The organism is Ralstonia edaphi (assembly GCF_958350185.1).
Classification (GTDB): domain Bacteria; phylum Pseudomonadota; class Gammaproteobacteria; order Burkholderiales; family Burkholderiaceae; genus Ralstonia; species Ralstonia edaphi.
On sequence record NZ_CATWHI010000002.1, the window covers coordinates 171,848 to 285,245 of the forward strand.

The window sequence follows — 113,398 nt, forward strand, 5'->3', positions numbered from 1 at the left end:
TGACAACCGACTGCGCGACGTTTGCGACCATTGCAATACGATTCACTATGTGAATCCGCGCAACGTGGTTGGCACCGTGCCGGTTTGGAACGATCAGATCCTCCTGTGCAAGCGCGCGATCGAGCCGCGCTACGGCTTCTGGACCTTGCCCGCCGGCTTCATGGAAATCGGGGAAACCACCGCCGAGGCTGCCAACCGCGAAACCCAGGAAGAAGCCGGCGCCAACGTCGAAATCGGCGAGTTGTATTCGGTGCTCAACGTGCCGCACGTGCACCAGGTCCACCTGTTTTATCTGGCCAAGCTGAACGATCTGGATTTCGCGCCAGGTGAAGAAAGCCTGGAAGTCGCACTCTTCAACGAAGCCGATATCCCCTGGGATGATCTGGCCTTCCCGACTGTCATCCACACGTTGCGCTGTTTCTTTGCGGACCGCGCGGCCGGCAAGCTCGCCGACGGCAGCTTCCGCCTCCATACGCTCGACATCTACAAGCCGATGCGCACCGCCGCGATCGACACGCCGGCCACGACGCCTTAACACCCCACCAACGTTGTCCGCATCATGATCGCCTGGCTGGATCCGCACGATCCCTTCCCGCCGGTCGATCGCGCGCTCGGGCCAGACTCTGAAGCGCCCGGCCTGCTGGCGGCCAGCGCTGAACTATCGCCGCAACGGCTGTTGATTGCGTACCGGCAAGGCATTTTTCCGTGGTACGCCCAGGGCCAGCCGGTGCTGTGGTGGAGCACCGACCCACGCATGGTGCTTCGCCCCGAAGACTTTCGCGTGTCGACCACGTTTCGCAAGACGCTGCGCCGCGTGCTTGACGATCCGGCCTGGGAAATCCGCATCGACCACGGCTTCCGTGAAACGATGGTCGCCTGCGCCACCACGGCCCGCCCTGGGCAACACGGTACGTGGATCACCGAAGACGTCATTCAGGCCTATACCGCCCTGCACCGCCGCGGCTACGCGCACAGCGTCGAGACATGGCACGCCGGGCAGCGCGTGGGTGGCCTATACGGTGTGGCGCTGGGCCGCATGTTCTACGGTGAGTCGATGTTTGCCCATCGCACCGATGCGTCGAAAATCGCGCTCGCGGCGCTCTGCGCCTTCCTCGGCGGTCAGGGCGTCGCGATGATAGACTGCCAGCAGGAGACCGAGCATCTGGCGTCGCTGGGCGGTGCCCCGGTGCCGCGCGCGGCGTTTCTCGCACATGTGCGCGAAGCGGCCAACGCGCCGGCCATCGTGCCGTGGCACTTCGACAAATCGGTGCTCCGTCGGTGGACCGTGCGCAATGAGCAAGCTTAAGGAACTTCCCCTCTCGGCATTGCAGTTCTATGCAACCGCGCCCTACGCATGCAGCTATCTCGATGGCCGCTTGGCGCGTTCGCAGGTCGCCACGCCGGCACATCTCATCAACGCAGACGTCTATTCCAAGCTCGTGCGCGCCGGTTTTCGGCGCAGCGGCATCTTCACCTATCGCCCGCACTGCGACGATTGCCACGCATGCACGCCATGCCGCGTCGTCGTCGATCAATACGCACCGTCGCGGGCGCAACGCCGTGCCGCCGAGCGGCATCAAGGGCTTGAGGCACTGGTTGCCCCGCTCACCTATGTCGAAGAGCACTATCAGCTCTACCTGCTGTACCAGTCGGTCCGCCATGCGGGCGGCGGCATGGATCACGACAGCCGCGATCAATACGAGCAGTTCCTGCTGCAAAGCCGCGTGAATTCGCGCTTGGTGGAGTTTCGCGAGCCGCCCGAATCGCCATCGGCTGGCAAGCTGCGCATGGTGAGCATGATCGACGTGCTGGAAGACGGCCTCTCGTCGGTCTACACGTTCTACGACCCGATCGAACAAAAGGCGAGTTACGGAACGTACAACGTCCTGTGGCAGATCGCCCAGGCGCAGGCGCTGGACCTGCCCTACGTCTATCTCGGCTACTGGATCGAGCAGAGCCGCAAGATGGCGTACAAGGCCTTGTTCCAGCCGCTGGAACTGCTGGTCAATGGCGAGTGGCGGCGGTTTGAAGACGTGGCGCCGTCAACCACGGAAGGATAATCAGCGCGACGTGCGCTCGATCCCGACATCGACCACGCCGTAAGTGCTGATGTTGGAACTCTCGCGGTATTGATCGCGCGAAGTCGTGCAGCCCGCCAACGCGCCGGCTGCGCAAACCAAACCAGCCGTCCAGAGTGCGGCGCGCTTCCACCAAGTGGTTTTGTTCATGAGGTCGACTCCTTTCAGGGCGCGGTCGAAAGCCGCTGGGCGAGCGCCGTGTTGTTTGCGCGGACCATTCCCGGGATCAGGAACATGTCCACCAGCACCCACAGCCCGCCGATGACGGCCAGCACCCAGCCCGCAGTGTTACCCATGTCCCGAAACGCCAACCATGTACCGCCGATGTTGGCGATGGCCTGCGCGATACCGCTGCCTGGCCGCTTGAGGTAAAAGCGGTGCGCGCCCAGGAATCCGAGCAGAAACCACCACAGGTAGGCGACGCCCGAGCTCTTCTTCTGGGCCTCGTACAGCATGATTTCGCGGGCGGTCTGGTTCATGGCATTGGCTGACACGGGAATAAGCGGTCAGACACTGGCACGCATCCCGCGTTCCATGTCGACCGTCGATTACATGCTTGCGAGCTTGGCCTCAGCCTTGTCCGTCCACAAACGCATTTCGGCCAGCAACGAAGATGGCGAGAACGAGCAACTCTCTTCGCCAAACGACACCGCCATATCGAGCCGCTGCAGCACGGAACGCCGCACTTGGTCATAGGCGGGCGGCAAGATCGCCAGCGGTGCGATGACTGCATCGTCGCGCCACTGCCGGAGCAGATGCGGCAGGTCTGGCGACTTTGCATGACGATCGAGCGCGTCGCGCAGCGTCTGGAGGGATTCAGCGGCGGTCATGCGCGGGCCTTCTTCTCACGGTACAACTCGCGGAACGTCTTGCCCGCAGGGGCCGGCATGTCGCGTGTATCGGTCCAGCCTTTGCCGACGGGCAGCGAGTGGATCAGCTTCTTGTCCCCGCCCATCCAGCGCAGCACGCGCGCCGCCACCCAGGTACCGGCCGAGTACAACGCCGGGCGCCGGGCCATGAAGCCCCACACGCGCAAGCCAAAGCGTTCCGCTTGCGGGCGAAGTTCCCGCTCCATCTGTTTTTCGCGCAGCGTGCGCAGCAAATCCGACAACGGGATGGATGCGGGGCACACGCGATTGCATTCACCGCACAGCGTGGCCGCTTGCGGCAGGTCCAGCGCATTCGACAGTCCGACGTAGCTTGGCGTCAGCACGCTTCCCATCGGGCCCGGATACACCCAGCCGTACGCATGGCCGCCGATCTTCTGATAGACCGGGCAATGGTTCATGCACGCGCCGCACCGGATGCAGCGCAGCATCTCCTGGAAGTCGCCGCCGATCAGCCCGCTGCGGCCGCCGTCGACGATGACGAAGTACATATGCTCGGGGCCGTCCTTCTCGCCGGGCGCGCGCGGGCCTGTCAGCAGCGAGAAATAATTTGAGATCGCCTGCCCGGTCGCCGAACGCGGCAGCAAGCGCATGACGGTCGCCAGATCTTCGAGCGTCGGCAGTACCTTCTCGATGCCCGTCACGGCAACGTGCACGCGCGGCATGATCGTGCACATGCCTTCGTTGCCCTCATTGGTGACGATCGCCACCGAACCCGTTTCGGCAATGATGAAGTTGCCCCCAGTCACGCCCATGTCGGCGGAAAGAAACTCGGGCCGCAGCACCTCGCGCGCCTCGCGCGTCATCTCGGGAATGTCGGTCAGGCGCGGCTTGTTGTGCGTCCTGGCGAAGAGATCGGCGATCTCCTCTTTATCCTTGTGCACGACCGGCGCGATGATGTGCGAAGGCGGCTCGCTGTCGTTGATCTGCAGGATGTACTCGCCCAGATCGGTCTCGATGCTCTGCACGCCCATCTCGCCGAGCACCTGGTTCAGGCGCATTTCTTCGGTCACCATCGACTTGCTCTTGATGACTTTCTTGACGTCGTGCTTGCGGGCGATCTCGGCGACGAGGCGCGCGGCATCGGCCGTGGTTTCGGCAAACAGCACCTTGGCGCCACGGCGCGTCGCCTCTGCCTCGAACGTGGCAAGCCACACGTCGAGGTTCTCTAGCGCGCGGTTGCGGCGCTCCTTCAGGGCCTCGCGCGTGGCCGGAAAATCGATGTCCTGGATGGCCGCCGCGCGTGCGGTCACGAACTTGGTCGAGAGCTTGGTGAGGTTCTGCTGCAGGCGCTTGTCGGCGAGCTTCTGCCCGGCGCGCGCCTTGAATTCCATGCTGCGGACTTGCATGCGATTGCGTCTCCGTCGTGTTCTTGGCTGGCGATTACGCGTCGCCGGCGAGGACTTGCGCGATGTGCAGCACGCGCGTGTGCGTGTCGCCAGTACGGCGCAGCCGGCCCTCAATGTTGAGCATGCAGCCGACATCGCCGAGCACCACGGCATCGGCGCCACTGGCCTTGATGTTGGCGCATTTCTCATCCGCAATGGCGGTGGAGATATCGCCGTATTTGATTGAGAACGTGCCGCCGAATCCGCAGCACGCTTCGCAGGCGGGCATTTCGGTCAGTTGCACGCCCGGCAGTTTGCCGAGCAACTCGCGCGGCTGCGCTTTCACGCCCAGTTCGCGCAGCCCCGAACACGAATCGTGGTACGTCACGTGGCCGTGAAATTCCGAATCGAGCGATTCGATGCGCGCCACATTGACGAGAAAATCGGTCAGTTCGTACACACGCGGCGCCAGGCGCTCATAGCGGCCCGCCAGCTCCGGATCATCGCGAAAGAGGTCGGCGTAGCCCTTGCGGATCATGCCGCCGCACGAGCCGGACGGGATGACGACGTAGTCGAACTGCTCGAATTCCTTGAGCGTTTTCTCGGCCAGGTCGCGGGCCAGGGGGCGATCGCCGGAGTTGTAGGCAGGCTGGCCACAGCAGGTCTGCGCGGGCGGCACCACGACGTCGTAACCGGCCTTTTCCAACAGTTTGAGCACCGAAAACCCGATCTCGGGCCGCATCAGATCAATGAGGCAAGTGACGAACAAACCTACGCGCATGGGAGTCTCGTGTGTTCTGCGGGAAGCCGCCATTATGCGCCCGCTGCCACGTGCGGCGCGGTCCTTGCGGCACAGAACTTCTTCATGCCAGTGGTGAGTGCGCTTCACGAGGCGCTACCGAGCACAGTGGGCGGCTGACTGACAAAGCCCTCGAAAATACCCGGAATCATGCGTCGGGATGGTGCGAATTTTCACATCGTGGGATAGAATTTTGCATCGCATCCGCAACCCCACTGCACCCATGGCAGAAGCAGACAAGGACCCCGGCAAGACGTCCATCCAGGTCATCGAACGCATGATGATGCTGCTCGACGCGCTAGCCGATCACGCAGACCCGGTCAGCCTGAAGGCGCTGTCCGCCAGCACCGGCCTGCACCCGTCCACCGCGCACCGCATCCTCAACGACATGGTGGCTTGCCGCTTCGTCGATCGCTCCGACCCGGGCAGCTACCGTCTCGGCATGCGTTTGCTGGAACTCGGCAACCTCGTGAAGGCGCGCCTCTCGGTACGTGAAGCGGCGCTCGCGCCGATGCGCGCCCTGCACCGCCTGACCGGCCAGACCGTCAACCTCTCGGTGCGCCAGGGCGACGAGATCGTCTACATCGAGCGCGCCTATTCAGAGCGTTCGGGCATGCAAGTGGTGCGGGCGATCGGTGGACGCGCGCCGCTGCACCTGACTTCGGTCGGCAAGCTGTTCCTGGCCGCCGATGAACTCGGCCGTGTGCGGGCCTATGCAACGCGCACCGGCTTGTCCGGTCACACCCGCACGTCGATCACCGATTTGCCCAAGCTCGAACGCGAACTCAACTGGGTGCGCACCAACGGCTACGCACGCGACAACGAAGAGCTGGAACTCGGCGTGCGCTGCATCGCCGCCGGCATCTATGATGATTCGCGGCGGCTGGTGGCGGGTCTATCACTGTCCGCGCCGGCAGACCGGTTGCAGGACAGCTGGCTCGACAACCTGAAGGACACAGCCCTACAGATCTCCAAGGGCATGGGCTACACGTACGAAGAGGACGCCGCGCGAGCAGAGTGAGCGGCTGGCTTTACGCAACAAAAAAGCGCGTTCGACGACGCGCTTTTTTGTTGGGCGATGCCGCGGCTCAAGCGCCGTGCTGATCGGACGCCAGCACGGTTGCGGGCTGCGTGGACACCGGCACATTCCGCAGCGGCGCTGCAGCCTGCGTGGCCGGCTCGATGTGCGGATTGCGCTCCAGCCAATTGCGCACGCGCGTGGCGTCTGCAAAACGCGTGAGGTTGCCTGCCGAATCCAGGAACACCATCACGACATTGCGGCCATGCACGTTGGCCTGCATCACGAGGCAACGGCCTGCTTCGTTGATGAAGCCGGTCTTCTGCAGACCGATATCCCATTCGCCGCCGCGCACCAGACGGTTGGTGTTGACGTAGTGCAGCGTGCGGCCGTTGGCATTAACCGTATGCTCAGGGGTGGTCGTGAATTGACGAATAAGCGGCACCTTGTAGGCAGCCATCACGATCTTGGCGAGATCCTGCGCGCTCGACACGTTGCTGCTCGACAGGCCGTTCGAATCCACATAGTGCGTGTCGTTCATGCCAAGCTCGCGTGCCTTGCGGTTCATGGCGGCAACGAATGCCGGACGACCGCCCGGATAGTTGCGGCCCAACGCCGAGGCAGCACGGTTTTCGGACGACATCAGCGCCAGCAGCAGCAGGTCTTCGCGCGTGAGCATCGTGCCGAAACGCAGACGCGAGCCCGTGTTGCGCTCGTAGTCGCGATCCTCATCGGTAATTTCAAGCAGCTCGTCCATCGGCTGATGTGCATCGGTCACGACCAGCGCAGTCATCAGCTTGGTGATCGAGGCGATCGGCAGCACCGCCGACGAATTCTTCTGGAACAGCACTTCGCCGTTGTTCTGGTCCATCACCAGGGCGACGGAGGAACGCAGCGCCAACGCATCGGGCGTCGAACGCAGGCCCATCGCTTCACCAAGCGTCGGGGCTGCTGGCACAAACGCGGCTCGCACCGGACGTGCACCGCGCTCGACCATGATCACGCGGCGCTTGCCCTTGACGGTGACGACCTTGCGGACTTTGCTGGAGGCGACTTCATCGCTGCTCGCAGCCGCGACTTTGGCGCTGGCCTTGCGATTGGCGACGGTCTTGCCTTTGGACTTGGCTTTCTTGCTGGCGGCAGGTTTTTTGTCGGTCGTGGCAGCGTTAGCCACGGTAGCGACGGAGACGGCAGCGAGCGCGACGGTCATCAGCGAAACAAAGCCGAGACGTCGAAAAAATGAGGAAACAGACCGTGACATGGTTCGATCACCCGCGCGTGAGATGGCGCAAGTGTAGGCAAAAACAAAATTCTTAGCAAGATGAAGGACTTAGCTCACAGCCTTAAAGTTTGACCTCTGGAGCCTTATCATTCGGTCATCATTTCGACGCAATTGTCTGCTGGAGCAGGAACCCAATCGCGAAGAAAGTTGCTCAAGACGCACTTCGCGCCCCGGCGTGGAATCGGAAAATGGGAGCGGAGAATACCCCGGGATCTCGTCGCCAATGACAACAATCACGGTTGACAACCAGTCCCAACACTTCCTGACAACACGGGCGTGACGTACGTCGAGTCGCAGATTGAAGTCTAACGACGGATCGGTCGTATCTGTTGACATAATTCGACGACTTTTCACCGCCAATTCTCGCTTTGCACGAAGATGTGCGCTGTAGCGTGCAGGCGGCGCCGTGATAACGACGTCAGTCCAGGAACCGAGTGAAGTCGGAGACAGGCGCCCGCTCCGTGACAAGCGTATTTTCGATGGCGGCCGGATTGGCGTAACCCATCGACATGCCGCAGACGACCATCTCGTCATCCGTCAGCGCGAGATGCTCTGCGATGACCCGATGGAACTGCGTGAAAGCGGCCTGCGGACAGGTATCGATGCCGCGGGCACGCGCCGCCACCATCACGGCCTCCAGGAACATGCCGTAATCGAGCCAACTGCCCTGCTCCATCACGCGGTCGATTGTGAAGATGATGCCGACCGGCGCATCGAAGAATCGGAAGTTACGCGCATGCTGGGCGTGCATGCGTTCCTTGTCGGTGCGGCCGATGCCGAGCAGGCCATAAAGATCCCAACCAACCTTGCGGCGACGGCTCTGGTACGGATCAATCCAGGTGCGTGGGTAGTACGGATACTCCTCGCGATGCAGCGTGTCCGCCTCCGGGTGGTCGTACGCCGCCAACACCGATTCGGACAAGCGCGCCTTCGATTCGCCCGTCAGCACATAGACCTTCCACGGCTGCGTATTGCTGCCCGACGGCGCACGGCGCGCGACATCCAGAATCGCTTCGATGTCTTCGCGTGCGACGGGCGTCGGCAGGAACGCGCGCACGGAGCGGCGTGAAGTGATTGCCTGATCGACGAGTTCGACTTCTGCGGAGGTGGGACGTCGGTCGGTCATGGCGATGCGCAAAATTCAGGCAGTAATGTTGGACGCAAGCGGCTCAAGCACGGCACGCAGCGCATCGGGCAGCGGCACCGGCCGACGCGTTTCACGGTCGACGTAGACGTGCACGAAATGGCCCTGCGCGGCCGCGTCTTGCGCGTCGCCACGGAACAGCCCCACCTCATAACGCACGCTCGTGTTGCCCAGGCGCGCAACACGCAGCCCCGCCACCACCGGATCCGGAAACGACAGGGGCGCGAAGTAATTGCATTGCGTCTCGATGACGAGGCCGATGGTGTCGCTGTGCTCGGGGTCCAGCACGCCCTGCTCGATCAGGTAGGCGTTCACCACGGTATCGAAGTAGCTGTAATAGACGACGTTGTTGACGTGGCCGTAGACGTCGTTGTCCATCCAGCGCGTGGTGATGGTGTGGAAGTGGCGGTAGTCGTCGCGCGTCTGACGGGGCGTGCTCATGGGCGGCAGGCAGGTGGCAGTGGAAAGTGATCAGGATACGCCAGCCCCTCGCCCTCGGTCACTTGCGGATGACGAGCGCCACACCGGATGCGGCGATCACCATGCCCAGCGCCGCGAGCGGCGGAAAACGCTCGCCGAACAACGCCCAGGCCATCACGGCGGTCGTGGGTGGCGTCAGGTACAAGAGCGACGTCACCTTGGTGGCCGCGCCCTTGCGGATCAGCACAAACAGCAGCGAGATCGCGCCGATCGACAGCGCCAGCACCGACCACACCAGCGAACCGATCATCGGCAGCGTCCAATGCACCTCGCGCGTCTCAAACAGGAACATGAACGGCAGACACAGCAGCGCCGAGGCGCCGAACTGGATGCACGCGCCCATCCGCAGGTCGAACACCGGGCAATGGCGCTTCTGATAGAGCGTGCCGACAGTCATCGACAGCAGCGCGCCCACGCACAGCGCAAGCGTCGTCACGCCCACGCCTGCCAGGTGCAGCTTGTTCGCCACCACCAGCCCCACGCCCGCGATGCCGCAGAGCAATCCCAGCCATTGGCGATTCGACACGCGCTCGCCGCGCATGGATACATACAGGGCGGTCAAAATCGGCTGCATGCCGACGATCAGCGCCGTCATCCCAGCCGGCATGCCCAGCTTGACCGCTGCCCAGACGCCCGCCAGATAGCCCCACTGCATCAGCAAACCGGCCACCGCGATGTGGCCGACGGCCGCCCAGTCGGTGTCGCCCTTGCCGGCGCGCCGTGGCAGCGGCACACGCGCCAGCCAGACCAGCGGCAGCAGGCACACCAGCACGCCCACGAAGCGGAAAAACAGGAAGGTCATGGGCTCCGCGTACGGCATCCCGTACTTGGCCACGATAAAGCCCGTGCTCCAGATCAGCACGAACAGCCACGGCATGGCGACGACAAACAGGGAATCGCGCGCGGAGTTCGGCGCGACAGAAGACACTTGGGTCATGCGGAAAGCGGAAGAGAGGTCGATGCGCCAGCGGCCTCGTCGCGTGCTGCCCAGCGCTGCGCGTGGCGGGCAGCCAGCGCGATGGTCTGCGCGTGGACGGCCACGGTATCGTCGATATTGTTGCCGTAGCCGCCCGCCATGGTAACGGCAACCGGTATGCGCCGCTGATACGCGAAATCGAAGACTTCCTGGTCGCGCCGGGCCAGGCCCTGCAGCGTCAGTTTGAGCCGGCCGAGCCGATCGCCCTCGTGCGGATCCGCGCCGGCCAGGAAGATGATCAGCTGCGGCTTGAAGCGGCCGGCGAGGATGTCGAGGGCGCCGCTCAGCGCCTGAAGATAGTCTTCGTCGCCGCAGCCATCGTGCAGGCCAACGTCCAGGTCCGACGCCTCCTTGCGGAACGGGTAGTTTTTCTCGCCATGCAGCGACAAAGTGAAAACGGTGGCGTCATCGCGCAGGATCGACGCCGTGCCGTTGCCTTGATGAACGTCGAGGTCGACGATGGCGACCGGAAAATCCGCGGGCGTCCTGCCCGCTTGGCGCTGAATCCAGCGTGAAGCGATAGCCGCGTCGTTGAACACACAGAAACCGCCGCCCTTATCCGCATAGGCGTGGTGCGTGCCGCCTGCCAGATTGACAGCAATGCCATCGGCCAGGGCAGCCTCGCACGCGGCCAGGGTGGCGCCCGCCGACCGGCGGCTGCGCTCGACCATTTCGGGCGACCAGGGAAAGCCGATTTCGCGCTGGCGCGCCGCGTCCAGCAAACCAGCGCTCACCGCCTCAACATATTCAGACGTGTGCGCAAGCAGCAATGCGGCGTCATCGGCACGCGGCGCCTCGTGCATGGACAGCCCCGGCACATCGGCCAACACTCGCGCGCGCAGGTCGCTGTACTTGCGCATCGGGAACCGATGGCCCGGCGGCAGCGGCAAGACAAAATGGTCGGTGTAGAACGCCCGCATGTGGATAACAAATCGCAACGCAACAAAAATGGCACTCGGGCGCATCCTAACCTAGGCTGCACTCGTGTGTTTTTTGAGACGGATTTGCGGCCCGAAGTGGTCAAATGCATTTCACCTGCACCACGGACGCGCATTTTCCTGCCACAAAAAATTACGCCAAACGGTTGGTCGCGCAATTCCTGTGCACGAAAAATCAACGAATTCTGATTTTTGTGCGATGCACAAAGGACGCTTGACACTGGTTTGACATTCAACAACAATGAAATTGTTGCGATGCACCATCCCCAATTCATCGCGATGTCGCCTGGAAGGCCCGACGCTGACCGTCATGCTTTGTACATCTGGGCGATCTAAATTTTTATTTTGATTCCCCGACCCACCTTTGTATTTGGAGAGACAACATGCTGACTCAGGAACAGATCGCTGCGGCGCACAAGGCCAACCTGGAAACGTTCTTCGGCCTGACCAACAAGGCATTTGAAGGCGTCGAAAAGCTGGTCGAACTGAACCTGCAAGTCGTCAAGGCCACCCTGGCCGAGAACGTCGAACACGCCAAGAAGGCACTGACCGCCAAGGACGCCCAAGAGCTGCTGTCGGTGCAAACCGCCGCTGTGCAGCCGCTGGCCGAAAAGGTTCTGGCTTACAGCCGCCACCTGTACGAAATCGCTTCGGACACGCAAACCGAATTCAGCAAGGCTGCAGAAGTGCAAATCGCTGAAAACAGCCGCAAGCTGCAAGCGCTGGTCGACAACGTGTCGAAGAACGCTCCGGCTGGTTCGGAATCGGCTGTTGCCCTGGTGAAGTCGGCCCTGTCGGCCGCCAACAATGCCTACGACTCGGTGCAGAAGGCCACCAAGCAAGCTGTGGAACTGGCTGAAAGCAACTTCCACGCTGCGGCCAACGCTGCCAGCAAGGCAACCGCTCAGGCTTCGGCCCAAGCGCGCGCTGCCACCGGCAAGAAGTCGGCAACGACCGCTGCCTAAGCGCTAAGCTGCTTTAGTCGTCTGGTTGTTGAAGCGGGCCTCCTTCGGGAGGCCCGTTTTGTTTTGGCGGTCGAACCCATCCTCCAAACACGTCGTTTGCGTGCATTTGCGCGGAACCGAAATGCACGCGCACCGGTCCATCCCACCGTGTTCGTTAGATTGTCTCCTCGGTCCCGCTACCGAAACCTGTCCTCAGTGGTGATCAGTGGGTACCTTTAGCCCGGCTCCGGCCGGGTTTTTTGTGTGCGCTGGAAACGTCTCGCCCTTCAAATTGCGAACTTTTGTGGGCAGCAGACGCTCCATTCTGTATTGCGGTTCCCCGCCCCCTCTTCACTCCCAATGTCTCGCGAATCCCTGGCCAAGCGCAGTTTGATCGTCGCGGCGGCGCTCATCCTGCTGTTAGAAGAGTGGATCTGGAACGTCATGCAGCGGGCAACCGCCCGGCTAGCAGCGCATCCCTGGGTCCGAGCGGCGGAGCGAAAATTGGCCGAGTTGGAGCCCATCGAAGCCCTCTGTGCGTTTGCCCTGCCAATGTTGGCGTTGCTGCCGTTCAAGCTGGCTGCTGTCTACGTGCTGGCCCGGGGCCATGTCATTGCAGGGACGTTTGTTTTGGTTGCAGCGAAAATCATCAGCACGGGCCTGGGCGTGCGCATCTATTCCGCCGTGCGACCACAGTTGCACACGATCGCCTGGTATGCCCGGTGGGAAGCCGCGTTCCTCGCTTGGAAGCGGCGCATGGTCGCTGCCCTGCAGGCGACACCGACTTGGCAAGCCCTTCAGGTGCGAATTGCCGAGTGGCGCGCCCGGCGGCATGGGTTGATGCGACAGTTGTGGCGCCGCCTGAGCGCGGCGCTGCGCCTGCTACGCCGACATCGGCGCCCGGCCGGGCCCCGGCATTGACTTGCCTCTGCGCTGACCGCCGCCACAAAAAAAAGGCCGCCCAATCGAGCGGCCCTTTTTCCTGCCAACAAAACCTTGGAGTGGCCTCTAGAACCTGACGGTTAATTGCAGATCAACGCTTGCGAGCTGGCGGCACATCCGTGCAAACGCCTTCGTAGATTTCTGCAGCCATCCCCACCGACTCACCCAGCGTTGGGTGCGGGTGGATGGTCTTGCCAATATCCACGGCGTCCGCGCCCATCTCGATGGCTAGGCAAACCTCGCCGATGAGGTCACCCGCATGCGTGCCAACGATGCCACCACCGATGATGCGGTGGGTTTCCTCGTCGAAGATCAGCTTGGTGAAACCCTCGTCGCGGCCGTTGGCGATGGCCCGGCCCGAAGCCGCCCAGGGGAACACGCCCTTGCCGTACTTGATGCCCTGCGCCTTGCACTGCTCTTCGGTCAGCCCTGCCCAAGCCACCTCCGGATCGGTATAGGCGACCGACGGAATCTGCTTGGCATCGAAATACGCCTTCTCGCCGTGCGCGGCTTCGGCTGCCACGTGGCCCTCATGGACGGCCTTGTGTGCCAGCATCGGCTGCCCAACGATGTCGCCGATCGCGAAGATGTGCGGCACATTCGTGCGCTGCTGCTTGTCCACGTCGATGAAGCCACGGTCGGTCACGGCCACGCCCGCCTTTTCCGCGCCGATGCGCTTGCCGTTCGGCGCGCGGCCCACGGCGACCAGCACCATGTCATAGCGTTGCGGCTCGGCCGGTGCGGCTTCGCCCTCGAACTTGACGTAGATGCCGTCCGGCTTGGCTTCGACCCCGACCGTCTTGGTCTTGAGCATGACCTTGTCGAAGCGGCTCTTGTTCATCTTGTCCCACACCTTGACGAGGTCGCGGTCAGCGCCCTGCATCAGGCCATCCAGCATTTCCACCACGTCGATGCGGGCGCCCAACGTGCTGTACACCGTCGCCATTTCCAGGCCGATAATGCCGCCGCCGATGACCAGCATCTTGGCCGGCACTTCGCGCAGCTCCAGCGCGCCGGTCGAATCGACGATGCGCGGATCTTCCGGAATGAACGGCAGCTTCACGGCCTCGCTACCTGCAGCGATGATCGCCTTGGCAAAACGGATGACCTTCTTCTCGCCCGTCGTTGCCTTGCCGGCGCCGTCCGTCAGCTGCACTTCGAGGTGGTTCGGGTCCAGGAACGTGCCGACACCACGCACGACCTGCACCTTGCGTGCCTTGGCCATGCCGGCCAGACCGCCGGTCAGCTTGCCGATGACGGATTCCTTGTGCTTGCGCAGCTGGTTGATATCAACCGTGGGCTCGCTGTAGACAATGCCGTGTGCGGCCATCGCCTTCACTTCGTCCATGACGGCCGCCGTGTGCAGCAGCGCCTTCGACGGGATACAACCCACGTTCAGGCAAACGCCGCCCAGGGTGGAGAAACGCTCCACCAGCACAGTGTTCATGCCGAGATCGGCGCTGCGGAAGGCGGCCGAATAGCCGCCCGGGCCGGAGCCGAGGACGAGCATTTCGCATTCGATGTCGGCGCCGCCGGCATGCTTGGCCGCTTGCGGAGCGGGGGCCGATGCGGCCGGTGCTGCAGCGGGCGTGGCGGCCGGAGCGGGTGCCTGAGCAGGCGCCGGAGCTGCCGCCGCACCGGCTTCCGCCGTGGCGATCACCGTGCCTTGGCTGACCTTGTCGCCCACCTTGATCTTGACTTCGACAATCTTGCCGGCCACATCCGACGGCACGTCCATGGTGGCCTTGTCGGTTTCCAGCGTGATCAGCGCCTGATCGACGGTGACGGCATCGCCCGCCTTCACCATCACTTCAATGACGTCCACGTCCTTGTAGTCGCCGATGTCCGGCACCTTGATTTCCACCACGCTCATTCCTGACTCCTTGTTCTTGTCGTCGGCACCCGGCATCGCCCGGGCCCGCTGACGCTTTTCAATCCTGCAGACGTACTGTGTGCACTTCGATCGGGCCGCCCGAACTCTTGTCGAACTCCACGCCTGCGGATACGCCCACCTGGGCAACGTCCGCCGCCGACTTGCCGGGCATGTCGAACACTGCCGACATGGCCCCCAGCGCAAAATTGCGCCCCGAGCCGATGCCCCAGAAGCGGTCGAACGAAAACACCTCGCGGTACGAATAGACGCCGTAGATGCCGGTAGCGTTGGCGATCAGGCAGGTGATCTGCGACGACTCGTAAGGGTCGTCGTCGTCTTCCTTGGTGTTGACGAAATACTCGTCCTTGAGCTTTTCATGCACCTTGAGGAAGGTCCGGAAGACGTCGTCGCGCGTACCGAGGCGGCACTCATCTGCCAGCCCCGTCAGCAGACTGCGCATGACCGGGAAGTGGGCCGTCGTGCCCGCCAGCGCGATCAGCGAATCGCCCACCTGGAAGATCTTCTGGTTCTGCTCATAACCCCGCGCCAGGCGCGTATCGCCGAACGTCACCAGCGAGTCGGCCGCAATTGCCACTTCGCCGTCTTTCTTGACCACCACGCACGTCGTCATGTCGTCCTCGCCATCAGTCCACTGACCAGTCCGCCGACCGCTGCAAACCCAACCGGGCCGGCACGCACAGGCCCGAAGCCAGATGCGTGCCGCGCCCGCGTGGGCTTACAGGCTGACGCGGCGGAAGTCCGCCAGCACGCTGGCCAGATACGCGTTGAAGCGCGCAGCCTCCGCGCCGTCGATCACGCGGTGATCGTACGACAGCGACAGCGGCAGCGTCAGGCGCGGCACGAACTGCTTGCCGTCCCAAACAGGCTTTTGATAGCCGCGCGACAGACCCAGGATAGCCACTTCCGGCGCGTTGATGATCGGCGTGAAATGCGTGCCTCCAATGCCGCCCAACGACGAGATCGAGAAGCAGCCGCCCTGCATCTGGTCCGGCTTGAGCTTGCCTTCGCGCGCCGCCTTCGACAGGTCGGCCATTTCCTTCGCGATGTCGATCAGGCCCTTCTTGTCCGCATCGCGAATCACCGGCACCACCAGCCCATTCGGCGTATCGGCCGCAAAGCCGATGTGGAAGTACTGCTTGAAGACCAGGTTGTCGCCGTCCAGGCTCGCGTTGAACGTCGGGAATTTCTTCAGCGCGCCCACGACAGCCTTGATCACGAACGCCAGCATCGTGAACTTCACGCCGGCCTTTTCGTGGTCCTTGTTCATCTGCACGCGGAAGGCTTCCAGCTCGGTGATGTCCGCTTCGTCGTTGTTGGTGACGTGCGGGATCATGACCCAGTTGCGGTGCAGGTTCGCACCGGAAATCTTCTTGATGCGCGACAGCGGCTTCGGATCAACCGGACCGAACTTGGTGAAGTCGACCTTCGGCCATGGCAGCAGATTCAGCTCGCCGCCACCGGCCGGCGCACCAGCGGCAGCCTTGCCCGGCGCAGCAGCTTGGCCGCTCATCACGCCCTTGACGTAGCGCTGCACGTCTTCCTGCGTGATGCGGTTTTTCGGGCCCGTACCGCCGACGAGGTTCACGTTGACGCCAAGCTCACGCGCGTACTTGCGCACGGAGGGGCTGGCGTGGGCAGCCTTGCCCACCGTACCCACGGTATCCGCGGTGTACGTAGCAGGCGCTGCGGCCGGCGCAGCCGCGGGGGCGGCCGCAGGGGCCGGGCTCGGTGCAGCGGCAGCCGGGGCCGGGGCCGGGGCTTGCGCAGGGGCCGGTGCAGCGGCAGCACCGCCAGCTCCCTCCAGCACGACGATCAGCGTGCCTTGCGACACGGCATCGCCCACCTTCACGCGGATGTCCTTGACGGTACCGGCGGCCGGCGACGGCACATCCATCGTGGCCTTGTCCGACTCGAGCGTGATCAGCGACTGCTCGGCTTCCACCTTGTCGCCCACCTTCACGCTGATCTCGATGACCGGCACGTCGGTGTAGTCGCCGATGTCCGGCACCTTCACTTCGATCGTGCCGCCACCAGCGGCAGCCGGAGCAGGGGTCGGGGCTTGCGCGGCCGGTGCGGGTGCCGGTGCAGCAGCGGCCGGAGTCGGTGCGGGCGCAGCTTGGGGTGCCGGGGCCGGTGCAGCGGCAGCGCCCTGCTCTTCGAGCAGCAGCACCAGCGAGCCTTCCGACACGGTGTCACCCACCTTGATCTTCACTTCCTTGACGACGCCGCTCTTGGGCGAAGGCACGTCCATGGTCGCCTTGTCCGACTCCAGCGTGACCAGCGAATCTTCGGCGTTGACGGTATCGCCCGCCTTGACCAGCACTTCGATCACCGGGACGTCTTTGTAGTCGCCGATGTCCGGCACCTTGATTTCTACGACTTGACTCATTCTTCTGTCTCCAGAGGGTCTGGCGGCGAGAGCATCCGGCCGTGGACACGCGTTGCCCCGCAGGCTACCGCATCGTGCAGGCAAATGCACGTTGCGGGAAGTCTGTCGGGGCGGTGCCCGGCCGGGACGCAACCCGCGCGCCCGGCGGCTCCGTTATACGGTCATCGGGTTGGGCTTGTTCGGATCGAGGTTGTACTTCTTCAGTGCCTCGGCCACCTTTTCGCGCGGCAGCACGCCTTCGTCGGCGAGCGCCTTGAGCGACGCGACCGTCACCCAGTAGCGATCCACCTCGAAGAAGTGACGCAGCTTCTCGCGGGTATCCGAGCGGCCGAAACCGTCGGTGCCCAGCACCACGTAGCGACGCGGCACGAAGGCGCGGATCTGTTCGGCGAACGTACGAACGTAGTCGGTCGATGCGATGACCGGGCCGCGTGCGTTCTTGAGCAGCTTCTCGACGTGCGACTCGCGTTGCGGCTCGGTCGGGTTGAGCAGGTTCCAGCGTGCGGTAGCGTTGCCTTCACGGGCCAGCTCGGTAAAGCTCGGGCAGCCCCACAGGTCCGACTCCACGCCCCAGTCCTTCTTCAACAGATCGGCGGCGGCGATCACTTCACGGAAGATCGTGCCCGAACCCAGCAGTTGCACGCGCGGTGCGTTGCTGTTTTCGACGCCCTTCTTGAACTGGTACATCCCCTTGATGATGTCGGCCTCGACACCCGCCGGCATTTCCGGGTGCTCGTAGTTCTCGTTCATCACCGTCAGGTAGTAGTAGACGTCTTCCTGCTCGACATACATGCGACGCAGGCCGTCTTGCATGATCACCGCCAGTTCGTACTGGAAGGTCGGGTCATACGAGATGCAGTTCGGGATGGCAGCGTGGTACACGTGCGAGTGACCATCTTCGTGCTGCAGGCCTTCGCCGTTCAGCGTGGTCCGGCCAGCGGTGCCGCCCAGCAGGAAGCCGCGCGAGCGCATGTCGCCGGCGGCCCAGCAGAGGTCGCCGATACGCTGGATGCCGAACATCGAGTAGTAGATGTAGAACGGGATCATCGCCACGCCATGCGTCGAATACGACGTGGCGGCCGCGATCCAGTCGCACATGGCGCCGGCTTCGTTGATGCCTTCCTGCAGCACCTGACCCGTCTGCGATTCCTTGTAGAACATCAGCTGGTCGTGATCCTGCGGCACGTACTTCTGGCCTTCCTGGTTCCAGATGCCGACCTGGCGGAACAGACCTTCCATGCCGAACGTGCGCGACTCATCCGGCACGATGGGTACAACGTGCTTACCGATGTTCTTGTCCTTCAGCAGGATGTTCAGAATGCGCACGAAGGCCATCGTCGTGGACACCTCGCGGCCTTCACCGGTGGCCTTGAGCAACGCGTCGAACGCAGACAGCGCCGGAACTTGCAGCGGGTCGGCCTTCTGGCGACGGGCCGGCAGGTAGCCGCCGAGGTCCATGCGCGCCTTGCGCATGTATTCGAGTTCCTTCGAGCCCTCTTCGAACTTGACGTACGGAACGTGCTCGAGCTGGTCGTCGGCGACCGGAATATTGAAGCGATCGCGCAGCTTGCGGATGGCATCCACCGGCATCTTCTTCTGCTGGTGGGCGATGTTCATCGCTTCACCGGCTTCGCCCATGCCGTAGCCCTTGATGGTCTTGGCGAGGATGACGGTCGGCTGGCCCTTGTGGTCCGTTGCCGCCTTGAACGCTGCGTAGATCTTGTGCGGATCATGGCCGCCGCGGTTCAGCGCCCAGATGTCGTCGTCGGACCAGTCGGCCACCATGGCCTTGAGTTCCGGCGTGTTGAAGAAGTGCTCGCGCACATAGGCGCCGCTCTTCGACTTGAAGGTCTGGTACTCGCCGTCGACGCATTCCATCATGCGGCTCATCAGCAGGCCCTTGGTGTCGCGGGCAAGCAGCTGATCCCAACGGCTGCCCCAGATGACCTTGATGACGTTCCAGCCGGCGCCGCGGAATTCCGATTCCAGCTCTTGAATGATCTTGCCGTTGCCGCGCACCGGACCATCCAGGCGCTGCAGGTTGCAGTTGATCACGAAGACGAGGTTGTCCAGCTTTTCGCGGCCGGCCATGCCGATCGCGCCCAGCGATTCCGGCTCATCGGTTTCACCATCGCCCAGGAACGCCCAGACCTTGCGGTTTTCCCAGTTCTGGATCAGGCCGCGGCTGGCCAGGTACTTGGTGAAGCGCGCCTGGTAGATCGCCATGATCGGGCCCAAGCCCATCGACACGGTCGGGAATTGCCAGAAATCCGGCATCAGCCAGGGGTGCGGATACGACGAGATGCCCTTGCCGTCGACTTCCTGACGGAAGCTGTCGAGTTGCTCTTCGCTCAGACGGCCCAGCAGGAATGCGCGCGAGTAAACGCCCGGCGCCGAGTGGCCCTGCACGAACACCATATCGCCGCCGTGCTTGTCCGACGGCGCGTGCCAGAAATGGTTGTAGCCGACGTCATACAGCGTGGCCGCCGAAGCGAACGACGAGATATGGCCGCCGACGTTGGTGTCCTTGTTCGCACGCAGCACCATCGCCATGGCATTCCAGCGCGTGTACGAACGGATGCGGTGCTCGATTTCCTGGTTGCCAGGAATGCGCTCCTGGTTCTCGACCGGGATCGTATTGATATAGGGGGTTTCTGCATGCAGCGGAGACGTCACGCCGTTGATGCGCGCGTACTCGATCTGCTTATCGAGGAGGAACGCCGCGCGTTGCGGGCCTTCCGCGCCGATGACGCCTTGCAGCGCCTCCAGCCACTCCTTGGTTTCCTGGGGATCAACGTCGCTGGCGCTCGTGGCACCCAGGACTTGTTCTGGTACGGCCGACATGGCGGTCTCCTTGGTAGCAGTAACGGTAGTTGCGTCTCTTGTGAGGCGCCCACTGGCACGCGCGTTCGCACGCACGCAAGAGGCCACCCCGACTTTTGCGCTGATTCTATGGGCACCCGCAAACGCAGCACAAGCGGAATTTTCAAATTGCGATATGGTTTTTTATAATGCGGAATATTGCCGCAACGCAAAACAAATCACTTTTGACATTGCAGCGCAGCATTTTTTAAGCGAACAAGACACCTCACCAAGCGGTTTCCCCAAGCGACCTGCAAGTTGATTGCCGTTACACTAAGTTTTGCGCAGTTGCACAGATGTCCACTCCTCTACCTCCGCAGAATTCCGGCGTTCGTCCGCCCATCATGCTTGCCCCCTCCCACGCTTCGCAGGACCCGGCCGCCAAGTCCGAGCCGCCAACGCCTGCTGCGCCTGCGCCGATTTCCGTGAACGCATCCGAACTGCCGTCGGACGAAGTCGTCCGGCCGAACATGCCCCGCCGCCTGTGGCTGACGCGCCTGGCCCGGCTATGGACGACCAACTGGTTCATGTTCATCCCGCTGGTAGCGATCGTCCTGTTCGCCGGCGCGATGATTTTCATCCTGTACCAGTTGCACGCCACCGAGGTGCAGCAGCAGCGCGACGCCCTTTACCGCGATGCTGCCTGGGCCGAGCAGAAGGTGCGCCTGTCCCTGCAGAGCAACCAGGACCAAGTTGCCGCCCTGGCGCGCGATATCGGAGCTGCACAGCTCGACCCGAGCGCCTATCGCGATGCCGCCCGCCAGCTCCTGCGTGAGAACCCGGAGCTGGTCTTCATCAACTGGCTGGATGCCACGCGGCGCCCGCGCTGGGCGTTCCCGTCCACCTCCGAATTCACTGCGCGCGTGCGCGAAACGCGCGACCATCCGCTCGAACCTGAAATCCAATCCGCCTACGACGCGGCCCGGGAGACGCAGCGCGCCGTCTATTCACGGCCCATCCAGAACGAACGCGGCGAGAGCTTCATGCTCATGGAAGTCCCGATCGTGCGGGACAACGAATTCCTCGGCACGGTGGGCGCCATGTATTCGGTCACGGGCATCCTCACGCAGCTGCTGCCGGGCGAGCTGACCGACCGCTACCGCTTCTCGCTGGTCGACAAGAACAACGTGGTCCGCGCGAGCACGTCGTTGCGGCCGGTGCCCAAGGCTGCCGCATCCTACGAAGTGCTGCTCGACCCGCCGGGACATTCGCTGTCGCTGCGGGCCGAGGCGTATCCGGCACCGTCCAACCTGCCCAACAACATGCTGATGTGGCTGGTGGCCGGCCTGTCGTGCTTCGTGATCTGGAGCCTCTGGAGCGTTTGGCGCCACACCAGCCGCCGCTCGGAAGCGCAGCGCGCGCTGCTGGCGGAAACGTCATTCCGGCGCGCCATGGAAAACTCCATGGTGATCGGCATGCGCTCGCTCGACCTCAACGGCCGCATCACCTACGTGAACCCGGCGTTCTGCCGCATGATCGGCTGGACGGAGGCCGAACTGGTCGGCCGCATGCCGCCGTTCCCGTATTGGCCGCCCAACGAGATCGGCGAGATGCAGAAGCACATCGAGCTGACCCTGCGCGGCAAGGCCCCCGCCAACGGCATGGAGCTGCGCATGATGCGCCGCGACGGCACGAGTTTCTATGCACGGATGTACGTCTCGCCGCTGATCGACGCACGCGGCCGGCATACAGGGTGGATGAGTTCCATCACGGACATCACCGAGCCCAAGCGCGCCCGTGAAGACCTGGCCGCCGCGCACGACCGCTTCACTACGGTGCTGGAAAGCCTGGACGCGGCGGTGTCGGTGCTCTCGACCGACAAGGCCGAGTTGCTGTTCGCCAACCGCTATTACCGTCAGCTTTTCGGCTGGGAAGCGTTCGGCCATCTGCAGCTCTCCGGCAACGACGTCAACACCGAAGACGTGTCCAGCGATGCGCTCGACCTGGTGGACGCCTACGCCGGCCTGCCGGCCTCCGAACTGACGCCGCACGCGGCGGATGCGCGTGAAATCTACGTGCCGTCGATGCAGAAATGGTTTGAAGTGCGGCGCCGCTACATCCAGTGGGTCGACGGTCACCTCGCGCAGATGCAGATCGCCACCGACATCACCGTGCGCAAGGCCGCTGAAGAGATGACGCGCCAGCACGAAGAACGCCTGCAGTTCACCAGCCGTCTGACGACGATGGGCGAGATGGCCTCGTCGCTGGCGCACGAGTTGAACCAGCCGCTTGCCGCCATCAACAACTACTGCATGGGTGCGGTCGGCCGCCTGAAGTCGGGGCGGAGCACGCCGGAAGAGCTGATCCCGGTGCTGGAAAAGACCTCCGCCCAGGCCGTGCGTGCCGGCACCATCATCCAGCGCATTCGCGGCTTCGTGAAACGCAGCCAGCCGCAGCGGCGCGAATCCGACCTGCGCGACATCGTCGCCGACGCCGTGGGCCTGGCCGAACTGGAGGCCACGCGGCGCGGCATCACCATCCTGACGCGCCTGCCGGGCGACCTGCCGCATCTGTATGTCGATCCGGTGCTGATCGAGCAGGTGCTCGTCAATCTGCTCAAGAACGCCGCCGAAGCCATGGCCGCCCACCCGCGCCTGCGCGCCGCCAGCGTTCTGCGCCTGCACGCCAACCTGATCAACGACCCGGAAAATTCCGTGCTGATCGAGGTGATCGACCAGGGCCCGGGCGTGGACGACAGCACCAAGGAGCGGCTGTTCGAGCCATTCTTCAGTACAAAATCCGATGGCATGGGCATGGGGCTGAATATCTGCCGCTCCATCATAGAATCCCACCTCGGCAGGCTCTGGGTAGAAAACAACGCCGATGGCATCGGCTGTACGTTTAAAATCATCCTGCCGCTGAATCCGCTGTAGATCGTTTTTAAAACATAGAACGTAGACCGAGGACTCCTCCATGAGCACAACGCCCGCCGCAGTTGCGCCGCGCAACGAAACCGTGTTCGTCGTCGACGACGATGAAGCCATGCGTGACTCGTTGACGTGGCTGCTCGAAGGCAACGGCTACACCGTTCGCACGTACCGCAGCGCCGAAGAATTCCTGGTCGACGACAAGCGCGGCGAAGGCGTCGGCTGCCTGATCCTCGACGTGCGCATGCAGGGCATGAGCGGCCCCGAGCTGCAAGACCGCCTGCTGGCCGAAAACAGCCGCATGCCGATCGTCTTCGTCACGGGCCACGGCGACGTGCCGATGGCAGTGTCGACCATGAAGAAAGGCGCGGTCGACTTCATCGAAAAGCCGTTCGACGAATCCGAACTGCGCGAGCTGGTTGAGCGCATGCTCAGCAAGGCCCGCAGCGAAGACTCGGTCGCCCGCGAGCAAAAGGCCGCCAAGGACCTGCTCGGCCGCCTGACCACGCGCGAGCAGCAAGTCCTGGAGCGCATCGTCGCAGGCCGCCTGAACAAGCAGATCGCCGACGATCTGGGCATTTCCATTAAGACGGTGGAAGCGCACCGCGCCAACATCATGGAAAAGCTCAACGTGAACACCGTGGCAGACCTGCTGCGCCTGGCCCTGTCGCGCAACGCCTGATTCGGCTGCAGGAAAAACCAGGCGATCATCCGGGCGGCCGGAAGGGAGGCGGCGATTTATAATCGCGGTTTGCCCTCTCCCTCCTCCGCCCAGCCATGACCGCCCAACTCATTGACGGCAACGCGCTTGCCAAACAACTCCGCGCCGAGGCCGCACAACGCGCCGCCGCCCTGACCGCGCGCGGCCACCAGCCCGGCCTCGCCGTGATACTCGTCGGCGAAGACCCGGCCAGCCAGGTCTACGTGCGCAACAAGATCAAGGCGTGCGAAGACAACGGCTTCCTGTCCAGCTTCGACCGCTACCCCGCTGACCTGTCCGAAGCCGACTTGCTCGGCCGCATCGACGCACTGAACCGCGACCCGCGCATCCACGGCATCCTGGTCCAATTACCGCTGCCCAAGCACATCGACAGCCACAAGGTGCTCGAAGCCATCGCGCCGGAAAAGGACGTCGACGGTTTCCACGTGGCCAATGCCGGCGCGCTGATGACCGGCGCCCCGCTGTTCCGCCCGTGTACGCCTTACGGCTGCATGAAGATGCTGGAATCGATCAACTACCCGGTGCGGGGCGCCAATGCGGTGGTGGTCGGTGCTTCGAACATCGTCGGCAAGCCCATGGCGATGCTGCTGCTGCAAGCCGGCGCCACCATCACGATCTGCAACAGCAAGACGCGCGACTTGGCCGCGCACACACGTGAGGCCGACATCATCGTGGCCGCCGTGGGCCGCCGCAACATCATCACCGCCGACATGGTCAAGCCCGGCGCAGTCGTCATCGACGTCGGCATGAACCGCGACGATGCCGGCAAGCTGTGCGGCGACGTCGACTTTGCCGGCGTCAAGGAAGTTGCTGGCTACATCACGCCGGTGCCGGGTGGCGTCGGCCCGATGACGATCACCATGCTGCTGATCAACACCCTGGAAGCCGCCGAGCGCGCTGCTGAAGGAGCCGCGCTGGCGGCGTAAGCTTCACCCTGATCCAGTTGGAAACGGAAAAAGCGTCCCCACCTGTTGGATCGGACGCTTTTTTTGTCCCCCGAATTTCTCTACCGAGCCCGCCATGACCGACATTTCGCCCAAGGTTGCCAACCCGGCCAACAATCCGCTGCTCGATTTTTCTGGTCTGCCGCGCTTTGCGGACATCCGCCCCGAACACATCACGCCGGCCGTCGACGTACTGCTTGAGCGTGCCGCATCGGCGGTGGGGCAGGTCAAGGACCCCGCCACGCCTGTCAGCTGGAACACCGTCGTCACCGCACTGGAAGATGCGACCGAGCCGTTGGGCCGCGCCTGGGGCATCGTCAGCCATCTGAGCGCCGTCGCCGACACGCCGGAACTGCGCGAGGCGCATGCCGCCAATCTGCCGCGCGTGACCGAGTTCTGGTCGGGCCTGGGTCAGGATCTGGAACTGTTCGAAAAGTACAAGGCAATTGCCGACAGCGCCGAATACGCCACGCTGTCGCCCGCACGCAAGAAGCTGCTTGAAAATGAACTGCGCGGCTTCCGCCTGGGCGGCGCTGAACTGCCGGAAGACCAAAAGCCGCGCTTTGCCGCCATTCAGGAACAGCAGGCACAACTGACCAAGGCTTTCAGCGACCACGTCCTGGATGCCACCAACGCCTACGCACTCATCATCAACGACGAAGCCCGCCTGGCCGGCTTGCCCGACGACGCCAAGCAGGCGGCACAGGAAGCGGCTCGCCGCGACAATCCGGAAGCGACCGGCTGGAAGTTCTCGCTGCACTTCCCGTCGTACTTCCCGGTGCTGCAATACGCGGACGACCGCGCGCTGCGTCGCACGCTGTACGAAGCCAACGTCACGCGCGCGTCCGAACTCGGCGCGCAGTACGGCGGCGGCAAGGCCGAGTGGGACAACACCGCCAACATGGCCGAACAGCTCACGCTGCGCACCGAAGAAGCGCACATGCTGGGCTATCGCAATTTCGGCGAGGTGTCTCTCGTGCCGAAGATGGCTGACTCGCCCGAAGACGTGCTGCGCTTTCTGGGTGAGCTGGCCGACCGCGCCCGTCCGTTTGCCGAGAAGGATTGGGAAGAACTGCAGGCCTTCGCCAAGACCACGCTCGGCATCGACAAGCTCGAACCGTGGGACATGGCCTATGCGTCGGAAAAGCTGCGCGAGGCGCGTTACGCATTCTCCGAGCAGGAGGTGAAGCAGTACTTCCCGGAACCCGCCGTGCTGGAGGGCCTGTTCAATGTCGTGCAGACGCTGTTCTCAGTGAAGATTCAGCCAGAGGCGGCTGAAGTATGGCACCCGGACGTACGCTTCTTCCGCGTTGAATCTGCCCAAGGTGAGCTGCTTGCACAGTTCTACATCGACCTGTACGCGCGCGAAGGCAAGCGCGGCGGTGCATGGATGGACGACGCACGTGGCCGCAAGCTGCTGGGCGAAGCGGGCGTGCAAACCCCGGTGGCTTACCTCACCTGCAACTTCTCGGGCCCTGTCGGGAACAAGCCAGCGTTGTTCACCCACGACGAGGTCATCACCCTCTTCCACGAGTTTGGCCACGGCTTGCACCACATGCTCACGCAGGTGGATGAGCTGGGCGTGTCTGGCATCAACGGCGTGGAATGGGATGCGGTGGAGCTACCGTCGCAGTTCATGGAGAACTTCTGCTGGGAATGGGAAGTGCTCTCGCGCATGACGCGCCACGTGAATTCCGGCGAACCTCTGCCACGCAAGCTGTACGACAGCATGCTGGCCGCGAAGAACTTCCAGAACGGCATGGCGACGCTGCGCCAAATCGTGTTCTCGACGTTCGACATGCACCTGCACACCGACTTCGACCCGAAGGGCGCGACATCGGTGCTGGAGCTGTCGCGCCAGATCAACAATCGTTTCCACGTCGTGCCGCAGGCCGAGCTGTCGCGCTGGCCGAACACGTTCAGCCACATCTTTGCCGGTGGCTATGCGGCGGGCTACTACAGCTACAAGTGGGCCGAAGTGCTGTCGGCAGATGCCTATGCCGCGTTTGAGGAAGCCAGCAAGCTGGGCGGCTCGGTGCTCGATGCGGAAACCGGCGCGCGCTATCGCCGTGAGGTGCTGGCAGTTGGTGGCAGCCGCCCGGCCATTGAATCGTTCACGGCCTTCCGCGGCCGCGCGCCGAGCATCGATGCGCTGCTGCGCCATGGCGGCATGGTGGCGGAAACCGCCTGACGGTCTGCTTGGCCAGGCGTGACAGCGCCGCTTCGTGCCCCCGTGCCGAAGCGGCGTTTTCATTCGAGCCCGCAACGCTTGATGGCACAATATCGCACCCCTGAACGGCGCCAAATTGTGCGCCGTCGCCATTTGCAAGGACCGAGCCCCCATGCGTGTCGCAACCTGGAACGTTAACTCTTTGAAGGTGCGCCTACCGCACGTGCTGCAATGGCTGGCCGAGCGCGAAGCCGACGCCACGCCCATCGACCTGCTCTGCCTGCAGGAACTCAAGCTGCCCGATGACCGCTATCCGCTCGCCGAGCTGGACGCCGCGGGCTACGCCTCGTTGTTCACAGGTCAGAAGACATACAACGGTGTTGCCATCCTCGCGCGCAAGGCGTCGGTGCCTGAAGGCCGCGATGTGGTGAAGAACATCCCGGGTTTTGACGACGAGCAGCAGCGCATCGTAGCCGCGACGTATGACGTGGACGGTGGCCCGGTCCGCGTGATCTCCGCCTACATTCCGAACGGGCAGGCGCTCGATTCCGACAAGTTCGTCTACAAGCTGCGCTGGCTGGAGGCGCTGCAGGCCTGGCTGACAAGCGAGTTGGCAGCAAACCCGCGCCTGATGCTGCTGGGCGATTTCAACATCGCCCCTGAAGACCGCGATGTGCACGATCCGAAAAAGTGGGAAGGCCAGAACCTCGTGTCGCCGGAAGAGCGGGCAGCGTTTCGAGCGATGCAAAACGCCGGGCTTGTCGATGCCTTCCGCATGTTCGAGCAGGAAGACAAGCTGTTCTCGTGGTGGGACTACCGCATGTTCGGCTTCAAGCGCAACGCCGGCCTGCGGATCGACCACATCATGCTGTCGCCTGAGCTCGCCAAGCTGTGCGAGTCGTGCCATATCGACCGCGTGCCACGCACGTGGGACCAGCCTTCGGACCACACCCCCGTCGTCGCCGCCTTGCGCCGCGCATAAGGAGCGCCCCGCATGGCTTCCGCCTTCAAGCACCGCAATCTGCCGCATTTGCTGCTGCGCGCGCGTGAGACGTTCATGGCACGCTTTCGGCCGATCCTGCGCGAGCACGGCATCACCGAGCAGCAATGGCGCGTGCTGCGTACGCTCAACGATACCGGCGACATGGAGCCCAACCAGCTCGCCGATGCCTGCCTGATCCTGAGCCCGAGCCTCACGCGCATGCTGGCGGCGATGGAACAATCCGAGATGATCGTGCGCACGAAGTCGTCGGTGGATCAGCGTCGGCAAGTGATTTCGCTCACGCCCAAGAGCCGCCAGTTCCTGGCCGACGTGGAACCGCAGGTCGATGCCGAATACGCGCGCATCGAGGCGCAGTTGGGCCGTGCGCGGCTGGAAGCGCTCTACGCCGCCATCGACGAATCGATCCACGTGATGGAAACGCACACGCCGATGGGGCGCTTCACCGGCGACGAGTAACGCCCCTCAATACACACTGCCGGCCGGGTGCGGCTTGGCGGCGCCCTCTTCCCTGAACGCCTGCGCCAGCTGTTCGGCGCTGCGCGCCAGCAGCGTGACATCCGTCCCTACTGCAACGAAGGTCGCACCGAGCGACAGGTAGTGCTTCGCCTGCGCCTGATCCGCCGACAGAATCCCCGCCGCCTTGCCGGATGCGACGATGCGTTGAATGGCGCCATCGATCGCGTTGCGCACTTCCGGATGTCCCGGCGCGCCGAGGTGCCCCATTGAGGCTGCCAGGTCGCCAGGACCAATGAATACGCCGTCTACGCCTTGCACGGCGAGAATCGCATCGAGATGTTCAAGCGATTCCGCGGTTTCGACTTGGACAAGCGTGCACATCTGCGCATCGGCCTGGTGGAGGTAATCGTCCACGCGGTTCCAGCGCGATGCGCGAGCCAGCGCACTCCCGACGCCGCGAATACCGTTCGGGGGATAGCGCATCGCCTCAACTGCGGCTCGTGCCTCGTCGGCGTTCTGGACCATCGGCACCAGCAGTGTCTGCGCGCCGATATCCAGCAGGCGCTTGATCTCGACCGGATCATTCCAGGCAGGCCGCACGATGGGATGCGACGCATAGGGTGCAACAGCCTGCAATTGCGCGAGCGTCGATTGCAGTTGATTCGGCGCGTGCTCGTTGTCGATCAGCAGCCAGTCGAAGCCGGCGCCGGCAACAATCTCGGCCGGGTACGGATGCGTCATTGCAAGCCACAGGCCGATCTGCGGCCGGCGCTCGGCCAGCGCGCGCTTGAAGCTGTTCACCGGAAGTTGCATGGCGAGGCCATCCTTTGAGCGTGAGACGGGTAGACGGGTAGACGGTTAAACGAAATGGCACGCGATGCTGCCAAGCGGACCGTAGTCGCAATGGAATGTATCACCGGGCCGGGCAGGCACCGGCCGCGTGAACGATCCGCCAAGGATCACCTGGCCGGGCTCCAGCGCAACGCCGTGCGGCGCCAGCTTGTTGGCCAGCCAGACGACACCGTTGGCCGGGTGGTTCAGCACGCCGGCTGCCACGCCCGTCTCTTCGATGACGGCGTTGCGGGAAAAGATGGCGCTCACCCAGCGCAGGTCCACATCGCGCATGCGGATGGGACGGCCGCCCATCACGACGCCGGCGTTCGCGGCGTTGTCCGCAATCGTGTCGAACACCTTGCGCGGGCGCCCGCTGTCCGGGTCGATCGATTGAGACCGCGCATCGATGATCTCCAGCGCGGGGATCACGTGGTCCACCGCGTCGTACACATCGAACAGCGTCACGTCCGGCCCCTCCAGCCGCTTACCGAGCACGAAGGCGAGTTCGACTTCCACACGCGGCACGATGAAGCGGCCGGCAGGAATCTCGCTCCCCTCGGCAAAGAACATGTCGTCGAGCAATGCTCCGTAGTCCGGCTCGTCAATCTGCGAAGACTGCTGCATCGCGCGCGACGTCAAGCCGATCTTGTGGCCCTTCAGGCGCCGCCCCGCCGCCAGCTTCATCGCAACCCATTCGCGCTGGATGGCGTAGGCGTCTTCGATCGTGATGTCGGGGTGGTCAAGCGAAACCTGGCGGATCTGCCTGCGGTCGATCTCGGCCTGATGCAGGCGGCGCGCGATGGTCTGGATGGTCGTGGTGTCGAGCATGCGTCAAGCCTTGCGAAAACGCGCGTGGATGTTGTTGTGTTTATAGCTGCCGCCCTCGTCAAACTCGGTCAGCTCCATCGACAGTGCCAGATAGCGGCGCGCAAAGGCCTCGGCGAAATGTGCCTTGATTGCCTCAAACAGTGCGTCGCAGGCGGCTTTCTTGGTCTCGGGCGTACGGCCCGCAGCGATCTTGAGCGTGACATGGACGAAGGCGTCGTCCTCTTTGCCGTCGGCCACACGGTAGTCGGTCAGCTTGATGGCGCGCGATCGGATCCCGCCGGTCGGAAACACGCCGTTCTGCGCCATCAGCGTCTCGTTCATGGCGCGGAGCAATTCCGGAATGCGGGCGTCGTCGCCCAGATTGTCGGTGTATTCGACGATGACATGCGGCATGTCGATCTCCTCAGGCTCCAACTGGACCACGCCCGGGCAAGGGGAAGATCGCGTTGATCTGGCCCGTGCCGGAGCTGGCGAAATATTCGGTGACGACCTCGACGCCCCTGTCATAGGCATCCCAGCCAAGCAGACCGAGCAGCATGGCCGTGTCGTGCATGCCGCCCTCGCCTTCGCACAGCGATGCGTACTCGGGCAGCATTGCGCAGAAGGTCTTCCAGTCGCCCTGCTTCCATAGCTCGACCACGCGCAGGTCGACCTGCCTGAAAAACTCGCGGCTGATCTGGTGAATGGATTCTTCGGGGCTGCCGTTGTCGTTGAAGCGGTGCGAGAGCGATCCGCTAGCGAGAAACGCGACCGTGCTGTCGCTCGCCTCGATGGCTTCGAGCAACGCGGCACCGAAGCGGCGGCTTTCATCCAGTGTGTGCCACGCGCACCACCCGGCAATCGACACGACCTTGAAGTGCTGGTCGCCGTTCATGTACCGCATCGGTACGAGCGTGCCGTATTCGAGTTCGAGGCTATCGATTTCGTGCGCACGCGTGAACACGCCGCGCGCCGTTGCCGTCTCTGCAATCAATCGGCCCAGCGCCGGATTGCCGGGATAGGCATACCGCATGTCCTTGATGAAATGCGGCAGCTCGTTGCTCGTGTAGACGCCTTCGAAGCGCGCGTTGCAATTGACGTGGTAGCCGGCGTTGACGAGCCAGTGCACGTCGGACACGACGATAGTGTCCACGCCCAGATCGCGGCAACGCTGCCCGATGATGCGGTGGCCCTCAATGGCCGCCGCCCGGCAGCCATGGTGCTTGCCCGGCAGCTCCGACAGGTACATCGACGGCACGTGCGTGATCTTCGCGGCCAAGGCCAGCTTGCCCATGGTGTCTCCTTCCGCCCTTGTTGTGGTGTGTCCGGCCGCGCGTCAAACGCCCCAGCGCGGAATATGGTGGCTGCCCATCGAGATGCAGACGTTCTTGATTTCGGCAAACACCTCCAGACTGTACTCGCCGCCCTCACGCCCCGTACCGGAAGCTTTGACACCGCCAAAAGGCTGGCGCAGGTCGCGCACGTTCTGGCTGTTGACGAACACCATGCCGGCTTCGATGCCGCGCGCCACGCGGTGCACCTTGCCTACATCCTGCGTCCAGATGTACGAAGCCAGACCGTATTCCACGTCATTGGCGAGTTTCAGGCCATCGGCCTCATCCTTGAACGGGATCAGGCAAGCCACGGGGCCAAAGATTTCTTCCTGCGCCACCCGCATGCGGTTGTCGACGTTGGCCAGCACCGTCGGCGCGACGAAGTTGCCGTTCTGCAGGTGGCCGGGCAGGCCAGCGGGCTTTTCCGCGCCGCCGGCCAGAATCTTCGCGCCTTCCTGTTCGCCCAGGCGGATGTAGCCCGTGACCTTCTCCCAATGCGCGCGCGTGATCATCGAGCCGACATGGGTTCTCTCATCTGCCGGATCGCCCACAACAAGCCGCTTGGCACGCTCGGCAAACTTGCGCACGAAATCGTCGTAGACGCTTTCTTGCACGAAGATGCGCGAGCCGGCTGTGCAGCGCTCGCCGTTGATCGAGAAGATGGTGAACAGCGACGCGTCCAGCGCGCGATCCAAGTCCGCATCGTCGAAGACAAGCACCGGCGATTTGCCGCCCAGCTCCATCGAGAATTTCTTCAGGCCGGCGCGCTCCATGATGCGCTTGCCGGTCGTCGTACCGCCGGTGAACGACACCACCCGCACATCCGGATGGCGCACCAGCGCGTCGCCCGCCGTCGCGCCATAGCCTTGCACGACGTTCAGCACGCCGGGCGGAATGCCGGCTTCCAGCGCCAGGCGGCCAAGTTGATCCGCTGTCAGCGGTGACAGTTCCGACATCTTGAGCACGGCCGTATTGCCCAGCGCCAGGCACGGCGCGACCTTCCAGGTGGCCGTCATGAACGGCACGTTCCACGGCGAGATCAACGCGCAAACGCCCACCGGCTGATACAGCGTGTAGTTCAGCATCTGGTCATCGACCGGATACGTGCGGCCGTTGACTTGCGTGCACACTTCGGCAAAGAAATGGAAGTTCTCCGAAGCGCGCGGAACGAGCTGCTTGCTCGTCTGCGCGATGGGCAGGCCGGTGTCCATGGTTTCCAGCGCTGCGAGGTGCGGCACGTTCTGCTTGATCAGCTCGCCCAGTCGGCGCATCAGCTTGGCACGCTGCTTGGCCGGCGTGTTGGCCCAGGCGGGAAATGCCGCCTTGGCGGCCGCCACCGCCGCGTTGATCTCGGCTTCCCCGCCCGACGCCACCTCAGCGATGGCCTCGCCCGTCGCCGGGTTCGTCGTGACGAAACGCTCGACGCTGTCGACTTGACGACCGTCGATCCAATGCTTGACAGGGTCCATGTTGACGCGGCTCATGCGGGCTCCTTGTTCGGTTCTTCGGCAACGATGGTGCTCACCAGCCTGCCGATGCCTTCAATTTCGGTGATGACTTCGTCGCCGGGTTGCGTGTCCGCCAAACCCTCGGGCGTGCCGGTCAGGATCATGTCGCCGGGGCTGAGCGTCATGAAGCTGGAGAACCACGCGATCAACGCAGGGATGTCGAAGATCATGTCGCGCGTGCTGCCTTCTTGCGTGACACGACCGTTGACGGTCGTGCGCAGCGCGAGGCGCATCGGATCGGGCACATCGTCGCGGTCAACGAGCCATGGCCCGATGGGCGTACACGTATCGCGGCTTTTCACACGCAGGTTCGGGCGGTAGTAGTTCTCGAGGTAATCGCGGATGGCGTAATCGTTGGCCACCGTATAGCCGGCTACAAATTCGTAGGCATGTTCGCGCGGCACATTGCGCGCGGTCTTGCCAATCACCACGACCAGCTCGCATTCGTAGTGCATGAACGTCACGCCATCCGGGCGCACGGTGTGGGCACGATGTCCGATCAGCGTATTGGGCCCTTTCAGGAACGCGAGCGGCTCCTCGGGCGCCTTGAAGGCTAGTTCCTTGGCGTGGTCAGCGTAGTTCAGGCCCAGCGCGAAAACGGTGCGCGGCTCGACCGGCGGCAACCAGACGACCTCGGTTTCATGCAGGACGCGGCCGTCGGCCAGTCGCAGGTGGGTGTCGTCGCCCGGCATGGCCGTGGCGCGATGGATGGCGCCGTCATAGGCAATACGCGCGTGCTTCATTGCGAGGCCTCCTGCGCGTGGCGAACCAGGGCTGTCGTCAGCGTGCCGATGTGGGCGATGTCGATATCGATGCGGTCATCGGCCCGCGCCAGCGGCGGATTCTCGGGCATGCCGACGAGCAGCACGTCGCCCGCTTCCAGCGTCATGAAGGCCGTCACGTCGGCAAGCAGTTGCGCGATCGGCCGCACCAGCGTCGATGTGTTGGCGCGCTGCTTGATCTCTCCGTTGATGCGCACGGCGATATCGAGTGCATCGGCATCGGGCACATCGTCGCGGTCAACCATCCAAGGCCCCATCGGGCAAAAACCGTCGCGGCACTTGTGGCGGATCGCCGGTCGGTAGTAGCTCGCATGCGGCACCGTCAGGTCATTGACGATGGTGTAACCGGCGATGAAATCTACGGCATGCCGCGCAGTCACACGCGCGGCAGTACGACCGATCACCACGCCGAGGCAAGCACCGACCCAAACGCCATCAACGTCTGCCGGCAGCACAACATCGTGGTTATGACCAATGCGCGTGTTGGCCGGCTTGAGATACAGGATGGGCGCCTTAGGCGGTGCCTGGTATGGCGGCGCAGATAGCGCGTCGCCCAGCGCACCCAGTTCGCCCCGGTAGTTCAGCAACGCGCCGACGACCGTACCTTCAAGCGGCGGCAACCAACGCCAAGAACCCGCAGCCTGTGCTGCGGATGCGAACACCCGCTCCACGACTTGACCTTCCGGCAATACCACTCTGCCTCGCAGCATGGTGTCTCCCGCCTTTTCATATAATTAACATGTTAATCATCTGATCCGATTGCGGTCATGTCAAGTCGGGAAACTGCGGCGCAATGAAAAAGCCGGCCACGCGGACCGGCTTTTCAGGCGGCGGACGATGTGTCCGCCATGCAGAGGCATCGGGCAGGCCGATGTCTACGGGGGCAATCGATCAGACTCAGGCTACGGCAATATGCGCGCGCTTGACCACGACCGGTTGCGGCAAATCATCCAATCCGTGAGATCGCTGCACGCCGTCTGCAATCAGCACGCGCGCGGCATCCTGGATTCTCTCTTGGCCAGCCTCGAAGGCTGCCTGAAGCGACAACACCTGATCACCTTCCAGGCCTTCCCAAAGCGCCTCACGCGTTGCCACGCAAGTCACCTTTTCACCGTCGACCAACGCGTCGAACAGCAGGCCTTCGTTGTTGATGTCGTACGCCTCTTTCTTTTCGAACTTGATTTCCATCGTCAAAGCCCTCCGATTGCAATGGACAACAACGCACACGCTGTTGCGTGGAAACTTTGCGGGGGGGCCGGCAAGGTTTCGTCAGACATGTGTCTGGCTGCGAAGATCATTTTAACCACAGCTTGCGATGCACGTGCGAGCGTCATATGCGGCATCGCAGCCGTTGAACGGTGTCTGGCAGCCGCCATCCCAGGCGGCATCAGGCTCCGCGCGCCCCTGGTCGCAGCTATGCTTTTTTGTCAGGGTCGCGCGCTGGACCGCCCGAGCAAAGCAAACGCCACACGCAAGGCGCGTGCCGGACACGCAGCCACGGTGTGCCTGCTAATGCAACCACAGGGTTCGCGACACGTTGATGTCAGCGCCGCATGCGTTTGAGCCATCGCCAAAAAAGCGTGGTGCTTGCACGCAATACATCGGCGTTGTAATAGTTGCGCGCCGGCTGAGAGAAATCCGCTCAGCCGGCGGCCTGAACGACCGTGTCGCGCCGCGTGGCTGCCATGTCGTCAGGGAATGGACGCGCCTTCCTGATATCAGTGCACCGTCTCGGAAACAGGCGCAGCGCCATGTTCAGACGTGTGCAGCAGCGAACGGCGGCGCGCATAACCGAAGTACACCAGCAAGCCGATCGCGACCCACACCACAAAGGCTACCCACGTGACGGCCTGCAGGTGGCTCATCAGGAACAGACACATGCCGATGGCCAGCAGCGGCACGACCGGCACGCCCGGACAGCGGAAGCCGCGATGCAGGTCCGGACGCGTACGGCGCAGCACCAGCACGGCAACGGCAATCAACGAGAACGCGGCCAGCGTACCGATGTTGATCAGTTCAGCCAGCACGTTCAGCGGCACGAATGCGGCAATCACCGCGAAGACGATGCCGACGACCCACGTGTTCAGGAACGGGGTCGCATAACGCGGATGAATGTGCGACAGACGCTTGGGTAGCAGACCGTCGCGCGACATGGCGAAGATGATGCGGGTCTGGCCGTACGCCATCACCAGGATCACGGTCGTCATGCCGATGATGGCGCCCAGGTCGACAAAGCCCGCCACCCAGCTTTCACCGGCGACTTGCAGCGCCAGTGACACGGGGTGGTCGACGCCCGCAAACTTCGCGAACGGCACGATGCCCGTCATGATGGCCGCCACCAGCACGTACAGAATCGTGCAGACCGCCAGCGAACCGATGATGCCGATCGGCAAATCGCGTTTGGGATTGCGCACCTCTTCCGCCGCAGACGTCACCGCATCGAAGCCGATGAACGCGAAGAACACGATGGCGGCGGCGCCGAACACGCCTTCCATGCCGAACGGCATGAACGGCTGCCAGTTGGCCGGCTGCACATGGCGCACACCCACGGCGATGAACAGCAGCACCACCGTCACCTTGATCGCCACCATGATGTTGTTGGCGCGCGCGGATTCGCGAATGCCGAACGACAGCAGCGTCGTGATCAGCAGCATGATCACCAGCGCCGGCAGGTTGAACAGCGTCTGCACACCCGGAATCGCGCCCGGTGCGGCAGTGAGCGCCACCGGCAGATGCACGCCGAAGCCTGACAGCAGCGACTGGAAATAGCCTGACCAGCCCACCGAAACAGCGGATGTGGCCAGGCCGTATTCGAGCATCAGGTCCCAGCCGATGATCCAGGCGACCAGCTCGCCCATCGTGGCGTAGGCATACGTATAGATGGAGCCCGACACGGGAATGGTCGAGGCGAATTCGGCGTAGCACAGCGCGGCAAACCCGCAGGCGAGCGCTGCGACGATGAAGGACAGCGTAAGCGCCGGCCCGGCCGTCAGCGCGCCGGTGCCGGTCAGCACGAAGATGCCGGTTCCGATGATGGCGCCGACACCCAGGAAGGTCAGGTCGAGGGGTCCGAGGACTTTCTTCAGGCCGGTGTCACCGTGGCCCGTGCGGATCATGTGATCCACGTTCTTGGTACGAAACAAACTCATTACTGCGTCTCCTGTCTGCGTGCGGCCGAATGTGACGGCATGCACTGTCGCGCACGTGTGGTGCGCGGCGGCGGATTATGCAAAAAAGCGGGCATTTTACCCGCAGGCGATATTCCGCCCTTCTATCGCCGGGATGCAGACAGGAAAATAGGACAATTCTCAACCGATTGCCGCGCCAAGGGGTGGCGTCACTCGGTAGCGACTGGGTCTTCGGCAAACAGCGGCTGCTGGCGCGCATGCGCGTCCGACTCATACAGGCGCACGCCCACGCCGAGCAACCGCACGGGAATGCCGCGGCGCTCAAACCCCTGCGCAAGCAACTTGGAGAACACCGCCAAGGACACTTGCGGCGAGATGCACTCCACCGTCGTGCCGCGAAAGTCGGCAAAACGCAGCTTGACGTAGGTCTTGTGGATCATGTTGCCGGCGCGAGCACGTTCGACGCGGGCGGCAAGCTGCTCGACGAGAACGATCAACTCACGCTGGCAGTCTTCGAGCGTGCGCAGATCGGTGGCGTAGGTTTCTTCCACGCTGACCGACTTGCGAATCTGCGAGGGCTGCACCTGCCGGTGATCGATGCCCCGGCAAAGGTCGTGCAGCCGGAAACCGAACACGCCGAAATGCTGCTGCAAGCGGTCGGTGCCCCAGGCGCGCAGGTCGCCGCACGTTTCCGCCCCGAGGCGACGCAGCTTGGCGGCCGTCACCTTGCCCACGCCGAACAGGCGGTCGACGGGCAGTTCGGCAACAAACGCGTCGATCTGCTCCGGCCGCACGACGAACAGGCCATCGGGCTTGTTCCAGTCGCTGGCGATCTTGGCGATGAACTTGTTGGGCGCAACGCCGGCCGACACAGTAATGCCGATCTCTTCGCGCACGCGGCGGCGGATGTCTTCAGCGATGCGGGTGCCGCTGCCCGCGAGCATCGGGCTGTCGGTCACGTCCAGATACGCCTCGTCCAGCGAGAGCGGTTCCACCAGCGGCGTGTAGCTGTGATAAATGGCGAAGATCTGGCGCGCGACCTGGCGGTACTTCTCCATGGACGGCGGCACGATCAGCAAGTCCGGACAGCGCTTGACGGCCTGCGCCATGGGCATCGCCGAATGGATGCCGAACTTGCGCGCTTCGTAATTGCAAGTCGCGACCACGCCGCGCCGCTCCGGCCGGCCACCGACGGCCAGCGGCTTGCCAACGAGGCGCGGATCGTCGCGCATTTCGATGGCAGCGTAGAAACAATCGCAGTCGCAGTGGATGATCTTTCGCACGGCACAAGGCCAGAACCGGCTGCGGGAAGCAGCAGCGGCGTCGGGCTTGCTCGTTCAGGAGGAACGCAAGCGTATCAGCTTCCGCGGGTCGCGCACGCAACGCGGCGCAACAATGCATTTCGCCGATATTGCGGCGCAACATCGGCGGATGAAGGGATCGGGAAAGCGGCTTAGCGGCCGATATCGTGCGCCACGGCGCCGAGTTCGTCGTTCAGGGCGCGCTGCTCGTCCCCGGACAAGCCGCCGCGATGCTGGCTGGCCATGTCGTTGGCTTCCTGGCGGATGCGGCGCAGTCGGTCACGTAGACCATCGGCGCGGTACGGGTCGATGTAGCCCTGCGATTGGCGAACGTCAACACGGTGGAATTCCTCCGCGAGGCGGCCCTGCACTTGATCGAAGCGCGCGCGGGTCTACGGGCGCAGGCACCGCGACCGGCACCGGCTCACGCACCACCACGGTACGCGTGGGCTGCGGCGGTGCCACGACACAGCCGGCCACGGAGGCCGCCAGTACAGCGCACAGGGTCAGACGCGGAAGAATCGACATGATTGGGCTCGTATTGTCGTTGTGGAAACGCGCAGTCGCGCGAGAACTGGCGCTTATCTTACGAACCGCTTCACGCAAAGCTGTGACGATTGGTAACAGTAGATTACTTCCCCGACAGCTCCGGCGGCTCGACCGGCGGCGGCGGCTCATCGGGCGAAGGCAGGTCGGGGGGAATTCCGGGCGGCGAAGGCTCGTCGGGTGGCGGAACGGTATGTGCGGGCAGCACGCAATTGACGGACATGGTTTCCCTCAGGGCAAAACGCATTGACAATCTAGTACGCGATTCCCATGCCAACAAGTCACCTCGCCGATCCCATGCACGACCTGCCCACCGCCCGCTTCCAGGACCGCACACTGATCCGTATCGGCGAGCCTCACGCTGATGGCTCCATGCTGCTGCTCTCGCCCGAATCCGGCGGCCGACTGGTGCGGTGGCGCCATCGTGGCGAAGACATCCTCTTCTGGCCCGGGGCGGCCGATTGGTCCAATCCAGCGAAGGTCCGCGGCGGCAATCCGCTGCTGTTTCCCTTCATCGGCCGGCACTTCGTCGAAGGTGAAGTCGGTCGCTGGCGCGATGCGCGCGGGCAGCTTCACGCCCTGCCGCAACACGGCTTCGCCCGCGACATGCCGTTCAAGGTGGAAGACGCGAGCGACGCGCACATCGTCCTGCTGCTGCGCGACAGTCCCGAGACGCGTCAAGGCTATCCGTTCGCCTTCGAGTTTCGCGTGACGTACCGGCTGATTGACGATGGGCTGGAGGCGACCTTCTCGGTCAAGCATCTGGACGAAGGCGACGCGCATGCGCCGATGCCGTTCTACGCGGGTCATCATTTCTACCTGGCGCTGCCGCATGCATTGCGCGGCGCGACCGAACTCTTGATGCCGCCGGCCCGGCTGTCACGTCAGCTGCCCGACGGCAGTCTCGACAGACCCGAGCCAGGCCGCAGGACCTATCAGCTCGACGACCCGGCGCTGCAAGACCGCTATCACCTGCTCGATGACGCTGGCGCTGCAACGCTGGTCATTCCGCCGCACCCGGAAGCACCGCTCGGCCGCCGCATTCGTTTCGAAGTCGACGGCGCGCCGGTGCCCTGGCACGCCATCACCACGTGGACGGAAAACGCCACGTCGGACTTCTACTGTGTCGAACCGTGGATGGGTCTGCCGAATGCGATCCACCACGGCGAAGGCCTGCATCTGCTCGCTCCAGGCGGGACCCGACAGGCAACGTGCCGTCTGCGGATCGCACGGTAGGTGGCGCGGTCAGGCCGTCTCGTAGGCCTGCACCGCGTCCATCACACGGGCCGAGTACACCAAGGCTGCCCCGGCATTGAGCGAGATCGCCACGCTCAGCGCATCGGCAATCTCCTCATGCGTCGCTCCATGCTTGATGGCCTCGGCCGTGTGCACGGTGATACAGCCATCGCAGCGCGCGGTCACCGCCACGGCCAGCGCGATCAGTTCGCGGGTCTTCGCGTCCAGGCTGCCTGTCGTGGCCGCCGACAGCGTCTTGTAGCCCTTGACCGTATCCGGCGTGATCCGACCGATCTCGCCAATGCGACCCAGCAATTCCTTCCGATACTCGACCCAGTTCAGCATGATGTGCTCCGGTGGTGTGGCGCTGACCCGATGCCGGCGCCGTTGGAAAGAGTATTGTCTGGATGCGTGATCCGTTGAATACTTGACCAACGCAATTTCTGTCGAAATCGTCTCAATGGACGCGCTCAGTCAATTCATTCAGCTCACACGCCCGCAGGCCAGCCTCGATTTGCGCTGTCTGTTCCAAGGTCCGTTCTCGATCCCGCACGATCCGGAGCCGAATGGCCCCGTACTGTTCCATCTGGTGCTTTCGGGCAGATGCCTCGTCGACACTGGCGGCCGCACGCTCGCGCTGCGCGAAGGCGATTTCATCCTGTTCCCGCGCGGCGAGGCCCACACGATTCACGACCCCGGTGCGGCCGACGTCCCCGTCCGGAAACCGCGCACATCGCACGACGGGATGCTTCCGCTTCGCAAAACCGGTCGGGGCGCGGCTGACGTCGACTTGCTTTGCGGCCGCTTTGTCCACGAGCACGGCTCGACCACGTTGTTGGTCCGTACGCTGCCCGATCCGCTGCACGTGTCATTGAGTGACAGCGCGTCGTATCCCGCGCTGCAGGCGCTCATTGGGCTGATGCGCGACGAAGCCGAAACGCGCGCACCTGGCGCGCTGGCGATCGTCACGTCGCTGAGCCAGGCGTTGCTGACGATGGCACTGCGCGTCTATGGCCAGCGAGAAAACGCGAGCCCCGGCACGTTGACGCTGCTGTCAGACGCGCGCCTCGGCACTTCCGTACAAGCGATGCTCAGCGCGCCTGAACGCGCATGGACCATCGACACACTCGCCGATCTGGCGGCCATGTCACGCGCCACCTACGCGCGACACTTCAAGGCGCGTGCCGACATGACGGTGTGGGACTTTCTCACGCGCGTACGCATGACGCTCGCCTGCGACGCGTTGGTTCATACGCGGCTCAGCGCGGGCGAGATTGGCGCGCGTGTCGGCTATCAATCCGAGGCGGCGTTCGGCAAGGCGTTCAAGCAGCAACTCGGGATGACGCCGGCACGGTATCGGCGGGCGACGGGTTGATGCTCCGACATCGCTAACGCTTAGCCTTGCGAGGAGCGCGCGTTGTCGCAGCGCTTTCGGCGAAGCTGGGCTCGCGCGCCGGACGCCACCACACAGCGCCGCCCCGAAACGCGAGCGAACTACTAGTCATCGTCACCACGCCTCTGTTATACTTTCAGGCTTCGGGGCGTAGCGCAGCCTGGTAGCGTACCTGCATGGGGTGCAGGTGGTCGGAGGTTCAAATCCTCTCGCCCCGACCAAAACAAAAGCCCGCGTAACAAATCACGTTACGCGGGCTTTTTCGTTTCCATCGGCGCGCTTCCTGTGCGCGATATCAGCTTACGGCTTGTCGGTACGCAGGACTTCCAACACAGCGGACAGCGCGCGCCGCAAGCCCTGCACATCCACCGAACCGGTCACGGCAGTTGCCATCGGGGCCGCAACTTCCATCTCCGGCTGCTCATCAGCTTCGACTTGCGACGCAGCACTTGCGCCATGCCGCAACTCATCCAACCGATTCCGCGCGCCATTGATCGTGAAACCCTGTTCGTACAGGAGCTCGCGAATACGCCGGATCAGCAGCACTTCATGATGCTGGTAGTAGCGCCGATTGCCGCGTCGCTTGACCGGCTTGAGCTGTGTGAACTCCTGCTCCCAATAGCGCAGCACGTGCGGCTTGACGGCGCACAGGTCGCTCACCTCACCAATGGTGAAGTAGCGTTTGGCTGGAATCGGCGGCAGGTTGACCCGCTCCGTGTGTTTATCGGCGGCCATACAGGGCTGAACTACAGGGCTGGCGAAAGAGACGGATTGAACGGACGGCTGAATGAAATCACGCAGCAGAATTAAGCGACGTCGACCGGCAGCGGCTCGACGCGTTCTTCCACGAGCGCCTTGAGTTTCTGGCTCGCGTGGAACGTAACGACGCGACGCGCGGTGATGGGGATGATCTCGCCCGTCTTCGGATTTCGGCCGGGGCGCTGCGGCTTGTCGCGCAACTGAAAGTTGCCAAAGCCGGACAGCTTGACGCTGTCACCCTGCTCGAGCGCCTCGCGAATCACGTCGAAGAACGCTTCGACCATGTCCTTCGACTCACGCTTGTTCAGGCCCACCTGCTCGAACAGCATCTCGGCAAGCTCGGCCTTGGTGAGCGTCGGCACGTCCTGAGCGCGCACGTCACGTGCGTCGCCCAGAGCTGCTGCAGAAGAACCGAGCGAGTCGCCCAAGGATGCCGCCAACGCTGGCGCGTGTTGATCGTTCATAGGATTCGCTTAGCGTATTCGATCCGAATGCGGAGGTTCGTTCGAGCTGTCTCTAGCGCAGTGCGGACGTCTGAAACGTCAGGCGCGCAGGCGCGCGCCGAATGCATCGCCGGCCGCTCGAATCAGTTGCTGTGTGGCGGCCTCGACAATGTCGTCCTGAAGGGTGCTGTCAGTATCTTGCAACGTAATTCTGAAGGCAAGGCTTTTCTCCTGCGCCCCAATGGCAGCCGTGGCGGCCTTCGGACGGAATTCATCGAACAGCACAACGCCTTGCAGATAGCGCTGCCAAGGCGTGCCAACAGCCGTCTTTTCGAAGGTATCGACAAGGTCCTGCACCGCCACGTCTTGGCGCACGACGAGCGCAATGTCGCGCGTCACTGCAGGCACGCGGGGGACTTCGTGGTACTTCGGCAAACCGACGGCCGTGATTGCGTCGAGCTCCAGCTCCCACACCACCGGCGCAGTCGGCAAATCGTACTTCTGCAGCCAACGCGGATGCAGTTCACCGATCCAGCCGATGGCACGGCCATTCAGCACTACGCGCGCCGAGCGGCCCGGATGCAGCGCAGGATGCTCAGCGCGTTCGAAACGCGCCTGCAGCGGCCACAGCAGCGATTCGACATCGCCCTTCACATCGAAGAAATCGACCGGACGAGTCTGCACGCCCCACTGCTCTTCCTTGGACGGACCATACGCAATGCCGCCGGCCATCATCGGCTGTGCGTAGCCGGCGATCGACAGACCGCCGTCGGCGACGCTCGCATCGCGGTGGAACACACGCCCCACTTCGAACATGCGCACGCGGGAAGCCTTGCGGTTCAGGTTGTAGCGCACCTTATCGAGCAAACCGCCGATGAGCGTGCTGCGCATCACCGAGTACTGGCTGGCAATCGGATTCAGCAGCGGAATCGGGTTGGTGTTGCCGGCAAAATCGGCTTCCCATTCGGTCTCGACAAAGGCGAAGTTGACGACCTCGTGGTAATCGCGCGCGGCAACGGCATGACGTACGTCATGCATCGTGCGGCGCGCCTCGTCGGTCGCGCGCATGGCATTCTCAGCCACGGGAGGCTTGGCCGGAATCTGCTCGAAACCGTAGATGCGGGCGACCTCTTCGATCAGGTCTTCCTCGATTTCCAGGTCGAAGCGGTACGACGGCGGCTCGACGATGAACACATCGCCGTCGACGCTGAACGTCAGGCCCAGGCGCTTGAACACATCCGCCACAACATCGTGCGACAGCGGAATACCAAGCACACGCGCCGCACGTGCAACACGCATGCGCACCGGCTCGCGCTTGGGCAAGTTGACGATCTGATCGTCGATCGGGCCGGCCTGGCCGCCGCAGATTTCGAGGATCAGCGCGCTGATGCGCTCGATGTGTTCTACGGTCGTCGCATAGTCAACGCCGCGCTCGAAGCGATGGCCGGCATCGGTCGAGAAGTTGTAGCGGCGTGCGCGGCCCTGGATGGCTTCCGGCCACCAGAATGCGGCTTCGACGTAGATGTTCTGCGTATCGAGCGTGACGGCCGTCTTGTCACCGCCCATGATGCCGGCGAGGCTTTCAATGGCTTGCTCGTCCGAAATCACGCCGACCTTTTCGTCGACAGTGATGGTGTCGCCGTTGAGCAGCTTCAGCTGTTCGCCAGCCTTGCCCCAGCGCACCGTCAGGCCGCCGTGGATCTTGTCCAGGTCGAACACGTGCGACGGACGACCCAGCTCCAGCATCACGTAATTCGAAATATCGACCAGCGCCGACACGCTGCGCATGCCCGCGCGCTCAATGCGCGACACCATCCAAGCCGGCGTCTTCGCGTGCGCATTCACGCCGCGGATGATGCGGCCCGAAAAACGACCGCACAGGTCCGGCGCTTCCACCTTGACCGGCAGCTTGTCAGCCAGTGTCACCGCCACAGGCGCCATCGACGGCACCGTGATGGGCGCGCCCGTCAGCGCGGACACCTCACGCGCCACGCCATGGATCGACAGGCAGTCGGCCTTGTTGGGCGTGAGCTTGATGACGAAGATCTGGTCGTCCAGATCGAGCACCTTGCGGATGTCCTCGCCCACCGGCGTGTCTTCCGGCAGGATCAGCAGACCGCCGTGGTCTTCCGACAGCTTCAGCTCGCGCGCCGAACAGAGCATGCCGTAGCTCTCCACGCCACGCAGCTTGCCGATCTTGATCTTGAACGGCTTGCCGTCCTCGCCCGGCGGGAGCTCGGCGCCGACCAGCGCGCACGGCACCTTGATGCCTACCGACACGTTCGGCGCACCGCAGACGATCTGCAGCAATTCGCCCGTGCCCGCATCGACCTTGCACACGTTGAGGCGATCGGCGTCCGGGTGTTTGTTCACCTCGACCACATGGCCAACGACGATCTGCGAGAACGGCGGCGCGACGGGGTCGACCTCTTCCACCTCGAGGCCAGCCATCGTCAGCCGATGGGAGAGCTCATCCGTGGTGATCGACGGATTGACGAAACTGCGAAGCCAGGATTCCGGAAATTGCATGGCGCGACAGGAAAGAGAATTCGATTAACGGGGCGATGAAGTACCGGTGCGAGCGCTCGGCGCTTACGCGAACTGGCGCAGGAAACGCACATCGCCCTCGAAGAACAGGCGCAGGTCGTTGATGCCATAGCGCAGCATCGTCAAGCGCTCCAGGCCGGAGCCGAACGCGAAGCCGATGTAGCGCTCGGGATCCAGGCCCATGTTGCGCACCACGGTCGGGTGCACCTGGCCGGAGCCGGAAATCTCCAGCCATTTACCGTTGCCGAATGCCATGTCGATCTCGGCCGACGGCTCGGTGAAGGGGAAATACGACGGGCGGAAGCGCACCTGGATGTCGTCGCGCTCGAAGAAGTTGCGCAGGAAATCGGTATAGACGCCCTTCAGGTCGGCAAAGCTGATGGTGTCCGCAATCCAGAGGCCTTCGACCTGATGGAACATCGGCGAGTGCGTGGCGTCGCTGTCAACGCGGTACGTGCGTCCCGGAGCGATGACCTTGATCGGCGGAATGCGGTCGAGATGCTTGTACTTCTCAACGTGCATGCGGGCATAGCGCACCTGCATCGGACTGGTGTGCGTGCGCAGCAGCAGGAGCTTGTCTTCGCTGTCGCGACCGTCGATGTAGAACGTGTCCTGCATCGAGCGCGCCGGGTGGTTGTCCGGGTTGTTCAGCGCCGTGAAGTTCATCCAGTCGGATTCGATTTCAGGGCCGTCGGCCACATCGAAACCGATGGAGCCGAAAATCTTGGCGACGCGCTCCCAGGTGTTCATCACCGGGTGCAGACTGCCTTCGGCCACATCCCGGCCCGGCAGCGTTACGTCGATCGCCTCGGCTGCAAGGCGGGCGTTCATCAGCGCATCGGCCAGTGCCTGGCGGCGGGCGTTCAGCGCCTCCTCAACACGGCTCTTGGCTTGGTTGATGCGCGCGCCTTCGGACTTGCGTGTCTCCGGATCGAGCTTGCCCAAGCCTTTGAGCAAGTCGGTCAGCACGCCGGACTTACCGAGAAAGCGGGCTTTCTCGTTTTCCAGCGAGGCGTTGTCCTCCACGGAGGCAAACGCGTTTTGGGCATCGACGACGACTTGATCCAGATCCAGTGACATGGGAAGGCGAGCGAAAAAATTCGGGTGATTCGGGTCCGCGAAATGCGCGGAATAAAAAACGGGGCTCGGTGAGAGCCCCGTCAGGGTGATCAGCCGGCAAAGTCACTGGGCAATTCCAGCAGCCTGCCCGGCCAATCCAATTCAGGCGACGTTGGCTTTCACCTGGTTCACGATGGCAGCAAAAGCCACCTTGTCGTGAATGGCCATGTCCGACAGCACCTTGCGGTCCAGCTCGATGGACGCCTTCTTCAGGCCGTTCATGAACTTGCTGTAGGTCAGACCATGCTCGCGTGCGCCAGCGTTGATACGTGCAATCCAGAGCGCGCGGAACACACGCTTCTTGTTGCGACGATCGCGGTAGGCGTACTGACCAGCACGCATGACCGCCTGCTTGGCGATGCGATAGACGTTATTGCGGCGGCCGCGGTAACCCTTGGCTGCGCTGATAACCTTCTTATGACGGGCCCGCGCTGTGACCCCACGTTTTACTCGAGGCATGAAATGCTCCTTTCGTAGTTAGTTAGGGTTAGGCGTACGGCATCATTGCGCGAACGGACTTCAGGTTCGTCTCATGGACGCCCTCGGTACCGCGCAGGTGACGCTTGTTCTTGGTGGTCTTCTTGGTCAGGATGTGACGCTTGAAGGCTTGGCCACGTTTGATCGTGCCACCAGGACGGGCAGTAAAGCGCTTGGAAGCGCTTTTCTTCGTCTTCATCTTCGGCATGGAACAACTCCGTTTTTGACATGAGGCCAGGTGGACGGCTGCCGCCGACACTTGCAAGACCCGGGCTCACTTGTTGTATCGCGGCAGGCTTTGACACCTGCCGCGTCTTCCGACGTTTCCGTCTGGAACCTGCTCAGCGCAGCCGGAATCGCCCGGCCGCCGCTGCATTACTTTTTCTTCTTGGGCGCCAACATCATCACTGCCTGGCGGCCTTCCATCTTCGGCATCTGCTCAACCTGACCGAATTCCTCCAGGTCAGCCTTGATACGCTCCAGCACGCGCATACCGAGCTCCTGGTGCGCCATTTCGCGACCTCGGAAACGCAAGGTAACCTTCACCCGGTCACCATCCTCTAGGAAGCGCGTAGCGTTTCGCAGCTTGACGCCGTAGTCGTTGTCGTCGGTAGCCGGGCGGAATTTGACTTCCTTCACCTGGATAACCTTCTGCTTCAACTTGGCCTCGTGAGCCTTCTTCTGCTCCTGATACTTGAACTTGCCATAGTCCATCAGGCGGCAGACGGGCGGCTGCGCAGTCGGCGCGATCTCGACCAAGTCGACGTCTTTCTCTTCTGCCAGACGCAGTGCGTCAAACAGCTTGACGATGCCGAGCGCTTCTCCCTCAACCCCGGTCAGCCGGATTTCCGGTGCGCTGATCTCGCGGTTGATGCGGTGAGATTTCTCAGTAGCGATGTTGATGTCCTCAAAGAATCAAAAAAACAGGCCGTGCCCAGCTCATGACTTGTTGGCGAGATCGTTCTGCAGTCGCTCAACGAACGCCGACAACGGCATGGAGCCTAGATCGACGTTGCCACGGGCACGCACGGCCACCTGATTTTCATCCCGCTCCTTGTCGCCAACCACAACCTGGTATGGGACCTTCTGCACGGAATGCTCGCGGATTTTATACCCAATCTTCTCATTCCGCAAATCAACGACCGCCCTAAATCCTTGTTTTTGCAGGGATTGCGCAACGGATTGTGCGTATTCGGCATGCGAATCGGTGATGCTGAGCACCGCAACCTGCACCGGCGAAAGCCACGTCGGCAGCGCTCCGGCATATTGCTCGATCAAGATACCGATAAAGCGCTCGAGGCTGCCGACAATGGCGCGGTGCAGCATGATGGGACGATGGCGCGCGCCATCTTCGCCGACAAACTCTGCGTCAAGGCGCTCCGGCAGATTCGGGTCGACCTGCATCGTGCCACACTGCCACTGCCGCCCAAGTGCGTCCTTAAGCACATACTCGATCTTGGGACCATAGAACGCACCCTCGCCCGGCAGGTACTCGAACTCGCAACCCGACGCGCGCAAACCCTCGGCCAACGCAGCCTCGGCGCGGTCCCAGCTTTCTTCCGTGCCGATGCGCTTGTCCGGACGCGTCGACAGCTTGTAGAGAATCTCGGTAAAGCCGAAATCCTTGTAGACCTTCTGCAGCAACGTCGTGAACGCCGTCACCTCGGCCTGGATCATGTCTTCCGTGCAGAAGATGTGGCCGTCGTCCTGCGTGAAGCCGCGCACGCGCATGATGCCGTGCAGGCCGCCCGACGGCTCGTTACGGTGGCACGCACCGAACTCACCGAAGCGAAGCGGCAGATCGCGGTAGCTCTTGATGCCTTGCTTGTAGATGAGGATGTGGCCGGGGCAGTTCATCGGCTTGAGCGCGTATTCGCGCTTTTCCGATTCCGTGATGAACATGTTCTCGCGGTACTTGTCCCAGTGGCCGGTCTTCTCCCACAGCGTCTTGTCGAGAATCTGCGGCCCCTTCACTTCCTGGTAGCCATTCTCGCGATAGACGCGGCGCATGTATTGCTCGACTTCCTGCCACAGCGTCCAGCCCTTGGGGTGCCAGAACACCGTGCCGGGCGAGTACTCGTCGATGTGGAACAGGTCGAGTTCGCGACCGAGCTTGCGGTGGTCACGCTTTTCGGCCTCTTCCAGCATGTGCAGATAGGCTTCCTGGTCTTCCTTCTTGGCCCAGGCCGTGCCGTAGATGCGCTGGAGCATCTCGTTGTTGTGGTCGCCGCGCCAATACGCGCCCGCCACCTTCATCAGCTTGAAGACTTTCAGTTTGCCCGTGGATGGCACGTGCGGACCGCGGCATAGGTCAACGAAGTTGCCTTCGCGGTACAGGCCGATCTCCTGATCCTGCGGGATGGAGGCAATGATCTCCGCCTTGTATTTCTCGCCCATGCCTTCGAACAGCTTGACGGCCTCATCGCGATTCCAGACTTCACGCGTGACCTTCTCGTCCTTCTTGGCCAGCTCGGTCATCTTCTTTTCGATGGCAACGAGGTCTTCGGGCGTGAAGGGGCGCTTGTAGGCGAAGTCGTAGTAGAAACCGTTCTCGATGACCGGACCGATGGTGACCTGCGCGTCCGGATACAGCTCCTTGACGGCGTAGGCCAGCAAGTGGGCCGTAGAGTGACGGATCACGTCGACGCCGTCGGCATCCTTGTCGGTGATGATGGCGAGCTTCGCATCGCGATCGATCGTGTAGCTCGTGTCGACCATCTGGCCGTCCACGCGGCCGGCCAGGGCTGCCTTGGCAAGGCCCGCACCGATGCTTTGCGCCACTTCTGCGACCGTCACCGGGCCGGGAAACTCTCGCCGGGAACCATCCGGCAACGTGATTGCGATCATGCTTGCTCCTGTGGAGTCACCGTTGCGCATCTCAGGTTTCAACGATGCACAGCGGTCGTTATTCTGTCGTGCGCCGCGCCAAGTTCAGCGCAGCAGGTTGTCGAATCGAATGCTTCGAAGCGCTTTCAGCTTGATCGCCACGCGTGACACGAAACTGCGGACGAAAAAAAACGCGGCCAAGGCCGCGTTTTCATTTGCGCTATCCACCGCTTGGGCAGACCGCAAAGGGCGAAAAACGCACCTTGACTACCGTCGCTCCGAAGCGGTTGTAGTTCGCGGTGCCTGAATCATATTTCGCCCTGTGTTCAGTTGTACGGGACAAACCCGGGAATTACGAGGATGACGGCTTGGACACCCTACCCGACGCGTCCTGCTAAATGCGTTGGTAGGCTCGATTGGACTCGAACCAACGACCCCCACCATGTCAAGGTGGTGCTCTAACCAGCTGAGCTACGAGCCTGCCGAAGAACAAGACTATACCGTCACTTCCTTCGGGCTGTCAATACCCCTTGCACTTCTTCGATCAAAGTCAGCGCGCGCTGCAGTTGCGTCGCTTCTGACACCTCCGCAGTGAACTGCATTTTCGCGACGCCTTTGCTCGACAGCGTGCGCACGCCGGTCACGTTGATCTTCTCGCGCGAGAGGATTTCCGAGATGTCGCGCAACAAGCCCTGCCGGTCCAGCGCTTCGACCTGGATGTCGATCGGATAGACCGAATCGCTGCGTTGGCCCCATTCCGTCTGGATCACACGGCCCGGCGCGCGGGCGGCCAATTGCTGGAACGTTGCGCAACTCTGACGGTGGATCGAGACACCGCGGCCACGCGTGACAAAGCCGACGATGGGGTCCGGCGGCGCAGGCTTGCAGCAACGTGACATCTGCGTGAGGAGCGAATCGACGCCCACCACCAACACGCCGCTCTTGGCGCCACGGGCCACGCTGGTGGCGCGGCTTTTCTTGGTGATGGCGGCTTCGTCGTCGACGGGTGCCGGCGGCGGCGCCCCATCCGAGCGCAAGACCGCCTCGATACGGCGCAGGCTCAGCTCGTCCTTGGCGACGACAGCGTAGAGATCGTCCGGCGTCTTGTAGCCGAGCTTGGCGGCCAGCTCTTCCAGGTTGACGGCGGTCTTGCCTTCGCGCTGCAGCGTCTTGTCGATGAGCGCGCGCCCCTGGGCGAGCGTCTCTTCCAGCTCCATCGCGTTGAACCAGGCGCGCACCTTCGTACGGGCGCGCGGGCTGACAAGATAGTGCAGCTCGGTGTTCAGCCAATCGCGCGACGGCCCGCCCTGCTTGACGGTGACGATCTCGACCGTCTGGCCGTTCTTGAGCGGCGTGTTCAGCGGCACCATCGTGCCGTCGACGCGCGCGCCGCGGCAGCGGTGGCCGAGATCACTGTGCAGGTAATAAGCGAAGTCGACGGGCGTCGCGCCTTGCGGCAACGCGATCACGCGGGCCTGCGGCGTCAGCACGTAGATGTGGTCATCCAGCTCCGTGTGCTTGAGTTGCTCCCACGGGGAATCCTCGTGCGCGACGGTGTGCTCGGCGTCATCTTTCCAGGCGAGCAATTGGCGCAGCCAGGCGATCTTCTCGTCGTAGCGTTCGCTGGCGGAGAACTGCCCGGCGTAGCCTTTGCTGCCGGCCTCTTTGTAGCGCCAGTGCGCCGCCACGCCGTACTCGGCAAAGTGGTGCATCTCGCGCGTGCGGATCTGCACCTCGAGCGCGCGGCCGTCGTCGCCGATCACTACCGTGTGCAGCGACATGTAGCCATTGGCCTTCGGACGCGAGATGTAGTCGTCGAATTCCTTCGGGATCGGCTGCCACATGTGGTGCACGAAACCGAGCACCGTGTAGCAATCCTTGATGTCGTCGACGATGACGCGGAAGGCGCGCACGTCGTACAGATCGGCAAAGTCGAGCTCCTTGCCGCGCATCTTCTTCCAGATGCTGTAGATGTGCTTGGGCCGCCCGCTGACTTCCGCCTGAATGCCGGCATCGTGCAACGTCTTTTGGAGTTGCTCGATGGCCTGGCCGATGAACTTTTCGCGCTCGATGCGCTTTTCATCCAGCAGGCGGGCAATGCGCTTGTAGGTATCGGGATCCTCAAAGCGGAAGCCGAGGTCTTCAAGCTCCCACTTCAGCTGCCAGATGCCCAGGCGGTTTGCGAGCGGCGCGTAGATATCCAGCGTCTCGCGCGCCATGCCTTCCGGCGCCGAGCGTTTCGTCTGCGCCAGCCAGCGCAGCGACTGCAACCGCGACGCCAGCCGGATCAGGACCACGCGAATGTCCTGCGCGAACGCGAGCAACATCTTGCGCAACGCCTCGACTTGCGCGCGGCGCGCTTCGGCTTCGTTCTTGCGCGTGATGCTGGCGTCGGTCGGGCTGACGAGGCCGGCAATGGCGCCAATGCGCAGCAATTGCCGCACATCGTGCACGAGCTTGACGACCTCGGCCCCGAACGCGGGCTCGAGCGCCTTTTCGTTGTCCATTGCCAGCGTCGGCAACAGAAACAGCGCGGCGGCCTGCAACGACGGCGTATCGACGCGCAGCCCTTCAAGGATGGCGATCGTGCCGCGCGCGTGCGACTCCAGCGGCTCGCCGGTCAGCGTGACGCTGTCTGCGGCATTCGCCACAAGGTATTCGATCGCCCGAGCGACCTGCTCTGCCGTCGATCCGGACCCCTCGGCCGGCCGTTCGGTCTTGTTCTCCATGATGCGTCCTGCTTGCGTCTGGCCTGTTGCGTGACGGGCTCAGCTTTTCTGCGCGGCCGTCACGACGATTTCGATGCGGTACTTCGGATTGGCCAGCGCGGCTTCAACGGTGGCGCGCGGCGGCGAGTTCCTGGAATCGGCGGCGACCCACTGGTCCCACACCTTGTTCATCTCGCCAATCTCGCTGATGTCTTTGAGGAAGATCTGGCACATCAGGATGCGCGTCTTGTCGCTGTCGTTCGCGGCCAGCACGCGATCGATGATGGCGAGCACTTCGGCCGTCTGCTCGGCAATGCCGGCGTCCAGCGTGGTCTCGGGCACCTGGCCGGCCACGTAGACGACGCCGTTGTAGACGGCCGCGTCGGAATAGCGATGTTCGACGTTGTAGCGCTTCAGTTCAGTACTCATCTTGCAAATCGAATGGGGTCGGACAAACGGTCATTGACCGAGGAAGAACTTGCGGGCAATCGCCACCTGATCCGGCTGGATGAAGGTCGGCGCGTGGCCCACATCGGGAATTTCCACCGTGTTCACATGTTGGCCGCGCTGCATCATGGCTTCGACGGTCTCGCGCGTCAGCAAATCGGAATGCGCGCCGCGCACCACCAGCACTTCGCCGGGAATCGCCTCGAACAGTTTCCAGAGCGTCGCCTCGCCGGCAGCGATCATTTCGGGCGTGGTGTTCTTGAAGGGCTCCGCCAGGCGCGGATCGTAATGCAGGATCCACTCGCCGCCCTGCGGCTTCAGGATCGCCGTATTCAACTCACGCCATTGCTCCGGCGTGTGCGGGCCGAATGAAGCACTGATCGTCTTGAGGTACGCCAGCCCTTCATCGAACGTCTTGAAGCGGACGCTCAGCCCGAGGTAGGCGCCGATGCGCGTCAACGACGATTCCGTCACGCGCGGGCCCACATCGTTGAGCAGCAGCTTGCGGATCGGCGATTTCGGCAAGCCTGCCAGGCCAATGCCGATCAGGCCACCCATCGAGGTACCGAACCAGTCGACGGACTCGGCGTTCAGGCGCGCGAGCAACGTCACCATGTCGGACGCGTACTGCGGCAGCACATAGCCCTTTGGATCGGCCAGCCAATCGGAGCGCCCGCGGCCCACCACATCGGGGCAGATGACGCGATAGTCGTTGCAGAGCGCCTGCGCCAGCACGTCGAAATCACGCCCGGTGCGCGAGAGGCCATGCACGCAAACGAGCACGCGCGGATTCTGCGAGTCGCCCCACTCGTGATACGCCATCCGATGCAAGCCGGACGGACTCAGGCACTGCACGAAGGCAAGGCGCGGCGAAACTGGCATGAACAACTCCTACACGTGAATGACGGAGACAGCGAAGCCTGATTGTACGCGGCCCCGCAGGCATGCGGCGGCGCAGCAGACATCCGCGGCGGTCCAAAACAAAAAAGCCTCGCCGGAGCGAGGCTTTTCCGAAAGGCAACTCAGCTTACTGCGCGACCCAGCCACCATCCATGTTCCAGGCCACGCCACGCACCTGCTCAGCCGCATCGCTGCACAGGAACACCGCCAGCGCCCCCAGCTGGTCGGGCGTGACGAACTCGCCCGAGGGCTGCTTTTCCATCAGCAGATCCTTCTTGGCTTCGAGCGCGGACAGGCCGTCCTTCTCGGCACGCGCATCGATCTGCTTCTGCACCAGCGGCGTCAGTACCCAGCCCGGGCAGATCGCGTTGGACGTGACGCCCGTCTGCGCCGTCTCCAGCGCCACCGATTTGGTGAACCCGACGATACCGTGCTTGGCCGCCACGTAAGCCGACTTCTGCGCCGATGCCACCAATCCATGCGCGGAAGCGATGTTGATGATGCGGCCCCAGTTCTTGCGCTTCATGCCCGGCACGGCAAGCCGCGTCGTGTGGAAAGCCGAGGTGAGGTTGATGGCGATGATGGCGTCCCAGCGCTCGGTCGGGAAATCCTCCACGTTGGCTACGTACTGGATGCCGGCGTTGTTGACGAGGATGTCCACGCCGCCGAATTCTGCATCGGCATAGGCGAACATCGCTTCGATCTCGGCCGGCTTGCTCATGTCGGCGCCGTGGTATCCGATGCGGATGGCATTCTTGCCAGCGGCCGCGATCTGCGCCTTGGGCGCTTCCACGTCGCCAAAGCCGTTCATGATGATGTTGGCGCCCTGCGCGGCCAGCGAGCAGGCAATACCCAGACCGATCCCGCTGGTCGAGCCCGTGACGAGGGCGGTTTTTCCTTGCAGCATGCGTGTCTCCGGATGTCGACGATTACAGCAGGTTGACGCCAGTCTTGGCCTGAACCTCTTCGCGGGAAACGCCCGGCGCCGTTTCAATCAGCTTCAGGCCCTGCTCGGTCACGTCGATCACGCCGAGGTCCGTAATGATGCGATCCACCACACCCACGCCCGTCAGCGGCAATGTGCACTTGGGCAGGATCTTCAGGTCTTCGGTGCCGTCCTTCTTTTTTGCGGTGTGCTCCATCAGCACGATCACGCGCTTGACGCCGGCCACGAGGTCCATCGCGCCGCCCATGCCCTTGACCATCTTGCCGGGGATCATCCAGTTGGCGAGGTCGCCCGTCTCGCTTACCTGCATCGCACCCAAAATCGACAGGTTGATCTTGCCGCCGCGAATCATCGCAAAGCTCTGGTCGCTGCCGAAGATGGCGCTGCCGGGCAGCGTTGTCACGGTCTGCTTGCCTGCGTTGATCAGGTCGGCGTCGACTTCGTCTTCCGTGGGGAACGGGCCGATACCGAGCATGCCGTTTTCGCTTTGCAGCCAGACTTCCTTGTCGCCGGTATGGTTGGCAACCAGCGTCGGGATGCCGATGCCGAGGTTGACGTAGAAACCGTCTTGCAACTCCTGGGCAGCGCGCGCCGCCATTTGGTCTTGTGTCCAGGCCATGTCGGTCTCCTTAGTTGGCTGCTCGGATGGTGCGCTTTTCGATGCGCTTCTCGGGCGTGGCATTCAGCACGATGCGGTGCACATAGATGCCGGGCAGATGGATGTCGTCCGGCGCAAGCTCGCCCACTTCAACGATCTCTTCGACCTCGACAATGCAGATCTTGCCGGCGGTGGCCGCAGCCGGGTTGAAGTTGCGCGCGGTCAGGTTGAAACGCAGGTTGCCGGACTTGTCGGCCACCTGCGCCTTCACCAGCGCCACATCGGGCACCAGCGAGCGCTCCATGACGTACGTCTCGCCGTCAAACTCGCGCAGCTCCTTGCCTTCGGCGACCAGCGTGCCGACGCCCGTCTTGGTGAAGAACGCCGGGATGCCGGCGCCGCCTGCGCGCAGCTTTTCGGCCAGCGTGCCTTGCGGGGTGAATTCCAACTCGAGTTCACCGGCCAGATACTGGCGCTCGAACTCCTTGTTTTCGCCCACGTAGGACGAAATCATCTTTTTGATCTGGCGCGTTTCCAGCAGCAGGCCCAGGCCGAAACCGTCGACGCCGGCGTTGTTGGAAATGCAGGTGAGATTCTTGACGCCCGAATCGCGCAGCGCGGCAATCAGCGCTTCCGGAATGCCGCACAGGCCGAAGCCGCCCACGGCGATGGTCTGGCCGTCCTTGACGACGCCCGCAAGCGCCTCGCTGGCGCTGGCGAAGATTTTGTTCATGCGTGCTCCTTCCTTGGTGGTCCAACAAATCCGGCAGGGTTTTGACCGATCACACAGTTGGGGTTTGTGCGATGCAGCGCCGGAAAATAGTAACGATACAATCTGCCGAGAATACGCAAGCGTCGCGCGACGCAGCAATACGTACGAATACATATGCCCGCCCTCGACTATCAGACTGCATTCCAGCTTGCCCCTGTCGGCATGGTGATGTCCCGCGAGCGGGTGATGCTCGACGTCAACGACGAAGCCGCTCGCATCTTCGGCCACGCGCGCACCACCATGATCGGTCAGTCGTTTGAACTGCTCTATCCGACGCACGATGAATACGAGCGCACCGGCGCACGCATCATTCCCGTCATGAACGCACGCGGCAGCTACTCCGACGAACGCATCATGAAGCGCGCCAACGGCGAACTGTTCTGGTGCCACGTCACGGGCCGGGCACTGGATCGCGCGAAACCGCTCGGCGAAGGGATCTGGACGTTCGAAGACCTGTCAGCGCATCGCCCGGTCACGGCAGCGCTCACACCGCGCGAACGCGACATCGCCGCCCAGTTGGTCGAGGGCAAGACGAGCAAGCAGATCGGCAAGCAGCTGGAGATCAGCCCGCGCACGGTCGAAATCTACCGCGCGCGGCTGATGAAGAAGTACGCCGCCAACACCTCGCTCGAACTTGTTCAGCGGCTGATGGGGCACTAAGCCAGCGGCGCCTTACACCATGCCGTCGTCGGCGTTGATGACGGCACCGTTGATGAAGTCGGACTGATCCGACGCCAGCAGCAGAATCAGCCCATCGAGGTCTTCCGGCTTGCCGACACGCTTGCGCGGCAGCATCTGCACAAGCTTCTGACCGGGTTCGGTTTCCCAGTGATGATGATTGATTTCGGTATCGATATAGCCCGGGCAGATCGCGTTCGTATTGATGCCGTAACGGCCCCACTCCAGCGCCATGGCCTTGGTCATGTGCACCACGGCCGCCTTGCTCATGCAATACACGCCAATCTGCGACAGCACCTTCAGCCCCGCCACCGACGCGATGTTGATGATGCGCGATTGCGGCAGCGGCGAGCCGTTCTTCTCCGCGCCCTTGGCCCGCGCAATCATGCGCTTGGCGGTTTCCTGCGCAACGAAGAAGGCGCCACGCGTGTTGGTATCGAACACGAAATCGAAGTCGTCCGGTGTCACGTCCACCATGCGCTGCGTAGTCGAGACTCCCGAATTGTTGACCAGAATGTCGATGGTGCCCGCTTCGGTTTCAGCGTGGGCGATGGCCGACCGGATGCTGTCCGGGTCGGTCACATCCAGCCGGACGACGTGGGCGCTGCCGCCCTTCGATTCGATGTCGGCGCGCAGTTCCTTCAGACGCTCGACACGGCGCGAGGCCAGCACGACCTTCGCGCCGGCGGCCGCCAGCGTGTGGGCGAAACGGGCGCCCAGGCCGCTCGACGCGCCCGTGATCAGCGCGACCTTGCCTTCCAGATTGATCGACAAACCCATGATGCGTGATCCCCGTGTGTTGGTTTGGCATGCACCGGTGCCGCTCGGAGGCAACACCGGCATGTGATTTGAGCGCAGCTTAGCAAAAAATCGAACGATCGTTCAGAAATTTCCCTTGCCGCATCCGGGCGCGTCCCGGACAATGCGGAAAATTCTAATGCAGCAATCCGTCATACCAATAAGCAAACGCCCCTAACTGTCCCCAAAGCAGCGAAGAGACACTTATGAACCAGCAGCAGCTCCTCGAACAATACGGCCCGCGAGAGTCCATGGAGTATGACGTCGTGATCGTCGGCGGCGGCCCCGCCGGCCTGGCGACAGCGATTCGCATCAAGCAACTGGCTGCCGAGACGGGCAAGGACGTGTCCGTCGTCGTGCTGGAAAAGGGTTCCGAGCCGGGTGCGCACATCCTTTCGGGCGCGGTGATGGACCCACGCGCCATCAACGAACTCCTTCCCAACTGGAAAGCCGACGGCGCCCCGCTCAACCAGGCGGTCACCGGCGACGACGTGCTTTTCCTGAGCGAGACCGGCTCCAAGCGGACGCCCGACTGGCTCGTGCCGCGCAATTTCCACAATGACGGCTGCTACGTGGTCTCGCTGTCGAACGTGGTGAAGTGGATGGCCACGCAGGCCGAGGCGCTGGGCGTGGAAATTTTCCCGGGCTTTGCCGCAGCCGAAGTGCTGTATGACGACAAGGGCGCCGTGCGCGGCGTTGCCACCGGCAACATGGGTATCGGCAAGGACGGCGAGCCCACCGAGAACTTCCAACTCGGCATGGAGCTCCTCGGCAAGTACACCATCTTCGCGGAAGGCGCGCGCGGCCATCTGGGCCGCCAATTGCTGGAGAAATTCAAGCTCAACGCCGGCAAAGACCCGCAGACCTTCGCCATCGGCATCAAGGAACTCTGGGAAATCGACCCGGCCAAGGCCAAGCCAGGCCTCGTGGTGCACACCGCTGGCTGGCCGATGGAAGACGACACCTTCGGCGGCGGCTTCCTGTATCACCTGGAAGACAACAAGGTCACGCTCGGCTTCGTGATCGGGCTGGACTACAAGAACCCGTGGATGAGCCCCTTCGAAGAGATGCAGCGCTGGAAGGCTCACCCGGCCATCCGCGCGCACATCGAAGGCGGCAAGCGCATCGGCTACGGCGCGCGCGCCATCAACAACGGCACGCCGCAAGCGCTGCCGAAAACGGTGTTCCCGGGTGGTGCACTGGTCGGTTGCGATGCTGGCTACTTGAACGCGGCGCGCATCAAGGGCAGCCACGCGGCCATCAAGAGCGGCATGATGTGCGGCGAAGCCGTGTTCGAAGCCGTGACGGCGGGCCGTTCCGCTGACGAGCTGTCCGCCTACCCCGCCGCCTTCGAACAGAGCTGGCTGAAGGACGAGCTGGACCAGTCGCGCAACTTCAAGCTGTGGTTCAAGAAGAGCCCGACGCTGGGCAAGATCATGACCGGCATCGAACAGTGGCTGCTGCCCAAGATTGGCGTCAGCAATCCGCCCTGGACGCTGCACGGCACGAAGTCGGATAACCAGTCGCTCAAGCCGGCATCGGAATGCCCGAAGATCGAGTATCCGAAGCCGGACGGCAAGATCACGTTCGACCGCCTGTCGTCGGTGTTCATTTCGAACACGAACCACGAAGAGAATCAGCCGGCGCACCTGACGCTGAAAGATCCGACCGTTCCGACGCGCATCAATCTGGCCCAGTTTGCCGGCCCCGAGCAGCGCTACTGCCCCGCAGGCGTGTACGAATTCGTCAAGAACGACGAAGGCACCGAGCGCCTGCAGATCAACGCGCAGAACTGCGTGCACTGCAAGACTTGCGACATCAAGGACCCGACGCAGAACATCGTGTGGGTCACGCCGGAAGGCGGTGGCGGACCGAACTACGTCGGCATGTAAGCAGCGGGCGACCGCCCAACAAAAAAGACGGCTTGAAGCCGTCTTTTTTGTTGCCTGAGCGAATCGATTCAGGGGGCTTTTGCCGAAATCGCCGGCGTCTCGACCGACACGTCGCCGCATTGCGCACGATGGCGCAGCGCATGGTCAATCAGCACGAGTGCCAGCAGCGCCTCGGCGATCGGCGTGGCACGGATGCCGACGCACGGGTCATGGCGTCCGAACGTTTCTACCACCGCCGGATCACCCGCCTTGTCGATCGAACGGCGCGGCGTACGAATGCTCGACGTCGGCTTGATCGCCAGCGACACGGAGATGTCCTGCCCCGTCGAAATCCCGCCCAGGATGCCGCCCGCGTTGTTGCCGACGAAGCCCTCCGGCGTCAGTTCGTCGCCATGCTCGGAGCCGCGCTGGCTCACCGCGTGGAAGCCCGCGCCGATCTCAACGCCCTTCACCGCATTCAGTCCCATCATGGCGTGGGCGATGTCGGCGTCCAGGCGGTCGAACAGCGGCTCCCCCCAACCGACGGGCACGCCCGTGGCCACCACTTCAATGCGCGCGCCGACGGAATCGCCGTCCTTGCGCAGTGCATCCATGTAGGTTTCCAGCTCGGGAACGATCTCGGCATTGGGTGCGAAGAACGGGTTGTTCGGCACCTCGTTCCAGTCCATGAACGGAATGTGGATATCGCCGAGCTGCGACATGAAGCCGTGGATTTCAACGCCGAACTTCTCACGCAGCCACTTCTTGGCGACGGCACCCGCGGCCACCGTCGGTGCCGTCAAGCGTGCGGAAGAACGGCCGCCGCCGCGCGGATCGCGGATGCCGTATTTGTGCCAGTAGGTGTAATCGGCGTGGCCCGGACGGAAGGTCTCGGCGATGTTGCTGTAATCCTTGCTGCGCTGGTCGGTATTGCGGATCAGCAGGCAGATCGGGGTGCCCGTCGTCTTGCCTTCGTACACGCCGGAGAGGATCTCGACGAGGTCTTCTTCCTTGCGCTGCGTAACGTGGCGCGAGGTGCCGGGCTTGCGGCGGTCCAGATCGGGCTGAATGTCTTCTGCCGACAGCGTCATGCCGGGCGGGCAGCCGTCGATGACAGCGCCGATGGCCGGGCCATGCGACTCGCCGAAGGTGGTGACGGAAAACAGCAGGCCCAGGGTATTGCCAGACATGATCGTGCTCGGGAAAGCGCCGCGACGGCCGGGGCGCGAAACATCAGGAAAACGCTATTGTAAGGCCGATCTATCGGCCCCTTGGTCAGCCGCCGATACCCAGCAGCTCGACCTCGAAGTTCAGCGTCGAATTGGGCGGAATGGTGCCCGGAACGCCGCGCTCGCCGTAAGCGGTGGCCGCCGGGCAGGTCAGCTTGGCCTTGCCGCCCACCTGCATCTTTTGCACGCCTTCGGTCCAGCACGGAATCACGCGATTGAGCGGAAACGAAATCGGCTGGCCGCGCTTGTAGGAGCTGTCGAATTCCTTGCCGTCAGTCAGTGTGCCGCGGTAGTGCACCTTGACCGTGTCGCTGGCCTTGGGCGACGGGCCGGTGCCCTTGGTCAGCGTCTGGACGATCACACCGGAGGGCAGCGTCTCGGAAGCCGGCGATGCGGCTTGCGCGCTAACGGCAGCCAGGGCAAGCAACGAAGCACACAGCAGCGGGGAAACGTGTTTCATGGCAGGTAACGGGAGAGTTGGAGGTCAGAAAAATGCATGAAGGCCGATTGCGGGCCGACCGGCAGTGTATCGAAGTCCGGAGGCCCGCCACGCGCTAGAGCCGCTCGCCGCGCAGCGCCAGCACGGCGGCCTGCATCGTTTCCGGCGACACGGCGTGCGCCGGCACAGGCGTGCCGATGCACAGCTCCAGCTTGTTGAGGAAGCCGCGACGGAACGGGCGCGACATCGCCGCCCCGCCCTTGCGCGAGAAAAAGCTGCCCCAGAGGCCACGTAGCGCCATCGGCACCACCGGTACGGGCGTGCGTTCGATGATGCGGCGCATGCCGTCCTTGAACGGGTTCATCTCGCCCGTGGCAGTGATCTTGCCTTCGGGGAAGATGCAGACGACCTCGCCTTCTGCCAGCGCGGCGGCAATCGTGTCGTAGGCGCGCTTGAGCATCTCCGGGTCTTCATGCATCGGCGCAATCGGAATCGCCTTGACCGTGCGGAAGAACCACGAGAGCAGCGGCACCTTGAAGATGCGGTGATCCATCACAAAACGCACGGGGCGGCGCACGAACGCACCCACCACCACGGCATCGACAAAGCTGACGTGGTTGCAGACCAGCAGGCATGGGCCTTCATCGGGAATCTGCTCCGAGCCCTCCACCTTCACGCGGTAAACGGTATGGATCAACAGCCACATCACGAACCGGATCAGGAATTCCGGCACCAGCGTGTAGATGTAGATCGCCACCACGGCGTTGAGGATGCCGGTGACCAGAAACAGCTGCGGGATCGTGAACCCGGCACGCGTGAGCACCATCGCCAGCACGGCAGAAGCAATCATGAACAGCGCGTTCAGGATGTTGTTGGCGGCAATGATCCGCGCGCGGTGCGTCGGCTCGCAGCGGCTCTGGATCAACGCATACAACGGCACGCTGTAGAAGCCGCCGAACATCGCCAGCAGGAACAGATCGGCCAGCACGCGCCAATGGCGGTGGTTTTGCAGAAAGCCCGAGATACCGGTCAGCACGTCGTGCGCGACCAATGCCTCGACATGCGAAGCAAAGTACAGGTCGACCGCAAACACCGTCATGCCGATCGAGCCAAACGGCACCAGGCCGATCTCCACCGTGCGGCCCGAGAGCTTTTCGCAGAGCACCGAGCCCAAGCCGATGCCGACCGAAAACACGGCCAGCAGCAGCGTCACGACATTCTGATCGCCGCCAAGCACGTTGCGCGCGAAGGCAAAGAACGACGTCAGGAACGTCGCCCCCACAAACCACAGCCACGAGATACCCAGCAGGCTCAGGAAGACCGCGCGCTGATTGCTCGCCAGCTTCAAGTTCCGCCAGGTCTCGGAAATGGGGTTCCAGTTGATGCGCAGGTCCGGCTGCGACGCCGGCGAGACGGGCACACCGCGCGCGGTCAGCCACCCGGCCACGGCAATGACAATGCACGCAATACCGGTGAACAGCGGGCCGATCAGCTCGCCGTTGCGGGTGTAATTGGCCAGTTCGCCGCCGCCAATGGTGCCGATCAGGATGGCGACGAAGGTGCCCATTTCCACCAGCCCGTTACCACCGACCAGCTCCGCCGACTGCAGGTGCTGCGGCAGATAGGCGTACTTCACGGGCCCGAACAGCGTCGAGTGCACGCCCATCAAGAACGTGCACAGGTACAGCAGTTCAACATGGCGCAGCGCGAAACCCGCACAGCCGATCGCCATGATGGCGATTTCCAACGTCTTCACCAGACGGATCAGCCGCGCCTTGTCCATGCGGTCGGCAATCTGCCCGCTGGTGGCCGACAGCAGCACAAACGGCGCGATGAAGATCGCAGAAATCAGGAATGCCGCTGAAGCCGGGTCCGCATTGCCGAACAACGCAGCGTGGTAGGTGACCAACGACGAAAACGCCACCTTAAAGACGTTGTCGTTCATCGCGCCCAGAAACTGGGTCCAGAAGAACGGTGCAAAGCGACGCTGCTTCAGCAGGGAAAACTGGCTCGATTGGCTCATCGGCAGGCGGTTTCGGGGTTCAACAAAAAACCCGCTCGCAACGGCGGGCGGGTTTCAGGAGTGCGGTAAGGAGATCGCGCAGATCAGTCTTCGTTGGCCTTTTCTTCGGGCCAGTCGCGAATGTACGCCTTGAGCATCTTGTTTTCGAAACTTTGGTCTTCCAGCACGGCCTTGGCCACGTCGTAGAAGGAAATCACGCCCATCAGCGTGCGGCTGTCCAGCACCGGCAGGTAGCGCACATGGTGCTCCAGCATGATGCGCCGCACTTCGTTGACTTCGGTTTCGGGCGTGCAGGTGACGGGATGATCGTCCATCACCTTTCGGATGGTGGTGCCGTCGCCCACCGAACCGTGGTTCTTGGCGACGACCTTGATGATTTCCCGGAAGGTCAGCATGCCGACCAGCTCACCGTACTCCATGACCACGAGCGAGCCGATGTCTTTTTCCGCCATCGTCTGCACGGCCACCTGGAGCTTCGTTTCAGGCGCCACGGTGTAGAGCGTGTTGCCCTTCACGTGGAGGATGTCGCTGACTTTCATATTGCGTCTCCCAGAGTTCGGGGTGCCGGTCTGCCGGGGGAGCGACCGCGCGCGGGTTGTGGTTATGGTTGTGCTTCGATCCTAGCCCAAACCGGATCGCTTCGACAAGCATGCAGCGCAGAAAAAACCTGTCAGAAACCGCGCCGGCTCGGCGTTTGCCCGGAATGCGCTGCAACAGGCAGCAGTGCTAGCATGCCCGGTCCAAACCTGTTCCCGCGCCCTTTCCGGGTGCCTGAATCCATGTCCAAAGCCCGCTTCGACACGCTGGCCCTGCATGCCGGCGCCGCGCCCGACCCGGCCACCGGCGCGCGCGCCACGCCCATTCACCTGAGCACGTCGTTTGTGTTCCGCGACAGCGAACATGCGGCGTCATTGTTCAATATGGAACGCGCGGGCCACGTCTACTCGCGCATCTCCAACCCGACCGTTGCCGTGTTCGAGGAGCGCATGGCGGCGCTGGAAAACGGCGTAGGCGCCATCGCCACCGCTTCGGGGCAGGCGGCGCTGCATCTGGCCATCGTTACGCTGATGGGTGCCGGCTCGCATATCGTCGCCTCTTCGGCGCTGTATGGCGGCTCGCACAACTTGCTGCACTACACACTGCGCCGCTTCGGTATCGAGACGACCTTCGTCAAGCCCGGCGACATCGATGGCTGGCGGGCTGCCCTCCGCCCGAACACCCGGCTGCTGTTTGGCGAGACGCTCGGCAACCCGGGGCTGGATGTGCTGGACATTCCGACCATCGCATCGATTGCGCATGACGCAGGCGTGCCGCTGCTGGTCGATTCGACCTTCACCACGCCTTGGCTGCTGCAGCCCTTCGCGCACGGTGCAGATCTGGTCTATCACTCGGCGACCAAATTCCTGGGCGGGCACGGCACAACCATCGGCGGCGTGCTGGTCGACGGCGGCACGTTCGACTACTTCGCCGCCGGCAAGCACCCCGAGCTGACCGAGCCGTACGCCGGTTTCCACGACATGGTGTTTGCCGAGGAAAGCACCGTCGCGCCTTTCCTGCTGCGCGCGCGCCGCGAAGGCCTGCGCGACTTTGGGGCCTGCATGAACCCGATGGCTGCGTGGCAACTGCTGCAAGGCATCGAGACCCTGCCGCTGCGCATGGCGCGGCACGTGGACAACGCCCGCCGCGTCGTCGCCTTCCTGGCAAGCCACCCGATGGTGGCGTCGGTCGCCTATCCGGAGCTGGAATCGCACCCCGATCACGCCTTGGCCAAGCGCCTGCTGCCGCGCGGCTGCGGTGCGGTGTTCAGCTTTGATCTGCGCGGCGATCGGCGCGCCGGCCAGCAGTTCATTGAATCGCTCGGCCTGTTCTCGCACCTTGCCAACGTGGGCGATGCACGCTCGCTCGTTATCCACCCCGCATCGACGACGCACTTCCGTATGGACGCCGACGCGCTGGCTGCAGCCGGCATCAGCGAAGGCACGATCCGCCTTTCCATCGGCCTGGAAGACGCCGACGACCTGATCGACGATCTCAAACGCGGCCTGAAAGCCGCCGAGCGCGCGATGTCCGCCGCGCCCGGCAAAGCCGCCAACACAACCGGAGCCCGCTGATGGAATGGACCGTACAGGGCGAGCGCGCCTACGCCTACACCGGCGGCAAGCCGTTCAACGCCGAATTGCCCTGCGTCGTATTTGTGCATGGCGCGCAGAATGACCACTCCGTCTGGGGCCTGCAGACGCGCTGGTTTGCGCACCACGGTTTCAGCGTGCTGGCGGTCGATTTGCCCGGGCACGGCCGCAGCGCCGGCGCCCCGCTGCAGACGGTGGAAGCCATGGCCGATTGGGTGATGGCGCTGGTGCACACAGCGGGCGTCACGCAGCCGGTGATTGTGGTCGGGCACAGCATGGGTTCGCTGATTGCACTGGAGTGCGCGTCGAGGTACGCGAATCGCGTTCGCCGCATCGCGCTGGTCGCGACGGCCTGGCCGATGAAGGTATCGGATGCGCTGCTCGACGCCGCACTCAACAACACACCGGCCGCCATCGACATGGTGAATGCCTGGTCGCATTCCAGTCTGGCGAACAAGCCGTCATCGCCGGGCCCGGGCTTCTGGATGCACGGTGGCAGCCAGCGGTTGATGGAGCGTGTCGCGCGCGGTACCGACGCACCCGTCTTCCACACGGACTTTGCCGCCTGCAACGCCTATGCGCGCGGCGCCGAAGCCATGGCCGCCGTGAAGTGCCCGTCACTCGTGATCGTCGGAGAGAAAGACCAGATGACCCCAGCGAAAGCGGGCCGTCAGGTCGCGGCAGGACTGGCCGGCAGCCGCGTCGTGGGCCTGCCGGGCGGGCACGCGATCATGGGAGAATGCCCCGACGGCACACTCGACGCGCTGATTGCGTTTGCGCGCGAACGAGACCCGGTCGCCGCATAAGTCGCCTCCTGGAGACGCATCATGGCCACCACCGAGACCCACCGCTTCGGCAGCTTCGCCGAGTTCTATCCGTACTACCTGAGCGAGCACCAGGACCGCACCTGCCGGCGCCTGCACTTTGCCGGCTCGACGGTAGCGTTGGTATGCCTGTTCCTGCTGGTCTTCACAGGCGACCTGTGGTGGTTGCTGGGGGCGGCCGTGAGCGGTTACGCGTTCGCGTGGGTGGGGCACTTCGGGTTCGAGAAGAACCGGCCCGCCACCTTCCGCCACCCCTTCTACAGTCTGATGGGCGACTGGGTGATGTACCGCGACATCTGGACGGGCAAGATCCCGTTCTGAAACATCAGGCGCTGGCGTTGGCAGCGGCGGGCATTGCAGAAGCCGGCACCGGTGCCGCAGCAGCCTGCACGGCCGCCGCCACGCCGCGCTCGCCAGTCGTGAAAATGCTCTCGAGCGTGGCATCGAGCGAGGGATTCTGCAACTGGCTAACCAGCGCGTGCGTGTCACCCAGATGGCGAGCCAGCGCGGTGCGCGGCAAGCGCGGCAAATTCAGCACCAGCTTTTCATAAAGCGGCCGCAGCGTGGTCGTGTGCGCATCGCACAGCAACGCCCAGTGAGCCTCACCGCGATCCTGCTGCAGCTTGCCGATCAGGTGCAGCGCCTTCAGCTTGGTCAGCAGGTCGACGAGGTAATCGGCTTCCAATTGCAGGCGCCGGCCGATATCGCGTTCGGCCACCGTACGCGGCGCCTGTTCGCGTGCGCGATACAGCAGCAACAGGACACCGAGCGCATCAAAGAACTCGCTGCCCGGAAATGTACGCCGCTGCCAATAGCCCTGGCGGATGATCGGCAGCGTCGACGCGATGGTCGCGCCAAGCAGGGTCACCAGCCAGCTCACGTAGATCCACGTCAGGAAGATCGGCAGCGTGGCAAACGCGCCATAGACGGCCGTGTAAGTCGGGATATGCGCGACGTAAGCGCCAAAGACGCGCTTGGCGATTTCAAATGCGCCCGCAGCAATCAGCCCGGCAATGAACGCATCGCGCCGCTCCACGTTGGTATTCGGCACGAACACGTACAGCATCGCAAACGCAATCGCCGAGAGCAGAATCGGGATCAAGCTCACGATAACGCCCAGGCCAAACGGCAGCTTGTGCACATAGCCCGCGGAGATCGACACGAGGTACGAACTGACCGACAGGCTCGCGCCAATCAGCACCGGCGCAAACGTCATCAGCGCCCAGAACACCAAAACGCGCTGGGCCAGCGGCCGGCGATGACGCACGCGCCAGATCGCGTTCAATGCGTTTTCGACGGTGAGCATTGTCATCACCGACGTCACCACCAGGCCGATCAGGCCTGCGGCCGTCAGCCCCTTGGCGTTACTGGAAAACTGGTTCAGATACGTCAGGATCGGCCGGCTGATGCTGCCCGGCACGAGGTTGCTGAACATGTAGCCTTCGATGTCCGCCCGGAAGCTCTTGAACATCGGGAATGCCGTGAACAGCGCAAACGCCACCGTCAGGATCGGGACTAGCGACAGCACCGTCGTGAAGGTCAGGCTGCCGGCCACTTGCGGCAGGCGGTCTTCACCGGCGCGGCGCAAGGCGTAACGCGCCAGCGCACGCAGCTTGGCGGCATTCCATTTGCGAAGCGCACGGGTGTCAAAAAGCATGAAAAATGAGGCGGGACGCGGGGTTGGGGGGCGCAACTATAATACCGCGACGCTCTCCACGCTTTGTTATGAAAGATATCCTGGTCTTGTACTACAGCCGTCACGGCAGCACACGCGCATTGGCCGAAGCCATTGCGCAAGGCATTGAAAGTGTCGACGGCGCCCAGGCGCGGGTGCGCACCGTGCCGGCCGTCTCCACCGTCTGCGAAGCCACGCAGCCCGACGTGCCCGACGGTGGACCGCCCTACGTGGAGGTGCGCGACCTTGAACAATGCGTGGGCCTGGCGCTGGGCTCGCCGACGCGCTTTGGCAACATGGCCGCACCGCTCAAGTACTTCCTGGATGGCACCACGCCGCAATGGCTGGCGGGCGCTCTGGCCGGCAAGCCGGCATGTGTGTTCACCTCCACGGGCAGCATGCACGGCGGGCAGGAAACCACCCTGCTTTCGATGATGCTGCCGTTGCTGCACCACGGCATGGTCGTCCTTGGCTTGCCATATCAGCACAGCGAACTGCTTTCGACCGACGCCGGCGGCACGCCATACGGGCCGTCGCACGTGGCGCACCGCGGCGATACCGCACCGCTGACTGCACACGAACGCACGCTCGCCACAGCCATGGGCCGGCGGCTGGCGCAGACTGCTATCAAGCTCGCCGCATGACTCCCGACAACAACGTCGTCACCGAATCGCGGGCGCTGGCGCTGCTCAGTGCAGCCAGCCTCGTCGCATTGATCATTCTGTGTGCCGCATGGGAACTGTGGCTCGCGCCCGTGCGCCCGGGAGGCTCGTGGCTGGCGCTCAAGGCGCTGCTGCTGGCGTGGCCGCTGCCCGGCGTGCTGCGCAGGAATCGCTACACGATGCAATGGGCGTCGATGTTCATCCTGCTGTTCTTTACCGAAGGCATCGTGCGGGCAACATCGGACGTTGGGCTCTCGCGCTCGCTCGCATGGGGCGAGGTGGTGCTCAGCGTGGTGTTTTTCTCGGCGACCATCTTCTACCTGCGTCCATTCAAGCGTGCGGCCAAAGCCCGCGCCAGCCAGAGCACCTGACCCGCCATGACTCACGATGCCTTCTTGCAAGCCTGCGTTGATGCCATCGGTGCAACGCACGTCCTGACCGCACCGGAAGACCAGGCGCCTTACCTCACCGATTGGCGCAAGCGTTTCTCGGGCCGTGCACGCGCAGTATTGCGCCCCGCCAGCGCTGACGAGGTGGCTGCGCTCGTGCGCCTGTGCGGCGAACATGGCGTGCCGATGGTTCCGCAAGGCGGCAACACCGGCTTGTGCGGCGGCGCCACGCCCGACATGGAAGGCAGCGCGGTGGTGATCTCGTTGCAGCGCATGCAGCGCCTGCGCGCCGTCGATCCGATCAACAACACCATCACCGTGGATGCCGGCTGCATCCTGGCCAACGTGCAGCAGGCCGCTGCCGATGCGGAGCGCCTCTTCCCCCTGAGCCTCGCAGCCGAAGGCAGTTGCACGATCGGCGGCAACCTTGCCACCAACGCCGGCGGCACCGCCGTCCTGCGCTACGGCAATGCGCGTGAGCTTTGTCTGGGTATCGAAGCTGTTCTGCCCAACGGCGAACTGTGGAACGGCCTGCGCGGCCTGCGCAAGGACAACACCGGCTACGACCTGCGTGACCTGCTGATCGGCGCGGAAGGCACGCTCGGCATCATCACAGGCGCGATGCTGAAGCTGTTTCCGCAGCCGCGCGCCAAAGTAACGGCGCTGGCGGCGCTGCAATCGCCGCGTCAGGCGCTTGAGTTTCTATCGCTGGCGCAAGGCCATGCAGGGACGCTGCTGACGGGCTTCGAGCTGATGTCGGCGTTTTGCCTGGAACTGGTGCGCAAGCATTACCCGCAGTTGCGCGTGCCGTTCACGCAGGCATATCCGCAATACGTGCTGCTGGAATTGTCCGATCTGGAAAGCGAAGAGCATGCGCGCACGCTGTTCGAATCGCTCATGGAAGACGCGCTCGCGCGGGGCGTGATCGACGATGCGGCGGTGGCCGAATCGGTGGCCCAGTCGCGCGACTTCTGGAGCCTACGCGAACACATTCCGCTGGCGCAGGCCGATGAAGGCAAGAACATCAAGCACGATATTGGCGTGCCCATCTCGCGCATTGCCGACTTCATTGACGTAACCGACCGCGCGCTGGCGGCAGCCTACCCCGACATCCGCATGGTGACGTTCGGCCACCTTGGCGACGGCAACCTGCACTACAACGTGTCGCCGCCGGAAGGCCATGCGCACGATGCTTTCCTGGCCAACCAGGACAGCATCAACCGCATCGTGCACGACAGCGTTCATGCGCACGGCGGCTCCATCTCGGCGGAACACGGCATCGGCCAGCTCAAGCGCGAAGACAACGCGCGCTACAAGAGCCCCGTTGAACTGGCGGCGATGCGCGCGATCAAGCAGGCACTGGACCCGCGCGGCCTGATGAATCCGGGGAAGGTGCTGTAAAGCGGCGACCCGGCCTTGCGTCAGCCGAACAGCTTCAGCGTGTAGTTCGCCACCGCGAAGAGGACCGTCGCGGCCAGCAGCCACAGCAGCATGCGCGGCACGCCGCTGGGCGGCAGACGATGGTCGCCGGCGTTGGAACGATCGCCGATGCGCCCGCTCTGGGCGCTGCGGATGTAAGTGGTGCGAGACGACCCTGCCGGGCGTCGTGCATGACGTGTGCTCATTCTGATTTCCTCCCTGCCCCATGGCTAGCGCATCGCCCGGCCCCCCTGCAGCCATGGCAAAACGCAGCAGCCCCATGGATCGCTCCATGGCTGCCCAAACAAGACTCCCTGATTTCCCGTCTGGTCGGAACCAAAAAGGCTTCGTCACGCCCGTTTGGCGTGCGTAGGCACGGCGTTCCACGTCATTGCGCGGAATTTCGAATGAAACGTTATTGTTGTGTGGCACTACCCGACGCCACGAAATGTATCAAAAATCCCCCCAATTGGGGGGTACGCATTTTGGGTATATGACCTTTCGGATGATGCGCAGGAACGACGCTTGCGGGCTCGATCAGGGCAAACCCGAATTCGACCCATGTATGGAGGCAGCCCATGCCCGCTTCGCCCGATCTGACCAAGCGCGCCCACATCACGCCGCCGCAGCCGCCCGAACAGCCCCCGCACCCGCCGCCGGAGATGCCGCCGCCTGATGAACCGGCCCACGACCCGGTGCACGACCCCGAACCCCAAACGCCCCCAATCGAACTGCCACCCGGGGAGCTACCGCAGGAAATCCCGCCCCAGCATTAGCGCGGCGCAACATCCCATCTGTTAGAATCGCGGCCTCCCAGGCACCCGGAGGCCGCACGTTTTTGGGTTGTCTGGGCAGCCTGCACATCTGCATATCTGCCCATAGCTCAGTTGGATAGAGCATCGGCCTTCTAAGCCGACGGTCGGGGGTTCGAATCCCTCTGGGCAGGCCAATCACCTTTTTGGATCAAGCACTTACGTTGAGCGTAACTGCGACGGTTTAACAAGTGAGCGCGGGAAAGTGTGATCAGATTTCATCCTTGGCACGTATCGCTCGATCTCGACCGGCCTTCAACGCCCCAGCTTTCCCCCATCACCGGCCACACAAATCAGCCTCGTTGCCCCACTATCGCTGAAGGCCTGTTGGCTCCCAATTTGGCACGCTTTCAAGAACGATCTCCACGCGTCGGTTCAATGCCCTACCCGCGGCGGTACGGTTATCTCCAACGGGATCTTTCACGCCACGACCGATGATCGACAAGCGGTCCGAAGCGATCCCCCCCTCTTGCAGATGCCGCGCGACCGCCGTGGCGCGTGCGGTTGACAGCGCGAGGTTCGACTCCATGCGATCGCGCGGGCCGGGGGCATCGTCGGTGTGCCCAAGAACGATGACCTTACCGCGCGTGTCGGCAAGCACGGTGGCAAGTCGATCGAGCTGACGCGCGAGCATCGGCATAAGGTCGGCTCGCCCGGAGGCGAAACCCTCGTCGCTATTGAAGGCGAGATAGATTCGATCGTCTTTTGTGCTGATGCCGACTGGGGCCGCCCCGGCTTCGGGCGCCAGCGCGCGCGCAATACGATCCTCCAACGATTCACGCTGCTCGGCCAGTTGCGTGGACAGTGCCTCCACCTTCGCAACCAGCGCTTGATTGTCCTGATGCTGACGGCGGAGCATGAACGTCATGCCTAGCACGATCCCTGTCACGATGAGCCCGGTGACGACAACGATGGGCAGCCAAGACCGTTCCGGAGGCGCTTCTCGCAGAAGCACGACTTCGGGCGGAGGTTTGTTGACCGGCCCGGGCCACTCCGGTATGCAACGTCCGTAGGGGATGTGGGGAATGTCCGTCGTCGTGGATGCAAGCTGCTGGCGCGCTGGCAGTGCGATGTTCGGCAATGGCAAACCACGCTCGTCACGAAGGCCGCGCGCGGTCAGTTCTGCGATCACTTCCAGCGCGTTTGCGCTGGCGTTCGGTGTTTGTTGGAGTTTTTCGATCCATCCACGGCAGCGTTGACCGCAGGCGTTTTCGTAGTAGAACTCCGCGAGCAACCCATGCTGGAGCCAGACGCCACGCAGGCTGTTCGCGCGTCCGCGCACCTGGCTCCCCGCCTGGTCGATGGCGGCGCAGAAGCAGTAATGCACCGCCTCGATGCTGTCGGCATTGAGTGCGGCTGCCAGGGAGGCCTTCTTGAAGGTCCTCAACCGTGTGCGCGCCTCCGATCGGAGGGCATCCAGCCGGGCCGCCGACTCCAGCTCAGGCGACAGCTCAGCAAGCAACCAGAACAGCGGTTGGGCGAGGCGAAGGATGTGGTTCTTCGACGGTGACCGGTGATCCATCAACCCGACCTCCCCGGACACTGAAAGCCCTGCAGCAACCCGGTCGTCCACGGATTGGCCTGACTGCCGGTGTTGACATCGAGTTTCGCCTTACGCCCGTCGAAATCGTATTCAGCCACAAAGTGGCTGGGCGACGCCGAGTTATCCAGCTTGCCCTTGGCAATCACGCGCATCATGGCCCACGGGCCGTTGGCGATGAGCGACGAAGTCTCGGGCCGAACACGCGGGTTGGCCGTGATTTCCGCGCCCTGCCCGCCACGCGGCCCCGGCCACGTCACCTTGAGCGGAATCACCGGCCCGTGGACGTAGCGCTGGCTTTGGCCGTCGAAGTCCATCGTCAGCTCAACGATTTCCGGGTCGAGTTCGACCACCTTCAAGTCGACTTTCCAGGCTATCTTCTTGGCGCCAGGGTCGCGAAAGAACACTTCGCGGATTTCTCTGGCCCGTTGGAACGGAACAAGACTGGGGCCGGCGACGGGCGGCACGTCGGGAGCGGTTAGCTTGTAGCGCCATGGCGAAATCGTCGTATCCACATGCGGCGCCAAGACTTGCTGGAAGAAATCATCCAGCACACCGCCGCTGGCGAATACACGCGCAAAGTCTTCCATATCCACGTCCTGTTTGGACGTCGGCGTGAAGGGGTACTTGCCATCGATGGCGCTGCGGCAGCTCTCACCGATGACCGCGTTCATCTGGGCGATGAGAATGTCACCGATACCCTTGTTGACGTCACGCGTGCCCTGGATCACCAAATCTGCCAGCACCTCCTTGAGGGGCGCCGGCAGCTTGGCGGCTTCCATGCGCAACTGTGCACCGGCTTCCAAAGGCGGTGGCAAATTGCGCGTCTCCAACGCGTTGCTGGCAACCATCAAGGAGGTGTAGTACGCGTTGACCATACCGGCAATGGCATCCAATCGCGGCTTGTTGTTGGGAGCTTGCGCGTTAGGGACCCCGAGCTGTTGGAGCGCATCTCCGAAGCGCACCCGTGCGGAAACGATCTGGAATACGACCCCGATTTCGTTCTTCTGCAAGGCAAGGTCACGCCTAAGCAAGATGCTCAGTATGGTGATTTTGTCAGCCCTCCCGAGGCAATCAACTGGACGGAAGTGGAGCGAGACTGCCGTCGCCTGCTGCTGCGCACGCGGGATATTCGTATCCTTGTCTTGCTGGTGCGCTGCCGGGTCCGGCTGGACCAGGCAATTGGGTTGCGGGACGGGCTGGCCATCCTGTCCCGATTGCTAGAGACATGGCCGGAGACCATCTACCCGCAAGTGGTGGTGGACGGTGAGCCAGACCCGGCCGTGCGTTCTAACGCGTTGGCCGCCTTGGCCGACCCGCAGGGGCTGATGCAGGACGTGCGCGATCTAGTGATCTCAACCAACGGCGTGTTGCGCCTGCGAGTGCGCGACGTCGAGCGATCATTGAGCACGCCACGCGCGGCAGATGCGTTGGCACCCGAGGCAGTGCAGCACCAGCTCCACGAACTGCGCAAACAAAACGGCGCGGTACTGTCCGCGCTGGACGAGGCTCAAGCCTTTGCGTCATCGATCGACTCCTGGGCGCGACATCACCTTCCGGACGACTATCCTGACCTGGGCACCTTGTTGCGACTGCTGGATACGGTGACTGGCGCGTCACCACCGGCAGCACCTGCTGTGATTGCACTTCCGGTCTCGCAACGCTCGCCGGCCGTCTCACAAGGCTTGATTGGCACCACCATCGAGGGCCCGGTAGTAACGCCGCTTGATAGCAACCCACCTGAGCCCGTCATGGACCGTAATACCGCCCTTGCCTCCATTCAAGCTGCCCGGATCTGGTTTGAGGCGCATGAGCCGAGTAGCCCCGTGGCGCTTCTGCTCAAGCAAGCCGAACGGCTGACCGGCAAGCGCTTTGATGAAGTGTTTCAGGCGATTCCGGCGGAGCTTGTTGAACGCTGGATGCGGGAGCACTGAGGAGCCCCACGTTCAGCCGCGATACAGCCACCTGTCAGGCGCGCCACCCAAGCCCTCACTCCCCCTGCGCCCCATCCCGCACCGGCAGCGCCGTCGAATACTTGATCTGCTCCATCGAGAACGATGAACTCACGTCCGACAGCGGCACGGACTTGATGAGGTGTTTGTACACGCGGTCGTAGTCTTCGATGCCGGCTACCGCAACGCGCAGCAGATAGTCCATCTCGCCGCTCATGCGGTAGACCTCCACCACCTCGGGCATATCGCGCACCACCTGCGTGAAACGCTGCGCCCATTTCTCGGTGTGTTGATCGGTGCGCACGGCCACGAACACCGTGGTGCCCACGCCCAGCTTGCGCGCGTCGCACAGCGCCACCTGGGCGCGGATGACGCCCGTGTCCTTGAGCCGCTGCACCCGCTTCCAGCACGGCGTTTGCGACAGGTTCACGCGCTGCGCCAGCTCTGCGATGGGCAGCGTCGCATCGGCCTGCAACAGCCTCAGTAGTTCACGGTCAATGGCGTCCATTTCGGCATAGGAAGTTATTTCTATAGATGCCGAATTTTAGGGAATATTTTTCGTCGCATCGAGGTTTTCCCATGAAACTTTGAATTATTTTTCTGGGCTGTCCGCCGTATCATTTTCGCTGCCTCCACCGCAGCACAGAAACGAAATGAGCGACAGCAACACCCTCCACTATCTCGACTATGCAGCCACCACGCCGGCCGACCCGCGGGTGATTGCAGCCATGACGGCCTGCCTTGGCATGGAAGGCGCCTTCGGCAACCCGGCGTCGAGTTCGCATGCGACCGGCCGCGTCGCGCGGAACAAGGTCGAGCAAGCGCGCGAGCAAGTTGCCGCGCTTATCGGCGCCGATGCCGACGAGATCATCTGGACGTCGGGCGCCACCGAATCCAACAACCTCGCGCTGAAGGGCTACGCAGACGCCGCCACTGGCAAGCGCCACCTCATCACCAGCCGCATCGAACACAAGGCCATTCTCGACACGATGGCGAACCTGTCGACACGCGGCTGTTCGGTGACGTATCTCTCGCCGACACGCGACGGCGAAATGACGCCCGAAGCGGTCGCCGCTGCAATGACGCCCGACACCGGGCTCGTCTCGCTCATGCTGGTGAACAACGAGCTGGGCACGCTGACCGACGTTGGCGCGATCGCGCAGATCGTGCATGCCGCCGGCGCGCTGTTCCACGTCGACGCCGCACAGGCACTCGGCAAGACGCCGATCGATGTGCGCGCGCTCGGCATCGACATGCTCTCGATGTCCGCGCACAAGGTCTATGGCCCCAAGGGAATCGGCGCACTGTATGTCCGCCGCGACATCGCCTGGCGCATTGCGCCGCAAATCCACGGCGGCGGCCACGAGCGTGGTTTGCGCTCGGGCACGCTGGCGACGCATCAGATTGTCGGGATGGGCGTGGCGTGCGAATTGGCAGCGGCAGAACTGGAGCACGAAACCGCCCGCATTGCCGCGCTGAGCCAGCGGCTGAAGACAGCGGTGCTCGCCCTCGGCGACGTGGTGCAGAACGCCGATGTGGCACGACGCATTCCGCACACCCTCAGCCTCACGGTCAACGCGCCCGGCTTCATGCCGATGATGCTGGGCGACGACCTCGCCGTGTCGTCCACCTCGGCGTGCAACTCTGCCGCGGGCACGCCCTCGCACGTGCTAACGGCCATCGGCCTGGATGCCGATGCCGCAGGCCGCACCGTCCGCATCAGCCTGGGCCGCTTTGCGACCGAGCAAGATGTCGACTTTGCCGCTGCATGCTTCCAGCGCGCGATCGAGCAGTGCCGCGCCACGGCATCGAGCGGGTTGACCGCATCGCGGCAAATCATGCCGGCCGATCTGAAGGCCATCCGCAATGCAGGGTTCCGCTCGGTCATCTGCAACCGCCCAGATGGCGAAAGCAGCGACCAGCCCGCCTTCGAGGACATTGCCGCTGCCGCCCGCGAACTGGGCCTGGAAGCGCGCTACCTGCCCGTCGAGCCGAATGGCATTGGCGATACAGACGTTGCCGCGTTCGGCGCATTGGTCGACACGCTGCCCAAGCCCATCCTCGCGTATTGCAGAAGCGGCAACCGGGCCGGCATGCTGTGGAACCGCCTGTTGGAGCAGCGCAAGGGCTGAGCCTCAGCCCCGCCCGGCTACGCCACCGGCAGCTCCGTCGTCGACAGCACCTGCTTGAGCACCATGAACGTCCGGATCTGCCGCACGCCCGGCAGATACAGCAGCTGTTCGGCATGGAGCCGGTTGTAGCCTTCGTTGTCTTTCGTGCGCACGAGCATGAAGTAATCGAATTCGCCCGTCACGACGTGGCATTCCAGGCAGCCGGGCACCTTCTGCACCGCCTTCTCGAATGCGGTAAACGATTCCGGCGTCGAGCGATCCAGCACGACGCCGATCATCACCAGCGACCCCAGATCCAGCGCACGCGGATCCAGCAGCGCAACAATCCCCTTGATGAGGCCCAGCTCCTTGAGCCGTTCCACGCGGCGCAGGCAGGCCGGCGGGCTGAGGTTCACCTTGGCGGCCAGGGCCACGTTGGAGATGGACGCATCGCGCTGGAGCGCCCGGAGAATCGCGCGATCGGTGCGATCCAAGGCGTGGCGCGCCGAAGCTGCCGACGCGTCAGACTCTTCCTGCAATTTTGTTTCGCTCTTTTTCATTTTCAAGAAATAAAGAGATTCTTCATCCGATATACGGCCCGCTCCGTTCTGGATAGTAGACGATCTTTGCAACCTCATTTCGCAGGGTTCTGCGTACCATTGGTTTCCGACATCCCGCCATTTGCGGCACTGAAGGAGCCACCTCATGAACCTGCAGCGATTTCCCCGTTACCCCCTGACGTTCGGCCCGACGCCCATCCAGCCGCTGAAACGATTGAGCGCGCACCTGGGTGGCAAGGTGGAGCTGTTTGCCAAGCGCGAAGACTGCAACAGCGGCCTGGCCTTCGGCGGCAACAAGACGCGCAAGCTCGAATACCTGATCCCGGAAGCGCTGGAAGGCGGGTACGACACGCTGGTGTCCATTGGCGGCATTCAGTCGAACCAGACGCGCCAGGTGGCCGCCGTGGCCGCGCACCTCGGCCTGAAGTGCGTGCTGGTGCAGGAAAACTGGGTGAACTACTCCGACGCCGTGTACGACCGCGTCGGCAATATCGAGATGTCGCGCATCATGGGCGCCGACGTGCGCCTCGATGCCGCAGGCTTCGACATCGGCATCCGGCCCAGCTGGGAACAGGCCATGGAAGACGTGCGCAAGCGCGGCGGCAAGCCGTTCCCGATTCCGGCCGGCTGCTCCGAGCACCCGCTCGGCGGCCTGGGCTTTGTCGGTTTTGCCGAAGAAGTGCGCCAGCAGGAAGCGCAGCTGGGCTTCAAGTTCGACTACATCGTCGTCTGCTCGGTTACGGGCAGCACGCAAGCCGGCATGGTCGTCGGCTTTGCGGCGGATGGCCGGGCCGACAAGGTGATAGGCATCGACGCCTCGGCCAAGCCGGAACAGACGCGCGCGCAGATCCTCCGCATCGCACAGCACACCGCCGAACTGGTCGACCTCGGCCGAAACATCACAGAGAAGGACGTGGTGCTCGACACGCGCTACGGCGGCCCGGAATACGGCCTGCCCAATGAAGGCACGCTCGAAGCCATTCGCCTTTGCGCACGCCAGGAAGCCATGCTGACCGACCCCGTGTACGAAGGGAAATCCATGCACGGCATGATCGACATGGTGCGCAACGGTGAATTTCCCGAGGGCTCGCGCGTGCTCTACGCCCACCTGGGCGGCGTGCCGGCACTCAACGCTTACAGCTTCATCTTCCGCAACGGTTGATGCGGCGCCGCCGCGGCGGCGCATCCGGGCGCGGGCGTGCATCGCGTGATCACGGCCCGCCTTCCCATCCTTCCTTCAGGCAGGACCCGTCATGACGGATTTATCGACAGGCGCCGCGTCGATGCGCTCCCTCGCGCACCGCATCCAAGACAGCGATTCAGGGGAAACCGCCGAATGGCTCGACGCGCTGGAGGCCGTCGTCCAGCATGCCGGCACCGCCCGCGCGCAGTTCCTGTTCGACCGCCTGGCGGAGCGCGCCGCAAAGCTCGGCGTCGGCACCGCCCTTGCCCGCGTTACGCCCTACGCCAACACGATCCCCGTTGAGGCGCAGCCGCCGTATCCCGGCGACATCGATACCGAAGAGCGACTGGCCGCCGCGCTGCGCTGGAACGCGCTCGCCATGGTCGTGCGGGCCAACCAGGCCTACGGCGAGCTGGGCGGCCACATCGCCAGCTACGCATCGGCGGCCGATCTGTTCGAAGTCGGCTTCAATCATTTCTTTCGCGCGGACAATGCGGCGCACGGCGGCGATCTCGTCTACTTCCAGCCGCACGCGTCGCCCGGCGTCTACGCACGTGCGTATCTCGAAGGGTTTCTCGACGAGACACATCTCGAACACTATCGGCGCGAAATCACTGGGCCCGGGCTGTGCTCGTATCCGCATCCGTGGTTGATGCCCGAGTTCTGGCAGTTCCCGACCGGGTCGATGGGCATCGGGCCGATCAACGCGATCTACCAGGCGCGCTTCATGCGCTACCTGCACAACCGCGGCCTGCTGCAAACCGCCGAACGCAAGGTGTGGGGCTTCTTTGGCGACGGTGAAATGGATGAGCCGGAATCGATCGGCGCGCTGTCGCTGGCGGCGCGCGAGCGGCTCGACAACATCGTGTTCGTCATCAACTGCAACCTGCAGCGGCTCGACGGCCCCGTGCGCGGCAACGGCCGCATCGTCGACGAACTGGAAGCGCAGTTCACGGGTGCGGGCTGGAACGTCATCAAGGTGCTGTGGGGTTCGGACTGGGATGCTCTCTTCGCCCGCGACCATTCGGGGGCCTTGCTGCGTGCATTCGCGCAGACCGTCGACGGCCAGTTCCAGACCTTCTCTGCCAACGACGGCGCCTACAACCGGGAGCGCTTCTTTGGCCAGAACCCCGAGCTTGCCGCGCTCGTCTCCCATTTCAGCAACGAAGACATCGACCGCCTGCGCCGCGGCGGCCACGACGTGCGCAAGCTCCACGCCGCCTACGCCCGCGCGCTGCAGCACACCGGCCAGCCCACGGTGATCCTCGCCAAGACGATGAAGGGTTTCGGCATGGGCAGCGTTGGGCAAGGCCGGATGACGACGCACCAGCAGAAGAAGCTCGATGTCGATCAGCTCAAGGCGTTTCGCGACCGCTTCCGCCTGCCGCTGTCGGACACCGACGTCGAGCAATTGAAGTTCTACAAGCCAGCGCCAAACAGCCCGGAGATGCAATACCTGCATGCGCGCCGGGCTGCCCTCGGAGGCTATCTGCCCAGACGGCGGAAGGCGGCAACACAGGCGCTGACCGTGCCTGCATTGCCATCCTGGGGACAATTCGCGCTGCAAGCCGAAGGCCGCGAGATGTCCACCACGATGGCGATCGTGCGGATGTTCGGCAACCTGCTGAAAAACGACACGCTGGGCCCGCGCATGGTGCCGGTGGTGGCGGACGAGGCGCGCACGTTCGGCATGGCGAGCATGTTCCGCCAGGTCGGCATCTATTCGCCGCTGGGCCAGCAATACGAACCGGAAGATCTGGGTTCGATGCTGTATTACCGCGAAGACACGAGCGGCCAGATCCTGGAGGAAGGCATCTCGGAGGCCGGCGCCATCTCGTCGTGGATTGCCGCCGCCACCGCCTACAGCACGCACGATCTGCCGATGCTGCCGTTCTACATCTACTACTCGATGTTCGGCTTCCAGCGCATTGGCGATCTCATCTGGGCAGCGGCAGACCAGCGTGCGCGCGGCTTCCTGATCGGCGCCACGGCGGGCAAGACCACGCTGGGCGGAGAAGGCCTCCAGCACCAGGACGGCGCGAGCCACCTTGCCGCATCCACCGTGCCGAACTGCCGCGCGTGGGACCCGGCCTTTGCCTACGAGGTGGCCGTCATCCTCGACGAAGGCATGCGCGCGATGCTGGAGCGCCAGGAGGACACGTTCTACTACCTCACGGTGACGAACGAGAACTACGCGCAGCCGTCGATGCCGGATCGCGACCTGCGCGAGGGCATTCTCAAAGGGATGTATCCGCTGGCCCCGCACAGCCTGCCGACCGCGCGCGTGCAGTTGCTCGGCTCCGGCGCCATCCTGGGCGAAGTCATGGCCGCCGCGCAGATGCTCCAGGACGACTGGAACATCGACGCGGCCACCTGGAGCGTGACGAGCTTTTCCGAGCTGCACCGCGAGGCCATCGCTGCGGAGCGCGTTGCCCGCCTGGGCGGAGAAGCCGCGCCTTCGTACGTGGAAACCGTCTTGCGCGCATCGCGCGGCCCCGTCGTCGCGGCCACCGACTATGTGCGCGCCGTGCCGGAGCTGATCCGTGCGCACGTGCCGCGCCGCTACGTCACGCTCGGCACCGACGGCTTCGGCCGCAGCGATTCGCGCCGGGCATTGCGCGCGTTCTTCGAAGTCGACCGCGCGTCCATCGTCATCGCCGCACTGAAGGCGCTGGCCGATGAGGGTGAACTGGATCACGCCGTGGTGCGTCAGGCGGCCGCACGCTACGGCAAACACGCGACGATGGCCGACGCGCCCTGGATGCGCTGAACAACCTGCACTCGCGAAGCGTTGAGCTGGGCTCGCGGAGATCGAAACTCGACGTTTGAGGCTTTTTGCTCCACGTGTCGAGCTTTTTGCTCCGCGTGTCGACCTTTTTGCTCCACATGCCGAGCTTTTTGCTCCACGTGCCGAGCTTTTTGCTCCGCGTGCCGAGCTTTTTGCTCCGCGTGCCGAGCTTTTTGCTCCGCGTGCCGAGCTTTTTGCTCCGCGTGCCGAGCTTTTTGCTCCGCATGTCGAGCTTTTTGCTCCGCGTGCCGAGCTTTTTGCTCCGCGTGCCGAGCTTTTTGCTCGGCGTGTCGAGCTTTTTGCTCCACGTGTCGAGCTTCTTGCTCGGCGTGTCGAGCTTTTTGCTCGGCGGTTGAGGCTCAGAACTCGGCCCACGAGGCTTTTTGCTCGACGGCCCGAGCTTTTTGGCTCGCGCGTCTTGCTTTAGTGTCGGCGCGTGGCAGGCTGAATCGCGGCGCTGGCTGTGATCGATGCACCGGCGAAGCGAAATACGCCCAGGCAGGGTCTTCTGAAAACGGTCGTGCGGCGCGTTGAGCCACTGGCGTTTCGTCAGCACCCTTTTTCGTTTCCAAATGTTACGGCGTGCATCCCGGTCGACTTCGCGTAGCGCAAGCAGCGGGGCCGTGCAGTACAGTCCATGCCATGAAAAAAGCCCTGACTTGCTCGTCTCTTGTCCTGCTGGCCTTGCTCGGTGCGTGCGCATCGCACCCGCAACAGCAGCCCGTTGATTCGACCACCGCCGCCGCGGCCGCCACTGACGCCAGCGCGGACAACGGCTGGCAGGTGCTGCGCGCCAACTACATGGCGTGCGTGCAGCGCCAAGCCGATAGCGGCGTGCCGGGCACCACGCAGACGAAGTCCGTGGTCGCCGCCGCGCTCGACGCCTGCGAAGGCGACCTGCGCACCATGCACGACGGTTTCCGCGACCATCTCAGCACGTCGATGTCTTCATCCGGCGCGCGCAAGGCCGCCGACCGCGTCACCAAAGACACCCGCGAGAAGGCCCGCGTCTACCTGATGGGCTACGTCGACCACGCGCGCTACCTGGCGAAGTCGCGCTGAGCGCTTAGCGCGCTGGCACGCTCAGAGCATCTCGAGCGCGCGCGGCCCCTTGGGCGGCGGGAAGATGCTGTCCAGCGTCGCAAGCTGCTCAGCCGTGAGCGTGTGCGACAGCGCCCCGATGTTCTCGCGCAAGCGGTCACGGTGGCCGGTCTTGGGAATCGCGATGATGTCGTCATTCGCCAACAGCCACGCGAGCGCCACCTGTGCCGGCGTCATGCCGGACTCCTGCGCAAAGCGCACCAGCTTCGGATGCCGAACGAGCCGCGCCTGCTCAATGGGCGAATAGGCCATCACCGGCACACGGCGCTCGCGCAGCCAGGGCAACACATCCCATTCGATGCCGCGCCGGCTGAGGTTGTAGAGCAGCTGATTGACGGCGGTCTGATCGCCGCCGGGCGTGTCCCACCACTCGTCCATATCGGACAGGTCAAGATTGCTCACGCCGTACTGGCGGATCTTGCCGTCGCGCTGCAGGGCCTGCAGGCCTTCCAAGGTGTCTTCGAACGGCACATCGCCACGCCAGTGCAGCAGGTACAAATCGAGCCAGTCGGTGCCGAGACGGCGCAGGCTGCGCTCGCACGCCGCGGCGATACCGCGCCGGCTGGCGTTGTGCGGATAGACCTTGCTAACGAGAAAGACCTCATCGCGCCGTCCGGCAATGGCCTCGCCAATCAATGATTCGGAGAGGCCTTCGCCGTACATCTCGGCGGTGTCGATCAGGCGCAAACCCAGGTCGAGGCCCAGGCGCAGCGTGGCGATTTCTTCGGCGCGGGTGGCGCGGTCGTCGCCCATGTTCCAGGTGCCCATGCCGAGTGCAGGGACGCGTTCGCCGTTGGGCAGAGTGACGTGTTTCATGTCGTGCTTTCCGATCGGTCAGGCAAAACATGAATCTACAAGAGACGCGGCGCGCCGTTAAGGTCGCGCCCGTCCGATCAGAAAATACGACTAGCGCGCCTGACGTTGCGCCGCCCACCGGCGATAGCGCCGCGACTGGCAGGCCGCGGCCAGTTGCTGCTCGATCAGCGCCCGCAGGGGCGACACGCCGGGGGCCGTCGTGCGCCCCTTGCTCAACCGGCCGAGCTGAAACTTGACGACAGCCATGTTGGCGAGTGCGCCCAGCGCCTTGTTCTTCCACGTGATGGGCTGCAGCACCGGCGCGCTGTTCTTGCCGCCCGCCCAGTCGCGCGGCAGGTTCGGATCGATGGACAGCGCCGTCGCAATGCCCACCATATCGGCGCCGCTGTCGACCACCTGCTCCGCCACGGCCCGGCGCCGGATACCGCCCGTGACCATCAGCGGCATGCGGGCAATGCCGGCAATGTCGCGGGCGAATTCCAGGAAATACGCTTCGCGGGCGAGTGTGCGGCCATCGCGCGCCTGCCCTTGCATGGCCGGCACTTCGTAGCTGCCGCCGGAGAGTTCAACGAGGTCGACGCCGAGCGGGTTGAGCAGCTCGACCACCTGCTTCGCGTCGTCGGGGCTGAAGCCGCCGCGCTGGAAATCGGCGGAGTTCAGCTTGACCGCCACCACAAACTGCGGCGACACGGCGGCGCGCACGCTGCGCACGATATCGAGCAGCAGGCGCGCGCGGTTTTCGAGCGGGCCGCCCCACTGGTCCTGCCGACGGTTGGAAATGGGCGACAGAAACTGGCTCAGCAGATAGCCATGCGCGGCGTGGATCTGCACGCCGGTAAAGCCGCTCTGCTCGGCCAGTTGCGCGCTGCGCGTGAAGCGCTGCTGGACATCGCGGATATCGGCCTCCGTCATCTCGCGCGGCACCGGAAACTGCTTGGACAGCGCGCCCAGCGCCAGCGGAACTGCCGAAGGCGCCAGCGTCGGCTGCCCAAGCGATGCCGGCATCTGGCGCCCAGGATGGTTGATCTGCACCCACGCATGCGCACCGTGCGCACGCGCCGCCTGCGCCCAGCGACGAAAGCGTTCGAGATGCGCGCCGTCTTCCAGCACGACGCCGTTGGGGCCTGTCATGGCGCGGTGGTCGACCATCACGTTGCCGGTCAGGATCAGGCCGGCGCCGCCTGCGGCCCAGGCCTCATACAGGCGCAGCAACGCGTCGGAAGGCGCGTGATCGGCATCGGCCATGTTCTCTTCCATGGCGGCTTTGGCAAGGCGATTCGGAATCACCGCGCCGTTGGGCAGAACGAGGGGCGTGAAGAGCTTCATGGTGGCATCCGCGGGGGATTTGACGTTTGACGACACCTCAACCCTAAGCTTAAAGTCAACTTGAATGTCAAGCCTGCGGAGCACGCACATGAAGATTGGTGAATTGGCCCGCTTGAGCGGCGTGGCCGCCTCCCGCATCCGGTTTTACGAAGCGAGCGGCCTGTTGCAACCGGCGGAGCGCCAATCCAATGGTTATCGGGAATACGCGCCGGAATCGGTGACGCGGCTGCAGATCATCCTGCGCGCGCAAAGCGCGGGGTTCTCGCTGGAAGAGATTCGCGCGCTGTTGCCCGGACACCAAGGCGCGTGGCCACGCGAAGACCTGCTGCAGGCGCTGCGCAGCAAGGTCGCGGAAATCGGTGTGCTCGAGCAGCGCCTGGCGCAAAACAAGCGCGACCTGCTTGCGCTCATCCGCGAGGTGGACCACGAGCCCGACGGCGAAGACTGCGCCGACCGCGCGCGCCGCGTGTTCGACAAGATGAACCTCCGGCCGCTGGAACAACCTGCCGCCGAACCGCAGGTGCGCGCCACAAGAAAGCGCGGCTGACGCCGCAGCCTATTCCGAAACACGCTCGAACGTGTCGGCGTTGGTCATGACCGAGTGCGGCCACGCGCGCTTGCCCTCGCCATCTGCGGCTTGGTCCGACACGACGTGCCACACCGTCTCCAACTTGCCTGCACGCAGCACGCCGGTGAACGCGCACACCATGTCGCCCTTGGGCGTCGCACCGGCAAAGGCGAATGCGATGCAATCGCCGTGGCAGGTTCCGACCACGTCGTAATCCCGCCCAAAGAAGCCGCTGTCGTGCAGCGCCGTGCGGAATGTGCCGGACAGCCGCTCGCCCTCTTCTTTCAATGTCACGACGGAGCCGTACTGGTTCCGCCAACTGCCCGTCCAGGTTGCCATTTCGCCTCCTCGCATCTTTCTCGTGCTGAACGTATGTCGGCCAGCAGGACACATACCGCTCTGCCAGCACCGCAGTGCTGAGTCGGGAATGGCAATTGCGTCCTCCCCCGCGCGCGATGTCGCAAACGCCGGCATCGAGACCAAAGGAAACGCACTTCAGATCGCCTGACAGCACATCGCAGAGCGACCGTTCGCGCCCCCGGTGCAGGCCATGCAGTAACGCTTACGCACGGCTTTGTACAAAAGCCATCCGCGCGACGAAACAAGCACCGTCCCTTACAAAACACGCTGGAGACAACGATGCTGAGCCCACACGAAATTGCGACGCTGGTTCTGCTCTGCGGCGACTCGCACCCGCGGGATCTGGATACGCTCGATATGGAAACGCTGCTGGCGCTCCAGCTCATCACGCTGGAACGCCCAAGCCCCGGCGTGAGCGAGCCGCGGGTCACGCTGCAGGGGCATGCGTTGTTGAAGTCGTTGGGCGTGCTGCGGGCGCGCCGCAAGGGGATGCTGGCGGCGGTGGCATAACGGGCACGAGCCGGCACGAAGCGGGCACGGAACCGAATCAAAAACCGCCTAGGGCGTGACGCAGCAGCAAGGCAGACAGCACCAGCATCGTCACGCCAATCAACCCATCCAACACCTGCCACGCTTTCGGCCGGGCAAACCATGGTGCGAGCCAGCGCGCGCCAAACCCCAGCGACACAAACCAGAAGAGGCTGGCCGACCCTGCGCCCGCCACAAACCAGCCACGCAATGCCGAGGCTTGCTGCGCGCCAATGCTGCCCACGAGCAGCACCGTATCCAGATAGACGTGCGGATTGAGCAGCGTAAAGGCCGCCGCCTGCGCCAGCGCCGCGCGCCGGCTGAGACCGTCTCCGCCTGCGGACGCCCGTAACTGGTTGGAATGCCGCGCCCGCCGCAGCGCCTGCACGCCGTACAGCAGCAGGAACGCGGCGCCCGCCAACGCCAGAAATCGCGCGAGGCTGGGTCGTTCGCCCAACGCCTGCGCCATGCCGAGCACGCCCGCCAGGATCAGCACCGCATCGGCCATCGCACAGAACAGCACGACGCTGCCCACATGCTCACGGCGCAGGCCCTGACGCAGCACGAACGCGTTCTGCGCGCCGATGGCCACGATCAGGCCAAAGCTCAGGGCCAAGCCCTGCAGGAAGACGGAAGAGGAAGTCGCAATCGAGGTCGTCATGCGCGCAGCTTGCCCGCCCGATTGAATGAAGACAAACTATCTTTTCTTCATTCAATTCAGTTCTTCTAATTTACGTGCTGGATTATTCCGCCCTGGCGGCGTTGGCCGCCGTCATCCGAGAAGGCAGTTTCGAGCGGGCAGCCCGCGCACTGCATGTCACGCCGTCGGCCATTTCGCAGCGGATTCGGTTGCTGGAAGAGCGCGTAGGCTGCGCGCTGGTCGTGCGCGATCAGCCATGCCGCCCGACCGAAACCGGCCGGCGGCTTTGCCAGCACGTCGATCGCGTGCGGCTCCTCGAACAGGAACTGCAAGGCGCGCTGCCGACGCTGGCGCCGGAAGGCGTCGCGCGCGTTGCGCTGCCCATTGCCGTGAATGCCGACAGCCTGGCGACGTGGCTCGCGCCGGCCATCGCCACATTCGCTGCGGCCCACCCGGTGTTGATGGAGGTCGCCGTGGACGACCAGGATCACACCAGCGAATGGCTGCGCAGCGGCGCCGTGCTGGCAGCCGTTACCGCCACCGCGCGGCCGGCCACGGGCTGCAACAGCCGTCCTCTTGGCGCCATGCGTTATCTGGCTGCGGCGAGCCCTGCTTTCGTTCAACAATATTTCGCGGACGGTGTCGGTGCAGGTGAACTGGCGAAAGCGCCATGCCTGGTGTTCAACACCAAGGATGCGTTGCAGGCCACCTGGGCCCGGCGCCTGTGCCATCGGCATGTGGAATTGCCGCGCCATCTGCTGCCCTCGTCACAGGCGTTTGTGACTGCGGCCGTGGCGGGCATGGGCTGGGGGCTGCATCCGCATGCGCTGATTGCGCAGCATCTTGAAGACGGTTCGCTGGTCGAGCTGGTGCCGGATACGCCGTTGGACGTTCCGCTGTATTGGCAGCACGCGCGGGCGGCCTCCGCGCTGCTCGACGAACTCAGCCGCGAGGTGCTGACGGCGGCGCGGGCCGCGCTACTTGCACCTTGAGCGTTACAGCGCGTTCAACGGAATCTTGAGGTACTGCACGCCGTTCGGCTCCGCCGGGGGCAACATGCCCGCGCGAATGTTCACCTGGATGGCCGGCAGCATCAGCGTGGGCATGCTGAGCGTGGCATCGCGCTTCGTGCGCATCTCGACGAACTCGGCCTCGGTCACACCGTCGCGCACGTGGATGTTGGCGCGACGCTGCTCGGCCACTGTGGTTTGGCACACGGCTTCGCGGCCAGCGGGCGGATAGTCGTGGCACATGTAGAGGCGCGTCTCCGGCGGCAAATCCAGCAGACGGCGAATCGACTGGTACAGCGTGCCGGCATTCCCACCCGGAAAGTCACACCGCGCGGTGCCCACATCGGGCATGAACAGCGTGTCGCCCACAAACACCGCATCGCCCACCTGATACGCCATGTCTGCCGGCGTGTGGCCCGGCACAGCCAGCGCCTTGGCTTCCAGTTGGCCGATATGGAACACCTCGTCCGGCGCGAACAGGTGGTCGAACTGCGAGCCATCGAGCAGGAACGCGGGTTCGAGATTGAAGATCGGCTTGAACACGCCCTGCACGACGCGAATGCGCTCGCCAATGGCGATGCGCCCGCCGAAACGCCCACGCAGATACGGCGCGGCCGAGAGGTGATCGGCGTGCGCGTGCGTCTCCAGCAACCATTCGATGCGCAAGTCCTGCGCCTCGATGAATGCCGCAACGCGGTCGGCCGATCGCGTCGTCGTGCGGCCCGATTTCGGGTCGTAGTCGAGTACCGAGTCGATCACGGCACACGGCGTGCCGGGGCCGGCGTGCACCACGTACGTCATGGTGCAGGTATCGGGGTCGAAGAAGGATTCGATCTGGGCGTGCATGGCGGGCTTTCCCGAACAATCTATATTTTTATAGAATATCGCCTGACATTCTGTCTGCCAATAGCCGAACGACGCGAATAGAACTCTGCACCACGCCCCGATGAGCCATTCCGCTGCCACTCCCGATGCTGTGCCGCTGCCTGAGGCGGCCATTTCCATGCTGCGCGCTTCGGCGTCGCAGGCGTGTGCCGTGCTCAAGGCCATGGCCCACGAAGACCGCCTGCTGCTGCTTTGCCAACTGACGCAGGGCGAGCGCAATGTCGGCGAGCTCGAAGCGCTGGTCGGTCTGCATCAACCCAGCCTCTCGCAGCAGCTGGGCGTGCTGCGCGACGAGGGCCTCGTCACCACGCGCCGCGAAGGCAAATACATCTACTACCGGCTCGCCAGCTTCGAGGTCATCCAGATCATGCAGACGCTCTCGGAGCTGTACTGCGGCAAGGTCTTGAAAAAGATGGCGGGACATTGACCATGTCGCCCATCGAAGCGGGGTGGATCATCAGCGCGGGATTGGGCTCGGTGGTGGGGCTGATCCTGGCGCTCACAGGCGCGGGTGGCGCCATTGTCGCGGTGCCGCTGCTGATTTTTGGATTGCATCTGTCGGTGCCGGAAGCCGCGCCGATTGCGCTGCTGGCGGTGGGGCTATCCGCGGGGCTGGGCGCGATGCTCGGCTTGCGGGAAGGCAAGGTGCGCTACAAGGCTGCCGGGTTGATGGCGCTGTGCGGCGTGGTGATCTCGCCGTTCGGCATCCGGGTTGCGCACCGCGTGCCGAACACGCCGCTCACGCTGCTGTTTGCGGTGGTGCTCGCCTACGTGGCGCTGCGCATGTTCCGGCAGGCGCGCGCAGCGCCATCCACTGACCCGCAGCCCAGGCGAACCGCACCGCCCTGTCACCTCGACACCACCACGGCAAAGCTCGTGTGGACGCTCCCGTGCGCGCGCGCATTGGCGGCGTCCGGCGCGGGGGCGGGCTTCCTGTCGGGGTTGCTGGGCGTGGGTGGCGGCTTTGTCATCGTGCCCGCATTGCGCCGCGCGACCGATCTGCCGATGCAGACCATCGTCGCCACCTCGCTGGCAGTGATTGCGCTGGTGTCGACCGGCGGCGTGATCGCCTCGGCCATTGGCGGGCATGTCGATTGGCATATCGCGCTGCCGTTTGCGGTCGGCGCCCTGACCGGCATGCTGGTGGGACGACGCTTTGCGCAGCATTTGGCAGGACCGGCGCTGCAGCAAGGCTTTGCCGCGTTTGCAGGCGTCGTGGCGCTTGGGATGATCGCCCGAACACTAATTTGACCGGCGTGTTGCGAAAGCGGTACAATCGCGGTCTTCGGGGCGTAGCGTAGTCTGGTAACGCGTCCGGTTTGGGACCGGAAGACCGCGGGTTCAAATCCTGCCGCCCCGACCAGAATTGAGCAGCAAACAGAACGGCTTACGTTGACCACGTAGGCCGTTTTGCTTTGCTGCTTCTGCGCCTACATTTGCGCACAACGAAGGTTCTCGTGGCCTACTGCTTGAACCATCTGAAAACAGCGCTCTCGCAGTCTCCCTTTAAGCCATAGGCCTTGTTATAGGCCTTACAGTTCGGCTCATTCGCCAACTGGTCGCTTACATAACCGTACCCGAACAAAGCCAGCAACCCCGCTACCAAAGCCCACATCGGAATGCGATTTATGATATTCGCGAGCATCATCTCACCCAATCAACATTGCCTCGACAATCAAGATAGGCAACGACACCGGCGACCTCAAGTCCGCAAAATGCCCCCCCGTCTATCATTCTGGCGTCCAACGAAAGTACGCTCATCCAAACAAAACGGCTTACGTTCACTGCGTAAGCCGTTTTGCTTTGGAGAGGCGCATCGACTCTTGGTGTCATCTGACGATGCTATAAAGACAGCATCCGCATCACGCAATGCCGCCAACCTTCCCCATGAACCTCATCCTCTGGCGCCACGCTGAAGCCGAAGACGTGGCCGCATCGCTGCGCATTCAGCGCAGCACCGATCTCCAGCGAGAGCTCACCAAGCGTGGCCAAAAGCAGGCCGAGAAGATGGCCGATTGGCTGCGCCCTCGGCTACCGGACGACACACTCGTACTCGCCAGCCCGGCCGTGCGCACACAGCAGACCGCCCGCGCCCTCACACAGCATTTCCAGACGCTGACCGCACTTGCGCCCGGGGCGGATGTCGGCGCGATCCTCGATGCACTGGACTGGCCCTCGAACACGAACCTGCTGCTGGTCGGCCATCAGCCTTGGCTCGGCCGCCTCGCCAGTCTGCTTATCGCCGGCACCGAAATGGACTGGAGCGTGAAGAAAGCCGGCGTGTGGTGGCTCTGCCGCCGCATGCGCGAAAACGAAGCCCAGACAGTTCTGCGCGCGGTGATGAATCCCGATCTCGCCTGACACACCCGCTTCGTCACAGCATCGCAACGCAAAATTCACGCAACGGTCACGATTGACACGCTTTTGTCGCGGATCTGTCATGCGGCGTCTCTAGAATCGCCCCGAAATCCACCCTTGGGGACGCACGAATGCGAGACCTGCCTACGCCCACCCAGCCGTTGATCGACGCACTGCCGAGCCTGAATCTGGGCAACGCTCGGAGGGGCCTTCCTCGCTCACCCGAAGCTGTTCCGGCGCGTGACAAGCCTGTTCTGGCCGTTTCGTGGGCGCGCCATCAGGATGAAGTGACCGAAGCGCAGCGCCTGCGCTACAAGGTGTTTGCCGAGGAAATGGGCGCCCGCCTGCCCTCGGCCCACACCGAACTCGACGTCGATATGTTCGACGCGGTGTGTGACCACCTGATCGTGCGCGACCAGAAGACGCTGCGCGTGGTGGGCACCTACCGCGTGCTGCGGCCGGACGCCGCCAAGCAGATCGGTTGTCTGTATTCCGAATCCGAATTCGACCTCGTGCGCCTGGCGCACCTGCGCCCGAAGATGGTGGAACTCGGCCGCTCGTGCGTGCACCGGGACTACCGCTCGGGCAGCGTCATCATGGCGCTCTGGGCCGGTCTGGGCGAATACATGCAGCGCCACGGTTTCGAATCGATGCTGGGCTGCGCGAGCGTGTCGATGGGCGACGGCGGGCACTTTGCTGCAAGCCTGTATCGCAGCTTCGTTGACGATGGCTCCCTCGCGCCGATCGAATACCACGCATTCCCGCGCGTAGCGCTGCCGGTGGATGAATTGAACCAGGATCTGGAAGTCGAGCCGCCTGCGCTCGTGAAGGGTTATCTGCGCCTGGGCGCCCGCATCTGCGGCGCACCGGCATGGGACCCTGACTTCAACGTCGCCGACTTCCTCACGCTGCTGCGTCTGTCGGACATCAACCCGCGCTACGCACGTCACTTCCTGCGCCGCTGATATCACGCCGAACGACACCACGCAAAGCAAAACGGCCCGGGTCACTCCGGGCCGTTTGGCTTGGGATGCGGCGCAACGCTTTACACGTACACCACCTTGTAGCGGCGGCCGATGCGCTGCCACTCATCGGCTTCCTTCATCAGGCTGTATTCGACCAGCGGGTTCTGCTCGATCCAGCTTTTCGGCAGTTCGACTTCGAAACCGCCTTCGTTGAGCTCCCCTTCGCTGTGGCGCACGCGCAAGGCTGGCAACTGGATGGCTCCGCGCCGGCGGCACAGCACGAAGGCCAGACGCAGGCTGAACAGCATCCGCCAGTCGAGGAACTTACCGCCGCCCGAGAGCTTGCCAAGCTTGCCGGCATGGCCGAGCAACAGTGTCGCCAGTCGCGCCTGGTCGGTCTTGGAGAAGCCCGGCATATCGGCATGGCTGGCGATGTACGCCGAGTGCTTGTGGTATCCGCTGTGCGAGATGCTCATGCCGATCTCGTGCAGGTTGGCGGCCCAACCCAGCAGCGCGAGATTGTCTTCGCGGCGCTCATCGGGCGGATCGGGAAACTGCGACAGCAGCGCCGTCGCCGCATCGCGAACGCGGCTCGCCTGCGCGCGGTCGACGTTGTAACGGCGCATGAACTGCTCGATCGTCACCGTGCGCATGTCTTCGTGATGCGTTCGGCCGAGCAGGTCGTACAGCACGCCCAGGCGCAAGGCGCCATCGGTCACGTCCATGCGGTCGACGTCGAGTTCGGCAAACACGCCGAGCATGATCGACAGGCCACCCGGCAGCACCGGAATCCGGTCCGCCTTAAGACCATTGAGCTTCAGACGGTTGGTGTTCTCCGACTTGACGAGGGCGCGCTTCAGGCGCTCCAGCCCTTCGCGGGTGATGCCGTGTTCGTTGCTCTTGTCATTGAAGCCGTTCAGCTCGATCAGCTCGGCCAGCGCACGTGCCGTACCCGATGACCCGACGGCCTGATTCCAGCCAGCCGTGCGGTACTGCTGCACGAGCACCTGGATCTCGCGACGCGCGGCAAGCTCGGCCTGCTTCATCGCGTATTCGTCAACGTTGCCGTTTGGAAAGAAATGCCGGCTGTGCGAAACGCAGCCGATGTACAGCGACTCCATCAGCTTGGGCTTGTAGCCGTTGCCGATGATGAACTCCGTGGAGCCGCCGCCGATGTCGACGACGAGCCGATTGCCCTGGCACGCCGGTGCGTCATGCGATGCACCGAGATAGATCAGCCGTGCCTCTTCGCGGCCCGCAATCACTTCGATGGGAAACCCCAGCGCGGCTTCCGCCTCGATCAGGAATTCCTGCGCATTCTTGGCCACGCGCAAGGTGTTGGTGGCCACGGCGCGGACATGCTCGGGCGGGAAATCACGCAAGCGGTCGCCAAAGCGGCGCAATGCATCGACGCCGCGCCGGCGTGCGGGCTGATCCAGGTATTTATCCTGCGTAAGCCCGGCGGCCAAACGCACCGGTTCGCGCAATGCATCGACCTGGAAGATCTGGGTACTGCTGGCACCGTTGGCACCGAGGGTTTCGTCAACGCGGCCGATCATCAGCCGGAAGCTGTTGGAGCCCATGTCGACAGCAGCCAGCAGACGGGGGGTGGGACTCATGAATGAAAACGGGAGAGGAGCAAAATCAGGGGGGCGCGGAGTATTGTCGATCGAAACAATGCGCAACAAAATATGTCTTTATTGTGTCCCGAACGTGACAAATCCGATGTGTCACAAATTTGACACTGAACTATGAAAAAGTGGCCGGATCGTCATCCGTCTGAACGCAACATGTCGACATTGCCCGCGGGCGATCTGCTCAATCGCGAACTGGGCATCCTGGAATTCAACGCCCGTGTGCTCGCCCAAGCCGCTGATCCGGGTGTCCCGCTGATGGAGCGGCTGAAATTCATCTGCATCGTGTCGAGCAATCTCGATGAGTTCTTTGAGATCCGCATTGCCGGATTGAAGGAGCAGATGCGCGACAACCCTTCGTCGGTCACGCCAGACGGCTTGTCGGTGCAGCAGGCATTTGGCGTGGTCTCGGAGCGGGTGCGGCAACTGGTCGCGCAACAGTATGCCATGTTGCAGGACGAGATCCTGCCCCTGCTGGAGAAGGAAGGCGTCTTCTTCCACATGACCACCAACTGGAATGAAGCCCAGCGTGCCTGGTGCCGCAGCTTCTTCCAGCGCGAGCTGGTGCCCATCCTGACGCCGATGGCGCTCGACCCGGCTCACCCCTTCCCGCGCGTGCTGAACAAGAGCCTGAACTTCATCATCGAGCTGTCCGGCAAGGATGCCTTCGGCCGTGAGGCTGAACTGGCGATCGTGCAGGCGCCGCGCGCCCTGCCCCGGCTTGTGCAGATGCCACCGGAGCTGTCGGGCTACCCGTATGGGTTCGTGCTGCTGTCGTCGTTCATGCAAGGCTTTGTGCATGAGCTGTTCCCGCAGATCGACGTACATGGCTGCTACCAGTTCCGCGTGACGCGCAACTCCGACCTGTTCGTGTCGGAGGATGAAATCACGGACTTGCGCGAAGCGCTGCAGGGCGAACTGTCGACGCGGCACTTCGGCGATGCGGTGCGCCTGGAAATCGCGCACGACACATCGCCGGCATTGGCAGTACGTCTGTTGCAGGAGTTCGGCCTGACGGAAACGGACTGCTATCGCGTCAAGGGCCCGGTGAACCTCGTGCGCCTGCTGCAGGTGCCCGATATGGTCGACAAGCCGGTGCTGAAGTACCCACCGCACGTGCCGGCCACCGTCAAGCAGATCGCCAACAGCTCGAACGTGTTCGACGCCATTCGCCAGGGCGACATCCTGCTGCACCATCCGTACGAAAGCTTCACGCCCGTGCTGGAACTGCTGCAGCAAGCCGCGCGCGACCCCGATGTGGTCGCCATCAAGCAGACCGTTTACCGTACCGGCAACGAATCCACGGTGATGGAAGCGCTCATCAAAGCGGCGCACAACGGCAAGGAAGTGACCGTCGTCGTCGAACTGCTCGCGCGGTTTGACGAAGAGACGAACATCAACTGGGCGGATCAGCTGGAATCGGCCGGCGCACATGTCGTGTATGGCGTGGTCGGCCACAAGTGCCACGCGAAGATGCTGCTGGTGGTGCGCCGCGAGGTGTCCGGCAAGGGCAAGACCGTCAAGCTGCGCCGCTACGCACACCTCGGCACGGGCAACTACCACCCCAAGACCGCCCGCCTCTACACCGACTTCGGCCTGATGACGGCCAACGAGCAGATCTGCGAAGACGTGCATCACGTGTTCCAGTTGCTGACGGGCACGGGCGCGCAGGTCAAGCTGCATCATCTGTGGCACTCGCCGTTTACGATGCACGACAACCTGATCGAGCACATCCGAGCCGAGGCGCGTGCCGCTCGTGCGGGCAAACGTGCGCGCATCATTGGCAAGATGAACGCGCTGCTTGAACCGGCCATCATCGACGAGCTGTACAAGGCGTCGCGTGCGGGTGTGAAGGTCGATTTAATCGTGCGCGGGGTGTGCGCGCTCAAGCCGGGCGTGCCGGGGCTGTCGGAGAACATCAGCGTGCGCTCCATCGTCGGGCGCTTCCTGGAGCATCACCGCGTCTACTACTTCCATGCCGGCGGCGAGGAAGTCGTCTATCTATCGAGCGCCGACTGGATGGATCGCAACCTGTTCCGCCGTGTGGAAGTGGCCTTTCCCGTGCTCGATCGCAAGCTCAAGGCGCGCGTCATCAGGGAAAGCCTGCAGGTGCATCTGCGCGACAACGCATCGGCATGGGTCATGCAGCAGGACGGCCGCTACGTACAGCGCCAGACGCGCGGCAAGCACGTGCGCGTGAGCCAGCTGGAACTGCTGAACCACTTCTCGCCGCAAGCTGCTGCAGCGGCCGAGACGGCTGCAGCAGTAGCGGCGGCAACGGCGGCGGAACCCACGGTGCGCGCCCCGGTGGAGATATCGGCAGGCTGATCCACCAACCGGGAGGCAAACGAAAACGCACGCTCAACAGCGTGCGTTTTTCATTGGCTCAGTGGCGGGAAGAAGTTCGGGTCAGGCAACGCTCTCGTCGGTCACGGTGGCGCTGCGCACGACCGTGCGTTCCGGCGGAAACACGGCGCGGAACGTGCTGCCCTTGCCATGCTCGCTGGTCACCTGCAGCTCTCCGCCGTGACGCGACAGCACGTGCTTCACAATGGCCAGGCCCAGCCCGGTGCCGCCGGTGTCGCGTGAACGGCTGCGGTCCACGCGATAGAAACGCTCGGTCAAACGCGGAATATGCTCGGGTGCAATGCCGATTCCCGTGTCGGTAACGGAGTACACCGCGTGCCCGTCGCGCACGCCCCAATCGAGGCGGATACTGCCGCCATCCGGCGTGTAGCGCACCGCGTTGGATGCCAGGTTGCTGAACGCGGAAAGCAGTTCAAGCTCGGCGCCGCACACGCTCACGGCTGGGTCGCACGTCATGCTGACCGTGTGCCGGCCCGCAGACAGCGCTTCGATATCGTGCTGGAGCTGCAGCATCATGCGCTGCATCGGCACCGGGGCCAGGGACGGTGGTTCGGAGTTGCCTTCCAGCGTGGCGAGCGCCAGCAAGTCTTCCACCAGGTGCTGCATGCGCATGGCCTGCGTATGCATCATGTCCAGGTAACGCCGCTTGTCTTCTTCGGGCAACGGAAGGTCGCGCACCGTCTCGAGAAAGCCCGAGAGCACCGTCAGCGGCGTCTTCAGCTCGTGCGAGACGTTGGCCACGAAATCGCGGCGCATCGCTTCGGTGTTCTCCAGCTTGGTGATGTCCTGCGACACCAGCAGCTTGCGGTCTTCGCCATACGGCAAGATCTGGGCGGAAACGATGCTTTGCTTATGCGGGCCCACGTCATGCATGGTGAGCGGCTCCTCGAACTCGCCGCGCGCCAGGTAGCGCACGAACTCCGGTCGGCGGATCAGGTGGGTAATGCGTTGGCGCAGGTCCCGCTTGGCGGACAGGCCGAAGTGCTCTTCAGCCACCGCGTTGCACCATTCGATCTGGTCTTCACCGTCAAGCATCAGCACGCCGTTGGGCGATGCCTGAATGGCCTGGATGAAACGGCTGTGCTGTTGCTCGACCTGCAGCACCTGGGTGCGCCAGCCTTTCATCAGCCGATGCAGGCGGTAATAGACCTCGCCCCACAGGCCGAGCGCGCTGGGGATCTCGCCATAGGCCGGCGAATCCAGCACGCGCCACAGGCGCTGGATCTGGTAGATGTAATAGAGCAGCATCGCCAGCAGCATTGCGCTGAGCACGCCCAGCGCAACGACAGGAGCGACGAAGAGGTACAGGCATGCCGTGACGATGCCCATGAGGACGGCAAAGACGGCAAAGCGGGTCCAGAAGACGTTCATGAAGGCATTCTAAGCGCTGGACCGCGACGGGCGTGTGAACGCGCGATCGAAAAAAGCCTCGCTCGCGCGTTTGTCTGACGGATGCGTTATTGCCCCGGATTGCGGGCCAGGCGGTAGCCGCTGCCGCGCACGGTTTCGATCATGTTGCTGTAGCCGCCGGGAGCGAGCGCTGCGCGCAGGCGCTTGATGTGCACGTCCACCGTCCGCTCTTCCACGAACACGTGGTCGCCCCACACCTGATCGAGCAGCTGCGAGCGGCTGTGCACGCGCTCCGGATGCGTCATCAGGAAATGCAGCAGGCGGAACTCCGTCGGGCCCAGATCCAGCTTGATCGGATTTTCTGCCTCGACGTTCGTGGCCGTCACACGGTGCGTGGCCGGGTCCAGCTTCAGGCCGTTGATGGCCACCACGTCGTCGGTCAGCTGCGGCGCGCGGCGGCGCAGCACGGCCTTGATCCGGGCCAGCAATTCCTTGGGCGAGAACGGCTTGGTGACGTAATCGTCCGCACCGCTGTCCAGACCCATGATCTTGTCCTGCTCTTCGCTGCGGGCCGTCAGCATGATGATCGGGATCTGCCGCGTGCGCTCGTTGGCGCGCAACTCCTTGGCGAACATCACGCCCGACTTGCCCGGCAGCATCCAATCGAGCAGGACAAGGTCGGGCAACACATCGCTCATCAGCGACAGCGCCTGCTCGGCGTTGTACGCGCGGATCGGGTAGTGCCCTGCGTGCTGCAGGTTGACGGCGATCAGCTCAGCGATCGCCGGTTCATCTTCCACCACCAGAATACTGCTCGGCATACTCACGTCTCCAATCCTGCCTGCTTATTCGCCCTGGCCCTGGATCTCGCGCTCCAGTGCTTCGCGCCCGGCATGCCGGACGTCGGTTCCCTTGACGATGTAGATAATAAACTCGGCGATGTTCTTGGCATGGTCGCCGATACGTTCGATCGCCTTGGCAATGAACAGCAGATCCAGCGCCACCGAAATCGTGCGCGGGTTCTCCATCATGTAGGTGATGAGCTCGCGCATGAAGCCGCGGAATTCCTCATCGATGGCCTTGTCTTCCTGCAGGATCGACACGGCGGCGGCGGTGTCCAGGCGCGCGAAAGCATCCAGCGCGTGGCGCAGGATGGTCGCAGCCATCTCGCCCGAGCGTTCGACACCGGCGTAGTTCAGCGCGTGAGCCGACGGGTCTTGCATGAGGCGCTTGGTGCGCTTCGCAATCTTCGCGGCCTCGTCGCCGGCGCGCTCCAGATTGGTGATGGTCTTCGAGATGGCCATGACCAGACGCAAGTCGCGGGCGGTCGGCTGGCGGCGCGCAATGATGTTGTTGCAGTCGCCGTCGATCTCGATTTCGAGCGCATTGATCTCCTGCTCCACTGCGAGCACCTGATCGCACATCGCGGTGTCGAAGTTGGCCAGCGCACGCATCGCGCGGGCAATCTGCGCTTCCACCAGGCCGCCCATCTGCAGCACCTTGGTGCTGATGGAGGTCAGGTCGGTATCAAACTGCGATGACAGATGTTTCTCAGACATCGGTTTCTCCTTGTCGCTTCAGCTTCAGCGTTGTTGCAGGTCAGCCGAAGCGGCCGGTAATGTAGTCTTCCGTTTCTTTGCGCTGGGGCTTGATGAAGATCTTTTCGGTATCGCCGAACTCGATCAGCTCGCCCAGGTACATGTACGCCGTGTAGTCGGAGCAGCGCGCCGCCTGCTGCATGTTATGCGTGACGATGACAACCGTGTAGTCGTCCTTCAGTTCAGCGATCAGCTCTTCGATCTTGCCGGTGGAGATCGGGTCGAGCGCCGAGCACGGCTCGTCCAGCAGCAGCACTTCTGGGCGGATGGCAATGCCGCGGGCGATGCACAGACGTTGCTGCTGGCCGCCCGACAGGCCGTAGCCGGACTGGTTGAGCTTGTCCTTCACTTCATTCCACAGCGCGGCCTTGGTCAGCGCCCATTCCACGCGGTCGTCCATCTCGGAGCGTGACAGGCGCTCGAACAGCTTCACGCCAAAGGCAATGTTGTCGTAGATCGACATCGGGAACGGCGTCGGCTTCTGGAACACCATGCCGACCTTGGCACGCAGCAGGGCGATGTCCATGCGCGAGGTCAGCAGGTTCTCGCCGTCCATGTTGATCTGGCCTTCGGCACGCTGTTCCGGATATAGCGCGTACATCTTGTTGAACGTACGCAGCAGCGTGGACTTGCCGCAGCCCGACGGGCCGATGAACGCCGTCACCTGCTTCTCGGGAATCTGCAGCGAGATGTTCTTCAGCGCGTGGAACTTGCCGTAGTAGAAGTTCAGGTCGCGAACATCGATCTTCGGGCTTTGCGTGCGCACTTCGAGGGACGTAGCAGTCATGGTCATTTCTTGGTGAACAAGGCACGCGCGAGGACGTTCAGCCCCAGCACACCCAGCGTAATCAGGAACACCCCGGCCCAGGCCAATTGCTGCCACTCGGGGAACGGGCTCATCGCAAACTTGAAGATGACGGTCGGCAGCGTGGCCACCGGCTGATTCAGATCCAGGCTCCAGAACTGGTTGTTCAGCGCGGTGAAGAGCAGCGGCGCGGTTTCGCCGGCAATGCGCGCCACGGCCAGCAGCACACCGGTAATCACGCCGGCATACGATGCCTTGAGCGTGATCGACAGGATCATCTTCCACTTGGGCGTACCAAGCGCCATGGCAGCTTCGCGCATGGCGTTGGGCACCAGGTTCAGCATGTTCTCGGTGGTGCGGACCACGATCGGAATCTGCAGCAGCGCAAGTGCAAGCACGCCGGCAATACCCGAGAAGTGCTGCACGCGCGCGACCACGACGGCGTACACGAACAGGCCGATCACGATCGACGGGGCCGACAGCAGGATGTCGTTGATGAAACGGGTAGCGCTCGCCAGCATCGACGTCTTGCCGTACTCGGCCAGATAAATGCCCGCGAGGATGCCCAGCGGCGTGCCGATCAGCGTGGCCATGCCGACCAGCAGGAACGAACCTGCGATGGCGTTGGCGAGACCGCCTCCGGGCGTGTTGGGCGGCGGCGTCATCTCCGTGAACAGCGACATCGACAGGCCGCCCACGCCCAGCGAAAGCGTGGTCCACAAAATCCACGCCAGCCACACCAGGCCGAAAGCCATGGCGGCGAGCGACAGTGCCAGCGCAATCCCGTTGACGTTGCGGCGGCGGGCCTGCAGGCGTGCCTTGATCTTTTCAGAGTCGGCGCGGACGGCAGGGATGGAAGACGTACGCATGGTGTTGGGTCTCATAGCGTCAGGCAGATCGCGTTGGTTCACTTTTGACCCTCGCTCTTCTGCAGGCGCAGAAGCAGCAACTTGGACGCCGCCAGCACGATGAACGTGATGACGAACAGGATCAAGCCCAGCTCCATGAGCGCCGCGGTGTGCAGGCCCTGGCCTGCTTCCGCAAATTCATTGGCGAGCGCCGAGGTGATGCTGTTGCCCGGCGAGAACAGCGACGCATCGGACAGCAGGTTGGTGTTACCGATCACGAACGTCACGGCCATGGTCTCGCCCAACGCGCGGCCCAGGCCCAGCATCACGCCACCGATCACCCCCGCCTTGGTGTACGGCAGGACCACGTTCCACATGACTTCCCACGTCGTGCAGCCCACGCCGTAGGCGGATTCCTTGAGCAGCGTCGGCGTGATTTCGAACACGTCGCGCATCACCGCCGAGATGTACGGAATGATCATGATCGCCAGGATCACGCCCGCGCACAGCAGGCCGATCCCGATCGGCGCGCCCTGGAACAGTGCCCCGATGACGGGAATCTTGCCGACGGTCGCGGCCAGCGGCTTTTGAAAGTACTCGCCAAAGATCGGCGCAAACACGAGCAGGCCCCACATGCCGTAGACGATGGACGGCACTGCAGCGAGCAGCTCGATGGCGGTACCGAGCGGTCGGCGCAGCCAGGCCGGCGACAGCTCGGTCAAAAACAGGGCAATGCCGAAGCTCACAGGCACGGCAATGATGAGCGCGATCAGCGACGTGACCAGGGTGCCGTAGACGGGCACCAGCGCGCCATAGATGTCGGAGGGCGGATCCCACTCCGAATTCCACAGGAACGACAGGCCGAATTTCTGGATCGTGGGCCAGGAACTGATGATGAGCGAAATGATGATGCCGCCCAGGAGCAACAGCGTCACGATTGCGGCAAGGCGGGTCAGGCCGCCAAACACCAGATCGCCAAGGCGGCTGGGTGCGCGCATACGGGAAGCGCCGGAGGAATCAGAGAGCGTGGCCATGAGGGAAATCGGTGAGCCGTGAAAGGAGCTTTTGGAATGATGCGGAGGGCCGTTCTTACTGTCCCTCCGCACCTTGTGCTGCACCTACTTACGCATCGCTATGCAGCTGGCAACGATCATTGGTTGTAGACAACCTTGCCCGAAGCATCCTTCACGCTCGACTTCCACGTTGCACGGATCTGGTTCTTCACAGCGTCCGGCAGCGGCACGTAGTCCAGGCTCTTCGCAGCGTCGTCGCCGCCCTTGTAGGCCCAGTCGAAGAACTTCATGACCTCAGCGCCCTGCTCCGGCTTGGCCTGCGTCTTGTGCAGCAGGATGAAGGTTGCACCTGCGATCGGCCATGCGTCCTTGCCCGGCTCGTCCGTCAGGATCTGGTAGTACGACTTGCTCCACTCTGCGCCGGCAGCTGCGGCCTTGAAGGCTTCAGCGGTCGGTTGCACGGTGGTGCCCGCCTTGTTCTGCAGATTCACGTACGTCATCTTGTTCTGCTTGGCGTAGGCATACTCAACGTAGCCAACTGCACCGCCCAGACGCTGGACGAATGCGGCCACGCCCTCGTTGCCCTTGCCGCCCGTGCCGGTCGGCCAGTTCACGGTCGTGCCTTCGCCAACCTTGCTCTTCCACTCCGGGTTCACCTTCGACAGGTAGTTCGTGAAGATGAACGAGGTGCCCGAACCGTCAGCACGGCGCACCACCAGGATGTCCTGGTCCGGCAGCTTGGCCTTCGGGTTCAGCTTCGCGATGGCCGGATCGTTCCACTTCTTGATCTTGCCCAGGTAGATGTCACCCAGCAATTGGCCGTTCAGCGTCAGCTCGCCCGGCTTCACGCCCGGCAGGTTGATCACAGGCACCACGCCGCCGATCACGGTCGGGAACTGGATCAGACCATCCTTGTTCAGCTCTTCGTCCTTCAGCGGCATGTCCGATGCGCCGAAGTCCACGGTCTTGGCCGTGATCTGCTTGATGCCACCGGACGAGCCGATACCTTGGTAGTTCACCTTGGTTTGGGTCGCCTTGTTGTAGTCGGCCGCCCACTTGTTGTAGACGGGTGCCGGGAACGTTGCGCCAGCGCCAGTGATGTCAACAGCAAATGCGGCACCAGCGAAAGCCAGTGCAGCCACGCCAGCGATTGCGGTTTTGACCAATTTCATGAGTTCTCCGAGGAGCGGTTGAGCGATGACAGATTTTTGACATCCGAACTTTAGGCCGCCCAAATGACACTTCTGTGACAACACGAAAACTTCTCATAACTGACCTGCAAGGCATGAAAGTCGGCACGCGCGCATAGAAAAAGCGGCCCGCAGGCCGCTTTTGGACTTACCACTTGAGTGGGCAAGAGTTCACTGCAACGTCGCAGCAAGCCGCTCCGCATGCTGGTTGGCGAGTTCAGCATCCTGCGCTTCCACCATCACGCGCACGACCGGCTCTGTGCCGGAGGGGCGAATGAGCACGCGCCCCTTGCCATCTAGCTCAGCCTCGCTGGCCTTCAGCGCCGTCTGCAAACCTGCATGCGATTTCCAGTCAAAGCCCTTTTCAACGCGCACGTTGATGAGCTTCTGCGGGAACAGGCGCACGCCGTCCAGCATCTGATCCAGCGTCTGACCGCTCCGGCGCAATGCCGCAAGCACCTGCAGCGCCGAGATGATGCCGTCGCCGGTGCTGTGCTTGTCGAGGCAAAGCAAGTGACCCGACCCTTCGCCGCCGAGCAGCCAACCGTTCTTCTTGAGTTCTTCCAGAACGTAGCGGTCGCCCACCTTGGCGCGTACAAACTCGACGCCCTGCGCCTTGAGCGCCAACTCCACGGCGAGATTCGTCATCAGCGTGCCAACTGCACCGGGCACGGTCTGGCCCGCTGCACGGCGCGCCTGCACCATCACGTAGAGCAGCTCGTCGCCGTTATAGAGGCGGCCATTGCGGTCCACCACCTGCAGGCGGTCGGCATCCCCGTCGAAGGCCAGGCCGATGTCGGCGCCATGCTCGCGCGTGGCCTCGACCAGCTTGCCCGGCGCCGTCGCGCCATAGCCGTCATTGATGTTGCGACCGTTCGGCTGGTTGCCGATCGACACCACGTCCGCGCCCAGCTCATGGAACACGTGCGGTGCGATGTGGTAGGCCGCGCCATGCGCGCTGTCCAGCACGACCTTCATGCCGAACAGGTTCAGGTCGCTCGGGAACGTGCTCTTGCAGAACTCGATGTAGCGGCCCGCGGCATCCTCGATACGGCGGGCGCGGCCCAGCGCATCGGAGGCGGCATACGCCATCGGTTTTTCCAGCTCAGCCTCGATCTGAAGCTCGGTTTCATCGGGCAGCTTGTCGCCCGTGGCCGAGAAGAACTTGATGCCGTTGTCGTAATACGGATTATGTGACGCAGAAATCACCACACCAGCCGACAGCCGCAATGCACGCGTCAGATATGCCACGCCCGGCGTGGGCAGCGGCCCGCTCATCAGCACATCAACGCCGGCTGCCGTAAAGCCCGCTTCCAGCGCGGCTTCCAGCATGTAACCCGATAGGCGCGTGTCCTTGCCGATCAGCACGGTAGGACGGCCGTGACCATGCGTTTCGCCGCCGTGGGCCAGCACTCGGCCCGCAGCATACCCAAGGCGCAACACGAAATCCGGCGTGATCGGGGTTTCACCGACACGCCCGCGGATGCCGTCGGTGCCGAAATACTTCCTGGACATTGGGAGTCTCTCCTGGAGAATGTTTCTTTCTTTGTTGTTTGTAAGGCGCCGGCCATCGCCGGGCAATCCTCTGTTCGCTTGACCCCCAGCCGCGTGAGGCTGGGGCGGCTGTCAGTCCAGTGGGGGATTTACGCGCTCATGACGCATGGCCCACCAGAGTTGGATCGCTTCCACGGTCGGCTGTACGTCGTGCACCCGTACGATGAACGCGCCCCGCTCCACGGCCAGCAGCGCTGCCGCCACACTAACCGTGATGCGTTCGGCTGGCGGTTTCCCGCCCAGCACGGCGCCCAGCGTCGATTTGCGCGACAACCCGGCCAGCAGCGGCAGACCGATCCGCTGGAACTCGGCCAAGCGATTGAGCATGGTGAGATTGTGATCCGGCGTCTTGCCAAAGCCAAATCCCGGATCAAGCGAAATACGCTCAGGCGCCACGCCGGCGGCCAGCAGCGCCTCCGTTTGCACGCGGAGGAAAGCCTCCACCTCGCCCATCAAATCCGCATAGCTGGGCGCTTCCTGCATCGTTTCGGGATCGCGCTGCATGTGCATGACGCATAAACCCGCATTGCCCTTGGCCACTGCCTCAATGGCGCCCGGGCGGCGGAAGCCCCAGATATCGTTGATCAGATCGGCACCTGCATTCAGCGTGGCGCGCATCACCTCGGGCTTGTAGGTATCGATCGAGAGCGGTTTGCCGCAATCGCGCAGCGCCTCGACGATGGGCATCACGCGGTCCAATTCCGCTTGCAGGCTCAGCGGCTCGGCACCAGGCCGGCTCGATTCGCCGCCGATGTCGATCATGTCGACGCCTTCGGCGATCAATTGCTCTGCGTGGCGCAAGGCCGCATCGCGCGTGGCGTGCTGCCCGCCATCGGAAAACGAGTCCGGCGTAACGTTAAGAATGCCCATGACCAGGGGGCGCCGGTCACGCGCGTAAAGAAAACGTCCGCACTGGAAGTGTGTGGTGGTCGGAATGGAGACAGACAAGATATAGATAGACGGAAATGCTGCGCAGGACCGGAATGCTACGCCAGGCACGCCAGAAAGCGCCAACAAAAAAGCCGGTGCGCTTGCACCGGCTCTTCCGCGCCGCCCCGAGGCGACAAACTAACCAAGCATCATCATGCCGTGGCAGGCACGTTGCCCGGGCTCACGCCAGCCGGCGTACCGCCACCCGGAGGGGTGCTACCGCCGCCGGTCGAGCCGTACCGCGGCGGGCGCGGCGGCTTGCCGTCCATGATGTCGTTGACTTGGTCGGCATCGATGGTTTCCCACTCGAGCAGCGCCGCAGTCATGGCTTCGACCTTGTCGCGATTCGCTTCAAGCAGGCCCTTCGCCAGGGCGTACTGCTCGTCCACGATACGGCGGATTTCCGAATCCACCTTCTGCTGTGTCGCCTCGGACACCGTCTTCGATGCCATGCGGCCAAAGAAGCCGTCCTGTTCCGTATCAACGTAGACCATGGTGCCGAGCGCGTCGCTCATGCCATAGCGCGTCACCATGTCGCGGGCCATCTTGGTGGCACGCTCAAAGTCGTTTGAGGCACCGGTGCTCATCGCGCCTAGGAACACCTCTTCTGCGGCACGGCCACCGAACAGGATCGCAACCTCTTCGAGCATCGTGTCCTTGTAGGCGTAGTGCTTGTCGTGCTCCGGCAGCTGCCAAGTCAAGCCGCCAGCCCAGCCGCGCGGCATGATCGTAACCTTGTGCACCGGATCAGCCTTCGGCAGCAGCTTGGCGACAACCGCGTGGCCCGACTCGTGGTACGCCGTAGCGCGGCGCTCCTCTTCCCGAATCACGGCCGACTTGCGCTCCGGACCCATGAAGATCTTGTCCTTCGCGTCCTCGAAGTCCTGCATGTCCACCACGCGCTTGTTACGGCGTGCAGCAAACAGCGCAGCTTCGTTAACCAAGTTGGCCAGATCGGCGCCCGAGAAGCCCGGCGTGCCACGCGCCAGCACCGATGCATCGACGTCGTTGCCGATCGGCACCTTGCGCATGTGGACCTTGAGAATCTGCTCGCGGCCACGGATGTCGGGCAGGCCCACGTAGACCTGACGATCGAAGCGGCCCGGACGCAGCAGCGCCTTGTCGAGCACGTCAGCCCGGTTGGTTGCCGCGATCACGATGACGCCAGAGTTGGCCTCAAAACCGTCCATCTCCACCAGCATCTGGTTGAGGGTCTGCTCGCGCTCATCGTTGCCGCCGCCCATGCCGGCGCCACGATGACGGCCAACCGCATCGATTTCATCGATGAACACGATGCAGGGCGCCTGCTTCTTGGCGTTTTCGAACATGTCGCGCACGCGGGCTGCGCCCACGCCGACGAACATTTCAACGAAGTCCGAACCGGAGATGCTGAAGAACGGCACCTTGGCTTCACCGGCAATGGCGCGCGCCAGCAACGTCTTACCGGTACCCGGGGGGCCCACCAGCAACACGCCGCGCGGGATGCGCCCGCCAAGCTTCTGGAATTTCTGCGGATCTTTCAGGAAGTCGACCAGTTCGACGACTTCTTCTTTCGATTCGTCACAGCCTGCCACGTCAGCAAACGTGACGCTGTTGTTGTTCTCATCGATCAACCGCGCCCGCGACTTGCCGAACGAGAAGGCGCCGCCTTTCCCGCCGCCCTGCATCTGCCGCATCATGTAGAACCAGAAGACGATGATCAGCAGCGTCGGGCCGAGGTAGTAAAGCGCGGTAAGGAGCACACCTTGCTCTTCTTCCGCCTTGCCGGTCACCTGCACGCCATACTTCATCAGGTCGCCGACCATCCAGATGTCGCCCGGCGAGATGATCGAATACTTGTTGCCCTCGTTGGGCGTAACCAACAACGTGCGGCCTTGGACTTCAACACGCTTGACCTTGCCGGCCTTCGCGTCGTCCATGAATTGCGAGTACGTCACACCTTCTTGGGTGCGCGGCTTGTCGAACTGCTTGAAGACGGTGAACAGCACCAAGGCAATCACCAGCCAGATGGCCGCCTTCTGAAACCAGTTGTTATTCAAGGCGAGACTCCTTTAGAAATGCCTTGACGGGATGCTTGGCATTGTAATGCACGGACACCGCCGCGGGTTGATTGCCCGCAAGACCGACGGACCACCGTGCCAGCCGACGGCCCCTTCCTGAGTATCGTCCGTCAGCCCGGATGCTTGAGCTGGCGGCCCAACAGGAATGTCTCGGACGATTTGTCCCGGGAGGCTTTGGGCTTGCGCGGCGCCACGATCTTGAAATGACGCTTGAACATCTCGACGATCTGACTATAGCCGCTGCCGTGGAAACATTTGATCAGCAGCGCGCCCTCAGGTTTCAGGTGCGCCATGGCAAATTCGACAGCCAGCTCGGCGATGTGCTCCATGCGCGCGGCGTCTGCCGACGCCACGCCTGAAAGATTGGGGGCCATGTCGGACAAAACAAGGTCCACTTTGCCCCCGCCCGTGGCTTCCAGCACGATTTCTTCCAGTTGCCGGAAAACGTCGTCCTCTCGGAAGTCACCTTGAATGAAGGTGACGTCGGCGATGGCTTCCATCGGGAGGATGTCGATGGCGACGATCGCCCCGTCAATCCGGCCGTCCTTGGCGCGCGGCGAGGCGGCCAGCTTGTTGCGTACGTACTGGCTCCAGCTGCCGGGCGCGGCACCAAGATCGACGATGACCTGACCCGGCTTGATGAGCCTGTCCTGCTCGTCGATCTCTTTGAGCTTGTAGGCAGCACGTGCGCGATAGCCTTCGCGCTGCGCCAGCTTTACGTACGGATCGTTGATATGGTCGTGCAGCCACGACTGGTTGAATTTGTTCTTTGCCATCGAATTGGTTGCAATTTCGCCCGGATGTAGCGCCAAACATGGCGGCCAGGACTGGTTTTGGCGGATAATACGCGCCGTTTGTCTATTTGCGCGATTCCGCCCTCATTTATGCCCGCCCTTACCCTCACCCCTGCCCAACGATCGGAACTGCGCTCCGAAGCGCACGCGTTGAACCCGGTCGTCATCATCGGTGCGGAGGGTCTGACGAAGGCCGTTCTGGCTGAAATCGACCGCTCGCTGGCGGCCCACGGGCTGATCAAGATCCGCGTCTTCGGCGATGACCGCGAAGCACGCATCGAACTCTATGACACCATCTGCGCTCGCCTGCAGGCAGCTCCCGTACAGCACATCGGCAAGCTGCTGGTGATCTGGCGCGAAGGCCCAGCGTACCTGAAGGAAAACCAGCCGCGAGACCTCAAGCCGCCGCGCAAGACCACGGTGGGCGCCGGTCCACGTTCGGTGACCGTGCGCAAGCCGAACCCGAATAGCGCGCGCCGCCCGAAGCCGGTGCGGCTGAGCGTCCTTGGCAACGAACGCGTCACGGCCGGCGGCAACGTCAAGCGTGCAAAGCCGCGTCAAACCAGCCAGAAAAAGAAGGCGCTATCCTGATCCAATTCGGGGCTCCACGGAAAACGACCGGCTTTTCAGCCGGTCTTTTTTTGCCTCAGGCGGTTTGCCGAATGCCCGCCGCCTTCCAGATCAGCGCCACCCCCAGAAGGCTCTGGACCAGATAGAACACGCTCGATACGCCGTGCAGCATGCCAAACTGTGCGCGGTAAGGCGAATCCCCCACCGCCACGCCAAGCGCATCGGCCTGTTCGCGCAGCGAAGCCATGAACGGCTGCAGGCCGAAATAGCCCACCAGCACACATAGCAGCATCGCCAGCACAAGCCAGCGCAGCCGCCGGTAACCGACCTCACCGCGGCGCACCAGCGCCGTGGCAGCCAGCAGCAGCAAACACCCTGTCGCCAAGCCGATCCACGCTTGCGCATGAAACAATCGGCCGGCAATGGAGCCGGCCAACTGGCGATCTTCTAGCATCGCAAACAGCGTCGGCGCGACGATGTAGCCGATGGTCCAGAGCGAACCGCACCATACCGTGGCAAGCAACTGGAAGAAGCGCTGCGGCATGGTGGTTGCCTTGGATCTGGTTAGAGGTACTTGACGGCCAGGACTTCGTATTCGCGTTCGCCACCGGGAGCAACCACGGTAGCGACATCGCCTTCGAACTTGCCGATCAACGCGCGTGCGATCGGCGAGCTGATCGAGATCTTGCCGGTTTCCAGATCAGCTTCGTCATCGCCGACGATCTGATACGTGACGGGCTTGCCCGAGTCCAGATCTTCCAGGTCGATCGTGGCGCCAAAAACCACGCGACCGTCGGCGTCCAGCGAAGCCGGATCAATGATCTGCGCGGCAGACAGCTTGCCCTCGATTTCCTGGATGCGGCCTTCGATGAAGCCCTGGCGCTCCTTGGCGGCATCATAGTCGGCGTTTTCGGACAGATCGCCCTGGGCACGTGCCTCGGCGATGGCGTTGACGACGGCCGGACGCTCCTTGGTCTTCAGACGTTGAAGCTCCTCTTTCAGCATCTCGGCACCGCGCTTGGTAATCGGAATGGTGCTCATCGTAAGTAATTCGGAATCACAAAAAAATCAGCCGCTGCGAAGCGGGAGGGCGCGTAGCGCACACCCGCCTGACGGCGGCTGTCGTTGTTTTGACACGGACGCTCTAGTTTAGGCGAACCGTCCGGAGGCGGCAACTGCTCCTCTCCGGGCGGTTCACCGCGACGCTATGCCGCGTCGCAGGCCCTGACGATGGGCTTACAGGGTGGCGTGCAGGCCCTGCAGGTCATACACATCCAGGTGCTGCATGTGCTTCAGACCTTCCACCGCGGCGCGCGCACCGGCGATGGTCGTGTAGTACGTGACACGCTGCGCCAATGCAGCCTGGCGGATGGAACGCGAGTCGGCAATCGCGGCACGCGTCTCGTCGACGGTCGTGAAGACGAGCGCGATCTCGCTGTTCTTGATCATGTCGACAATGTGCGGACGGCCGTCCTTCACCTTGTTGACCACGCGCACCGGAATGCCGGCGGCTTCGATGGCCGAGGCGGTACCGCGCGTCGCCACGATCGGGTAGCCCAGCGTATGCAGCGCGCGGGCAACTTCCACGGCTTGCGGCTTGTCGCTGTCCTTGACGGTCATCAGCACGGTGCCCTTCTCGGGCAGGCGCGAACCGGCGGCGAGCTGGCTCTTGAAGAGCGCCTCGCCAAACGTCTTGCCGACGCCCATGACTTCGCCAGTCGAGCGCATTTCCGGTCCGAGCACCGGATCAACGCCCGGGAACTTGTTGAACGGGAACACCGCTTCCTTGACGCTGTAGTACGCCGGCACGACTTCCGTCTCGACGCCCTGCGAATCCAGCGACTGACCCGCCATGCAGCGAGCTGCAACCTTTGCCAACGAGACACCGGTCGCCTTCGAAACGTACGGCACCGTACGCGAAGCACGCGGGTTCACTTCCAGCACGTAGACGATGTCTTCGCCGCCCTTCTGCTGGATGGCGAACTGCACGTTCATCAGACCGACCACGTTCAGCGCCTTGGCCATCGCGGCGGTCTGGCGCTTCAGTTCGTCGACGGTCGCCTGCGACAGCGAATACGGCGGCAGCGAGCAAGCCGAGTCGCCCGAGTGCACGCCGGCCTGCTCGATGTGCTCCATCACGCCGCCGATGAAGACACGCTTGCCGTCGGAGAGGCAATCCACGTCGCATTCGATGGCGTCGTTCAGGAAGCGGTCGAGCAGCACAGGGCTGTCGTTCGACACCTTCACGGCTTCGCGCATGTAGCGCTCGAGGTCGCGCGGCTCGTGCACGATTTCCATCGCGCGGCCGCCCAGCACGTACGACGGGCGCACCACCAGCGGATAGCCGATTTCCTCAGCCAGCTTGAGAGCTTCGTCTTCGGCGCGCGCGGTGCGGTTGGGCGGCTGGCGCAGGCCCAGCTCGTGCAGCAGCTTCTGGAAGCGCTCACGGTCTTCGGCCGCGTCGATCATGTCCGGCGACGTGCCGATGATGGGCACGCCGTTGGCCTCCAGATCCAGCGCCAGCTTCAGCGGCGTCTGGCCGCCGTATTGCACGATCACGCCGACCGGCTTTTCCTTGTCGACGATTTCGAGCACGTCTTCCAGCGTCACCGGCTCGAAGTACAGGCGATCGGACGTGTCGTAGTCGGTCGAGACGGTTTCCGGGTTGCAGTTGACCATGATGGTCTCGTACCCGTCTTCGCGCAGCGCCAGCGCGGCGTGCACGCAGCAGTAGTCGAACTCGATACCCTGGCCGATCCGGTTCGGGCCACCGCCCAGGACCATGATCTTCTTGTTGCTGGTCGGTTCGGCTTCGCACTCGCCATGCTCGGCTTCGTACGTCGAGTACAGGTACGCCGTGTTGGTCGCGAATTCAGCGGCGCAGGTGTCGACGCGTTTGTAGACGGGGCGCACCTTCTCGGCGATACGCTTTTCGCGCACGGCCTTGGCGGTCGTCTTGGTCAGCTTGGCGAGGCGACGGTCGGAGAAACCCTTCTGCTTGAGCAGACGCAGCTCGGCAGCCGACAGGCTTTCCAGCGTGCGTGCCTTGACCAGTGCTTCCGTCTTGACGATGTCTTCGATCTGCGCGAGGAACCACGGGTCGATGGACGTCTCGGCGTAGACCTCGTCGATCGACAGGCCCAGGCGGAATGCGTCGCCCAGATACCAGATGCGGTCCGGACCGGCTTCGCCGATCTCTTCGATGATCTCGTCGCGGTCGGTGGACTTTTCGTCCAGGCCGTCCACGCCGACTTCCAGGCCGCGCAGCGCCTTCTGGAACGATTCCTGGAAGGTCCGGCCCATGGCCATCACCTCACCGACCGACTTCATCTGCGTGGTCAGGTGGCTGTCGGCCTGCGGGAATTTTTCGAACGCGAAGCGCGGCACCTTGGTGACCACGTAGTCGATCGACGGCTCGAACGACGCCGGGGTCGCACCGCCAGTGATTTCGTTCTTCAGCTCGTCCAGCGTGTAACCCACGGCCAGCTTGGCAGCGACCTTGGCAATCGGGAAACCGGTGGCCTTCGACGCCAGCGCCGACGAACGCGACACGCGGGGGTTCATCTCGATCACGATCATCCGGCCATCCTTCGGATTGATCGAGAACTGCACGTTCGAGCCGCCGGTATCCACACCGATCTCGCGCAGCACGGCCAGCGAGGCGTTACGCAGGATCTGGTATTCCTTGTCGGTCAGCGTCTGCGCCGGCGCCACGGTGATGGAGTCACCGGTGTGGATGCCCATCGGATCCAGGTTCTCGATCGAGCAGACGATGATGCAGTTGTCAGCCTTGTCGCGCACGACTTCCATCTCGTATTCTTTCCAGCCGAGCAGCGATTCTTCGATCAGCAGCTCGTTGGTCGGCGAGAGGTCGAGACCGCGCTTGCAGATCTCTTCGAATTCTTCACGGTTGTAGGCGATGCCGCCGCCCGTGCCACCCAGCGTGAACGACGGACGGATCACGATCGGGTAGCCGCTCGTGCCGGTTTCCTTGGCGATCTGCGACTGCACGGCCACGGCCTCGTCCATCGAATGCGCGATGCCCGACTTGGCCGAACCGAGACCGATCTTGGTCATCGCGTCCTTGAACTTCTGGCGGTCTTCGGCCTTGTCGATGGCCTCGGGCGATGCGCCGATCAGCTCGACGTTGTACTTCTTCAGCACGCCGTGGCGATGCAGGTCCAGCGCGCAGTTCAGCGCGGTCTGGCCGCCCATCGTCGGCAGGATCGCGTCGGGGCGTTCCTTGGCGATGATGCGCTCGACGACTTCCCAGGTGATCGGCTCGATGTAGGTCACGTCGGCCGTGCTGGGGTCGGTCATGATCGTGGCCGGATTGCTGTTGACCAGGACCACCTTGAAACCTTCTTCACGGAGCGCCTTGCAAGCCTGCGCGCCGGAGTAATCGAATTCACACGCCTGGCCGATGATGATCGGACCCGCGCCGATGATCAGGATGGTTTTGATATCTGTACGTTTTGGCATAACCCGCTCGATTCGATTAATTCAGTGTGGCCGTCGCCAGCTTGGCGGAAAAGCCGATAAACATGGCGCCGACGCCGCTGCTCATACCGGCAGACAAACGTCGTCGCGCGCGGAACGCCGCGGCCAGCCGCGCGCCCACGAAGATGATGGTGGTCAGGTACAGGAAGCTGCAGATCTGGCAGACCAGCCCCAGCACGACAAACGACACCACCGGCAGCGCGTAGTGCGGATCGACGAACTGGATGAAGAACGAGATGAAGAACAGGATCGCCTTCGGGTTCAGCAGGCTGATGATCAGCGCCTTCTTGAACGGGTGCGATTCATCAGCCGGGGCCGCGTCTTGTGCGCCGGACTCACCAGCCTTGCGCGCGCGCCAGTTGCGCACCGCGCCGCGCAACATCTGCAGGCCGATCCAAGCCAGATACGCCGCACCGATGTACTTCACGACGTAGAACAGCGCCGGACTCGCCTTCAACAGCGAAGCCACGCCCGCCGCCGACAACACCATCAGGATGGCATCGCCCAGGAACACGCCGCACGCGCCCTGGTAGCCCGCGCGCACACCGCGACGGGCCGCCACCGACAGCACGTACATCGAGTTCGGCCCGGGCAGCAGCACGATGAAGATCGTGCCGAGCAGGAAGGTCCAGAACTCGGTGATGCCGAAGTGGGCGAGCATGAAAGCGTTCATGGCGATGCGATCTCGATTGCTTTACTGCTTCGCTGCGTCCATCGCCGCAGTGAAGCGGTCGAACAGATACGCGATGTCGTGCGGACCGGGCGACGCTTCCGGGTGACCCTGGAAGCAGAATGCCGGACGATCCGTCAGTTCGAAGCCCTGCAGCGTGCCGTCGAACAGCGAGACGTGCGTCACGCGCGCGTTGGCCGGCAGCGATTCCGGATCGACTGCAAAACCGTGGTTCTGCGAGGTGATGACCACGCGGCCGTCCTGCAGATCCTTGACCGGGTGGTTGGCGCCGTGGTGGCCGGTCTTCATCTTCAGCGTCTTGCCGCCGACAGCCAGGCCCATG

The 113,398-nt window shown here is 63.4% G+C and carries 109 protein-coding genes, 4 tRNA genes and 1 pseudogene (2 of these 114 cut by a window edge); 40 read left to right on the forward strand and 74 right to left on the reverse strand.

Features of this window, described 5'->3' with window-relative positions:
* The 3 genes in view from R2669_RS05915 to R2669_RS05925 are tightly spaced (at most 24 nt apart) and all read left to right on the forward strand, a layout consistent with a single transcriptional unit that may run on beyond the window.
* A protein-coding gene (locus R2669_RS05915) for an NUDIX hydrolase (protein WP_102067332.1) crosses the window boundary here: on the forward strand, positions 1–535 show its 3' portion. 53 nt of this gene lie to the left of the window's left edge; the window shows 535 of its 588 coding nt (coding positions 54–588); its start codon lies off the left edge, out of view; its stop codon occupies positions 533–535.
* 24 nt (positions 536–559) lie between these two features.
* Positions 560–1,306, forward strand: a complete 747-nt coding sequence (gene aat / locus R2669_RS05920; RefSeq protein WP_102067333.1) for a leucyl/phenylalanyl-tRNA--protein transferase — start codon at positions 560–562, stop codon at positions 1,304–1,306.
* Positions 1,293–2,060 (forward strand): arginyltransferase, encoded by a 768-nt coding sequence (locus tag R2669_RS05925; protein ID WP_316899221.1) that lies wholly within the window; start codon positions 1,293–1,295, stop codon positions 2,058–2,060. The genes aat and R2669_RS05925 overlap by 14 nt, the downstream gene beginning before the upstream one ends.
* On the opposite strand, the gene R2669_RS05930 is transcribed toward R2669_RS05925, so the two are convergent.
* The 5 genes from R2669_RS05930 to R2669_RS05950 all read right to left on the reverse strand — a co-directional run bounded on the left by R2669_RS05930 (position 2,061) and on the right by R2669_RS05950 (position 5,074).
* Positions 2,061–2,228, reverse strand: a complete 168-nt coding sequence (locus tag R2669_RS05930) for a hypothetical protein (protein ID WP_316889321.1) — start codon at positions 2,226–2,228, stop codon at positions 2,061–2,063.
* Between the two features lie 14 nt (positions 2,229–2,242).
* Positions 2,243–2,557 (reverse strand): TM2 domain-containing protein, encoded by a 315-nt coding sequence (locus R2669_RS05935; protein ID WP_316899223.1) that lies wholly within the window; start codon positions 2,555–2,557, stop codon positions 2,243–2,245.
* A 69-nt stretch (positions 2,558–2,626) separates the two neighbouring features.
* Entirely contained in the window at positions 2,627–2,908 is a 282-nt protein-coding gene (locus R2669_RS05940; RefSeq protein WP_316899225.1) for a hypothetical protein, read from the reverse strand.
* The gene (locus R2669_RS05945; protein WP_147219149.1) at positions 2,905–4,314 is read right to left on the reverse strand and encodes a LutB/LldF family L-lactate oxidation iron-sulfur protein; all 1,410 of its coding nucleotides are present in this window, start codon (positions 4,312–4,314) and stop codon (positions 2,905–2,907) included. Before R2669_RS05945 ends, R2669_RS05940 begins: the two co-directional genes overlap by 4 nt.
* 34 nt (positions 4,315–4,348) lie before the next feature.
* Positions 4,349–5,074: a (Fe-S)-binding protein gene (locus tag R2669_RS05950; RefSeq protein ID WP_147219151.1), complete on the reverse strand. Its 726-nt coding sequence runs from the start codon at positions 5,072–5,074 to the stop codon at positions 4,349–4,351.
* A 241-nt stretch (positions 5,075–5,315) separates the two neighbouring features.
* Here R2669_RS05950 and R2669_RS05955 point away from each other — a divergent pair, with 241 nt between their 5' ends.
* Positions 5,316–6,113 carry an IclR family transcriptional regulator gene (locus tag R2669_RS05955; protein ID WP_316873581.1) on the forward strand — a complete coding sequence of 266 codons (798 nt, stop codon included), beginning with the start codon at positions 5,316–5,318 and terminating at the stop codon, positions 6,111–6,113.
* Positions 6,114–6,180: 67 nt separating this feature from the next.
* Here R2669_RS05955 and pbpG read toward each other — a convergent pair whose 3' ends face one another.
* The 5 genes from pbpG to R2669_RS05980 all read right to left on the reverse strand — a co-directional run bounded on the left by pbpG (position 6,181) and on the right by R2669_RS05980 (position 10,957).
* A complete protein-coding gene (gene pbpG, locus R2669_RS05960) occupies positions 6,181–7,371 on the reverse strand; it encodes a D-alanyl-D-alanine endopeptidase (protein WP_316889328.1) in 1,191 nt (396 codons plus the stop codon).
* A 439-nt stretch (positions 7,372–7,810) separates the two neighbouring features.
* Positions 7,811–8,518, reverse strand: a complete 708-nt coding sequence (locus R2669_RS05965; RefSeq protein ID WP_316873577.1) for a nitroreductase — start codon at positions 8,516–8,518, stop codon at positions 7,811–7,813.
* Between the two features lie 15 nt (positions 8,519–8,533).
* Positions 8,534–8,977: an acyl-CoA thioesterase gene (locus tag R2669_RS05970; RefSeq protein WP_147219159.1), complete on the reverse strand. Its 444-nt coding sequence runs from the start codon at positions 8,975–8,977 to the stop codon at positions 8,534–8,536.
* Positions 8,978–9,035: 58 nt separating this feature from the next.
* Positions 9,036–9,953, reverse strand: a complete 918-nt coding sequence (locus R2669_RS05975; protein ID WP_316873574.1) for a DMT family transporter — start codon at positions 9,951–9,953, stop codon at positions 9,036–9,038.
* Positions 9,950–10,957, reverse strand: coding sequence for a histone deacetylase family protein (locus R2669_RS05980; RefSeq protein WP_316899229.1), 1,008 nt, complete (start codon positions 10,955–10,957; stop codon positions 9,950–9,952). The genes R2669_RS05975 and R2669_RS05980 overlap by 4 nt, the downstream gene beginning before the upstream one ends.
* A gap of 356 nt (positions 10,958–11,313) precedes the next feature.
* Between R2669_RS05980 and R2669_RS05985 the strand changes: the two genes are divergently transcribed.
* Together R2669_RS05985 and R2669_RS05990 are read left to right on the forward strand one after the other, a co-directional pair.
* A complete protein-coding gene (locus R2669_RS05985) occupies positions 11,314–11,895 on the forward strand; it encodes a phasin family protein (protein ID WP_024975535.1) in 582 nt (193 codons plus the stop codon).
* A gap of 339 nt (positions 11,896–12,234) precedes the next feature.
* Positions 12,235–12,795 carry a hypothetical protein gene (locus tag R2669_RS05990; protein ID WP_316899231.1) on the forward strand — a complete coding sequence of 187 codons (561 nt, stop codon included), beginning with the start codon at positions 12,235–12,237 and terminating at the stop codon, positions 12,793–12,795.
* A gap of 112 nt (positions 12,796–12,907) precedes the next feature.
* On the opposite strand, the gene lpdA is transcribed toward R2669_RS05990, so the two are convergent.
* The 4 genes from lpdA to aceE all read right to left on the reverse strand — a co-directional run bounded on the left by lpdA (position 12,908) and on the right by aceE (position 19,943).
* Positions 12,908–14,689, reverse strand: coding sequence for a dihydrolipoyl dehydrogenase (gene lpdA, locus R2669_RS05995; RefSeq protein WP_316889330.1), 1,782 nt, complete (start codon positions 14,687–14,689; stop codon positions 12,908–12,910).
* Positions 14,690–14,747: 58 nt separating this feature from the next.
* Positions 14,748–15,320 (reverse strand): Ntn hydrolase family protein, encoded by a 573-nt coding sequence (locus tag R2669_RS06000; protein WP_009240789.1) that lies wholly within the window; start codon positions 15,318–15,320, stop codon positions 14,748–14,750.
* Positions 15,321–15,425: 105 nt separating this feature from the next.
* The gene (aceF, locus tag R2669_RS06005) at positions 15,426–17,099 is read right to left on the reverse strand and encodes a dihydrolipoyllysine-residue acetyltransferase (protein ID WP_316899234.1); all 1,674 of its coding nucleotides are present in this window, start codon (positions 17,097–17,099) and stop codon (positions 15,426–15,428) included.
* 153 nt (positions 17,100–17,252) lie between these two features.
* Positions 17,253–19,943, reverse strand: coding sequence for a pyruvate dehydrogenase (acetyl-transferring), homodimeric type (aceE, locus tag R2669_RS06010; protein WP_316873566.1), 2,691 nt, complete (start codon positions 19,941–19,943; stop codon positions 17,253–17,255).
* Between the two features lie 314 nt (positions 19,944–20,257).
* Here aceE and R2669_RS06015 point away from each other — a divergent pair, with 314 nt between their 5' ends.
* The 6 genes from R2669_RS06015 to hpaR all read left to right on the forward strand — a co-directional run bounded on the left by R2669_RS06015 (position 20,258) and on the right by hpaR (position 28,122).
* Positions 20,258–22,834, forward strand: coding sequence for a PAS domain S-box protein (locus tag R2669_RS06015; RefSeq protein WP_430708771.1), 2,577 nt, complete (start codon positions 20,258–20,260; stop codon positions 22,832–22,834).
* Positions 22,835–22,874: 40 nt separating this feature from the next.
* Positions 22,875–23,510, forward strand: coding sequence for a response regulator transcription factor (locus R2669_RS06020; protein WP_024975528.1), 636 nt, complete (start codon positions 22,875–22,877; stop codon positions 23,508–23,510).
* Positions 23,511–23,605: 95 nt separating this feature from the next.
* Positions 23,606–24,475 (forward strand): bifunctional methylenetetrahydrofolate dehydrogenase/methenyltetrahydrofolate cyclohydrolase FolD, encoded by an 870-nt coding sequence (folD, locus tag R2669_RS06025; protein ID WP_009240794.1) that lies wholly within the window; start codon positions 23,606–23,608, stop codon positions 24,473–24,475.
* Between the two features lie 94 nt (positions 24,476–24,569).
* On the forward strand, positions 24,570–26,684 hold the full coding sequence (locus R2669_RS06030; protein WP_316889338.1) for a M3 family metallopeptidase: 2,115 nt from the start codon (positions 24,570–24,572) through the stop codon (positions 26,682–26,684).
* Between the two features lie 151 nt (positions 26,685–26,835).
* Positions 26,836–27,645: an exodeoxyribonuclease III gene (gene xth / locus R2669_RS06035; protein ID WP_147214548.1), complete on the forward strand. Its 810-nt coding sequence runs from the start codon at positions 26,836–26,838 to the stop codon at positions 27,643–27,645.
* Positions 27,646–27,657: 12 nt separating this feature from the next.
* Positions 27,658–28,122, forward strand: a complete 465-nt coding sequence (gene hpaR / locus R2669_RS06040; RefSeq protein ID WP_316873557.1) for a homoprotocatechuate degradation operon regulator HpaR — start codon at positions 27,658–27,660, stop codon at positions 28,120–28,122.
* A 6-nt stretch (positions 28,123–28,128) separates the two neighbouring features.
* Here hpaR and hpaI read toward each other — a convergent pair whose 3' ends face one another.
* From hpaI to R2669_RS06095, 11 genes and pseudogenes are all read right to left on the reverse strand, one after another.
* Positions 28,129–28,935, reverse strand: coding sequence for a 4-hydroxy-2-oxoheptanedioate aldolase (hpaI, locus tag R2669_RS06045; protein ID WP_316899236.1), 807 nt, complete (start codon positions 28,933–28,935; stop codon positions 28,129–28,131).
* Between the two features lie 45 nt (positions 28,936–28,980).
* Positions 28,981–29,784: a 2-oxo-hept-4-ene-1,7-dioate hydratase gene (hpaH, locus tag R2669_RS06050; protein ID WP_316899238.1), complete on the reverse strand. Its 804-nt coding sequence runs from the start codon at positions 29,782–29,784 to the stop codon at positions 28,981–28,983.
* A gap of 3 nt (positions 29,785–29,787) precedes the next feature.
* Positions 29,788–30,177: a 5-carboxymethyl-2-hydroxymuconate Delta-isomerase gene (locus R2669_RS06055; RefSeq protein ID WP_316899240.1), complete on the reverse strand. Its 390-nt coding sequence runs from the start codon at positions 30,175–30,177 to the stop codon at positions 29,788–29,790.
* 10 nt (positions 30,178–30,187) lie between these two features.
* Positions 30,188–31,057: a 3,4-dihydroxyphenylacetate 2,3-dioxygenase gene (hpaD, locus tag R2669_RS06060; RefSeq protein WP_316899241.1), complete on the reverse strand. Its 870-nt coding sequence runs from the start codon at positions 31,055–31,057 to the stop codon at positions 30,188–30,190.
* Positions 31,058–31,099: 42 nt separating this feature from the next.
* The gene (gene hpaE, locus R2669_RS06065) at positions 31,100–32,581 is read right to left on the reverse strand and encodes a 5-carboxymethyl-2-hydroxymuconate semialdehyde dehydrogenase (protein WP_316889344.1); all 1,482 of its coding nucleotides are present in this window, start codon (positions 32,579–32,581) and stop codon (positions 31,100–31,102) included.
* Positions 32,578–33,348, reverse strand: coding sequence for a fumarylacetoacetate hydrolase family protein (locus tag R2669_RS06070; RefSeq protein ID WP_316889347.1), 771 nt, complete (start codon positions 33,346–33,348; stop codon positions 32,578–32,580). The genes hpaE and R2669_RS06070 overlap by 4 nt, the downstream gene beginning before the upstream one ends.
* Complete coding sequence (locus R2669_RS06075; RefSeq protein ID WP_316899243.1) at positions 33,345–34,097, reverse strand: fumarylacetoacetate hydrolase family protein; 753 nt, start codon at positions 34,095–34,097, stop codon at positions 33,345–33,347. The genes R2669_RS06070 and R2669_RS06075 overlap by 4 nt, the downstream gene beginning before the upstream one ends.
* A gap of 187 nt (positions 34,098–34,284) precedes the next feature.
* Positions 34,285–34,575, reverse strand: coding sequence for a DUF1488 family protein (locus R2669_RS06080; RefSeq protein WP_092970102.1), 291 nt, complete (start codon positions 34,573–34,575; stop codon positions 34,285–34,287).
* A gap of 530 nt (positions 34,576–35,105) precedes the next feature.
* Positions 35,106–36,536, reverse strand: a complete 1,431-nt coding sequence (bcaP, locus tag R2669_RS06085) for a branched-chain amino acid transporter BcaP (RefSeq protein WP_316889350.1) — start codon at positions 36,534–36,536, stop codon at positions 35,106–35,108.
* Positions 36,537–36,724: 188 nt separating this feature from the next.
* Positions 36,725–37,798: a DNA polymerase IV gene (dinB, locus tag R2669_RS06090; RefSeq protein WP_316899245.1), complete on the reverse strand. Its 1,074-nt coding sequence runs from the start codon at positions 37,796–37,798 to the stop codon at positions 36,725–36,727.
* Between the two features lie 170 nt (positions 37,799–37,968).
* Positions 37,969–38,344: pseudogene (locus R2669_RS06095) on the reverse strand (hypothetical protein).
* A 315-nt stretch (positions 38,345–38,659) separates the two neighbouring features.
* Here R2669_RS06095 and R2669_RS06100 point away from each other — a divergent pair.
* On the forward strand, positions 38,660–39,598 hold the full coding sequence (locus tag R2669_RS06100) for an aldose epimerase family protein (RefSeq protein ID WP_316899961.1): 939 nt from the start codon (positions 38,660–38,662) through the stop codon (positions 39,596–39,598).
* Positions 39,599–39,607: 9 nt separating this feature from the next.
* On the opposite strand, the gene R2669_RS06105 is transcribed toward R2669_RS06100, so the two are convergent.
* Positions 39,608–39,943, reverse strand: a complete 336-nt coding sequence (locus R2669_RS06105) for a carboxymuconolactone decarboxylase family protein (protein ID WP_316873536.1) — start codon at positions 39,941–39,943, stop codon at positions 39,608–39,610.
* A 115-nt stretch (positions 39,944–40,058) separates the two neighbouring features.
* Here R2669_RS06105 and R2669_RS06110 point away from each other — a divergent pair, with 115 nt between their 5' ends.
* Together R2669_RS06110 and R2669_RS06115 are read left to right on the forward strand one after the other, a co-directional pair.
* Positions 40,059–40,973 carry an AraC family transcriptional regulator gene (locus R2669_RS06110; RefSeq protein ID WP_316899247.1) on the forward strand — a complete coding sequence of 305 codons (915 nt, stop codon included), beginning with the start codon at positions 40,059–40,061 and terminating at the stop codon, positions 40,971–40,973.
* Positions 40,974–41,135: 162 nt separating this feature from the next.
* Positions 41,136–41,212, forward strand: a tRNA-Pro gene (locus R2669_RS06115).
* A 79-nt stretch (positions 41,213–41,291) separates the two neighbouring features.
* On the opposite strand, the gene R2669_RS06120 is transcribed toward R2669_RS06115, so the two are convergent.
* The 15 genes from R2669_RS06120 to R2669_RS06190 all read right to left on the reverse strand — a co-directional run bounded on the left by R2669_RS06120 (position 41,292) and on the right by R2669_RS06190 (position 55,494).
* Positions 41,292–41,726, reverse strand: a complete 435-nt coding sequence (locus tag R2669_RS06120; protein WP_316899249.1) for a MerR family transcriptional regulator — start codon at positions 41,724–41,726, stop codon at positions 41,292–41,294.
* Between the two features lie 71 nt (positions 41,727–41,797).
* Complete coding sequence (locus R2669_RS06125; RefSeq protein ID WP_147214526.1) at positions 41,798–42,214, reverse strand: integration host factor subunit alpha; 417 nt, start codon at positions 42,212–42,214, stop codon at positions 41,798–41,800.
* A 78-nt stretch (positions 42,215–42,292) separates the two neighbouring features.
* The gene (gene pheT, locus R2669_RS06130) at positions 42,293–44,722 is read right to left on the reverse strand and encodes a phenylalanine--tRNA ligase subunit beta (protein ID WP_316899251.1); all 2,430 of its coding nucleotides are present in this window, start codon (positions 44,720–44,722) and stop codon (positions 42,293–42,295) included.
* Between the two features lie 63 nt (positions 44,723–44,785).
* Positions 44,786–45,820: a phenylalanine--tRNA ligase subunit alpha gene (gene pheS / locus R2669_RS06135; protein ID WP_316899253.1), complete on the reverse strand. Its 1,035-nt coding sequence runs from the start codon at positions 45,818–45,820 to the stop codon at positions 44,786–44,788.
* 141 nt (positions 45,821–45,961) lie between these two features.
* The gene (rplT, locus tag R2669_RS06140) at positions 45,962–46,318 is read right to left on the reverse strand and encodes a 50S ribosomal protein L20 (RefSeq protein WP_012762124.1); all 357 of its coding nucleotides are present in this window, start codon (positions 46,316–46,318) and stop codon (positions 45,962–45,964) included.
* 28 nt (positions 46,319–46,346) lie between these two features.
* Positions 46,347–46,544, reverse strand: a complete 198-nt coding sequence (gene rpmI, locus R2669_RS06145) for a 50S ribosomal protein L35 (protein ID WP_004636003.1) — start codon at positions 46,542–46,544, stop codon at positions 46,347–46,349.
* Positions 46,545–46,711: 167 nt separating this feature from the next.
* A complete protein-coding gene (gene infC, locus R2669_RS06150; protein WP_180815287.1) occupies positions 46,712–47,233 on the reverse strand; it encodes a translation initiation factor IF-3 in 522 nt (173 codons plus the stop codon).
* 42 nt (positions 47,234–47,275) lie between these two features.
* Complete coding sequence (gene thrS / locus R2669_RS06155; RefSeq protein ID WP_316899255.1) at positions 47,276–49,183, reverse strand: threonine--tRNA ligase; 1,908 nt, start codon at positions 49,181–49,183, stop codon at positions 47,276–47,278.
* A 383-nt stretch (positions 49,184–49,566) separates the two neighbouring features.
* Positions 49,567–49,643: transfer RNA gene (locus R2669_RS06160), tRNA-Val, on the reverse strand.
* A 22-nt stretch (positions 49,644–49,665) separates the two neighbouring features.
* Entirely contained in the window at positions 49,666–51,891 is a 2,226-nt protein-coding gene (locus R2669_RS06165; RefSeq protein WP_102067365.1) for a RelA/SpoT family protein, read from the reverse strand.
* A 39-nt stretch (positions 51,892–51,930) separates the two neighbouring features.
* On the reverse strand, positions 51,931–52,299 hold the full coding sequence (locus R2669_RS06170) for a RidA family protein (RefSeq protein ID WP_147214522.1): 369 nt from the start codon (positions 52,297–52,299) through the stop codon (positions 51,931–51,933).
* Between the two features lie 30 nt (positions 52,300–52,329).
* The gene (locus R2669_RS06175) at positions 52,330–53,199 is read right to left on the reverse strand and encodes an alpha/beta fold hydrolase (protein ID WP_316889371.1); all 870 of its coding nucleotides are present in this window, start codon (positions 53,197–53,199) and stop codon (positions 52,330–52,332) included.
* Positions 53,200–53,344: 145 nt separating this feature from the next.
* Complete coding sequence (locus R2669_RS06180; protein WP_316889373.1) at positions 53,345–54,124, reverse strand: 3-hydroxybutyrate dehydrogenase; 780 nt, start codon at positions 54,122–54,124, stop codon at positions 53,345–53,347.
* Positions 54,125–54,146: 22 nt separating this feature from the next.
* Positions 54,147–54,782, reverse strand: coding sequence for a CoA transferase subunit B (locus R2669_RS06185; RefSeq protein WP_147214519.1), 636 nt, complete (start codon positions 54,780–54,782; stop codon positions 54,147–54,149).
* Positions 54,783–54,792: 10 nt separating this feature from the next.
* Positions 54,793–55,494 carry a CoA transferase subunit A gene (locus R2669_RS06190; protein WP_009240847.1) on the reverse strand — a complete coding sequence of 234 codons (702 nt, stop codon included), beginning with the start codon at positions 55,492–55,494 and terminating at the stop codon, positions 54,793–54,795.
* Positions 55,495–55,647: 153 nt separating this feature from the next.
* Between R2669_RS06190 and R2669_RS06195 the strand changes: the two genes are divergently transcribed.
* Positions 55,648–56,193: a LuxR C-terminal-related transcriptional regulator gene (locus R2669_RS06195; RefSeq protein ID WP_004636022.1), complete on the forward strand. Its 546-nt coding sequence runs from the start codon at positions 55,648–55,650 to the stop codon at positions 56,191–56,193.
* A 12-nt stretch (positions 56,194–56,205) separates the two neighbouring features.
* On the opposite strand, the gene R2669_RS06200 is transcribed toward R2669_RS06195, so the two are convergent.
* Positions 56,206–56,991, reverse strand: a complete 786-nt coding sequence (locus R2669_RS06200) for an SDR family oxidoreductase (protein WP_124382221.1) — start codon at positions 56,989–56,991, stop codon at positions 56,206–56,208.
* 224 nt (positions 56,992–57,215) lie between these two features.
* On the opposite strand from R2669_RS06200, the gene R2669_RS06205 reads away from it, so the two are divergent.
* On the forward strand, positions 57,216–58,901 hold the full coding sequence (locus tag R2669_RS06205; protein WP_316889376.1) for an electron transfer flavoprotein-ubiquinone oxidoreductase: 1,686 nt from the start codon (positions 57,216–57,218) through the stop codon (positions 58,899–58,901).
* 68 nt (positions 58,902–58,969) lie between these two features.
* On the opposite strand, the gene aroC is transcribed toward R2669_RS06205, so the two are convergent.
* The 4 genes from aroC to R2669_RS06225 all read right to left on the reverse strand — a co-directional run bounded on the left by aroC (position 58,970) and on the right by R2669_RS06225 (position 63,110).
* The gene (aroC, locus tag R2669_RS06210) at positions 58,970–60,070 is read right to left on the reverse strand and encodes a chorismate synthase (protein WP_147214517.1); all 1,101 of its coding nucleotides are present in this window, start codon (positions 60,068–60,070) and stop codon (positions 58,970–58,972) included.
* Positions 60,071–60,155: 85 nt separating this feature from the next.
* On the reverse strand, positions 60,156–60,569 hold the full coding sequence (locus R2669_RS06215) for an FKBP-type peptidyl-prolyl cis-trans isomerase (protein ID WP_027681217.1): 414 nt from the start codon (positions 60,567–60,569) through the stop codon (positions 60,156–60,158).
* 94 nt (positions 60,570–60,663) lie between these two features.
* Positions 60,664–62,571, reverse strand: coding sequence for an MFS transporter (locus R2669_RS06220; protein WP_147214516.1), 1,908 nt, complete (start codon positions 62,569–62,571; stop codon positions 60,664–60,666).
* An 83-nt stretch (positions 62,572–62,654) separates the two neighbouring features.
* Positions 62,655–63,110, reverse strand: coding sequence for a CBS domain-containing protein (locus tag R2669_RS06225; protein ID WP_009240853.1), 456 nt, complete (start codon positions 63,108–63,110; stop codon positions 62,655–62,657).
* A gap of 240 nt (positions 63,111–63,350) precedes the next feature.
* Between R2669_RS06225 and R2669_RS06230 the strand changes: the two genes are divergently transcribed.
* From R2669_RS06230 to R2669_RS06240, 3 genes are read left to right on the forward strand one after another with little or no spacing between them, the layout of a single operon-like run.
* Positions 63,351–64,682: an O-acetylhomoserine aminocarboxypropyltransferase gene (locus R2669_RS06230; RefSeq protein ID WP_316899258.1), complete on the forward strand. Its 1,332-nt coding sequence runs from the start codon at positions 63,351–63,353 to the stop codon at positions 64,680–64,682.
* Positions 64,682–65,506 carry an alpha/beta fold hydrolase gene (locus tag R2669_RS06235; protein WP_316899261.1) on the forward strand — a complete coding sequence of 275 codons (825 nt, stop codon included), beginning with the start codon at positions 64,682–64,684 and terminating at the stop codon, positions 65,504–65,506. The genes R2669_RS06230 and R2669_RS06235 overlap by 1 nt, the downstream gene beginning before the upstream one ends.
* 21 nt (positions 65,507–65,527) lie before the next feature.
* Positions 65,528–65,845, forward strand: coding sequence for an Mpo1-like protein (locus tag R2669_RS06240; protein WP_206273778.1), 318 nt, complete (start codon positions 65,528–65,530; stop codon positions 65,843–65,845).
* A gap of 4 nt (positions 65,846–65,849) precedes the next feature.
* Here the strand turns inward: R2669_RS06240 and R2669_RS06245 are convergent, their stop codons facing one another.
* Positions 65,850–67,181 carry a YihY family inner membrane protein gene (locus tag R2669_RS06245; RefSeq protein ID WP_147214512.1) on the reverse strand — a complete coding sequence of 444 codons (1,332 nt, stop codon included), beginning with the start codon at positions 67,179–67,181 and terminating at the stop codon, positions 65,850–65,852.
* A 68-nt stretch (positions 67,182–67,249) separates the two neighbouring features.
* Here R2669_RS06245 and wrbA point away from each other — a divergent pair, with 68 nt between their 5' ends.
* From wrbA to R2669_RS06260, 3 genes are read left to right on the forward strand one after another with little or no spacing between them, the layout of a single operon-like run.
* Complete coding sequence (gene wrbA, locus R2669_RS06250; RefSeq protein WP_102067376.1) at positions 67,250–67,843, forward strand: NAD(P)H:quinone oxidoreductase; 594 nt, start codon at positions 67,250–67,252, stop codon at positions 67,841–67,843.
* Positions 67,840–68,232 carry a DUF2069 domain-containing protein gene (locus R2669_RS06255; protein ID WP_102067377.1) on the forward strand — a complete coding sequence of 131 codons (393 nt, stop codon included), beginning with the start codon at positions 67,840–67,842 and terminating at the stop codon, positions 68,230–68,232. Before wrbA ends, R2669_RS06255 begins: the two co-directional genes overlap by 4 nt.
* Positions 68,233–68,238: 6 nt before the next feature.
* Positions 68,239–69,651 carry an FAD-binding oxidoreductase gene (locus tag R2669_RS06260; protein WP_316899262.1) on the forward strand — a complete coding sequence of 471 codons (1,413 nt, stop codon included), beginning with the start codon at positions 68,239–68,241 and terminating at the stop codon, positions 69,649–69,651.
* A gap of 20 nt (positions 69,652–69,671) precedes the next feature.
* Here R2669_RS06260 and R2669_RS06265 read toward each other — a convergent pair whose 3' ends face one another.
* Complete coding sequence (locus tag R2669_RS06265) at positions 69,672–69,875, reverse strand: hypothetical protein (RefSeq protein WP_316889388.1); 204 nt, start codon at positions 69,873–69,875, stop codon at positions 69,672–69,674.
* A 666-nt stretch (positions 69,876–70,541) separates the two neighbouring features.
* Between R2669_RS06265 and R2669_RS06270 the strand changes: the two genes are divergently transcribed.
* A tRNA-Arg gene (locus R2669_RS06270) sits at positions 70,542–70,618 on the forward strand.
* 173 nt (positions 70,619–70,791) lie between these two features.
* Here R2669_RS06270 and R2669_RS06275 read toward each other — a convergent pair.
* Complete coding sequence (locus R2669_RS06275) at positions 70,792–72,054, reverse strand: DotU family type IV/VI secretion system protein (RefSeq protein ID WP_316899265.1); 1,263 nt, start codon at positions 72,052–72,054, stop codon at positions 70,792–70,794.
* Positions 72,003–73,034, reverse strand: a complete 1,032-nt coding sequence (locus R2669_RS06280; protein WP_316899266.1) for a type VI secretion IcmF C-terminal domain-containing protein — start codon at positions 73,032–73,034, stop codon at positions 72,003–72,005. The genes R2669_RS06275 and R2669_RS06280 overlap by 52 nt, the downstream gene beginning before the upstream one ends.
* On the opposite strand from R2669_RS06280, the gene R2669_RS06285 reads away from it, so the two are divergent.
* The gene (locus R2669_RS06285; protein ID WP_316899269.1) at positions 72,963–73,955 is read left to right on the forward strand and encodes a type VI secretion system protein TssA; all 993 of its coding nucleotides are present in this window, start codon (positions 72,963–72,965) and stop codon (positions 73,953–73,955) included. The two genes, R2669_RS06280 and R2669_RS06285, sit on opposite strands and share 72 nt — an antisense overlap.
* Before the next feature lie 55 nt (positions 73,956–74,010).
* Here the strand turns inward: R2669_RS06285 and R2669_RS06290 are convergent, their stop codons facing one another.
* Positions 74,011–74,481 (reverse strand): Lrp/AsnC family transcriptional regulator, encoded by a 471-nt coding sequence (locus R2669_RS06290; RefSeq protein ID WP_102067600.1) that lies wholly within the window; start codon positions 74,479–74,481, stop codon positions 74,011–74,013.
* 145 nt (positions 74,482–74,626) lie between these two features.
* On the opposite strand from R2669_RS06290, the gene R2669_RS06295 reads away from it, so the two are divergent.
* Complete coding sequence (locus tag R2669_RS06295) at positions 74,627–76,105, forward strand: aminotransferase class V-fold PLP-dependent enzyme (RefSeq protein ID WP_316899271.1); 1,479 nt, start codon at positions 74,627–74,629, stop codon at positions 76,103–76,105.
* A 17-nt stretch (positions 76,106–76,122) separates the two neighbouring features.
* On the opposite strand, the gene R2669_RS06300 is transcribed toward R2669_RS06295, so the two are convergent.
* The gene (locus R2669_RS06300) at positions 76,123–76,644 is read right to left on the reverse strand and encodes an Lrp/AsnC family transcriptional regulator (protein ID WP_316873471.1); all 522 of its coding nucleotides are present in this window, start codon (positions 76,642–76,644) and stop codon (positions 76,123–76,125) included.
* 145 nt (positions 76,645–76,789) lie between these two features.
* Between R2669_RS06300 and R2669_RS06305 the strand changes: the two genes are divergently transcribed.
* From R2669_RS06305 to R2669_RS06320, 4 genes are all read left to right on the forward strand, one after another.
* Positions 76,790–77,806, forward strand: a complete 1,017-nt coding sequence (locus tag R2669_RS06305; protein ID WP_027681185.1) for a 1-aminocyclopropane-1-carboxylate deaminase — start codon at positions 76,790–76,792, stop codon at positions 77,804–77,806.
* A gap of 91 nt (positions 77,807–77,897) precedes the next feature.
* Positions 77,898–80,597, forward strand: a complete 2,700-nt coding sequence (gene mdeB, locus R2669_RS06310) for an alpha-ketoglutarate dehydrogenase (protein WP_316899273.1) — start codon at positions 77,898–77,900, stop codon at positions 80,595–80,597.
* 95 nt (positions 80,598–80,692) lie between these two features.
* Positions 80,693–80,971: a hypothetical protein gene (locus R2669_RS06315; protein WP_316899275.1), complete on the forward strand. Its 279-nt coding sequence runs from the start codon at positions 80,693–80,695 to the stop codon at positions 80,969–80,971.
* A 286-nt stretch (positions 80,972–81,257) separates the two neighbouring features.
* Entirely contained in the window at positions 81,258–81,677 is a 420-nt protein-coding gene (locus R2669_RS06320; RefSeq protein WP_316889398.1) for a hypothetical protein, read from the forward strand.
* Positions 81,678–81,698: 21 nt separating this feature from the next.
* On the opposite strand, the gene R2669_RS06325 is transcribed toward R2669_RS06320, so the two are convergent.
* Positions 81,699–82,532, reverse strand: coding sequence for an aldo/keto reductase (locus R2669_RS06325; protein ID WP_316899277.1), 834 nt, complete (start codon positions 82,530–82,532; stop codon positions 81,699–81,701).
* Positions 82,533–82,622: 90 nt separating this feature from the next.
* Entirely contained in the window at positions 82,623–83,858 is a 1,236-nt protein-coding gene (locus R2669_RS06330) for an NADH:flavin oxidoreductase/NADH oxidase family protein (protein ID WP_316899279.1), read from the reverse strand.
* A gap of 88 nt (positions 83,859–83,946) precedes the next feature.
* Between R2669_RS06330 and R2669_RS06335 the strand changes: the two genes are divergently transcribed.
* Positions 83,947–84,405 (forward strand): MerR family transcriptional regulator, encoded by a 459-nt coding sequence (locus tag R2669_RS06335; RefSeq protein WP_316889402.1) that lies wholly within the window; start codon positions 83,947–83,949, stop codon positions 84,403–84,405.
* Positions 84,406–84,414: 9 nt separating this feature from the next.
* On the opposite strand, the gene R2669_RS06340 is transcribed toward R2669_RS06335, so the two are convergent.
* Positions 84,415–84,765, reverse strand: a complete 351-nt coding sequence (locus R2669_RS06340) for an avidin/streptavidin family protein (protein WP_147214498.1) — start codon at positions 84,763–84,765, stop codon at positions 84,415–84,417.
* Positions 84,766–85,065: 300 nt separating this feature from the next.
* On the opposite strand from R2669_RS06340, the gene R2669_RS06345 reads away from it, so the two are divergent.
* On the forward strand, positions 85,066–85,296 hold the full coding sequence (locus R2669_RS06345; RefSeq protein WP_147214497.1) for a hypothetical protein: 231 nt from the start codon (positions 85,066–85,068) through the stop codon (positions 85,294–85,296).
* A 37-nt stretch (positions 85,297–85,333) separates the two neighbouring features.
* On the opposite strand, the gene R2669_RS06350 is transcribed toward R2669_RS06345, so the two are convergent.
* Positions 85,334–85,975 carry a LysE/ArgO family amino acid transporter gene (locus tag R2669_RS06350; protein ID WP_027681177.1) on the reverse strand — a complete coding sequence of 214 codons (642 nt, stop codon included), beginning with the start codon at positions 85,973–85,975 and terminating at the stop codon, positions 85,334–85,336.
* Between the two features lie 74 nt (positions 85,976–86,049).
* On the opposite strand from R2669_RS06350, the gene R2669_RS06355 reads away from it, so the two are divergent.
* A complete protein-coding gene (locus R2669_RS06355; RefSeq protein ID WP_147214495.1) occupies positions 86,050–86,946 on the forward strand; it encodes a LysR family transcriptional regulator ArgP in 897 nt (298 codons plus the stop codon).
* Between the two features lie 3 nt (positions 86,947–86,949).
* Here the strand turns inward: R2669_RS06355 and R2669_RS06360 are convergent, their stop codons facing one another.
* The gene (locus tag R2669_RS06360; protein ID WP_316899282.1) at positions 86,950–87,810 is read right to left on the reverse strand and encodes an MBL fold metallo-hydrolase; all 861 of its coding nucleotides are present in this window, start codon (positions 87,808–87,810) and stop codon (positions 86,950–86,952) included.
* Positions 87,811–87,910: 100 nt separating this feature from the next.
* Between R2669_RS06360 and R2669_RS06365 the strand changes: the two genes are divergently transcribed.
* The 5 genes from R2669_RS06365 (at position 87,911) to R2669_RS06385 (ending at position 91,172) form a co-directional block, all read left to right on the forward strand.
* Positions 87,911–88,276: an ArsR/SmtB family transcription factor gene (locus R2669_RS06365; protein ID WP_147214494.1), complete on the forward strand. Its 366-nt coding sequence runs from the start codon at positions 87,911–87,913 to the stop codon at positions 88,274–88,276.
* A gap of 2 nt (positions 88,277–88,278) precedes the next feature.
* Positions 88,279–89,100, forward strand: a complete 822-nt coding sequence (locus R2669_RS06370; RefSeq protein ID WP_316899284.1) for a sulfite exporter TauE/SafE family protein — start codon at positions 88,279–88,281, stop codon at positions 89,098–89,100.
* Positions 89,101–89,135: 35 nt separating this feature from the next.
* Positions 89,136–89,212, forward strand: a tRNA-Pro gene (locus R2669_RS06375).
* A 524-nt stretch (positions 89,213–89,736) separates the two neighbouring features.
* On the forward strand, positions 89,737–90,210 hold the full coding sequence (sixA, locus tag R2669_RS06380) for a phosphohistidine phosphatase SixA (protein ID WP_316899962.1): 474 nt from the start codon (positions 89,737–89,739) through the stop codon (positions 90,208–90,210).
* A gap of 128 nt (positions 90,211–90,338) precedes the next feature.
* Entirely contained in the window at positions 90,339–91,172 is an 834-nt protein-coding gene (locus R2669_RS06385) for a GNAT family N-acetyltransferase (protein ID WP_316899287.1), read from the forward strand.
* A gap of 80 nt (positions 91,173–91,252) precedes the next feature.
* Here the strand turns inward: R2669_RS06385 and ppx are convergent, their stop codons facing one another.
* Complete coding sequence (ppx, locus tag R2669_RS06390) at positions 91,253–92,791, reverse strand: exopolyphosphatase (protein ID WP_147214491.1); 1,539 nt, start codon at positions 92,789–92,791, stop codon at positions 91,253–91,255.
* A 171-nt stretch (positions 92,792–92,962) separates the two neighbouring features.
* On the opposite strand from ppx, the gene ppk1 reads away from it, so the two are divergent.
* Positions 92,963–95,134 (forward strand): polyphosphate kinase 1, encoded by a 2,172-nt coding sequence (ppk1, locus tag R2669_RS06395; RefSeq protein WP_147214490.1) that lies wholly within the window; start codon positions 92,963–92,965, stop codon positions 95,132–95,134.
* A gap of 81 nt (positions 95,135–95,215) precedes the next feature.
* On the opposite strand, the gene phoR is transcribed toward ppk1, so the two are convergent.
* The 11 genes from phoR to R2669_RS06450 all read right to left on the reverse strand — a co-directional run bounded on the left by phoR (position 95,216) and on the right by R2669_RS06450 (position 107,297).
* Positions 95,216–96,544: a phosphate regulon sensor histidine kinase PhoR gene (gene phoR / locus R2669_RS06400; protein ID WP_316899289.1), complete on the reverse strand. Its 1,329-nt coding sequence runs from the start codon at positions 96,542–96,544 to the stop codon at positions 95,216–95,218.
* Between the two features lie 86 nt (positions 96,545–96,630).
* Positions 96,631–97,344, reverse strand: coding sequence for a phosphate regulon transcriptional regulator PhoB (phoB, locus tag R2669_RS06405; protein ID WP_004634238.1), 714 nt, complete (start codon positions 97,342–97,344; stop codon positions 96,631–96,633).
* A 24-nt stretch (positions 97,345–97,368) separates the two neighbouring features.
* Positions 97,369–98,082: a phosphate signaling complex protein PhoU gene (gene phoU / locus R2669_RS06410; protein WP_147214488.1), complete on the reverse strand. Its 714-nt coding sequence runs from the start codon at positions 98,080–98,082 to the stop codon at positions 97,369–97,371.
* Between the two features lie 40 nt (positions 98,083–98,122).
* Positions 98,123–98,914: a phosphate ABC transporter ATP-binding protein PstB gene (pstB, locus tag R2669_RS06415; RefSeq protein ID WP_004634243.1), complete on the reverse strand. Its 792-nt coding sequence runs from the start codon at positions 98,912–98,914 to the stop codon at positions 98,123–98,125.
* The gene (gene pstA, locus R2669_RS06420) at positions 98,911–99,795 is read right to left on the reverse strand and encodes a phosphate ABC transporter permease PstA (protein WP_027681165.1); all 885 of its coding nucleotides are present in this window, start codon (positions 99,793–99,795) and stop codon (positions 98,911–98,913) included. The genes pstB and pstA overlap by 4 nt, the downstream gene beginning before the upstream one ends.
* 38 nt (positions 99,796–99,833) lie before the next feature.
* A complete protein-coding gene (gene pstC / locus R2669_RS06425) occupies positions 99,834–100,808 on the reverse strand; it encodes a phosphate ABC transporter permease PstC (protein WP_027681164.1) in 975 nt (324 codons plus the stop codon).
* Between the two features lie 116 nt (positions 100,809–100,924).
* A complete protein-coding gene (gene pstS / locus R2669_RS06430; protein WP_316889415.1) occupies positions 100,925–101,959 on the reverse strand; it encodes a phosphate ABC transporter substrate-binding protein PstS in 1,035 nt (344 codons plus the stop codon).
* A 189-nt stretch (positions 101,960–102,148) separates the two neighbouring features.
* Positions 102,149–103,492 (reverse strand): phosphoglucosamine mutase, encoded by a 1,344-nt coding sequence (gene glmM, locus R2669_RS06435; RefSeq protein ID WP_147214486.1) that lies wholly within the window; start codon positions 103,490–103,492, stop codon positions 102,149–102,151.
* 111 nt (positions 103,493–103,603) lie between these two features.
* Positions 103,604–104,467 (reverse strand): dihydropteroate synthase, encoded by an 864-nt coding sequence (gene folP / locus R2669_RS06440; RefSeq protein ID WP_316890097.1) that lies wholly within the window; start codon positions 104,465–104,467, stop codon positions 103,604–103,606.
* 146 nt (positions 104,468–104,613) lie between these two features.
* Entirely contained in the window at positions 104,614–106,500 is a 1,887-nt protein-coding gene (ftsH, locus tag R2669_RS06445) for an ATP-dependent zinc metalloprotease FtsH (protein WP_147214485.1), read from the reverse strand.
* A gap of 131 nt (positions 106,501–106,631) precedes the next feature.
* Positions 106,632–107,297, reverse strand: coding sequence for an RlmE family RNA methyltransferase (locus R2669_RS06450; protein ID WP_147214484.1), 666 nt, complete (start codon positions 107,295–107,297; stop codon positions 106,632–106,634).
* A gap of 108 nt (positions 107,298–107,405) precedes the next feature.
* On the opposite strand from R2669_RS06450, the gene R2669_RS06455 reads away from it, so the two are divergent.
* Positions 107,406–107,906 (forward strand): YhbY family RNA-binding protein, encoded by a 501-nt coding sequence (locus tag R2669_RS06455; protein WP_024972561.1) that lies wholly within the window; start codon positions 107,406–107,408, stop codon positions 107,904–107,906.
* Between the two features lie 55 nt (positions 107,907–107,961).
* Here the strand turns inward: R2669_RS06455 and R2669_RS06460 are convergent, their stop codons facing one another.
* The 5 genes from R2669_RS06460 to carA all read right to left on the reverse strand — a co-directional run.
* A complete protein-coding gene (locus R2669_RS06460; protein WP_147214483.1) occupies positions 107,962–108,429 on the reverse strand; it encodes a DUF4149 domain-containing protein in 468 nt (155 codons plus the stop codon).
* A 20-nt stretch (positions 108,430–108,449) separates the two neighbouring features.
* Complete coding sequence (greA, locus tag R2669_RS06465; RefSeq protein ID WP_027681156.1) at positions 108,450–108,926, reverse strand: transcription elongation factor GreA; 477 nt, start codon at positions 108,924–108,926, stop codon at positions 108,450–108,452.
* Between the two features lie 195 nt (positions 108,927–109,121).
* Positions 109,122–112,367, reverse strand: coding sequence for a carbamoyl-phosphate synthase large subunit (carB, locus tag R2669_RS06470; protein WP_316889417.1), 3,246 nt, complete (start codon positions 112,365–112,367; stop codon positions 109,122–109,124).
* Between the two features lie 16 nt (positions 112,368–112,383).
* Complete coding sequence (leuE, locus tag R2669_RS06475) at positions 112,384–113,058, reverse strand: leucine efflux protein LeuE (RefSeq protein WP_147214481.1); 675 nt, start codon at positions 113,056–113,058, stop codon at positions 112,384–112,386.
* 21 nt (positions 113,059–113,079) lie between these two features.
* Positions 113,080–113,398, reverse strand: partial view of a glutamine-hydrolyzing carbamoyl-phosphate synthase small subunit gene (gene carA, locus R2669_RS06480; RefSeq protein WP_316889418.1) — the 3' portion only. It continues 818 nt past the right edge of the window; 319 of the gene's 1,137 nt are visible here — the last part of the coding sequence; its start codon lies off the right edge, out of view; it ends in the stop codon at positions 113,080–113,082.

Coding starts and splice junctions, on each gene's coding strand:
- R2669_RS06350 (WP_027681177.1), bottom strand. CDS start 85,975: ATGACGACCTCGATTGCGACTTCCTCTTCCGTCTTCCTGCAGGGCTTG.
- pheS (WP_316899253.1), bottom strand. CDS start 45,820: ATGTCACTGGATCTGGATCAAGTCGTCGTCGATGCCCAAAACGCGTTT.
- R2669_RS06330 (WP_316899279.1), bottom strand. CDS start 83,858: ATGAAGCTCTTCACGCCCCTCGTTCTGCCCAACGGCGCGGTGATTCCG.
- R2669_RS06075 (WP_316899243.1), bottom strand. CDS start 34,097: ATGCTGCGAGGCAGAGTGGTATTGCCGGAAGGTCAAGTCGTGGAGCGG.
- R2669_RS06100 (WP_316899961.1), top strand. CDS start 38,660: ATGCACGACCTGCCCACCGCCCGCTTCCAGGACCGCACACTGATCCGT.
- R2669_RS06450 (WP_147214484.1), bottom strand. CDS start 107,297: ATGGCAAAGAACAAATTCAACCAGTCGTGGCTGCACGACCATATCAAC.
- wrbA (WP_102067376.1), top strand. CDS start 67,250: ATGAAAGATATCCTGGTCTTGTACTACAGCCGTCACGGCAGCACACGC.
- R2669_RS06245 (WP_147214512.1), bottom strand. CDS start 67,181: ATGCTTTTTGACACCCGTGCGCTTCGCAAATGGAATGCCGCCAAGCTG.
- R2669_RS06320 (WP_316889398.1), top strand. CDS start 81,258: ATGAAAAAAGCCCTGACTTGCTCGTCTCTTGTCCTGCTGGCCTTGCTC.
- R2669_RS06185 (WP_147214519.1), bottom strand. CDS start 54,782: ATGGCCTGGACACAAGACCAAATGGCGGCGCGCGCTGCCCAGGAGTTG.
- rpmI (WP_004636003.1), bottom strand. CDS start 46,544: ATGCCGAAGATGAAGACGAAGAAAAGCGCTTCCAAGCGCTTTACTGCC.
- R2669_RS05975 (WP_316873574.1), bottom strand. CDS start 9,953: ATGACCCAAGTGTCTTCTGTCGCGCCGAACTCCGCGCGCGATTCCCTG.
- R2669_RS06125 (WP_147214526.1), bottom strand. CDS start 42,214: ATGAACGATCAACACGCGCCAGCGTTGGCGGCATCCTTGGGCGACTCG.
- R2669_RS05935 (WP_316899223.1), bottom strand. CDS start 2,557: ATGAACCAGACCGCCCGCGAAATCATGCTGTACGAGGCCCAGAAGAAG.
- R2669_RS06345 (WP_147214497.1), top strand. CDS start 85,066: ATGCTGAGCCCACACGAAATTGCGACGCTGGTTCTGCTCTGCGGCGAC.
- aat (WP_102067333.1), top strand. CDS start 560: ATGATCGCCTGGCTGGATCCGCACGATCCCTTCCCGCCGGTCGATCGC.
- R2669_RS06335 (WP_316889402.1), top strand. CDS start 83,947: ATGAAGATTGGTGAATTGGCCCGCTTGAGCGGCGTGGCCGCCTCCCGC.
- R2669_RS06230 (WP_316899258.1), top strand. CDS start 63,351: ATGTCCAAAGCCCGCTTCGACACGCTGGCCCTGCATGCCGGCGCCGCG.
- R2669_RS06200 (WP_124382221.1), bottom strand. CDS start 56,991: ATGGGTTTGTCGATCAATCTGGAAGGCAAGGTCGCGCTGATCACGGGC.
- R2669_RS06030 (WP_316889338.1), top strand. CDS start 24,570: ATGACCGACATTTCGCCCAAGGTTGCCAACCCGGCCAACAATCCGCTG.
- lpdA (WP_316889330.1), bottom strand. CDS start 14,689: ATGAGCGTGGTGGAAATCAAGGTGCCGGACATCGGCGACTACAAGGAC.
- R2669_RS06070 (WP_316889347.1), bottom strand. CDS start 33,348: ATGAAGCACGCGCGTATTGCCTATGACGGCGCCATCCATCGCGCCACG.
- R2669_RS06365 (WP_147214494.1), top strand. CDS start 87,911: ATGAGCCATTCCGCTGCCACTCCCGATGCTGTGCCGCTGCCTGAGGCG.
- R2669_RS05945 (WP_147219149.1), bottom strand. CDS start 4,314: ATGCAAGTCCGCAGCATGGAATTCAAGGCGCGCGCCGGGCAGAAGCTC.
- R2669_RS06110 (WP_316899247.1), top strand. CDS start 40,059: ATGGACGCGCTCAGTCAATTCATTCAGCTCACACGCCCGCAGGCCAGC.
- bcaP (WP_316889350.1), bottom strand. CDS start 36,536: ATGAGTTTGTTTCGTACCAAGAACGTGGATCACATGATCCGCACGGGC.
- mdeB (WP_316899273.1), top strand. CDS start 77,898: ATGACGGATTTATCGACAGGCGCCGCGTCGATGCGCTCCCTCGCGCAC.
- R2669_RS06385 (WP_316899287.1), top strand. CDS start 90,339: ATGCGAGACCTGCCTACGCCCACCCAGCCGTTGATCGACGCACTGCCG.
- R2669_RS05965 (WP_316873577.1), bottom strand. CDS start 8,518: ATGACCGACCGACGTCCCACCTCCGCAGAAGTCGAACTCGTCGATCAG.
- leuE (WP_147214481.1), bottom strand. CDS start 113,058: ATGAACGCTTTCATGCTCGCCCACTTCGGCATCACCGAGTTCTGGACC.
- pheT (WP_316899251.1), bottom strand. CDS start 44,722: ATGCAATTTCCGGAATCCTGGCTTCGCAGTTTCGTCAATCCGTCGATC.
- glmM (WP_147214486.1), bottom strand. CDS start 103,492: ATGTCCAGGAAGTATTTCGGCACCGACGGCATCCGCGGGCGTGTCGGT.
- R2669_RS06190 (WP_009240847.1), bottom strand. CDS start 55,494: ATGAACAAAATCTTCGCCAGCGCCAGCGAGGCGCTTGCGGGCGTCGTC.
- hpaH (WP_316899238.1), bottom strand. CDS start 29,784: ATGCTCGACACCACGACCATCCAGACCATCGCGCGCCGCCTGCATCAG.
- R2669_RS06260 (WP_316899262.1), top strand. CDS start 68,239: ATGACTCACGATGCCTTCTTGCAAGCCTGCGTTGATGCCATCGGTGCA.
- R2669_RS06015 (WP_430708771.1), top strand. CDS start 20,258: ATGTCCACTCCTCTACCTCCGCAGAATTCCGGCGTTCGTCCGCCCATC.
- R2669_RS06255 (WP_102067377.1), top strand. CDS start 67,840: ATGACTCCCGACAACAACGTCGTCACCGAATCGCGGGCGCTGGCGCTG.
- pstA (WP_027681165.1), bottom strand. CDS start 99,795: ATGCGTACGTCTTCCATCCCTGCCGTCCGCGCCGACTCTGAAAAGATC.
- phoB (WP_004634238.1), bottom strand. CDS start 97,344: ATGCCGAGCAGTATTCTGGTGGTGGAAGATGAACCGGCGATCGCTGAG.
- aroC (WP_147214517.1), bottom strand. CDS start 60,070: ATGTCTGGCAATACCCTGGGCCTGCTGTTTTCCGTCACCACCTTCGGC.
- R2669_RS06165 (WP_102067365.1), bottom strand. CDS start 51,891: ATGGAGAACAAGACCGAACGGCCGGCCGAGGGGTCCGGATCGACGGCA.
- R2669_RS06290 (WP_102067600.1), bottom strand. CDS start 74,481: ATGGACGCCATTGACCGTGAACTACTGAGGCTGTTGCAGGCCGATGCG.
- R2669_RS06020 (WP_024975528.1), top strand. CDS start 22,875: ATGAGCACAACGCCCGCCGCAGTTGCGCCGCGCAACGAAACCGTGTTC.
- R2669_RS06175 (WP_316889371.1), bottom strand. CDS start 53,199: ATGCCAGTTTCGCCGCGCCTTGCCTTCGTGCAGTGCCTGAGTCCGTCC.
- greA (WP_027681156.1), bottom strand. CDS start 108,926: ATGAGCACCATTCCGATTACCAAGCGCGGTGCCGAGATGCTGAAAGAG.
- thrS (WP_316899255.1), bottom strand. CDS start 49,183: ATGATCGCAATCACGTTGCCGGATGGTTCCCGGCGAGAGTTTCCCGGC.
- phoR (WP_316899289.1), bottom strand. CDS start 96,544: ATGAACGTCTTCTGGACCCGCTTTGCCGTCTTTGCCGTCCTCATGGGC.
- R2669_RS06340 (WP_147214498.1), bottom strand. CDS start 84,765: ATGGCAACCTGGACGGGCAGTTGGCGGAACCAGTACGGCTCCGTCGTG.
- R2669_RS06170 (WP_147214522.1), bottom strand. CDS start 52,299: ATGAGTACTGAACTGAAGCGCTACAACGTCGAACATCGCTATTCCGAC.
- pstB (WP_004634243.1), bottom strand. CDS start 98,914: ATGACCATGACTGCTACGTCCCTCGAAGTGCGCACGCAAAGCCCGAAG.
- phoU (WP_147214488.1), bottom strand. CDS start 98,082: ATGTCTGAGAAACATCTGTCATCGCAGTTTGATACCGACCTGACCTCC.
- folD (WP_009240794.1), top strand. CDS start 23,606: ATGACCGCCCAACTCATTGACGGCAACGCGCTTGCCAAACAACTCCGC.
- aceE (WP_316873566.1), bottom strand. CDS start 19,943: ATGTCGGCCGTACCAGAACAAGTCCTGGGTGCCACGAGCGCCAGCGAC.
- R2669_RS06105 (WP_316873536.1), bottom strand. CDS start 39,943: ATGCTGAACTGGGTCGAGTATCGGAAGGAATTGCTGGGTCGCATTGGC.
- R2669_RS06455 (WP_024972561.1), top strand. CDS start 107,406: ATGCCCGCCCTTACCCTCACCCCTGCCCAACGATCGGAACTGCGCTCC.
- R2669_RS05970 (WP_147219159.1), bottom strand. CDS start 8,977: ATGAGCACGCCCCGTCAGACGCGCGACGACTACCGCCACTTCCACACC.
- R2669_RS05930 (WP_316889321.1), bottom strand. CDS start 2,228: ATGAACAAAACCACTTGGTGGAAGCGCGCCGCACTCTGGACGGCTGGT.
- R2669_RS06220 (WP_147214516.1), bottom strand. CDS start 62,571: ATGAGCCAATCGAGCCAGTTTTCCCTGCTGAAGCAGCGTCGCTTTGCA.
- R2669_RS06080 (WP_092970102.1), bottom strand. CDS start 34,575: ATGGAAATCAAGTTCGAAAAGAAAGAGGCGTACGACATCAACAACGAA.
- R2669_RS06460 (WP_147214483.1), bottom strand. CDS start 108,429: ATGCCGCAGCGCTTCTTCCAGTTGCTTGCCACGGTATGGTGCGGTTCG.
- R2669_RS06195 (WP_004636022.1), top strand. CDS start 55,648: ATGCCCGCCCTCGACTATCAGACTGCATTCCAGCTTGCCCCTGTCGGC.
- R2669_RS06055 (WP_316899240.1), bottom strand. CDS start 30,177: ATGCCGCATGTCATCGTCGAATACACCGACAATCTGGGCGACGACGCC.
- sixA (WP_316899962.1), top strand. CDS start 89,737: ATGAACCTCATCCTCTGGCGCCACGCTGAAGCCGAAGACGTGGCCGCA.
- R2669_RS06000 (WP_009240789.1), bottom strand. CDS start 15,320: ATGACGACGTGCGTGGTGGTCAAGAAAGACGGCGAAGTGGCAATTGCG.
- R2669_RS05925 (WP_316899221.1), top strand. CDS start 1,293: ATGAGCAAGCTTAAGGAACTTCCCCTCTCGGCATTGCAGTTCTATGCA.
- hpaD (WP_316899241.1), bottom strand. CDS start 31,057: ATGGGCAAGCTGGCCTTGGCCGCGAAGATCACGCACGTGCCGTCGATG.
- ppx (WP_147214491.1), bottom strand. CDS start 92,791: ATGAGTCCCACCCCCCGTCTGCTGGCTGCTGTCGACATGGGCTCCAAC.
- R2669_RS06240 (WP_206273778.1), top strand. CDS start 65,528: ATGGCCACCACCGAGACCCACCGCTTCGGCAGCTTCGCCGAGTTCTAT.
- R2669_RS06235 (WP_316899261.1), top strand. CDS start 64,682: ATGGAATGGACCGTACAGGGCGAGCGCGCCTACGCCTACACCGGCGGC.
- R2669_RS06120 (WP_316899249.1), bottom strand. CDS start 41,726: ATGGCCGCCGATAAACACACGGAGCGGGTCAACCTGCCGCCGATTCCA.
- R2669_RS06225 (WP_009240853.1), bottom strand. CDS start 63,110: ATGAAAGTCAGCGACATCCTCCACGTGAAGGGCAACACGCTCTACACC.
- R2669_RS05940 (WP_316899225.1), bottom strand. CDS start 2,908: ATGACCGCCGCTGAATCCCTCCAGACGCTGCGCGACGCGCTCGATCGT.
- R2669_RS05980 (WP_316899229.1), bottom strand. CDS start 10,957: ATGCGCCCGAGTGCCATTTTTGTTGCGTTGCGATTTGTTATCCACATG.
- R2669_RS06305 (WP_027681185.1), top strand. CDS start 76,790: ATGAACCTGCAGCGATTTCCCCGTTACCCCCTGACGTTCGGCCCGACG.
- pbpG (WP_316889328.1), bottom strand. CDS start 7,371: ATGTCACGGTCTGTTTCCTCATTTTTTCGACGTCTCGGCTTTGTTTCG.
- R2669_RS05985 (WP_024975535.1), top strand. CDS start 11,314: ATGCTGACTCAGGAACAGATCGCTGCGGCGCACAAGGCCAACCTGGAA.
- R2669_RS06180 (WP_316889373.1), bottom strand. CDS start 54,124: ATGCTGCAAGGAAAAACCGCCCTCGTCACGGGCTCGACCAGCGGGATC.
- rplT (WP_012762124.1), bottom strand. CDS start 46,318: ATGCCTCGAGTAAAACGTGGGGTCACAGCGCGGGCCCGTCATAAGAAG.
- R2669_RS06300 (WP_316873471.1), bottom strand. CDS start 76,644: ATGAAAAAGAGCGAAACAAAATTGCAGGAAGAGTCTGACGCGTCGGCA.
- xth (WP_147214548.1), top strand. CDS start 26,836: ATGCGTGTCGCAACCTGGAACGTTAACTCTTTGAAGGTGCGCCTACCG.
- hpaR (WP_316873557.1), top strand. CDS start 27,658: ATGGCTTCCGCCTTCAAGCACCGCAATCTGCCGCATTTGCTGCTGCGC.
- R2669_RS06370 (WP_316899284.1), top strand. CDS start 88,279: ATGTCGCCCATCGAAGCGGGGTGGATCATCAGCGCGGGATTGGGCTCG.
- R2669_RS06215 (WP_027681217.1), bottom strand. CDS start 60,569: ATGAAACACGTTTCCCCGCTGCTGTGTGCTTCGTTGCTTGCCCTGGCT.
- R2669_RS06360 (WP_316899282.1), bottom strand. CDS start 87,810: ATGCACGCCCAGATCGAATCCTTCTTCGACCCCGATACCTGCACCATG.
- carB (WP_316889417.1), bottom strand. CDS start 112,367: ATGCCAAAACGTACAGATATCAAAACCATCCTGATCATCGGCGCGGGT.
- R2669_RS06265 (WP_316889388.1), bottom strand. CDS start 69,875: ATGAGCACACGTCATGCACGACGCCCGGCAGGGTCGTCTCGCACCACT.
- aceF (WP_316899234.1), bottom strand. CDS start 17,099: ATGAGTCAAGTCGTAGAAATCAAGGTGCCGGACATCGGCGACTACAAA.
- R2669_RS06205 (WP_316889376.1), top strand. CDS start 57,216: ATGAACCAGCAGCAGCTCCTCGAACAATACGGCCCGCGAGAGTCCATG.
- hpaI (WP_316899236.1), bottom strand. CDS start 28,935: ATGCAACTTCCGGTGAACAGCTTCAAGCGCGCGCTGGCCGAGCGCCGG.
- R2669_RS06325 (WP_316899277.1), bottom strand. CDS start 82,532: ATGAAACACGTCACTCTGCCCAACGGCGAACGCGTCCCTGCACTCGGC.
- R2669_RS05950 (WP_147219151.1), bottom strand. CDS start 5,074: ATGCGCGTAGGTTTGTTCGTCACTTGCCTCATTGATCTGATGCGGCCC.
- pstS (WP_316889415.1), bottom strand. CDS start 101,959: ATGAAATTGGTCAAAACCGCAATCGCTGGCGTGGCTGCACTGGCTTTC.
- pstC (WP_027681164.1), bottom strand. CDS start 100,808: ATGGCCACGCTCTCTGATTCCTCCGGCGCTTCCCGTATGCGCGCACCC.
- R2669_RS05990 (WP_316899231.1), top strand. CDS start 12,235: ATGTCTCGCGAATCCCTGGCCAAGCGCAGTTTGATCGTCGCGGCGGCG.
- hpaE (WP_316889344.1), bottom strand. CDS start 32,581: ATGAGCCGCGTCAACATGGACCCTGTCAAGCATTGGATCGACGGTCGT.
- R2669_RS05955 (WP_316873581.1), top strand. CDS start 5,316: ATGGCAGAAGCAGACAAGGACCCCGGCAAGACGTCCATCCAGGTCATC.
- ppk1 (WP_147214490.1), top strand. CDS start 92,963: ATGTCGACATTGCCCGCGGGCGATCTGCTCAATCGCGAACTGGGCATC.
- R2669_RS06295 (WP_316899271.1), top strand. CDS start 74,627: ATGAGCGACAGCAACACCCTCCACTATCTCGACTATGCAGCCACCACG.